Here is a 114670-nt window from a genome sequence, read left to right as displayed (position 1 = left end):
GATCGTGGTGTTGTTGCCGACCGTCGAAACCGTCGTGCCGGCGTTGAAGGTGATGGTGTTGCCGTTGATGGTCAGCGTCTGGCCGCTCAGCGCGGTGAGAATGCTGGAGGCGAGATGCGTGCCAACGGAGTTGTCGAGCGACGTGGTGGTCGAGGCGACCGCGGACGAATTGTTCTGGAGCGCAACCGTGCCCGTGCCCGTCGTCGACGAGTAGGCCGAGCGGATGTTGCCGGTTGCGGCCGCGCCTGAGACCAGTGCGTTGGAATAGGGCGCGGGCGGCGTGCCGACCGGCAGCGGGTTGGCCGAAAAGTCGGACGGATTCAGCCCGCCAGCCGCCAGCAGCGTGCCGGTCGACGCGGTCGTGCTCGCCACCGTGTTCGGTTGGGTCGGCAGGTTCGCGGCGTACTGGATCGAGCTGGTCGCCTGCGCCGGAATGAAGTTGTTCTGGAATTTCAGAACGGTCGCGACGTTGCCTTGCGGGTTACCCGTCTTCGGGTCGACCGTGACGCCCATCAGATAGTAGCCGGCGCCGTTGACCAGGTTGCCGTTGGCATTGAGCTGGAAATCGCCGCGCCGCGTGTAATAGGTGACGCCGCTGAACACCGGCTGATTGTCGACGATGTTGGTTGCCTTCTGGATCGAGAAGAAGCCGTCGCCGGTGATCGCCATGTTGGTGGCGACGGTGGAGGACGAGATCGTGCCCTGCGTGGTGATGGTGGCCTTCGCGTTGGCCGTCACGCCGCCTGCGACCTGCTTGCTCGGCACGGATGAGTCGGGAATGAGATCGACGAAGCTGGTGCCGATGCCCTTGTAGCCGGTGGTGGAGGAGTTCGCGATGTTGCCGGAAATGTTCTGAAGCGCGAAGGACTGCGCCTGCAAGCCACCCACCGAGGTGTTCATTGCATCGAAGATACCCATAACTTTGTCTCCAAATCCGATCTCGGCGGCGCCGAACCGTGGCCGCAATCGGCAGAGACAGTCGCAAAGGCCATGCCAATGCGGGTACCTTCAGGAAATCAATGACTTAAATAGACATGCCCCGGTCGGATGACCGGGGCACAATTGCCCGGCCGGCAACAATTGCCGGGACGATCGTCGTTCCGGAGCGATGCGTCAGCATCGAATCCGGAACCCCGGGATTCCGGATGCGATGCTCGCGCATCGCTCCGGAATGACACCTCAACTCATTACGTTGCCGACGCCGCGGCCGGGTGGAACACCAGCCCAAAGCCGTCGATGCAGTAGCGCAGGCCGGTCGGCTTCGGACCGTCGTCGAAGACGTGGCCGAGATGGCCGCCGCAACGGCGGCAATGCACCTCGGTGCGGACCATGCCGTAGGTGCGGTCCTCGGTCTTGCCGACATTGCCCTCGATCGGCTGGTAGAAGCTCGGCCACCCGGTGCCGCTCTCGAACTTGGTCTCAGACGCAAACAGCGGCAGGTCGCAGCCCGCGCAGGCGAAGATGCCCTTGCGGTGCTCCTTGAGCAGAGGGCTGGAGCCGGGCCGCTCGGTGCCGTGGTTGCGCAGGATCTCATATTGCTGCGGCGTGAGCTGGGCACGCCATTCGGCCTCCGTCTTCGTGATCTCGAACTTTTCCGCGGCCTTCTCGCCAGCTTCGGCCGGGGATGCTCTCAGCCAGCGGAAGGCCGAAAGGCCGAACAGGCCGGCGGCAGTCGTCAACAGGATGCGGCGGTCAAACATCTCATTCTCCGTGCGCGGGGAGTCCACGCCCTGAGATACGGGCTCTAACGGCCGACGTTACACTTTCGGGCGGAATTTTTCGCGGGGTCTATTGCGGAACGCCGTCGTCCTGCGCGGCCGGTTCCGCGGCCTGTACTGGCCCCCGGGCCGCAAGCTTGGGCGGCGGAGCCGGCCGCGGCCGGACGCCAGCCGGCGGACGGCGCGCACCCGTGCCGGCGGCACGGTTGGCTTCGGCGAGGCGCGCCTCGCGTTCCCGATCCTTGACCCTGGCACGCTCGCGATAGCGGGCGAGCGAGCCCGCGGCGGCGGAACTCGCCCTGCCCCAGATCCCGACCAGCTGGCCTGCGACGCGCCCCGTGGCCCCTCCCGCCCAGACCAGCTCGAAAGGCGAGAACAGGCGCCAGCGCTCGTCACCCAAGAGGATGCTGCGCGCGATCATTTGTCCGGCCATGGCCGAAATGTTCATGCCCTGGCGGCCGAACCCGCTCGCCACCCACAGGCCCCTGCGCAACTGGCCGATCTGCGGCATGCCGTGCACGGTCTGACCGGTGGCGCCGCCGAACGTTTCGGTGATCTCGACATTGCCGAGCTCGGGGAAGATCGTGCGGATCCGCCGCCGGACGGCGCCCGCGAAGCGCTGCGGACGCGCCGCCCAGGTGGTCTCCGGGCTTTCCCACATCAGCCGATCGCCGTCGACGACACGGAAATGGTCGACGCCGTCGGAATCCATCACTGATCCCTTGAAGGCGATGATCTCATGCACGTGCTCGCCGAGCGGCGCGGTGATGCCGGCATGGCGCCAGACCGGCAGCAGCGTCTCCGACAGGCGCTTCAATGGCGCGCCAAGATGGATGTTGCCGGCGAGCACGATGTGGGTCGCGCGCAGCCGCGCCGACGGCGTGACGATGCGCTTGCGAATGCCGGAATGATCGATGCTGACCACCGGCGTATCCTCGAAGATGCGGGCCCCTGCCCGCCGCGCCAACGCCGCAAGGCCGTGCACATATTTGCGGCCGTCGACCTGGAACGCCCTGGGGTAGTACACGCCGTGGAAGTAACGATCGGTCTTGAGCACCTCGCGGACGCGAGCGACCTGCCAGCCTTCGACCTCGGTGTCGAAATCCTCGTTCAGCATCTGCAACCGGCTGATCAGCCTGTCGCCGGCATCGACATTGGAGACCTCGAGCACGCCGTCGCTGAGGCCGATCCCCGGCATGTTCTCTTCCGTGGCGTTGGCGCGAACGAACTCGGCGCCCTCCTTCGACATCGTCCACAGCTCGCGCGCGTCCTCGAAGCCAACGCGCTCGATCAGGTCCGTGAGCGGCAGTGCAAAGCCGGGCATCACGGTGCCGAGCTGGTTGCCGGAGGCGTTCCAGCCGATATGACGGCCCTCGAGCACCGCGACGCTGGCCCCGAGCCGGGCCGCCTCCAGTGCGATGGAGAGGCCGGCAATCCCCGCCCCGATCACACAAATGTCGGCATCGAGATCGAACGACAGGCGTTCGCGTTCGCGAAAGCCGACTTCTTCCTGGGACGTGCTTGTGAAAGTCTCGCTCATGTCGTTTTCTTAGAGCATGATCCGGGAAAGTGTGCAGCGGTTTTCCGAAAAGATCATGCTCATACCAACAACTTAGAGCGCGATGACGATTCGTCCTGATCTCAGAGCGCTTTAATGGACTGCGGGCGCTTGTCACCTTGCCCTCAACCGCCGCCTGTAGATTATTCTGGACGTGTAACGATTCGAGAATGCCATCATGCGCCGTTTGATGCTGCTGCGTCACGCCAAGACCGAGACTGACGCGCCAAGCGGCCGTGACCAGGACCGCCGCCTCGACGACCGCGGCCACAAGGATGCAGCGCGGATGGGCGACTGGATCGCCGCCCATCCGCCCGTTCCTAATTCCGTGCTGGTGTCGCATGCCGTCCGGGCCCGGCAGACCTGGGACATCGCCTGGGAGGCGATGAAGGACCGCGTCGCCGCGCCTGAGGTCGAGATCTTGCCGGAACTCTATGGCGCCGATCCCGCGCAGCTCCTGGACTCCATTCGCACTGCAACCGCCCCGGCCAACCCGAAGCACTTGCTGCTGGTCGGCCACAATCCGGGCATGCACGAGGTCGCGCTGATGCTGCTGGGCGGCGGCGATCCGGCCGGCGCCAGGGCGCTCCGCGACAACCTGCCCACTGCGGGGCTTGCGATCTTCGACTTTGACGTCAAGGATTGGGGTGACGTGGCCTACCGCCGCGGCAAACTGGTGCTGTTCGTCAGCCCCAAGCTGCTTCGATCGGAATGAGACGCGCGGGCGCCGTCTCGACCGGTTGATTCAGCCGCAGGAGGTGCTGACTGGAAGACTGGAGGCGCAGATGTTCAAGTCCATCCTCGTGCCCATCGACCTCGCCGATACCGATCTGGCCAAGCCGGCGATCGCAACCGCGGCGACGTTGTCGCAGACCTGGAGCGGCGCCGTGCGCCTGCTCAACGTGCTGCCGATGACGCCGGTGATGCTGGCCGAATACGTGCCGGCCGATTTCGACGAACAGCAGCGCCAAACCTCCGAGGAAGCACTCGCCATCGTCGCGCGCGAATCCGGCATCGAGGCGTCCCGCATCTCCAGCGTGGTCCGCCAGGGCGGCATCTATCACGAGATCCTGGAGGAAGCGGTGCACATGAAGGCCGATCTGATCGTGATGACCTCGCACCGGCCGGCGATGCGCACCTATTTCCTCGGCTCCAACGCCGGGCATGTCGTGCGCTACGCAAAGTGCTCGGTGCTGGTGGTCAGGCACTGAGAGTTGCAACAAGCTCCGTCATTGCGCTGGCGGCGCTGCTCTCTCCCCGTCATTGCGAGGAGCCCTTGCGACGAAGCAATCCAGAGTCTGTCCACGGAGACATGCTGGATTGCTTCGCTCCGCTCGCAATGACGATGTTGAGACATTGTACGCTTTCGTCCGGCACCTCCTAGCCCGGATGGAGCGCAGCGCAATCCGGGGCCGCCCCCGGATTACGCTTCCGCTCCATCCGGGCGACAAGACCGGTGGTCACGCACCTAACTCGGAGCAATACCGTGAAGCACTGGTGGCACAGATGGACCTACGAGGTCCCGCTCGCGATTGGCGACGCACTATGGGAGGTGCTGGTCGTGCAATTTGCAGCGTTGCTGGACCGGCTGACGGTGCGGAAGGCGATCGCCTTGATCCCAGTCGTTATCATTGTGCTGGCCTACTATCATAGAATCCCGATTCCGCCGGAACTGATGCTCATCGGTGACTTCCTCGCCTATATCGACATCTTCTCGGTGGTGATCCTGCTCGGCGTGCTGAGCCGCGTCACGACGATCCTGTTCGTCCTCAAACAGGCGGCGGCACGTACCGCCCGGCTCGCCGGCAGCGTCGTTGCGCATGTGCAGCGTTTGGACATCAGGCATCGGCGCCGACGCAGCGTGCCAACTAAGCCGCGGCACGAGCCCGACCGATCCGAAGACGATCGAGCTTACGGCGGCGTATGGGGCCAAGTCGCGTTGGCCTGATCATCGCGACAGCGCGTAGTAGCCCGTAGCCCGGATGGAGCGAAGCGCAATCCGGGGGCTGCTCTTTCCGCACGATTCCCGGATTACGCTGCGCTCCATCCGGGCTACGAGACCTTGCGGTGCCCGACGGGCAAAACACCCAAATGCTCGGTCAATACGCGGCCACGAAAATATTCCACTTTACCGAAATTCGGAATTAGCGGATAGTGCACGCACCCCGGCCCAAGGAAGAGGGGCGTATCGCGATCGTCACGAACGCGGGCCGGGCGGCGGTGGACGCGGGCCACATTGGCGCGACAAGCTTCGCAGGGCGGGCGACCGTGAGCGAAGACCTCGCGCCAACGACAGATGCGGTTCGCGTACGGCAAAATCGTGTGGTCCTGGCGCCCGGGGTCTGTGCGCCAAGTCCTGTGGTGATGTGGCGGCCCGACCGGGCACGCGCATCAGTCATCCGCATGGCGACGGGGGCAATAGTGCATCGCTCCCCGGGGAGAGCGCGACATAAGCCGTAAAACCACTGCGCAGGGAAGGCCGGGATGTCCTGGCTTCACCTGTATGCCGCTGTGCAGATTTTCTGACTGCAACTTCGCACAGTGGACCGCGGGTGCCAGCCGGCTCCCGGCCTTCCCTGCGCCCTCTTTCACTTGAGGGGGAAGCGTTGAGGCAAAGCTCGGGCGAGATGAGCCGCGAGGATGCAAAGGTATGTCTGCAATGAAGATGCAAGTTGAGAGAGCGATGCCATCACCACGTCATTGCGAGCGCAGCGAAGCAATCCAGAGTCTTTCAGCGGAGGGAAGCTGGATTGCTTCGCTGCGCTCGCAATGACGATGTGGAGGCAGGTGTGCGCGCAAACTCAGGTCTCGTGCCCCGGACGCAGCGCAGCGCTCCTTCAGCGGTGCGCTGCAGAGCCGGGGCCCATGCAGCAGCGAGTGCCGCAGCTTGCTGGGTCCCGGCTCTGGGCAGCAGCGAAGGACGCTGCAGCGCGTCCGGGACACAGAGAAGCAAGCTCACAGATACCGCGACAGCTCGGCCTTGAACTGCCCGTACACCGCGTCCTCGATCTGGCTGCGATTGATCCCGATGTCGCGCAAGGCGCGGTCGTCGAGCTCGCTCAACGTCTTGACGGCGGAGCGGCGCTCGAGGCGGTCGAACAGCGCCTGGACGCCGTTGGCGAGCGCGCGGAAGAAACCGCTCGACGAGGAGGGGCGTAAACTCCGCCCGGCAGTTTGCGAGATCATGGTCATTTTTCTTCTCCGGCCTTGCGTCCCGCGCGGCGAAGCCGATGCCGTTGGCGCGGACGCTGTCAGCGCCTGCACCTCATTTGCCGTCGGATTGCACTCGCTCTCCTCGGCTCAATCGCGGAACTTGATGGAACTTGAATGCTCCAGTACACTCCTCGGAGCAAGGAAAACATTGCTCTCGGTGCAATAATGTCCAAGTTCGAGTACGTGAAGCTTGCCGATGCCATTGCCGTCGATATCGCTAACGGCACGTTAAGGCCCGGCGACCGGCTGCCGCCGCAGCGTAATTTTGCCTATGACCGTGGCATCGCGGTCTCGACCGCGAGCCGGGTTTATACGGAATTGCTCCGCCGCGGCCTCGTGGTCGGCGAGGTCGGCCGCGGCACCTTCATCTCCGGAGACATCAGGCGCGAGGTCGAGGCGTTGAGCGAGCCGCGCGATGCGCGGATCGATTTCGAGGTCAATTATCCGTTATTGCCGCAGCAATGGGCGATGATCGCCAAGAGCCTTGCGGGGCTCGAGCGCGTCGATGCGCTGGAATCCGCCCTGCGCGTCTCGACCAGTACCGGCACCAAGAGCGCGCGCAATGCGGCCGCCACCTATCTGTCGCGCAAGGATTTTGCGCCGCAGGCCGAGCAGATCGTCTTCACCGCCAATGGCAAGCAATCGCTCGCGGCCGCGCTCGCCGCGCTCGTTCCCACCGGCGGCCGCTGCGGCGTCGAGGCGCTGACCTATCCCTACGTCAAGAGCATTGCCGCGCGCTTAGGTGTGACGCTCGTTCCGATCCCGATGGACGAATTCGGCGCGCGGCCCGATGCGATCCAGAAGGCGCATCGCGAGGCGCATTTGTCAGCGCTGTATCTCCAGCCCATCATCCAGAACCCGCTCGGCGTCACCATGAACGCGACACGGCGCGCCGACATCATGCGCGTCGCCGAGAAGCTCGATCTCACCATCATCGAGGACGCCGTCTACGGCTTCCTCGCCGACGACACGCCGCTGGCGGCGCTCGCGCCGGATCGCTGCATCGTGCTCGACAGCCTGTCCAAGAAGGTCGCGCCGGGCCTTGCGCTCGGCATCCTCGTCGCGCCGCCTCACTTGCGCGAGAGCGTGATGAGCGCGGTCCGCACCGGCGGTTGGATCGCCTCGGGACACGCGCTGGCGTCCGGGCAGCGGCTGATGGCCGACGGCACCGTCGCCGAGCTGACACGCCTGAAACGCATCGACGCCGCACGCCGCCAGCAGACCGCGGCAAGGCTGCTCGCCGGCTACCAGCTCGCCGCCGACCCGCGCTCCTATCACCTTTGGCTGACGCTGCCGCCGCATTGGCGCTCGCAGACCTTCGTCGCGGCGGCAGCTAGGCGCGGCATCGCGCTGACGCCGTCCTCGACATTCGCGATCGCCCATGGTCATGCACCGAATGCGGTACGGCTCGCGCTCGCCCCGCCCTCGCCCGAGCAACTCGATTCGGGCCTGCGCACGATCGTGTCGCTGCTCGGCACCAAGGAAGAGGATTTTGATTCGACGGAGTAACCAGAGCGTTTTCGAGCGAAGTGGATACGGGTTCGCGTAAAGAAAACGCGTCAAGACGAGAATCGCTTTCTCAGGCCTCAGGCCATTGCGCGATGAAGCCCCTCGCCCTGTACGGCTCGATCTTGTTCCATTCGTGCAGGACCCGGCGGCGAAACTCGACATCCGTGTGCCAAAGCGCGCGCGGCGTTGCAAAGCTGTCGACGGTGAGCAGCATCTTGTCGACCTCCGGCCAGTGCCGATGCAACGTCATCGGGTAGCGGCGCGCGGTCCAGGTGTTGCCAAGGCAGATCACGCTCCGAATATTTCGCAGTCCGAGCGCCGCATCGATGATCGGCAGCGAGAAGATCACGTTCTCGCCGGTGTTCATCGCGCGATGCTCCTCGAGGATCAGGTCCGGCGGAATGCCGGCCGCGGCCATCGCCGCCTTGATGACAATGCACTCGGATTGCTCCGAGCCCGGCGTCACTCCGCCGCTGACAATTGACCAGCGGAAAAGCCCATCGCGCCACAGCCTCGCGGCGGTGTCGGCGCGCAAGCCGACGTCCTCGCGGGTGCCGAACATGAACAACAGGTCGGCCGGCCGGAGCGGCGTATCGATCAGATGCGTGCGGTTGATCTCGGCGATCTCATCCGCCGTAAGCTGACGCGTGGCGCGATCCATGGCTGACATGGCGGCACGATGCGACACCGGCACGGCAGCGCGAAGTCACGTTTGATTGCGGCGGATTGCAGCTAGGGCAGCAAGGCCTTTCAGGGCAACAAAGCCTTGGGCACACGATCAAAACTGTAGCTTTGCGGCTGGTTGCGCCGGACGAAGCCCCCGACCTGCCAGGCGAACAGCGCGGCAAAGCCGAGAATGAACAGCGCGCCGGCGAACTCGCCGATCACCAGCGCACGAATCAAGAGTCCCGTCATCGCCACCGTCAGCACCGCCAGGAAGGCCAGCACCGCCGCATAGGTCGCGCGGCCGAGGCCCGCGGTCAGCGTCGCCCGGCTGCCCGCCTGCGCCATCCGCGCATGCAATTCGACGATGAACGCGCGAAAGCCGTTGTCCTGCGGCGCCATCAGCGCCGCGGTCTGCCAGCTGGTCGACAGGATCGCGATGCGGCCGCCACCGGCGTGGCTGACATCGGCGCGAAAGCGGTGCTGCTGCATCGATACGGGGCGGAACGACAGCCGGATCGCGGAGATTTCGTCGTAACGCCACAGCCCCGAGCGCCCGGCGATGTGCCAGGAAAGCCCCGCCTCCGTCAGCTCGAAGCGGTGCGCCGAACCGATCAGCGACGCCTTGTAGGCATAGCTCGTGGCTGGCTCGGCATCCGAAACCTGCATCTCGACAATCAACCCCGTCCGCGATCCGCTTGCGCGATCGCCCTCGCCCATCCTACAAGCGGGGCATGGCTGAGACGACCTTTTTTCCGCGCCGCCTGATTCTCGGTGCCGCCGTGATTTCCGGCGTGCTGCTCGCGCTCGCCGTGCACATGCTGGGCGCGCGCTACGGGCTCGATCTCGGCGGCCTCTGGCGCTCCGACACGCACGAGTTCATGCCGGCCGGCGCCGCGATCGCCTGGTGGCTGATCGCGACCGTCGGCTTCTCCGGCGGCTATTTCACGGCGAGCTTAATGCAGAGCGCCGTCTCCGGGCAGATCCCGCAACGGATGCGGCAGTTCCTGATCGCGGTCGGCGTGCTGCTGCTTGCGGGCGCGGGCCAGGCGGCCGCGGCACCGAGCTCGATCCCGACCGTCTCGGTCGTCCTCGCCGGGCTCGCCGCGCTGTGCCTCGGCGCCGTGATGGCGTTCTGCGGCGCGCATTTCGCATTGCGCCGCGGCTAACCCTCAAGCAGAGGCGCGCAGCCGCGGGACTTCCAGCATCATCGCCACGTCGGAAGCGGGCCGCGGCTTGCTGAACAGATAGCCCTGCGCCTGGGTGCAACCCTCGCGCCGGAGCAGCTCAAGCTGCGCGTCGTTCTCGACACCTTCCGCGGTGGTGACGATGCCGAGGCTGCGGCCAAGGCCGGTCACGGCGCGGATGATCGCCATGGAATCCTCGCGCGTCGCCAGCTCCGACACGAACGAGCGATCGATCTTGATCTTGTCGAACGGGAAGCTTCGCAGATAGCTCAGCGACGAATAGCCGGTACCGAAATCGTCGAGCGAGATCCGCACGCCCATGGCGCGCAGCTCGTGCAGGGTGGTCAGCGTCGCCTCGCTGTTCTGGAGCAGCACCGATTCGGTGATCTCGAGCTCGAGGCGGCGCGCATCGAGTCCCGAGGCCGCCAGCGCCTCGGTCACGGATGCGATCAGGTTCGGGCTCTTGAACTGCACCGGTGACAGATTGACGGCGACGTCGACATCGTCGGGCCAGGTCGCTGCGTCGGTGCAGGCACAGCGCAGCACGAACTCGCCGAGCTGGACGATGAGTCCGGTTTCCTCGGCCACCGGAATGAAGTTGATCGGCGCGATCAGCCCGCGCTGCGGATGGTTCCAGCGCAGCAGCGCCTCGAAGGCGACGACGCGGCCGCTCGCGACGTCGCGGATCGGCTGATAGTAAGCTTCGAACTCGTCGCGCTGCAGCGCCGCGCGCAGATCCATTTCCAGGAGGCGCCGCGCCTGCGCGCGCGCATCCATGCCGGTCTCGAAGAAGCGATAGGTGCCACGGCCGTCCGCCTTGGCGCGGTAGAGCGCGAGGTCTGCGTTCTTCAACAGCTCGTCCGGATTGATCCCGTCCTGCGGCGACAACGAAATGCCGATCGAGACGCCGATCACGATCTGATGGTCGTCGATCTCGTAAGGCGCCGAGATCACCTCGACGAGGCGGCCGGCAAGAGCCCTCGCTGCGGTTTCCTCGGAACGTCCGATCTGAACCACCGCGAACTCATCACCGCCGAGCCGTGCCACGGTATCGTGTTCGCCGACCGTCGTCTTCAACCTGCGGCCGACCTCCTTGAGCAGCGCATCGCCGATGGGGTGGCCGAGCGAGTCGTTGATGTCCTTGAAGTGATCGAGATCGAGACAAAGCACCGCGAGCTGGTCGCCCGACCTGGTGCGGCGCAGTCCCTGCTCGAGCTGTTCGTGGAACAGCACCCGGTTCGGCAGGCTGGTCAGCGCGTCATGGCGGGCCATGTGCGAGATCTTGGCCTGCGCCTCCAGCCATTCGGTGATGTCCTCGAAGGTCGCGACCCAGCCGCCGCCCTGCATCGGCTGGTTGACGACCCGGATGGAGCGCCCGAACCGGTTGACGACGTCGGTCGTGGTGCGGCCCTCGCGCGCGTCGACCACGAGACGGGCGAAGAATTCATCGGCGTCGCCCTGCCATTGGCCCTTGGCCTGCTCTTCCCTGAGCACGTCGACCAGCCGGCGACCGGTGAGCAGGATGTCGGTGCGACGGAGCATCGCGGCATAGCGCTCGTTGAACAGGATGATCTTGCCGTCCGCATCGAACATGCACAGCCCCTGCGACATGTTCTCCAGCGCGCTGTCCAACACGATCTGCTGGCGGCCCAATTCGCCCTTGGCGCGGCGGTCGAGCAGCGCGGCAACGAGCGCAATCGCGATGATCGCGACCGCGGCGCTGGCGGTGAGGAAGGACAGCGAAGCCGGCGGGATGGAGAGCCCGCTGATCGCAAGCGTCGGATCCGGCGTCAGCAGCACCGCGCCCATCGCGGTGAAATGATGCGCGACGATGGCAACCGTCAGCAGGGTGGTCGCCGTCAGCGCGTGGGAGAGGTCGTCGCGCCGGGCGGCGATGAACAATGCGCATGCCGCAAAGACGATTCCGAACAGCACCGAGGCGGCAACCGTGCTTCCGATCCAGTGCACCTGTGCCGGCACTTCCAGCGCCGCCATGCCGGTGTAATGCATCGCCGCGACACCCGTGCCGACGATGGCGCCGCCCAGCACGATCCACACCGGGCGCGAGGACGATACCGCGATGCTCAGCCCCACGAAGGTCACGGAGATCGCAAGGATCAACGAGAGGATCGTCACCGGGATGTTGTAGGCGCCGGTCCCGCCCGGGCCGTAGGCGAGCATCGCGATAAAATGCGTCGCCCAGATGCCGCATCCGCTGACGGCGGCGTCCAGGGCGATCCAGGCCAGGCGCCCGGGACCGTGCGCCGCGCGTGCGCGCTGAAACAGGCTGATCGCCGCCGCGCTGGCGAGCAGACACACTGCGCCGCCAAGCGCGACGAGGCGCCAATCATGCTCATCGGTGAGACAGTAGAGAACTTGATACATTGCCGGCCCCTATCGACCGGCACTTGACCCGACAGAGATGGACGATCGGTAACCAGCTACAAACCCGTTCCGGGAATGGTGAATGGGAGATGTGTGCGTTCGCTCACATTCACCTTGTTCATCCTCGTGCCGGCGCGCCGAGGCCGATCACACCGGCGGCGAGCAGCAAAACGGCCGCCGAAATGGCCAGCGCCAGATGCAGGCCCGGCATGAACGCACGGTCCGACGCCACCAGGGAGCCGAACAGGGCAACGCCGAGCACACTGCCGGTCTGCCGCGTCGCGTTCAGCACGCCGGCCGCTATGCCGGAACGCGTCTTCTCGACGCTGCCGAGCAGGGTCGACGTCAGAGGCGGCACCAGGAGGCCGAGCCCGCCGCTGATCGCGATCATCTGCGCGCAGATCGCCCAATAGCTCGTCCCGGCTTCGATCCAGAGCAGGCCGAGGCAGCCGAGGGCCGATATGCAGGCCCCGACGACGATGGTCCGGCACCGGCCGATGCGCTCAGCCAGGCGCGGGGCCAGCAGATTGACCGGCAGCACCGCCGCCATCATCGGCACGAAGGCAAGCCCGGTCCACCACGCCGACAGCCCGTTGACCCTCTGGAAGTAAAGGCTGAGCACGAAGATCAGGCCGTAAATGGCGATGTTCACGAGCAGCCCCACGAGCGAGGTCAGCGTGAACAGCCGGTGGCCGAACAACGACAGCGGCAGCATTGGCTGCGCCGCGCGGCTCTCGCGCCAAACGAAGAGCCCGGCGAGAACGGCCGCCCCGACAAAGGCTGCGATCACGGCAGGATGGTCCCACCCCAGTGCACCGCCTTCGATGATGGCGCCGGCGAGCGCGCCCAGCGCACCGATCGCGGCCAGCTGGCCGGGCAGATCGATCTCGCGCGAGCGGGCCCGCGTGGTCTCGCTGGCATAGCGCCAGCTCAGCCACAGGCCGGCGAGCCCGATCGGCAGATTGACCAGGAAGATCGCACGCCAGCCGACCAGCGTGATCAGCGCGCCGCCGACGAAGGGGCCGGCGGTGAGCGCAAGGCTCGCGCCTGCGGCCCAGACCGCGACGGCGCGGCCACGCTCGCGGTCGTCCGCATAGGCATGATTGAGCAACGCAAGGGAATTCGGCACCAGGATCGCCGCTGCCAGGCCCTGGACCAGCCGCGCGGCGATCAGCACGACCGCATTGGGCGACAGCGCACAGGCGAGCGAGGCTGCGGTGAAGATGGCGAACCCCGCCATGAAGACGCGCTTGGCGCCGATCCGGTCGCCGAGAGCACCGGCCGTCAGGATGAAGGCGGCAAACGCGATGGTGTAGGCGCTGACAACCCATTGCAGTTCGGCGATGCCGCCGCCGAGCGCCTTGCCCATCGCATCGAGCGCGGTGTTGACGATCGTGACGTCGAGCTGCACCACGCCATAGCCGAGGCTCATCGCGGCCAGCGTAAGCGAGGTTCCAAGACGCGAGCCGGCGCGCGGCGCGCCGGCTCGATCGTCGAAGGCTTCATATTTGATGGTATCGGCTCGCATGCAGCACCTCGATTGCAGCCCCATGCGAAATATACTCATCCGGCCCGCCGTCATGTTTCGACAAAGGCCGAATGATGATTACGAAGGCTCTGGGCATGACGGCAGAAAGAGAAAACGCCGCGCGGACCACTGCGCGGCGTCTTCTTGGCTTGGCTTTGCCTTAGCTCGCTGCGCGCAGGTTCACCTTGCTCTCGGCGAGTGTCGTCAGCTTCTTGTCGGTCGCCTTCTCTTCCTCCAGCGTCTTCGCAAGCACGGTGGCGCAGTCGTTGCGGCCGAGCTGCTTGGCCCAGGCGATCAGGCTGCCGTAGCGGACGATCTCGTAATGTTCAGCGGCCTGGGCCGCATTGATCAGCGCCGCGTCGAGCACAGCCTTGTCGGCGACCTCGCCGGCGGTCTCGTCGGCTTCCTCGATGATGCCGTCGATGGCCGGGCAATCCACCGCCTTCGCGGCGACGCCATGCATCTTGAACACTTCCTCCAGCCGCGCGACATGCTGCTTGGTTTCTTCGAGGTGCGTCAAAAAGCCCTGTTTCAGCTGCGGATCGGTGGCCTTGCTTGCCATCTTCGGCAGCGCCTTGGTGAGCTGCTGCTCGGCATAATAGATGTCTTGAAGCTGGTGCACGAACAGGTCGTTCATGGTTTTGATGTCTTTTGTGAACAGTCCCATCGTTCCGGTCCTCTCGGTTTCGGGAACACGACGTCATCGGCCCGCACAAAAGGCCGCATATTTCGCCATGTTCGATTGTTGATGGGGCGCTAACGGGCACGCTACATCGACGTTCCAAAAAAGTGCGGATCGCTTGCGCTGGAACAATGCTGGCGACGCCAGAATTTGACACCATGTCAACGCGTCGGCGCCATCTGAGCCGCTCATACGACTCATATGCTTAACGCATGTCCGATGTGAACGACGTATGACAAAAGTGGGCGGCCCAGCGCAGAACCTCCCATTGTCAAGGGCTGCACAAGTCGCTGTTTTTGCCTTAAATGAACTTGATCATGTCTAGCGATCGACGCCTGCCTTTGGCCGTCATCGCACCCGATCGGCCGATGCCTGGCTGGATCGGTCTTGCCCCCCGCCGGGAGGATGAATGCACGGACTGCTGACCGCGCTGAAACGCGGCTTTAATAGATGGATCGGCTGGCGACGGCTCGGCATTGCCGCGAGCGTGTTCATCATCGCCTTCGCGATCATCACTCTGGTGCGGACCCTCAAGGGCATCGATACCGGGGTTATCCTGACCGCGCTGACCGAGATTCCCCGTGGGAATATCGGGCTGGCGGCGATCTGCGTCGTCTTCGCGTTCTGCACGCTGACTTTCTACGACTTTTTTGCACTGCGAACGATCGGCAAGAAGCACGTGCCCTATCGCATCGCAGCGCTGTCCAGCTTCACGTCCTATTCGATCGGCCACAACATCGGCGCGACGGTCTTCACCGGCGGCGCGATCCGTTTCCGGATCTATTCGGATTACGGGCTGAACGCGATCGACGTCGCGAAAATCTGCTTCCTGTCGGGCCTGACCTTCTGGCTCGGTAACATCTTCGTGCTCTCGATCGGCATGGCCATCCATCCGGATGCGGCGTCCGCGATGGATCAGCTCCCGTCGTCGCTCAACCGGCTGATCGCGCTCGGCGGCCTCGCCTCGATCGGCGCCTATCTGGTCTGGCTCTGCATGGGCGAGAAGCGCCGCGAGCTCGGCCAGAAAGGCTGGAAGGTGGTGCTGCCCTCCGCGCCGCTGACGCTGGTGCAGATCCTGATCGGCGTCGTCGACCTCGGCTTCTGCGCCACCGCGATGTACCTTTTGATGCCGGCCAATCCGCCGATCGACTTCATGTCGCTCGCCGTGGTGTTCATCCTGGCGACGCTGCTCGGCTTTGCCAGTCACGCGCCCGGCTCGATCGGCGTGTTCGATGTCGCCATGCTTGTCGCGCTGCCCGAATTCGGCCGCGAGCAGCTTCTGGCCACACTGCTGGTGTTCCGCATTCTCTACTTCGTGATCCCATTCGGCCTCGCGATCTCCATCATGGGCACGCGCGAGCTCTGGACGAATGTGGTTGCGCCGTGGCAGGAGCGGCGACGGCTGGCGGAGGCCTGCGCCCAGGCCAACCTGCCCAAGCAGGTGGCCGCGATGGAGCGCGAACGGGCGCTGCGGCAGGCCGGCAAGCGGTAGGGCGGAGCCACAAGACCGTCAGACAAAGGTTGCGGGCGGGGGAGCAATCCTCTCTTATTTCCGCCTCAACTTTGCCGTTGAACACGCGGGCCATGATCCCTTTCCCCTTTCGCACCCTTTCCGCAGGCGCTCTGCTGCTTGCCGGGATTCTGACCGCGTTGGCGCCCGAGCGGGCCGCCGCGCAGGACGCCGGCGCCATGCAGATCAGTTGGGAGGTACGCAACCGCTTCCGATTGTTCCGCGAGGAGCGCGATTTCCTGCTCCATGTCGAGAACGCGCGCAACCGCAGCATCCTGGCGGCCGAGCAGTCGCTGGAGCTCCAGAGCGAGGGTCGCGGCTGGGCCCGCAACATGGTCAACCGGCTCTGCATCGACCTTCAGGGCCGGGTCAACCAGCCCTGCACCCGCGATAACGTCAAGGAAAACTACATCACCCCGATCGACCACCCCGTCACGGTGCGCCTCTCCGGCGCAGTGCCGGTCGGCGCCACCTGCGCCTGGTCGTTCGACGACGGCGACGGGCCGCAAGCCTCGACCTTCGATTGCGCCGAGCCGGTCAATTTGCGCGTCCGTTACGGCAAGCAGACGGTCGCGACCGTCGACGTCTCCTCCGGCTCGGATCCGACCCAGCGGATCCAGACCGAGATCCAGGTCCGTGACATCTTCGTCGCTGGCCTGGGAGACAGCATCGCGTCCGGCGAAGGCAATCCCGACCGGCCGCTGGCGCTGTCGGACGAAGGTTTTTGCTTCCGCTCCTATCTCGGCACCGCCGGCGCGCAGTACTACCGGCCGAGCCGCGCCGGCTTCAAGGGCGGCCGTGCCTGCGAGGCGCCGGATACACTCGCCAACTGGCAACGCTACAGCGCCCTCTGGTTCAACGCGCCCTGCCACCGCTCGCTCTACAGCTATCAGGCCCGCACCGCGCTGGCGCTCGCGGTGCGCTACACCCACATCGCCGTGACCTTCCTGCCGCTCGCCTGCACCGGCGCCAGCATCGGCGACGGGCTGCTCGGCTCGCAGCGCGCCCGCGAATGCCCGCCAGGCAAGACCGGCGTCTGCAACACCAGCGTGGCCGCGCAGGTCGCCGAGCTGCGCGAGGCGCTCACCGCAGCGAAGAAACGTCAACCTGATCGCACGCTCGATCTGGTGCTGCTTTCGGTCGGCGCCAACGACGTCTACTTCTCCGGTCTCGTCGCCGACGTCATCGTCGACACCGCGACCGAGCGCGCGCTGTTCCGCCGCTCCGGCGTGATGGCCAGCGTCGACGATTCCCGCGATGCGCTGGCGCGCGAGCTGCCGCAGAACTTCGTCAAGCTGCGCGAGGCGCTGAAGCCACTGGTCGGCGGCGACCTCTCACACGTGGTCTATGTCTCCTATGCCAATCCGGCGCTCGCCGATGGCGGCGTGCCCTGCCGCGGCGGCCGCGCCGGCTTCGACATCCATCCGTCCTTCAATGCCGACCCGCAGCGCCTCGCCCGTGTCTCGACCTTCGTCGACACCGAATTCCTGCCGCAGCTGAAGGGGCTCGCCACCTGCACCCGCGGTGCACTGTGCCGCGATCCGGAGGCGGACCGCATGACCTTCGTCGACACGCACCAGGCGGCGTTCGCCGACCACGGTTTCTGCGCTCACTCGGGCAACGATCCCGAATTCGACCGCACCTGCTTTGCCGAGAACGGCCAGAGCTTCAATCCCGACATCGTGACGGCGGCGAGCCAGCCGATGCTGTGCGGCCGCGGCGCCTCGGAATACCGCGCCTACCTGCCGCGTGCGCGCTGGATCCGCGATGCCAACGACAGCTATTTTGCTGCGATGACCTATCCGCAAGGCCTGCCAGCCGCGAGCCAGCCGACCGACATTCATGATGCGACCTGGGGCGTGCTCTCCGCCGTCTATGGCGGCGCCGTGCATCCGAGCGCCGAAGGCCACGCCGCGATGGCGGATGCCGCGCTGCCGGCCGCAAGCGCGGTGCTCGGCCTCGATACCGTTCCGCCAGGCGTGACGCGCGGACTATTGGCGCCGCTGTTGGGCGGCGCGCAGCAGTAGAAGAGAGAGCGAGCTCTCTCCACACCGTCATTGCGAGCGCAGCGAAGCAATCCAGCGTCCCTCCGCGGAAAGATTCTGGATTGCTTCGCTGCGCTCGCAATGACGATTGGGGTTTGCACTTTCCACACTCTCGGTGTCCTCGCCCGGCTTGACCGGGCGATCCAGTACTCCGTGACAGCAGTGATTGAATCGAGACGCCGCGGTGTACTGGATTCCCCGCTTTCGCGGGGAATGACAATTGAGTGCGTGGGGCTAGCTTGCTCACGCATTCGCCATCACCACGTATCGTTCCCCGCACTCGCCGTTCCATCAATCCAAAAACGGCATCGATCGATACTCCCTTGAACTTGGACACTTTGCCGCGCGCGCCTCTAGGAGTCGCTTCGAGGGAAACGTTTCGAGTTCTAAGGAGGCGCGTGATGAGCGCAGTGGTGTCCGCAGCGGATGTGAGGAGGTCTCGCGTCAGGCTGCTCATCGTGACCATGTTGTTCCTGGTCACCACGGTGAACTATGCCGACCGCGCCACGCTGTCGATCGCAGGCCCCGCGCTCTCCAAGGAGCTGCATCTCGATCCCGTCGCCATGGGCTACATCTTCTCGGCCTTCGGCTGGTCCTATGTGATCGCGCAGGTGCCGGGCGGCTGGCTGCTCGACCGCTACGGCTCGCGCCTCGTCTACGCCTTCAGCATCATCGTCTGGTCGATGTTCACGATGATGCAGGGCTGGGTCGGCTTCTTCAGCGCCGGCACCGCCATCCTCGTGCTGTTCGCACTCCGCTTCCTGGTCGGCATCGCCGAAGCGCCCTCCTTTCCCGCCAACGCCCGCATCGTCGCGGCCTGGTTTCCAGGCAATGAGCGCGGCACCGCGTCGGCCTTCTTCAACTCGGGACAGTATTTCGCGACCGTGATCTTCGCGCCGCTGATGGGCTGGATCGCCCACGCTTATGGCTGGCGCTTCGTGTTCTTCGTGATGGGTGCGCTCGGCGTCGTCATGGGCCTCGTCTGGATCAAGACCATCTACGGTCCGAAAGAGCACCCCGGCATCAACGACGCCGAGTTCGACTACATCAAGGAGGGCGGCGCGCTGGTCGATCTCGACGCGCCCAAGGACGATTTGAAGCAGGAGCGTGCGCCTCAATCCGGCTCCGGCTGGGACCACATCCGCCAGCTGCTCTCCAACCGCATGATGCTCGGCGTCTATCTCGGCCAGTACTGCATCAACACGCTGACCTATTTCTTCCTGACCTGGTTTCCGGTCTACCTGGTCAAGGAGCGCGGGCTGTCGATCCTGCAAGCCGGCTTCGTCGCGACGCTGCCCGCGCTGTGCGGCTTCATCGGCGGCGTGCTCGGCGGCGTCATCTCCGACGCGATCCTGCGCAGCACGGGCTCGCTGACCATGGCGCGCAAGATCCCGATCGTGGGCGGCATGCTGCTATCGATGTCGATCATTGCCTGCAATTATGTCGACGGACAGGCGCTGGTGGTGGGCTTCATGGCGCTCGCCTTCTTCGGCAAGGGCATCGGCGCGCTCGGCTGGGCGGTCGTCTCCGACACCTCGCCGAAGGAAGCCGGCGGCGTCTCCGGCGGCCTGTTCAACACCTTCGGCAACCTCTCCTCGATCACCACGCCGATCGTGATCGGCTACATCCTGGCCGCGACCGGCTCCTTCAACGGCGCGCTGGTGTTCGTCGGCCTCAACGCGCTGGTGGCGGCCTTCGCCTACCTCGTCATCGTCGGCAAGATCGAGCGGGTGACGCTCAAACGTTCCTCCTGAGGGCTCACATGGGAGCTTGACCAGGCAACTCAACGGCGGCTCGAAAAGCCGCCGTCTTTGTTTTGGGGGTGATCGATGCTAGAAGTGCCGGGGAAACGCCTTATCCATCTAAGGCATGTATCGATGTTCGACCTCAACCAGCTCCGCTGTTTCGTCACGGTGGCGGAGGAACTGCATTTCGGCCGCGCCGCCGCGCGGCTGAACATGACCCAACCGCCGCTGTCCCGGCAGATCCAGGTGCTCGAGCACATCATCGACGCGCCGCTTCTGGAGCGGACCAGCCGCTCGGTGCGCCTGACGCCCGCGGGGCGCAGCTTCCTGCCGGAGGCACGGCGGATCCTCAAGCTTGCGGAAAGCGCCTCGCAGGTCGCCCGCCGCATTGCGCTCGGCAAGACCGGCTCGGTGAAGATCGGTTTCACTGCCGCCGCGGCTTACGGCTTCCTGCCTGAGCTCGTCGCCGCCTGCCGCGCGAAATTGCCCGAGGTCGATTTCTCGCTGAAGGAGATGGTGTCTGGCGACCAGTTCGAGGCGCTGACCTCGGGCCAGATCGACGCCGGCCTGCTGAGGCCGCCGATCGCGCGTCCCGAGCTTGCCAGCCGCCGCGTCGTCGCCGAGCCCCTGCTCGCGGCGATCCCCAAGAAGCATCCGCTGGCGAGCGCCGACAGCATCACCATCAAGGATTTCGACGACCAGCCCTTCGTGATGTATTCGCCTTATGAAAGCCGCTACTTCCACGACCTCCTCGTGGCCTTGTTCACGCGCGCCGACGTGCTGCCGCGCTATGTCCAGCATCTCAGCCAGATCCACTCGATTCTCGCCATGGTCCGCGCCGGCCTCGGCCTTGCCATCGTGCCCGCCGCGGCGGCGAGCCTGAAGATAGCGGACGTCCGGCTGCGGCCGCTGAGGTTGCGCACACGAGTCCCCGTCGAGTTGTTCATGGTCTGGCGCCGCGACGACGAGAATCCGCTGCTGTCGGCCCTCATCAAAATCGCCGGTGAATTGTCCTCCGCGGAGATAGCGGAAGATTGATGCTCAATCTGCATCGGTCGATATAGGCTTTGGCTTGGACGCGCATCGAACGGTCTCCTAAACCACGGTGCATGGACGCGCAGGCTTCAGCTCGCGTCCTCCACAACACGCAAGAAGGGAGCCGCGCCCATGAGCAAGATGACCCCGCACGAGATGGCCCAGAAGATCGGATCGGGCCTCCTGTCCTTCCCCGTCACGCCGTTCAGGGCGGATTACTCCCTCGACGAGACGACCTATCGCGCCAACATGGACTGGCTGTGCGGCTATGACGTCGCCGGCCTGTTCGCCGCCGGCGGCACCGGCGAGTTCTTCTCGCTGACGCCGACCGAGGTTCCGCAGGTCGTCAAGATCGCCGTCGAGGAGACCAAGGGCCGCGTGCCCGTGCTCGCCGGCACCGGCTACGGCACCGCGATCGCCCGCGAGATCGCTGTTGGCGCCGAGAAGGCCGGCGCCGACGGCCTGTTGCTGCTACCGCCCTATCTCACCCATGCCGAGCAGGACGGCCTTGCAGCCCATGTCGAGGCGGTCTGCGCCTCGGTCAAGATCGGCGTCATCGTCTACAACCGCGACAACGCCATCCTCCAGCCCGACACCCTCGCCCGCCTCGCCGAGCGTTGCCCCAACCTCGTCGGCTACAAGGACGGCATCGGCGACATCGAGCTGATGACCCGCGTCTACACCAAGCTCGGCGACCGCCTGACCTATATCGGCGGCCTGCCGACCGCCGAGACTTTTGCGCTGCCCTATCTCGACATGGGCGTCACGACCTATTCCTCGGCCGTGTTCAACTTCGTTCCGGAGTTCGCCACCAACTTCTACGCCGCGGTGCGCAAGCGCGACCACGAGACCATCCACGCCGGCCTGAAGAACTTCATCCTGCCGCTGATCGCGATCCGCAACCGCAAGAAGGGCTATGCGGTCTCGATCATCAAGGCCGGTATGAAGGTGATCGGCCGCGATTCCGGCCCGGTCCGTCCGCCGCTGACCGATCTCACCGAGCAGGAGATCGCGGAACTGACCGCGCTGGTGAAGAATCTGCCCGCCATCCGGTCGTCACAACAGGCTGCAGAATAACAAAACGCAACAGGGAGGAGCGTGCAATGGTGGAAGTTTCCGGCGCACCGGTCGTCACGGCGATGCAGGTGATCCCGGTCGCGGGCCGCGACAGCATGCTCCTCAATCTGAGCGGCGCGCATGCGCCGTTCTTCACCCGCAACATCGTCATCCTCACCGACAATGCCGGTCACACCGGCGTCGGCGAGGTCCCGGGCGGGCAGAAGATCTGGCAGACGCTGCAGGACGCCCGCGATCTCGTGATCGGCAAGACCGTCGGCGCGATGAACAACATCCTCGCCGACGTCCGCACGGCCTTCGCCGACCGCGACGCCGGCGGGCGCGGCAAGCAGACCTTTGACCTCCGCGTGATGATCCACGCGGTCACGGCGATCGAATCCGCGCTGCTCGATTTGCTCGGTCAGCATCTCGACCTGCCGGTCGCCGCGCTGCTCGGCGAGGGCCAGCAGCGCAAGAGCGTCGAGACGCTCGGCTATCTCTTCTTCGTCGGCGATATCAGCACGTCGAAGCTCGACTATGTCAGCGGCGAGTCCGGCAAGGCGGAATGGTTCAACCTGCGCCACCAGGAAGCGATGACGCCCGAGACCGTGGTGCGGCTCGCGGAAGCCACCCACGACCATTACGGTTTCGCCGATTTCAAGCTCAAGGGCGGCGTGCTGCGCGGCGAGCAGGAGATCGAGGCCGTCACCGCGATTGCCAAGCGCTTCCCGAACGCGCGCGTCACGCTCGACCCCAACGGCGCATGGTCGCTCGAGGAAGCTGTCAACCTCTGCAAGGACATGCACGGCATCCTCGCCTATGCCGAGGACCCCTGCGGCGCCGAGGCCGGCTTCTCCGGCCGCGAGATCATGGCCGAGTTCCGCCGCGCGACGGGCCTACCCACGGCGACCAACATGATCGCGACCGACTGGCGCCAGCTCGCCCATGCGCTGCGCCTGGGCGCGGTGGACATTCCGCTGGCCGATCCCCATTTCTGGACCATGCAGGGCTCGGTGCGCGTCGCCCAGACCTGCCGCGACAACGGCCTGACCTGGGGCTCGCACTCCAACAACCATTTCGACATTTCGCTCGCCATGTTCACCCATGTCGGCGCCGCTGCACCCGGCAAGGTTACCGCGATCGACACCCACTGGATCTGGCAGGACGGCCAGGCTCTGACCAAGGAGCCGCTCCAGATCAAGGGCGGCAAGATTGCCGTCCCCGACAGGCCGGGCCTGGGTATCGAAATCGACAAGGCGGCCATCGACGCTGCGCATGGCCTTTACAAGCAGCATGGACTTGGCGCACGCGATGACGCTACTGCCATGCAGGACCTGATCCCCGGCTGGACCTTCGACGACAAGAGTCCCTGCCTCGTGCGGTAAGCTTTCAGGCATGATCCCGGAAAAGCGGGCACCGGTTTTCCGATAGGATCATGCCTCTTGATAAGGAGGAAACGATGACTGCGATCCTTAAGAACTTCATCGGCGGCGAATGGGTCGACGGCTCCGGCGTCACCAGGAACATCAACCCCTCCAACACCAACGACCTCGTCGGCGAATACGCCAAGGCCGACAAGGCGCAGACCGAGAAGGCGATCGCCGCCGCGAAGGCCGCCTTCCCGGCCTGGGCGCAATCGACGCCTCAAGCGCGCTACGACGCCTTGAACAAGATTTCTCTCGAGATCCTCTCCCGCAAGGAAGAGCTCGGCCGCCTGCTCGCGCGCGAGGAAGGCAAGACGCTGCCGGAGGGCATCGGCGAGGTCGCACGCGCCGGCCAGATTTTTGCGTTCTTCGCCGGTGAAGCGCTGCGGCTGATCGGTGAGAAGGGTGCCTCCGTCCGTCCCGGGCTCGACGTCGAGCTCACGCGCGAGCCGATGGGCGTTGTCGGCATGATCACGCCCTGGAATTTCCCGATCGCGATCCCCGCCTGGAAGATCGCGCCCGCGCTCTGCTACGGCAACACCGTGGTGTTCAAGCCGGCTGAGCTGGTGCCGGGCTCCGCGCATGCGCTGTCCGAGATCATCACCCGCTCCGGCATCCCCGCCGGCGTGTTCAACCTCGTGGTCGGCTCCGGCTCCGTCGTCGGCCAGACCCTGCTTGACCACCCGGATGTCGCCGCGATCTCCTTCACCGGCTCGGTGCAGACCGGCCGCAAGATCGCGCAGGCCTGCGTGCTGTCGAACCCGATGAAGAAGTTCCAGCTCGAGATGGGCGGCAAGAACCCGCTGGTCGTGCTCGACGACGCGGATCTCAAGACCGCCGTCGAGGTCGCCGTCAACGGCGCCTATTTCTCGACCGGCCAGCGCTGCACCGCCTCCTCCCGCCTGATCGTCACCGAAGGCATCCATGATCGCTTCGTCGCGGCCATGGCCGAGCGCCTCAAGGGCCTGTCGGTGGACGACGCGCTCAAGGCCGGCGTGCATATCGGCCCGGTCGTCGACCAGAGCCAGCTCGACCAGGACCTGCGCTACATCAAGATCGGCCAGGACGAGGGCGCCAAGCTCGCCTGGGGTGGCGAGCTCCTCAAGCGCGAGACGCCCGGCCATTATCTCCAGCCGGCGCTGTTCACCGAAGCCAACAACAACATGCGCATCGCGCGTGAAGAAATCTTCGGACCCGTCGCCGCCGTCATTCGCGCCAAGAACTACGAGGAGGCGCTGGCGATCTCCAACGACACCGAGTTCGGCCTTGCTTCCGGCATCTGCACCACCAGCCTGAAATACGCCTCGCACTACAAGCGCAACAGCGAGTCCGGCATGGTCATGGTCAACCTGCCGACCGCCGGCGTCGACTATCACGTGCCGTTCGGCGGCCGGAAGGGTTCGAGCTACGGCGCCCGCGAGCAGGGTTCCTACGCGCGCGAGTTCTACACCACGGTGAAAACGGCTTATACGTTCCCCGGCTAACCACGGGTAGATACCGTAGGGTGGGCAAAGCGAAGCGTGCCCACCGCTTATGCTCGGTGTGAAGATGGTGGGCACGGCGCGTTGCGCCTTTGCCCACCCTACGATTTCAGTTTCTGCGCTAACCCACCCTACAAATCCCGGAGTCCTCAATGGACCAGGACGTCGCAGCGAAAGAGCAGCCCCGCTACATCAAGCTCAACGAGCGCGACAATGTCGCGATCGTGGTCAACGATTTCGGGCTTCCCGCCGGCTCCCGCTTTGCCTGCGGACTGACGCTGCGCGCCTTCGTGCCGCAAGGGCACAAGACCGCGCTGATCGACATCGCGCAGGATCAGCCGATCATCCGCTATGGCGAGGTGATCGGCTACGCGCTCTCGCCGATCCAGGCCGGCGAATGGGTGGACGAGGCACGCATCCGCATGCCGGAGGCCCCTGCCCTCGACAAGCTCGAGATTTCGACCGCCGTCCCCGCCCCGCTGCCGCCGCTCGAAGGTTTCACCTTCGAGGGCTACCGCAATCTGGACGGCTCGGTCGGCACCAAGAATATCCTCGGCATCTCCTCCTCCGTGCAATGCGTCAAGGGCACGATGGAATATGCGGTGAAGCGCATCCGCGCCGAGCTGCTGCCGAAGTACCCGAACGTCGACGACGTCGTGCCGCTGACGCACGCCTATGGCTGCGGCGTCGCCATCACCGCGCCTGATGCGGTCGTGCCGATCCGCACGCTGCAGAACATCGCGCTCAACCCGAATTTCGGCGGCGAGATCCTGGTCGTCGGTCTCGGCTGCGAGAAGCTTGCGCCCGAGCGGCTGGTGCCGGAAGGCGTCAGCGATGCCATCGTGCGCATGCAGGACGAGGCCTTCGACGGCTTTGGCGCGATCGTCGACGCCATCATGACCCAGGCCGAGGCGCGGCTGAAGGTGCTCAACACCCGCAAGCGCGAGACGTGCCCGGCTTCCGATCTCGTCATCGGCCTGCAATGCGGCGGCAGCGATGCCTTCTCCGGCGTCACCGCCAATCCCGCCGTCGGTTTTGCCGCGGACCTCCTGGTGCGCGCTGGCGCCACCGTGATGTTTTCTGAAGTCACCGAAGTGCGCGACGCCATCCAGCTGCTCACGCGACGCGCGATCAACGAAGATGTCGGCCGCGCGCTGGTGCGCGAGATGGCCTGGTACGATTCCTATCTGGCCCGCGGCGGCGCCGACCGCAGCGCCAACACCACGCCCGGCAACAAGAAGGGCGGCCTCGCCAACATCGTCGAGAAGTCGTTGGGCTCGATCGTCAAGTCCGGATCAAGCGCCATCACCGGCGTGCTCTCGCCCGGCGAGAAGGCGACGCAGAAGGGCATGCTGTTTGCAGCGACGCCCGCGTCAGACTTCATCTGCGGCACGCTCCAGCTGGCCTCCGGCATGACGCTGCAGGTATTCACCACCGGCCGCGGCACGCCCTATGGTCTTGCAGCTGCGCCCGTGATCAAGGTCGCGACCCGCAGCGAACTCGCCCGGCGCTGGAAGGACCTGATCGACTTCGACGCCGGCCGCATCGCCACCGGCGAGAAGACCATCGAGGAGACCGGCTGGGACCTGTTCCGCCTGATCCTCGACGTCGCCAGCGGCCGCACGAAGCCGTGGTCGGATCGTTGGGGCATCCACAACGATCTCACGCTGTTCAATCCGGCGCCCGTGACCTGAGGGCGGCAAGCAGGCGGATCGGCAGGAGCGCCAAGCGAAGCGCATCGGTTCGTCCGCGAAACCGTCCGGAAATATTGGCACGAAAAATTTCGCCTTCGTTTCGTCCTTTCGCATCAAGCAACCAATATGTTCGCCGAAGGCGATGCGAATGTTCGTGCACGAGCGAACCTGCTGCGGCATCGACGCGACCAAACCTCCGATTGACATTTTCAACGGAGATTTTCCAATGCGTATTCTTTCGATGTTTGCCGTTGCCGGCGCCATGATCGCGAGCTCGGCCGGCGCGTTCGCCAGCGAGCTTCCCTCTTACGAAGTGACCTCGTTTCCGATCTCGACGACGCAAGTGCAGGTGCTCGGCGGCGCCGGCGTCGAGGAGCAGTCGGTCGCGCCCGCGATGATCGTCGCCGGCATGCCCGCCTCGCCCGTGCAGGTCTCGGTGCTGTCGCCGCGCGTCAAGCGGCTCGCAAGCGCGGGCTCGGAAAGCGAAGCGCGCTAAGCCACGTCTTGTCATTCCGGCTTCGGCGCTCCGCGCCGACCGGAATGACATGCGCATTCATGTCATGCTGCCCGGCATGAAGCAGCGCACGCGCGGATGGCCGTCGACATAGTGCTTCCACACCATGGTTCGGCCGATCTTGTTCGGCTCGGTGATGACGGCGCCGTCGGGCACCACGACCCATTCGTTGTCCAGGCGCACGCGGTAGCCGCCGCGATCGGACTCCCAATCGACATCGGCAATGACGTAGCCGTCGGCGTCCGAGCAGCACTGCCCGTATTGGCTGTGCAAGCTTTCGAACCAGGGTTTTAACGGCGAGTTGGCGAAGCGCCCGTCGTCGCGCGCCAGCGCCGATGTCGCCACGAGCGCCGTCAGGGCCAGCAATGGCGCCGCACACAATCTTGCAAGTCGCATATCGTCTCCGCGGATCGAAATGATCGCCGCGAGGGACAACGGGCGCCGTCCGCCTTCCGCGGCTCGGCGAAAGGCTTGAAGGACAGCGACTCATCCCCCAGCGGCTTTGCGGATAGCTATGCAAATCCGGCGCCAGCATGCATTCCGGGCAACTACTGGAGCGGGCGCGCGGCGGGTTCGTCTTTCGGTGGATATGGCCGCCGGAGCTACAGTCGATCAGGCGGCACAGTGCGCGACGTCAGACCTTATTGCTTGGGCGCCGGCGCCATCATTGCGCCGCCCTTCTTCGCAGGTGCCGGCTTCGCGACGGCGGCCTGGGCGGGGAGATATTTGGCGACGATGGCGGGATCGACCTGGGCGATGTTGGCATCCGGCAGGCGCGTCCAGGCCTCGTCCTTGCCGAGCAGCGAGATGCCGAGATAGCCGCGCAGCGTCAGGGTCTGGCCATCCGGGCTGACCTTCATGTTGGCCTTCCAGATCTGGCCGTCGCGCGGATTGAGCACATTGCCGCCTTCGTACTTCAGACCTTCGCGCTTCATGTTGCGGACGAAGGAGATGCCGAGCACCGGCGCGTTCTTGCGATCGTCCGTGCACTTGCTGCAGACCTCGTTCGGATCGTCGCCGGGCCGCGGGAACGTCTTTGCGATCACGCCTTCATACACGCCGTTGCGGTCGACGAAGAGGAACCATCCGACCGTCTTGCCGTCTTCGACCTTCTGCCAGAGACCCGCCGCCGTGGGCTCCGCGGTTTGCGCCACAGACGGCGTCACCGCGACCAGCGACAGCGCAAGAAAAGGAAGCAGCCGAAAGCTGGAAAAAAGAGTCCGCATCATCATCACCTTGCTGAGCCAATCACCCTGCCAAGCCACTATCGCAATGGCCGCAGACTACGGCGATTTCGCGAACGGTTCCAGCTCCAGAAACATGGGGCATCGCCTCCCCTCCTGGCGCCGTCAGTTGACACCGAGCTTCTTTTGCAGGCTGGAGGACGAGGTCGTGTACTGGAACACCAGCCGCTTCTCCGGATAGACGTAGCGATGGGCTTTTTGCGACATCAGCGCGCCCTCGTGGAAGCCGCAAAGGATCAACTTGATCTTGCCGGGATAGGTGTTGATGTCGCCGATCGCGAAGATGCCGGGTACGTTGGTCTCGAACGCCGACGTCTCGACCGGCACGAGATTGTTCTCCAGCGCAATGCCCCAGTTCGCCACGGGGCCGAGCTTCATGGTCAGCCCGAAGAACGGCAGCATGGTGTCGCAGGAGATTTCGGTCAGGGCGTTGTCGTTGCCCTTGATCGTGGCGCCGGCGAGCTTGCCGTCCGCGCCCGCCAGCGCGGTGACCTGGCCGAGCCTCAGATCCATCTTGCCGCCGGCGACCAGCGCGCGCATCTGCTCGACGCTGTGGGGCGCGGCGCGAAACTCGTCGCGCCGATGCAGCAGCGTGATGCGCTTGGCGAGCGGATGCAGGTTGAGCGTCCAGTCGAGCGCGGAATCGCCGCCGCCGACGATCAGCACGTTCTTGTCGCGGAACGTCTCCATCTTGCGCACGGCGTAGTGTACCGAAGTGCCTTCATAGGCCTCGATCCCCGGCACCGGCGGACGCTTGGGCTGGAACGAGCCGCCGCCGGCCGCGATCACCACCACCTTGCATTCGAACACCTTGCCGGCATCGGTGGTGCAGCGAAAGCCGGGATCGCCGATCTTCTCCACCGTCTCGACCATCTCGCCGAGATGGAAGGTCGGATGAAACGGCTTGATCTGCTCCATCAGCGCGTCGGTCAGCCCCTGGCCGGAGACGTGCGGAATGCCGGGAATGTCGTAGATCGGTTTTTCCGGATAGAGCTCGGCGCACTGGCCGCCGACCTTGTCGAGGATGTCGACGAAATGCGCCTTCATGTCGAGAAGGCCAAGCTCGAAGGCGGCGAACAGACCGCAGGGGCCGGCGCCAATAATCAGCACATCGGTTTTGATCACGTCGCTCATGTCGTCTCTTTATCGGTCGTTATCGGTTGGACGGCGCCCTTTGGGCCGAGGTGACCCTGCCTGTCTAGCCAACGGGGATGGATCAGGGAAGGCATAAAAGCGGGAGCGCCCCGCGGCCGTACCCTCTTGCCGGGTCAAAACAACTGGGCTGTAACGGGCGAAGATATGACGGAGATCAATCGGTGAACGCACCAAGCCGCCTCGATACGACGCCGCGCCTGGAAGACTATCCCTATCGCCTCGGTGACAACGTCCGCTTCGGCGATCTCGACCCCAACCAGCACGTCAACAACGCCGTCTATGCCACCTATTTCGAGACCGGCCGGGTCACGCTGATGAAGCTCCCGGAATACGGGCTGACGCCGCCAGGTCTTGCCTGGATCATGGTGCGGCTCGACATCCATTTCCGCGCCGAGTTGCACTGGCCGAACACGATCGAGCTCGGGCTCGGCGTGGTGAAGCTCGGACGAACGTCGGTGACCTTCGAGCAGGTCGTGTTCTCGCAAGGAAAGTGCATCGCGTCGGCGACGTCCGTCGGCGTGATGATCGACGAAGCGTCGCGGCGGCCGACGCCGCTCACTGCGGACGTGATCGCGAAGCTGAGACCCTGGCACAAGCGGGGCATCGAGGTCGCGCCGCCCGGTACGTAGTTCGATCGAGACGGATCGGGCTTATGACGATCAGGCCTGGCGTTCCGGCGTCGCCACAACCAGCCCGTCGAGCTCGTCGGAGACCTTGATCTGGCAGGACAGGCGCGAGTTCGGGCGTACGTCGAAGCCGAAGTCGAGCATGTCCTCTTCCATCGGCGTCGGGCTGCCGACCTTCTCGCGCCAGGCTTCGTCGACATAGACATGGCAGGTTGCACAGGCACAGGCGCCGCCGCATTCGGCCTCGACGCCGGGAATGCTGTTGCGGATCGCGGCTTCCATCACGGTTGCGCCGTTCTCGATTTCCACCGTGCGGGTTTCGCCCTTGTGGTCGACAAAGTGAATCTTGGCCATGTGTGCTCGTACTGCCGCGGTGCTGGGAATGAAGGAGGGTCCGGGCTGTCCTATAACGGGTCGGTCAGCCCGGCGCCATAGCGTTTTGAAGCGATGTAAATCCCGCTTTGCGGCAAGAAAACGCGTCAAAACAAGAGACTAGAGTCCGGCTTCACCCTCGAGCCTCAAGACTTCAGGATCGCCTCGATGGCGGCGCGGGCCTCGGTCACCGCCTCTTTCAGCGCGGCGAAGGCGTGGGGCCGGCCATGGCCGGTCCGGATCGCGCTCTCCAGATGAGCGGCGGCATCGGCCACTGCAAAGGCGCCGATCCCGCGAGCCGAACCCTTGAGCTTGTGGGCGAGTGCGCCGGCATCAGTCGGCAGCGCCGCCATCGCCGCGATCAGGCGGACTGCCTGCTCCGCGAACATAGCCAGCACTTCCTGTTCCAGCTGGGCATCGCCGAGCGTCATCCGGGAGAGGTGATCGAGGTCGAGCGGGCTGTCGACGGGCGCAAGCGGGGGCGAGGGCATCCAGTCCATCCGTTGCAGTTCAGGCGTCATGACCCAGGCCCCGGCATAGCGCGATCCCGCCGGTCCGGCGGTCAGGTTCCTCCCACCCAAGCATGGAAATGGTTAACGAAATGTTTGGGCTGGTTTACGCAATTCCGCCGGTTTGTTGACTAAAAGTTGCCGCAATCAGCCGAGTTCCGTGGAGAATTGCATTTATTGCTAAGGCGTTACGGCCCGATCCTGTTAACGATGATTAAGATTGTCTTAATCGCGGGCATTTCATTCGCCACTCTCTGCCAATAGGATGTTGCAGAAATTGGCGGACAAGCCGTTCCGGGGTGGGCACGGCTCGGAAATCCGCGCATGCGGCATGATCCGGTCTGTGGGCTTGCGTAATGCGCAGGGCTCGCGGGGGGACGCGTACAAGTAACGAGGGCTCGGACTGAACATGGCGAACACTCCGAAGAAGGTCAAAGACCCAACAGAAGTTGCGCTTTCTGCGATCCAGGAAGCCCTCAACATCAGTGACACTGCTGCGGATACGAGCCGCAACGCCGCGATGCGCAACGAAACGCCGCCGCCGGTGGCGCCGCCCGCGCCCCCGGTCTTCGACGAGCCGAGCTTCGAGCCGCGTCCCGCCGCCAACGAACGCGCGACCGTGTTTGATTCGATCGAGGAGCCGCGCACTTCGCGCCGCGCCGCCAACGACGACCGCGAGACCATCGGTCAGCTGCTCCAGGCGCTTCAGAAGGGCCGCCCTGCCCGCAACGTCTACACCTTCGCCACCATCTTCGCCGGCGTCTGGCTCGCCGCCTGCGCCGCGCTGACATTCGGTTTCCTGCCCTCGATCCAGGCCGCCATGGGCCAGAGCGGCGGCGTGCTCGTCATTGCCGGCCTGATCGCGATGTTCTTCGCGCCGATCATGCTGTTCTACTTCCTGGCGAGCCTTGTCTGGCGGGGTCAGGAAATGCGCATGATCGCCCAGGCGATGGCGCAGGTCGCAATCCGCTTCTCCGAGCCGGAAGGCTCGGCCTCCGATTCCATGGTCACCGTCGGCCAGGCCATCCGCCGCGAGGTCGCGGCGATGGGCGACGGCATCGAGCGCGCGATCGCGCGCGCCGGCGAGCTCGAGACGCTCGTCGCCAACGAGGTCGCGGCGCTGGAGCGCGCCTATTCCGACAACGAGGTGCGCATCCGGGCCCTGCTCCAGGACATCGCGCATCAGCGCGACAATCTGGTCGGCCAGGCCGAGCAGGTCCGCAGCGCCATCTCCGGCGTGCAGATCGACCTGCGCCACGACATCGCGCTGATCTCGGACGCGATCGCCTCGCGCGTCGACGAGGTCGCCAAGTCCATCACCGGCGCGCTGGAAGAGCGCGGCGCCCACATCACCGGCGCCCTGAGCAATGCCGGCGACAACATGATCCTCGCGCTCGGCGAGCGCGGCGGCGACCTGCTCGATCGCCTCGAGGAGGCCAGCAACGAGACCACGCGCGCCGTGCTCGACGCCAGCGAGCGGCTGACCACCAGCCTCAACTTCAAGACCGGCCACGTCCACGACGAGTTCGTCGACCTCGCCGACCGCGTCCACGAGATGCTGAACGAGCGCATCGACCGCATCACCGGCGAGTTCGAGCAGCGCTCCGCCGCAATCGTCGACGGCATCTCCGAGCGCACCGAGCAGGTGCACGATTCCCTGAAGAATTCGTCGGACTCGCTGCTGCTCGAACTCGAGCTGCGTTCCAGCGACATCTCCGCCAAGATCGACGACGCCGGCAACCGGCTCGCCGGCCAGATCATGACGAGCGGCGACAAGGCGAGCGAGGCACTCGACGCCACCGTCAACACCCTGGTCGCCAAGGTCGTGAGCCAGACCGAGACCGCGCACGATTCACTGTCGCTGCAGATGAGCGCCTTCGACGAGCTCGTCAGGAACCAGGGCACCGAGCTGGTCGAGAAGTTCGCCCGTGACTCCGGCACGCTGGGCGCGCTGATCACCCGTCACATCTCCGAGTTCGACCGCACCGTGAAGACTTTCGGCGGCGAGATCGTCGAGCGCATGGGCCAGCGCACGCAGGACATCCATGAGTCGCTGAAGACTTATGTCGACAATTTCGACACCCGCTTCACCGCGAACGGCGGCGAGATCACGGCCGCGCTCGACCAGCGACTGGTGCATTTCGAGACGGCGATCGGCGAACGCGTCAGCAATTTCGACGCCTCGCTGAACGGCAAGTTCGCCAGCCTCGACGGCACGATCGAAGGCCATATCAGAACCTTCGACGAGCAGCTCGTCGGCCGCGTCGCCGCGCTCGAACAGTCGTTCGACACCCGCGCGAAGTCCATGACCGAAACCATCGACGGTCGCATCAACACGCTGGCGACGTCGCTGACCGACGGTGCCGCGCAGGCGATCCAGTCGATCGATACCCGCCTCACCCACCTCACGACGTCGCTGACCGGCGGCGCATCAGAGGCCATCGAAACCATCGACTCGCGCCTCACCCACCTCACGAGCTCGCTGACCGATGGCGCATCGCAGGCCATCGAAACCATCGACGCGCGCCTCAATCATCTCACGACCTCGCTGACCGATGGCACATCGCAGACCATCCAGTCGATCGACACCAGGTTGACGCACCTCACGACGACGCTGACGGGCGGCGCGTCGCAGGCGCTCGAATCCATCGACTCCCGCCTCACCTACCTGACCAACGCCGTGACGAACGGCGCATCGCAGGCCGTGCAGTCGATCGACACGCGTCTCACGCTGCTGACCGCGACGCTCACGGACGGCACCGCGCAGGCAATCGAGGCGGTCGACCGCCGCATCACCGGCGTCACCGAGACCATCGACGGCCGCAGCACGTATCTGACCGATACGGTCACGGCGCGCTTCCAGGAGATCCACCACACCATCGAGACCAAGGTCGGCTCGGTCGCCAACGACATCGACGTGCGCGTGGCACAGTTCGAGGACCTGCTCGGCTCGCGCGTCGAGGCCGTCGCCGGCCGCATCGAGAGCAGCGGACGCCAGGCCAGCGAGGACATGATGTCCCGCGCCGAGATGATCTCGACCGCGATCCGTTCGCATGTCGAGGACGCCGAGCGCTCGCTCACCAACCTCGTCGTCAACACCAGCGAGACCATCCAGACCGGTGCGCGCACCGCCCAGCAGTCGCTGATGACGGTCTCCTCCGACGTCAACGCCCAGCTCAAGATGACCTCAACCGAGGTCGAGCGCGCGCTGACCACGGTCGGCACTGGCGCTGCGAACTCGATCCTGAGCAGCGCCCGCGAGGCGCAGTCGACCCTCGTCGCCGCATCGGGCGATGCGTCCAACCAGATCAAGGGGCTCGCGGCCGATGTCGAACGCACGCTGTCCGCAGCGGGCTCGGCGACCGCCGCCTCGATCCTGGCCGGCGCCCGCGAGGTGCAGACCGCGCTCGTCACCGCCTCGTCGGATGCGGCCAACCACGTCAAGACGCTCACCACTGATGTGCAGCGCTCGCTGTCGCAGGCCGGCACCACCACGGCGGAATCGATCGTCGCCGGCGCCCGCGACGCGCAGGGCGCACTGATTGCGGCTTCGACCGAGACCGCCAGCCAGATCAAGGCGCTGTCTTCCGACGTGCAGCGCTCGCTCTCGATGGCGGGCACCTCGACGGCCGAGACCATCATGACCGGCGCCCGCGAGGCGCAGAGCACGCTGGTCACGGCATCCTCGGATGCGGCGAGCCAGGTCAAGTCGCTCGCGGCCGAAGTGCATCGTTCGCTCTCGCAGGTCGGCCAGACCACCGCCGAGACGATCACCACCAGCGCCCGCGACGCCCAGAGCACCCTGCTCGCGGTCTCCGCCGAGCAGACCAGCCAGGTCCGCTCGCTCGCCGCCGAGATGCAGCGCGCGCTGGCGACCGCCGGCGGCGCCACCATCGAGGCGCTCACCAGCGGCGTGCGCGAGGCGCAGGGAACGCTGATCTCCGCCTCGACCGACGCGGCGGGCCAGATCAAGTCGCTGACCACGGACATCGAGCGCACGCTGACCGCGATCGGCGCCGACACCGCCTCGACAATCCTCAACAGCGCGCGTGAGGCGCAGACCTCGCTGACCTCGACCTCGGCGGATGCCGCGAGCCAGATCCGCACGATCTCGACCGAGATCGAGCGCACGCTGAGCGCAGCGACCACGAACGCGACCAACGACATCCAGACCAGCGCGCTCAACGCCCAGAACGCGCTGATATCGGCGTCCAACGAGGCGAGCTCGCGGGTCAAGTCGAGCTCGGCCGACGTCGAGCGTTCGGTGCTCGCCGCCTCGAGCAGCTTCGGCCAGGCCATGACCGGCAAGACCGACGAGATCGTCACCTATGTGCAGCAGCAGGCCGACCGTCTGTCGAACATGATCGACTCCAAGCGCGGCGCCCTGGTCGATGCGATCGGCTCCAAAACCAGCCAGCTCACGCTCGACATCGACCGCGTCACCTCCGACGCGCTGAAGTCGATCGAGACGCGCGGCCAGGCGTTCTCGCAGACCATGATGGGCAACGGCTCGGAAGTCGCGCGCGCCATCAATACGGCAAGCGAGATCGCCACCGGCGCGGTCGGCAAGTCGCTCAAGGACCTCGAGCACGCCTCGCGTTCGGCGATCGACCAGTCGCGCCAGGTCTCGATCGCCGCCGTCACCGAGATGCAGGAGACCAGCAAGATCCTGCGTACCGACACGGTCGCCCTGTTCGAGCGTCTGCGCGAAGGCAACATCCTGCTTCAGGAGGTGCTGACCGGTGCGCACGACAACCTCAACTCGCTCGAGCGGGCGCTGGTGACGCGCGTCGCCGACTTCGTCTCGGCGATGAACGACGTCACCTCGCGCAACGGCGCTGCGACGCAGGGCCTGGAAGATCAGCTCAACGTCTTCAACAGCAAGACCACGAAGGCCCTGCAGGATCTCGGCGAGCTGTCGACCCAGTTCGACAAGCACGGCCAGGCGCTGGTCGATGCCGCGCAGGTCGTCGAGCAGAGCAACAAGAACACCACCGCCTCGCTCGCCGAGCGCAAGCAGGCGCTGGAATCGCTCGTCACCACGATCGACCTGCGTACGACCGATCTCGACCAGCGGCTGTCGCGCTTCACCGGCCTGCTCGATGAATCGCTGGCCGCCGCCGAAGAGCGTGCCCGCGACATCGCCCGGGTCGTCGCCGAGACCGCCGGCGCGGGCTCGGCCGCGATCACCCGCCAGTTCGAGGCGGTGCGCGCGGCGTCCGAGGAGGAGCACCGGCAGACCATCGAGGCCATGCACGACATCTACCGCCAGACCACCGACGAGGCGGATACGATGTTCAAGCAGTCGACCGAGCGCTTCACCAACCTCGTCTCCAGCATGAAGCAAATGGCGCTCGAGATGCACAACGAACTCGAGGCCACCCGCAACGAGCTGCGCCGCGGCGTGCTCGAGATGCCGCAGGAGGCTGCCGAGAGCACCGCGCAGATGCGCAAGGTGATCGTCGACCAGATCGAGGCCCTCGCCGAGCTCAACCGCATCGTGGCCCAGCATGGCCGCGGCCTCGACGTCACCACGACGAGCCGCGCCAGCGTGCAGCGCCAGGACGAGCCGATGCTGGCAGCAGCCGTCGGCGGCCGTGCCACCGAGACCCGCATCCGCGACACCGGCAGCGCCTCGACGCTGCCGCCGCCGGACCTCGGCGTGCCGGCCGCGCGCCGCACCGAGGCACCGCCGGTCGCGCCTGCCGGCAACAACAACGACCAGGACCGCGACGGCTGGCTGTCGGACCTGCTCAACCGCGCCGACACCGGTCCAGCCGGCCGTGAGGCGCCGCGCGGCCGCCCGGTGGCTCCGCAGCAGCCCCAGCCACCGCAGGGTGGCGGCAATCCGCTGGAATCGCTGTCGCTCGACATCGGCCGGCTGATGGACCGCAACCTTGCCGCCGAGATGTGGGACCGCTATCAGCGCGGCGAGAACAAGGCCTTCACCAAGCGCCTGTATACGCCCGCTGGCCAGAAGGCCTTCGACGAGGTCGCCCGCAAGTACCGCGCCGACCGCAACTTCAAGGGCACGGTCGACCGCTATGTCGCGGAGTTCGAGCGTCTGCTCGACGAAGTCGCCCGCGACGGCCGCGGCCCGCAGGAGCTGCGCAGCCACCTGACCTCGGAGACGGGGCTGGTCTACACGCTGCTCGCCCATGCGGCGGGACGGCTGGGCTGAGCAGCCAATAGCGCAACGAAAACGGAGGCCTCGCGGCCTCCGTTTTGATTTTGCGGGAAGGATCTCAGGTGCCGTTGGGCTGGCCGAATGACAGCCGCTCGGCCAGCACCGCGGCCTGGGTGCGGGAGCCGACGCCGAGCTTGCGCAGGATCGTCGAGACATGGCCCTTCACCGTCTGCTCGGCGATGTCGAGCTCGCCCGCGATCTGCTTGTTGAGCTTGCCTTCGACGATCATTGCGAGAATGCGCAGCTGTTGTGCCGACAGCGAGGCCATTCGCGCGGCAAGCTCGACATCGGCGCTCTGGATGGAGCCGCGCCCGCCGACGTTGGGCGGCATCCAGATCTCGCCGGCCAGGATCTTCGTGATGGCATCCGCCATCTCGGGCAGGCTGAGCGATTTCGGGATGTAGCCGGATGCACCGTAAGCGATCGCGCGGCGGATCGTGGCGGCATCCTGTCGCGCCGAGATGATCGCCACCGGCACCGTCGGGAATTGCGCCGACAGGATGAATAGCGCGGCAAAGCCCTGGATACCCGGCATGGTCAGATCCCAGAGGATCAGGTCGATCTCGTCGGACTGGGACGTCAGGACGCCGATCGCCTCGTCCAGCGACTGGCAGGCGATGATGTCGAGGTCCGGCAGCACGCTCGACAGCGCGCTCCGCAGCGCGGCCTGTACCAGCGGATGATCGTCGCCGATAAGGATGTGCATTGTCAGGAATTCTCCAGTTTGGTCCCGAACTGCCGGCTCAGCGCCTCGCTGTCGAGGATGCGCCGCAGCGCTGCCGGCTTGATCGGCTTCGACAGGATCTCGCAGCCGCGCGCCCTCGCCGCCTTGCGCACTGCCTCGCTGCGATCGCCGGTGACGACCAGCGCGCGGACGGCGCGACCTGACTCCTGCCTGAGATCGTCGAGAAAGTCCAAGCCGCTGCGGCCGCCATCGAGGTGGTAATCGAGCAGCACGACGTCGGGCGGACTGGCTGTGGCCGCCGCCATTGCCTCGGCAGCGTCAGCCGCGACCAGCACGCGATGTCCCCAGCCGCCGAGCAGCGCCGCCAGGCCCTCGAGGATCGTCGCCTCATTGTCGAGGCACAGGATCGTCAGCGGCCGTTCCGCCGCCACGGGCGATGCAATCGCGGGATTGCGCTGAAGCGGCCTGCCTGGTCCGCGCCCAAGCGGCACCGTGACGGCGAAGCACGAACCATGTCCCGGGCGCGAACGGACATCGACGGCATGGCCCAGCAGTCGCGATACACGATCGACGATGGCGAGCCCCAGCCCCAATCCCTTCTCCGCCCCCGGCGCCAGACGCTGGAACTCTTCGAAGATGCGTGCTCTGTCCTCCGCCGCGATCCCGATGCCGGTATCCCAGACCTCGACGCGCAGCGCATCGTCACGCCGCCGGCAACCGAGCAGGATGCGGCCCTTGGGCGTGTAGCGGAGCGCGTTCGACAGCAGGTTCTGCAAGATGCGACGCAAGAGATGCGGATCGCTGCGCACAGCAAGGCGGCAATTCACGACGCTGAGGACGAGCCCGCGTTCGCGCGCCATCGCCGAGAACTCGACGTTCAACTGCACGAGCAGATCCGCGATCGGAAAATCGAACGCCTCGGCGCGAACGGCGCCGGCATCGTAGGAGGAGATGTCGAGCAGCCTGTCCAGGACGTGCTCGGTCGAGCGAAGTGCCGTAATCGCGCTGCCCGCCAAGGTGCGTTCCTTGTCGGTATCCCCGGCTCGCGACGAGGCGTGAAGGCTCTCGTCGAGCGCTGACAGGAACAGGCGGGCCGCGTTCAATGGTTGGAGCAGATCGTGGCTGGCCGCCGCCAGGAAGCGGGTCTTGCCGAGATTGGCCTGCTCGGCTTCTGCCTTTGCCTGCTCCAGCGCCTCGGTCCGCTCGCGGACGCGCAGCTCGAGCCCCTCATTGGCGCGTCGCAAGGCTTCCGCGGCCCGATGACGCTCGGTGACGTCGGTGTAGGTCGAAACGTAGCCGCCCTCGGCAACGCGGTCATAGACGATCTCGAGCACCGTGCCGTCCGGCCGCTTGCGCTCGTATAGATAGGGCCAGCTCTGCGCGGCGACGTCACGATTGACCAGCAGCGCGGCGAATTCGGACGCGGCATATTCGCCGCGCTCGACGTTGAAGCCAATGAGATCCGCCAGCGGAAGACCGACGCGAACGAAATCCGGCGGCAGGTCCAAGAGCGCGATGAAACGGCCGTTCCACGCCGTGATGTTGAAATCCGCGTCGAACGCGCAGATACCCTGCGGCACGCTCTCCAGCGTGCTCTGCAAGAGGCTGCGATTGAAGCGCAACGCCTCCGAGGCTTCGTCGAGCATCGCCATCGCCGCCCGCCGCGACAGCGAGTGCCCTTCCAGCGAGGCCGCGATCACCACGCGCGCCGATGCCGCACCGATCGCGCCGGCAAGCAGATTCTCGGTGAATCGGATCGAGTCGAGATCGACGAACCCTGACGGATCGAGGTGCGGCCCGGTGCCGGCGATCCGCGCCGCGAGATAGCCGTCGAATGCCGCCGCGCCGCGCTCCGCGCCGACAAAGCGCAGCGCCAGCGCGCGGAGATCGTCGAGCCGGACCACCACGCGTGAGGACAGTTTCGGGATCGATTCGCGCACGACGCCATCGGCGAATGCGGCCGCCTGGTTGCGCTCGACGGTCGATTGCCGTCCGAGCGCCGAGACCATCAGGAAGCAGACGAGGTTGGCGCCGAGGCTCCAGAGTGTGGCGTGCGAGATCGGATCGATCCCTTCGAGACCCAGCAGCGCGTTCGGCCTGAGCCAGGCGAGCTGCCACGGGCCCTGGCGGACGATCTCCTCGATCGCGGGCCACAGCGGCGCGGCCGAGGGGAGCAGCAGCGTATAGGCCCAGATGAAGAAGCCGGCCGCGATCCCGACCGAGGCGCCAGCCTTGTTGGCACGCGGCCAGAACAACCCTCCGACGAACGCCGGACCGAATTGCGCGACCGCGACGAACGACAAGAGTCCGATCACAGTGAGCGGATAGGACTGGTTGACCAGGCGGTGCATCAGATAGGCGAGCAGCAGGATGCCGAGGATCGAGAGCCGGCGCACCGCCACCAGCACCGAGGTCATCGGCCGACTCTGCGCACGCAGGCCGAAGACGCGCGAGCGCAACAGCAACGGCATGATGACGTCGTTGCAGAGCATCGTGCTGAGCGCGACGGACGTCATGATCACCATGCCGGTGGCGGCCGACAGCCCGCCCAGGAACGCGATCAGGCTGATAGTGCTCGCGTCCGCCGCGATCGGCAGCGAGATGACGTAGGTGTCGGGGTCCATCATCGCGCCGAACCTGGCAAGCCCGGCCGCGGCGATCGGCAGGATCAGCAGGCTGAACAGCGCGAGATAGGTCGGATAGAGCCATGCCGCAGTGCGGGTATGGCTAGGTGACTCGTTCTCGACGACGGCGACATGGAACGCCTGCGGCAGGCACAGGAAGGCGATGCCGGAGATGATGATCGTCGCAGGCCACACCGGCTGCGTCGGATCGAAGCTCAGGATCCCCGCCAGCTGCGGCTCCGATTGAAATTGCGACAGCAGAGCAGCCGGCCCGCCAGACAGGCCGAACAGCACGAACAGCGCGACGATCAGGAATGCGAGCAGCTTGACGACGCTCTCGAAGGCGATCGCGAGCATCAGGCCGCGATGATGCTCGCTGGCATGGACATGCCGGACGCCGAACACGATCGCGAACAGCGCCATCGACGCCGCGACGCCGAATGCGGAGTCCTGCCAGAACCGCAGCGCTTCGCCGCCGGCACGCTCGGGCTGGAGGATCAGATAGTCAAAACTCTTGCCGACGGCTTTGAGCTGGAGCGCGATATAGGGAAGCACGCCAAGCAGCGACGCGAGCGTCACGAAGGCCGCGAGCGCCTGGCTCTTGCCGTAGCGCGCGGCGATGAAGTCCGAAATCGAGGTGACGTTTTGCGCCTTCGCGATCGCAATCACCTTCGACAGGAGCGGCTGGCCGAACAGCAGCACCAGGGTCGGGCCGATATAGATCGTGGCAAAGTCCAGCCCGCTGGTCGCGGCACGTCCGACCGATCCGTAGAAGCTCCAGGAGGTGTTGTAGACCGCAAGGGTCAGGCAATAGCTGATCGCGGCCGCCCAGGAGTTTGGCGAAACCAGCGGCCCACCGGCGCTCCGCCGATCGCCCCACCAGGCCACCAGGAACAGCGTGGTCACATAGCCGGCAGCGACCGCAAGAACGAACCACGCCTGCAAGACATCCTCACCCGAGACCGTCCGATCCGCCGGCGACGAAAGGGGCCAGATCGCGGGCGGATACTATAGCGTTTTCAATCGCATGGAAGGCTATTTCATCGACAGACGATCGGCGGCCGAAGCGAGCTCCGGCCGCCGATCGCATTCACTCAGGCCGCCTCGCGGGACGGCCGTTGCTGCGGCGTGCGCTTGAGCAAGAGGTTGACCACGACGGCAACCACGATGTTGAGCGCGAGCGCCAAGAGGCCGGTGTAGATCGCAACCGGTCCCATGCCGAAATCGACGGTATGGAGCGGCTTCAACCCGTCCGACCAGGCGAGCCAGGATCCGCCTGCAAGGCCGACGGCCCAGCCGGCGAGCAGCGCCGTGCTCGAGAACCAGTTCAGATAGAGGCCGAACACCAGCGCCGGCAGCGTCTGGAGGATCCAGAGTCCTCCGAGCAATTGCAGGTCGAGCGCGAACTGCGTCGGCATCAAGAGGATGGCGAGCAGCGCACCGACCTTCACCAGCATGGAGGTGATCTTGGCGACCTTCGCCTCGCCTGCCGGCGTCACCTTCGGATCGACCCACACCTTCCAGAAGTTGCGGGTGAACAGATTGGCGGCGCCAATGCTCATGACGGCGGCCGGCACCAGCGCGCCAATCGCGATCGCGGCGAAGGCGAAGCCTGCGAACCAGCTCGGGAACAGGGTCTTGAACAGCTCGGGCACGACGTCGTTGTTGCTCGCGAGCTTCAACCCCGCCGCATGCCCCATGTAACCCAGCAGCGCGAGCAGGCCGAGCAGCAGCGTGTAGGCCGGAAGCAGCATCGCATTCTTGCGAATGGTGTTGCCGCCCGAGGACGCGAAGATGCCCGTCAGCGTGTGCGGATACATGAAGGCGGCGAGCGCCGAGCCCAGCGCCAGCGAGGCATAAGGCACGATCTGCGCCGGCGACAACAGGATCCCGCCCGAGCCCTTTGCGGCAAATGCCGCATCCGCCGCGGTGAAGATCGCGCCGTAACCGCCAAGCTTGGACGGAACGATCGCAATCGCGGCGATCACCACGATGTAGATCATGATGTCCTTGACGAAGGCGATCAGCGCCGGGGCGCGCAGGCCCGACGAATAGGTGTAGAGCGCCAGCACCAGGAAGGCGAGAACCAGCGGCACCTCGCCGTGAAGGCCGAGCGCCTTGATCGCGACCTCCATGCCGATCAGCTGGAGCGCGATGTAGGGCATCGTCGCCAGCACGCCGGTGGCCGCGACGGCGAGTTCGAGCCCGCGCGAGCCGTAAGCGCCACGCACCACGTCGCCCGCGGTGACATAGCCGCGCTCCTTGGCGACCTTCCACAGCACCGGCATCACCGCGAACACGAAGGGGTAGACGATGATGGTGTAGGGAAGCGCGAAGAATCCGTAGGCGCCGACCGCATAGACCAGAGCGGGAACGGCGATCACGGTGTAGGCGGTGTAGAAGTCGCCGCCGACCAGGAACCAGGTGATCCAGGTCCCGAACTTGCGGCCGCCGAGGCCCCACTCGTCGAGATGGGCGAGCGTCTCCGGCTTGCGCCAGCGCGAGGCGACGAAGCCCATGCCGGTGACGAGAACGAACAAGGCGAGGAATACGGCGAATGCCGCGCTATCGACATTAGTCAGCACGGCGCACGCTCCTGTAGACGATGTAGGTGATGAGCGAGGTCAGCGGCACCCAGGCGAGCTGGTACCAATAGAAGAACGGGAAGCCGAACAGATGGGGCTCCCGGATATTGTAGAACGGCACGATCATCAGGCCGATGAACGGCAACAGCAGCAACAGACGTATCACGCTCTCCTCCCCTGTGAGTGAAGTCGACGCGCTTTTTCGTGAGCGCGACTTAAGCGCGATATAGCTGACAACGACCGCGAGCCCCTCCCCCTACCTTGGCTCGGTCAGACCCCCATACTTTCGTATCGGCGAGGGTGAAGATCACGAATGGCGGATGAAGACGGAGGCCTCGCGGCCTCCGTTTTTCGTTGAGCTTGTCATCGCGAGGAACGATCGTAGCCCGCATGGAGCGGAGCGAAATGCGGGGAAGGCCCCGGATTGCGCTTCGAGACTGGGCAAGATTCTAACATCGAGTGAAGGTAGGATTCGGCATGACGAATCGTACCTTCAAAACCGGCGTCAGGCGGGATCAGCCGAGCCTTCTGCCGGCGCGGGTGGAAGATTATGTGGCCGGCGACAATCCGGTTCGGGTGATCGAGGCTTTTGTTGCAGCGCTTGACCTCGGGAAGCTTGGCTTCCGCCATGCCGGATCGAGCGGCGGGGCTGGACAGCCACCTTATGACCCGGCCGACCTGCTGAAGCTTTATCTTTATGGCTACCTGAACCGGATCCGGTCGTCGCGCAACCTGGAGCGCGAAGCCCGGCGCAATCTGGAACTGATCTGGCTGATGAAGCGCCTGGTGCCGGGCTATCGCACCATCGCCAAGTTCCGCCAGGAGAACTGGAAGACGCTCAAGGCGGTGAACCGGGAGTTTGTGCTGATGCTGCGCGAACTCGGTCTGATTGGCGGAGAGGTTGTGGCGATCGACGGTGCGTTTTTTGATGGCAACGCCAGCAAGGCGAGCATCAAAACGCAGCGCAAGCTCGCCAAGCGGCTGGCGGAGATCGAGCAGGATATTGAAGCCTATGGTGCCACGCTCGAGGCCAACGACAGCGCCGAGGTGGAACGTCCACCCGCGGGGCGGGATGGCGGAGGCGATGGCAGTCGCGGCGGAGACCTCGCACAAGAGGTGGCGGCGTTGATGGCCAAGCGCGCCAGCTTGCAGGCCGATCTGGCACGACTGGAGGAGAGCGGGCAGACGCAGCTGTCGCGAACCGATCCGGATGCCCGCCTGTTGTCGAAGAACGGCCAGGTGGTGGCAGGCTATAACGTTCAGATCGGCGTCGACGACAAGCACGCTCTGATCGCGGCGAGCGAGGTCGTCAACGACGGCAACGATAGCGGCCAGCTTTACGACATGGCCAAGGCCGCAAAGGACGAGCTTGGCGTCGAGACGCTGACGGTTCTCGCCGATACCGGCTACTACAACGGCCATACGCTCAAGGACTGCGAGGAGAACGGCATTGCCGCCTACGTTCCGCTGGCCAAGCGAACCACGCGGCTCGAAGCGCAGGATCGCATCAGCCATGAGGCGTTCGCCTACGACGCCGAAGCGGATGTCTATCGCTGTCCCGCCGGCAAGCAGCTGCGTCCCACGGACGGTCGCAAGACCAACGGCAACCGGATCGAGATCAGGTATGTCAGCCGCAAGTCAGATTGCGACGCCTGCCCGCTGCGCGCGCGCTGTGTCACCGTCAAGATCCCGACGCGCACCGTCCAGCGCTGGGAGCATGAAGCGGTGCTGGATCGGCATCGCGCGCGGATGCAGGGCGCCGAGGCCCAGATGCGCCGCCGCGCCGAACTCGCCGAACACCCCTTCGGCACCATCAAATGCCGGGCCGGCTACCGCCACTTCCTCGTCCGCGGCTTCGACAAAGTCTGTGGCGAATGGAGCCTGATGGCGCTTTGCTACAATTTCTCCCGAGTCCTCAGCATTCTCGGCCTCGACGCCTTCATGGCCTATCTGGCAAGCCGGCTTCCGCATTTGGCACTCTTGCTGCTCAACGCCATCACCGACATCACCGACATCATCACCCGGATACGGCCCGCTCCAGCGCCAATCCGAGCCCAAATCCGTCCAATTTTCCGATATGCCGCGTAAGCCGCGCCCAAACAAATACTTGCCCAGCCTCTTCGCTCCATCCGGGCTACGAGGCTGGCATCCGCAGGCACCGTCATTGCGAGGAGCGAAGCGACGAAGCAATCCAGACTTCTCGCAAGGATAATTGCAGCTGAGAAGCGCTCTTCCTTCTCCGCTTGTGGGAGAATGGAAGAAGCGCTTCTACCGCCTGCGCTCGTTCGAAGGCGCCGCTCTCGGCGGTTCGGCGGGCGGCGGGGCGGCTTGCGATGAGTTGCTGGCGCCGAACAGGACGCGGGTCGGGTTGCGGTCGAAATTGTTCACGGCGCGACTGATGTCGCCGAGGGTGCGGCGGCCGTCGGACATCAGCGCGCCGGAGCGCTTGTCGAAATCCTCGGCGAGCTCGCGGATCGACTTGACCGCCTGGAACAGCTCGCCGCCGTCCTTGCCGCCGGCGAGCGTATTGAGGCCGAGCATGAGGCTGTCGGCCTTGAGCATGACGCCGTCGACCTTGGCCATCACGCCGTCGATCTTCTCGGAGTTACGGGCGAGCGAGTTGGTGAAGGTCTCGAGGTTCTTCAGCGAGTTCTTCACCGATTCCTGATTGTCGGCGACGATCTTGTTGATGTTCTGAAGTGTGCCGCGGATCGCCTCGGTGACGTCCTGGAGCTTGTTGGGGTCGGCGGTCAGCGTCGGGATGCCGTCCTGGTCGAGCGGCGGTGGGGCCGCCGCCTCGTCGCCGCCCTTGAGCGAGATCGCGGCAACGCCGGTCAGGCCCTGGAACTCGAGGCCGACCAGGGTGTCCTTGCGGATCGGGGCGTTGTTCTCGATCATGGCGAGCGCGACAACCCGCCGAGGGTTGTCCAGCTTCACCGAGACCACCTCACCTACCCGGATACCGTTGAAATTGACGCTGCCGCCGTTACGCAGGCCCGCCGCCGGGCCCTCGAATACGACGCGCAGGGGGCTGCGCTGCTTGGTGGTGTGCAGCGACTGAAACCACAGCACGAAGCCGATCGCGGCGGCGATCACCGCCAACGTGAACGAGCCGATTAATACGTAATTCGCCCGCGTTTCCATCAGGTGCTCCGGCTACTCAGCTCAACCCATGACCGCGCGGGCGCGCTTGCCATGGAAATACTGCCTCAGCCAGGGATGCTGCGAGGCCTGCATGTCGGCGATCGACCCTGCCGCAATGATCTTACCGTTCCCTAAAACGGCGATGCGGTCACATGCTGTGTAAAGGCTGTCGAGATCGTGGGTTACCATGAAAACGGTCAGCCCCAAAGTGCGCTGGAGCGTCCTGACCAGCTCGTCGAAATCGCCGGCGCCGATCGGGTCGAGGCCCGAGGTCGGCTCGTCCAGGAACACCAGATCCGGATCGAGCGACAAGGCGCGCGCCAGCGCCACGCGCTTGATCATGCCGCCGGAGAGCTCGGACGGGAAGCGTTCGGCGACCTCGGGCTTGAGGCCGACCATGGTCAGCTTGGCCATGGTGATCTCGTCCATCAGGCGCTGCGAGACGCGTAAATATTCGCGCATCGGAAACTGGATGTTCTGGCGCACCGTGAGCGAGGAGAACAACGCGCCCTGCTGAAACAGCACGCCCCAGCGCCGCTCGACGTTGCGCCGCTGCGACGTGCTGGAGGAATCGAGATCGACGCCGAACACCTCGATGGAGCCTGCGACCTTCGGCACGAGCCCGATGATGGTGCGCGTCAGCACCGACTTGCCGGCGCCGGAGGGACCGACGAAGCCAAGGATCTCGCCGCGCTTGACGTCGAGGTTGAGGCCGTCGAGCACGCGCGTTGCGCCGAACTGCACGGTGATGTCGCGGACGCGGATGATGGGGTTTTGAATCTCGCTCTGAGCTTCTTTTGCCATCGTCACATCCCGATCGAGGCGAAGAAGATGGCGAACACGCCGTCCATGACGATGACGAAGAAGATGCCCTTCACCACCGACGCCGTCGTGTGCTGACCCAGCGATTCCGCGCTGCCCTGCACGGCGAGACCTTCCACGCAGGCGACGATGCCGATCACGGCGGCCATCACCGGCGCCTTGACGATGCCGACGATGAAATGATCGATCGAGATGGCGTCGCGCAGGCGCAACAAGAAGGCCTCCGGCTCGACGCCGCCATAGAGCCAGGCGACCAGGCCGCCGCCATAGAGCGCGGCCATCGCGCCGAGGAAAGCGAGGATCGGCAGCGCGAGCACGAGGGCCATCATGCGCGGCAGCACCAGGACCTCGATCGGGTCGAAGCCCATGGTGCGCAGCGCGTCGATCTCCTCGCGCATCTTCATCGAGCCGAGCTCGGCGGTGTAGGCGCTGCCCGAACGGCCCGCGACCATGATCGCGACCAGGAGCACGCCGATCTCGCGCAGCACCAGGACGCCGAGCATGTCGACGACGAAGATGTCGGCGCCGAATCTGCGGAAATGGAAGATGCCCTGCTGGGCGATGATGCAGCCGATCAGGAAGGTGATCAGCACGATGATCGGCACTGCGCGCCAGCAGACCTGCTCCATGTGGTGCACGGTCGAGGTCAGGCGGAACGAGCGCGGATGGATCAGGACGCGAAAACCTGCCGCGAGCACCGCGCCGAGCATGTCGACGAGGCCTGCGACCGTGCCGGCAACGCCGGCCACGGCCCGGCCGATCTGCTCCAGCATGCCGGTGATGGTGATCGGGCTGCTGTCGATCACGGGGGTCGCCCGCACGCGCCGCACCTCGTCGACCAGGCTCGAATAATTGGCGGAGAGCCCCGCGATCTGCGCCTCGACCGCGCCTTGCGTCAGGCTGCGGCGCAAGCGCTCGATCAGCCAGGCGCCGAAGGTGTCGAGCTTGGCGACCTCGGAGACGTCGATGAAAATGCTCTGCGGGCTGCCGGCGAGCTTCTCGGCATCGGCCACCATCCGCTCCAGCACCGGCGCGAAGCTCGCGGTCCAGGTCCCGGTGGCGCAGAGTGCCAGCGCATTGCCCCTGGCAATCCGTTCCAGCTTCGGATCGCCGTTCAAGATGTCCGCTCCCGTGCCGAAGCGCAAGAAACGGATAGAATCGGATGGTTGCGCACGCGCCCTTACCTAGAGAAGGTATCCCCAACTGGCCATTGTTAGTTGCTACAGGTAACCAGCAGGTTCAGATTTCGCCAGAGTTCAAAATGACTTCCATGAAACTTGCCTCCCTGGCGGTGCGAATCGAGCGCTTCCCCATCGCCGGCAGCTTTACCATCAGCCGGGGGGCCAAGACCGAGGCCGTGACTGTGGTGGCGGAGGTCAGCCGGGACGGCCTGACCGGCCGTGGCGAGTGCGTGCCCTATCCCCGCTACGGCGAGACACCGGAGGCGACGCTGGCGGCACTCCAGGCCATGCAGCAGGCCGTGGCGGGCGGGCTCACGCGGCAGGCCCTCCAGGCCGCCATGCCGCCGGGAGCGGCCCGTAACGCGCTGGATTGCGCCCTGATCGACCTCGAGGCCAAGGCGGCGGGCCTGCGCGCCTGGAACCTGCTGGACCGCCCCGTGCCGGGCGAGCGCACCACGGCCTACACGATTTCGTTAGGGACGCCCGAGGCCATGGCCGCGGCGACCGCCAAGGCGGCGCATCGGCCGCTGCTCAAGATCAAGCTCGGCGGCGACGGCGATGGGATGCGGATCGCGGCGGTGCGCAAGGCTGCTCCCGAATCCGAGCTGATCGTCGATGCCAACGAGGCCTGGACCGAGGCCAATCTGGAGCACAACCTCGCCGCCTGCGCGGAGGCCGGCGTCACGCTGGTCGAGCAGCCGCTGCCGTCGGGCAAGGACGAGGCACTGGCGCGGATCAAGCGGCCGCTCGCGGTCTGCGCCGACGAGAGCGTGCATGACCGCTCGTCGCTTGCGCCGCTCCGCGAACGCTACGACGCCGTGAACATCAAGCTCGACAAGACCGGCGGCCTCACCGAAGCACTTGCCATGGCCGACGCTGCGCAGGCGCTCGGCTTCGAGATCATGATCGGCTGCATGGTCGCGACCTCGCTGTCGATGGCCCCGGCCATGCTGGTGACGCCGCAGGCGCGCTTCGTCGATCTCGACGGCCCGCTGCTGCTGGCACGCGATCGCGATCACGGGCTACGTTACGACGGCAGTCTGGTCTATCCGCCGGACGCCTCGCTGTGGGGGTAAGCCTTGAGCCGATGCCGCGCCGACCAGATCACGAGCGCACCGGCAGCGGCCATCGCGGCCATCACGTAGTACAGGTTGTCGCCGATGCGGGCGTAGATCGCGCCTGACGCGATCGAGGTCGCCGCGCCCAACAGCCCGCTGCAGGCGGCGTAGTAGCCCTGCCCCCGCGCGATCTGATGCGAGGGCACACGCTGCATCAGGAGATTCATGGTGCCGACGATGGTCATGCCGAAGGTGAGGCCGTGGCCGAGCTGCACGATCGCGAGCAGCGCAAGCGACGGCTCGTTCGCCGTGACGATCCAGCGCACGACCGCGCTCACACCACCGATCGCCATCAGCGAGGACGGATGCAGCGAGAAGCGCGGCGACAGCGCGAACACGACGATCTCGGCGATCGCACCGAGCGTCCACAGCCCCGCGATCGTCAGCCCACTGATCCCATGGAGCTGCCAGTTGATGGCGGAGAACGTGTAGTAGGCGACGTGGCTGCCCTGGATCAGCGCGGCCGAGGCGATGATCGCCCAGAAGCCGGCATCGCGGAGCAGCGCCTTGCCGGCATGCCTCTCCACAACCTTGCGCCTGACATCGTCGAGCGGCTGGAGCAGCAGGCTGGCTGCGACCGCAACCACCGCCCATGCGACGATGACCCAGATCAGGTCGCGCGGCGCGATGACATCGACGAGGTAGCCGCAGGCGAGCGAGCCGGCGGCGAAGGCCGCCGAGCCCCACAACCGCAACGGCCCGTAATCGAGCCCGTAGCGGGCAACGCCGCGCAGCGCATAGGCATCGGTGAGCGGGGTCGTCGGCGTCCACATCATGCAGGTCAGCGCATAGACCAGGAACAGCGCCAGGGGCTGCTGCTGCAAGCCGACGGCCGTGAAGCCGATCGCCGTCGCCAGCACCGACACCATCATGGCGGCGCGAATGGCCTGCCGCTTTTCGGCAAAGGCGGTCACTTGCGGCAGCGTGGTGAAGCGCGTGATCGCCGGCAGCGCGTTGATGATCCCGATCCAGGCCGCGTCGATGCCGATCGCCTTCAGCCAGAGCGGAAAGAACGGCAGATGCGTGCCCGAGACCGCGAAGACGGCCGAATAGAACAGGGCAAGGCTCACGGCGAATCGCCGCTTCACGCTTGCTGCAATGGGGATTTGTGATTCGGGTGCCATCAAACCAATTGCGATTCGGTCGATATCGTGGTGATCGTTACTGTAACGCGTAGTGATTTGCGCGACGAGATTGTCATGGCCAACGAAGCATTCGCCCTCTCGCCCATGTCTGCCCGCGCGGCCGAGCCGAACGAGCAGGATTACGACGCGATCCGCGAAGCGTTCATGGAGACCGCGCGCGGCCGCTGGTTCCTCGGCGAATACGCCAAGCGCAACCGCAATGCCGACACAGCCATGGTGCTCGATGCGGTCGCGAAGATCGAAGAAACCCTTGCGGCACAGCGACAACCTGTCGTCGAGGACCGCCTGCCCGAGGCGCTGGTCGAGATCCGTCGCGCCATCCGCGAAGCCGAGACGATCGCGATCGCGGCGTTCGATCCCGCGGCGATGGAGGCGAGCCTCGCGCCGATCCCGCGCGGGGTGCGCATCATCAAGGAGATCTCCTGGCGCTGGCGCGAGATCGGCGCCGACGGGCGAATCTGCGACCTCATTGATTCGCAGCTCGCCTCGATCGAGGCCGCCTGCGGCCAGATATCGACCATCGACCCCCGCGTCGAGCTCAAGGCCGCCTTCGATCTGCTGAGGGATCGGGTCGAGCAGCTCGATGGCGACGCAATGCCGCAAGCCGCGCAACCATCCTCGCCGGCGCCTGCGCAGGAAACACCGCCGCCCGTCGCGGAAGCTCCGCCGGTGGCGGTCCCGATGGCCAGCGAAGCGCCCCTGGCTTTTACGGAGACGCCGCAAGACATCGCAGCGGCTCACGAGCCCGAAGCAGCCGTTCAAGAAGCCGGCAGCGCTGAAGCGTTCGCAATGGCCGAACAGGCTATGGATGCGGCCGTCGTGCCGGAGATTGCCCCCGCAAGCGAGAGCACGCGCGACAATGTCGCGGTTGAAGAGGTCGCTCTTGAAGAGCCTGTCGCCCTCGCGGCGGCGACCGACGAGTTTGCGCTCGATGCCGCCGCGGAAGCCGAAGACGAAGCCATACTCGAAGCGATCGCGCTGGAGATGGCCGCACCCGATCCGGAGTTCGACGAGATCATCGAGCCGGTCGAGATGGCCGCCGCAACGCCGGAACCGATGGCCGCGGAGGTCGCAGCGCCCGTTGCCGCCGAGATCCCGGAGCCGATCACGCCTGCGCCGGTCGTCGCAGCGGTCGCGGAAGAGCCCGCCGCGGACGCGCCAATCGCGATGGACTCGCTCGCACGCCTCACCGACGCCATTGCGGAGGCCGCCGCCGAGGTGATGGAGCAGCCGGCTCCGGGCATGGCCGCGACGGCTACACTCGCGGCAGCGCCGAGCGCGACACTGCCGATGCCCTCGCCCTTGTCCACGTCCTTGCCAGAGCCCTCCCTCGGCGCCACCATCCTCGCCAGCGGAATCCTGCAAAGGCCCCGCGCGGCGGCCAACGACCCGCTCGCACCGATCCGCCGCATGACCCAGGCCGAGAAGATCGCGTTCTTCTCGTAAGGAGCGAGCGGCAAGCTGGCCTCTCCGTCATGGCCGGGCTTGTCCCGGCCATCCACGCGCATCCGCGATTGGGAAAGACGTGGATGCCCGGGACAAGCCCAGGCATGACGACCAACATTGGGACGCGCATGTGCATCCACAATCTCGTCATTGCGAGCGCAGCGAAGCAATCCAGAATCTTTCCGCGGAAAGGCTCTGGATTGCTTCGTCGCTTCGCTCCTCGCAATGACGGACTAGCCGCTGCGTTCAGCCCATCACCCGCAATTCCAGATCGGCCCGATCGGCGTGCGCGTCCAGCACGGACCGAAACTGCCGCCATTGTAGCGGCCGCCGTCAAAGCCGGGGCGGCCGAAATAGCGCCACTCGCCATTCCAACGGTAATACTGAGGAACCGGGTCGATGTACCAGTGGCGGCGATCGTTGCGGGCAAGGCGCCGCATGGCATCCTTCTGCTTGTAGAGCGGAATGGCATTGCTCAGCGGCTGACGATAGCCCGGCAGGAAGCCGTAGCCTTTCCAAACCGGCTTGGGGCGCTTTTGAGCTGGCTCCGCAGGCGCGACGGCCGGCAGCAGCGACAGGATGATAGCAACGGATAGACACATAAGGCGCGACATGGATCGACCATAAACAGTCGAATGCAGGAAGACCATTCAAATTCGAGTGGGAGACTTTTCGGCGCTTCGATTCACCGTGCTCTCCCGATAAGCTTGCAAGGTGCAGCATGAGCGCTGCTGACAATTTGCCTTTCCGGAGTGAGCGAATGTCCCAAACCCCGCCTGTCGGCGCCTTCGCCATCATTCCGAGCAACGACCTTGCCGCTGCAATTCCGTTCTGGGAACGCCTCGGCTTCGCGCGCGCAGGCGGTGACGCCGGCTACGTCATCATGAGAGGCTGGGGCTGCGAGGTACATCTCACACAGGCCGGGGACGACCCGTGGCGGGTGCCTGAGCACAATCCCTTCGGCGTCTTCATTCGCACGCCCGACGTCGAGGCCATTGCCGCGCGCGTGGACGACCTGATCATTCGGCCGGGTGGTGTTCTGCGCCACCGCGAATGGGGGATGTATGAAGTCGGCATCAACGGGCCGGACGGTCTTCTGGTCCGGATCGGCTGGCCTTCGGAGCTGATACGCCAATCCAGCTGATCACGCCCTTCCTGATCAGAAAGCAGCCATAGCCCCAACGTGATTCAGATCACGCAGCCGACCATGGTGACAGGGATCACGGACTGCAAACTCGAACGCGGCCAAGCTTCCTCGCAACCAATCTCGCATCGAGATGAGTGCCAAAGGAGCACGCCATGTTCCGCCTGAGACCTTTCCTGATGACGGCTAGCCTGCTGGGAAGCCTGTTCGGCTTCGCCTGCGGGCCCGTTTCCGCGCAAGTCGCCCCGGTCCAGCCCGCCCCCACCGCGCTGCAAGGGCCGGAGCAACGGGTGGCGCTGGTGATCGGCAATGCCAACTACCGGAACGCGCCGCAGCTCGAAAACCCCGACAATGACGCGCAATCGATGGCGCAGTTCCTGAACTCGGCCGGCTTCGAGGTTGTCGCCGCGACCGATTTGACCCAGAACGACATGCTGCGCGTGGTGCAGGACTTTTCCGCCAAGGTCGCTTCGCGTGGCCCGAACACGGTGGCGATGGTCTATTACGCCGGTCACGGCGTGCAGCTCGCCGGTGAGAACTATCTCGTTCCCGTCGATGCCAAGGTCTCCAGCCCGACCGAGCTCGTCAACAATTCGGTGCGTCTGGTCGACGTGATGTCGACGCTGGAGACGATCCCGAGCCGCATGCGCATCGTCATCCTCGATGCCTGCCGCAACAACCCGTTCCCTGAGGTCAACGACGCCGGTCGCGGCTTGGCAATCGTCGATGCGCCGAACGGCTCGATCGTCGGCTACTCGACTGCGCCGGGCGCTGAAGCGCTCGACGGCACCGGCGGCCACAGCCCCTATACCCAGGCGTTCCTGAACGTCGCGCGCGAGCCCAACGTGCCGATCGAGCAGCTGTTCAAGCGCGTGCGGCTTCAGGTGAACCAGACCACCAGCGGCGCGCAGATCCCGTGGGAAAGTTCGTCGCTGACCTCCGACTTCACCTTCTTCGGCGACACCGCAATTGCCGCCAACCGCGTGCCGGTGAATGCACCGGTGGTGCAGATGGCTTCCAACCTGCCGAGCCGCTCGACCCGTCAGGCCTATGACTACGTCGTGTCCGAGGGCCGGCCGGAGTACTATCAGGAGTTCATCCAGATGTATCCGCACGACCCGCTGTGCGACCACGTCCGCTGGCTGCTCAACAATCTCCTGCTCTCGCAGGCCTGGCACAAGGCGGTGCTCGCGAACTCGCCGCTCGGCTACAAGAACTTCTACAACAGCTACGGCAACACCCCCTATGCGCAGGTCGCGCTGAAGCTCGAAGCCCAGCCGAAGCTGATCCCCCTGATGCAGGCGACCAAGTTCCTGGCGCCGCAGAACATTGCCCCGACCTTCAAGGTCGGCAATCTCGGCCAGCCCAAGTACATGCCGCTGCTGCAGGGCAATGGCGGTGCGCAGGTGGGTGGCAATCTGCCGGTCGTGCAGAAGCCGATCGACGGCAACATCGGCAAGCTCGGCAATGGCGGACAGATCGTCAACCTGCCCTCGGGCAGCAAGCAGCCGAACGGCACGCCGTCGCAGACCCCGGGCAAGATCATCACCCTGCCTGCGCCGACCAACACGACCAACACCAATGGTGGCACCGGCAAGATCGTGACCTTGCCTGCGACCAACACCACGCAGAATGGCGGCAACGGCAAGCCGGGCAAGATCGTGAGCGTGCCGGTGAATGTCGGCAAGGGTGGCGCGAACGTCGAGTCGAAGCCGACCAACGTTCAGACGCAGAACCACCCGATCCGCATCACCAACGGCGTGAAGATCAACAACAATCCGGCGAACAAGGTGCAGGTGCAGAACAACGTGCAGAACAAGCGTCCGCAGTTCAACCCAACCAACCGCATCGTCAACAACGGCAACAACAACTTCCGCCAGTCGATGAACCAGGCGCAGGGTAACAACGGTGGCGGCAACAACCGCCGGAGCTTCATGCACTGAGGTCACGAAGAAGGTGCCCTCCCTCTCCCGCTTGCGGGAGAGGGTTGGGGAGAGGGTTTCTCCGCAATGGGGCAGTTAGCGACTTACCGAGAGTATCCCCGTTTGGAGAAAGCCCCCACCCGGCGCTTCGCGCCGACCTCCCCCGCAAGCGGGAGAGGTTGCACCGAGCAAGTGGAAAGTACGAAGCCGCCAATCGACAAAAACAAAAGGGGCAGAGCGCCAACGCTCTGCCCCTTTTGAGTTTCAAACGATCAGAAACTCAGGCCACCAGCTCGGCGAACAGATCGGCGTCGACATTGCCGCCGGAGAGCACGATGACGACGTTCTTGCCGGCGACGTCGAGGCGCCCGGCGAGCAGCGCGGCAAGGCCGACCGCGCCGCCGGGCTCGACCACGAGCTTCAGCTCGCGATAGGCGAAGGCGACGGCCGCGCCGACTTCCTTGTCCGATGCGGTGACGCCGCGCGCGAGCAGCTTGCTGTTGATCGCAAACGTCATCTCGCCGGGCATCAGGGCCATCAGCGCATCGCAGATGGTGCGGCCGGCCGGCGGATGCGGCTCGCGGTGGCCTGCGGTCAGCGAAATGCCGTGATCGTCGAACGCCTCGGGCTCGGCCACGACGATCTCGGCTAGCGGATAGCGCGCCTTCACGGCGGTCGCGACACCAGCGATCAGGCCGCCGCCGGAGGCCGGCGCCACCACGATGTCGGGGGCAAGGCCTAAGCCCGCCATATCCTCCGCGATCTCGCGGCCGGCAGTGCCCTGCCCCGCAATCACGAAGGGATCGTCGTACGGCTTGACCAGCGTCGCGCCGCGCTTCTCGGCAATGCCGCGCGAGATCGCCTCGCGGTCGTCGCGGTCGCGATCATACAGCACGACCTCGGCGCCGTAGGATTTGGTGCGCTCACGCTTCGACAGCGGCGCATCCGCCGGCATCACGATGGTCGCCTGCATGTCCAGGATCTTGGCCGCCGCCGCCACGCCCTGGGCGTGATTGCCGGAGGAGAACGCGACGACGCCGCCGGCGCGCTTGTCCTGCGGGATCGAGAACACCTTGTTGAAGGCGCCGCGGAACTTGAAGGAGCCGGTGCGCTGAAGCATCTCCGGCTTCAGGAAGACCTTCGCGCCGACGCGCTCGTTGAGCACGGGAAAGGACAACAGCGGGGTGCGGATGGCGTAGGGCGCGATCACGCGCGCTGCGGCGTCGATGTCGGCGGGGCCGACCGGGAGGAGCTGTTCGGTCATGGCCGACTTTATCGCGGCCGATGAGGCCCGGGCAAGACACCTCCACGCGAGGATTCAGAAGCGTTTTCGAGCGAAGTGGACACCGGTTCGCGTCAAGAAAACGCGTCAAACATGAATCTATCCCCGTCAGGCGACAAACCGAGCCTGTTCCGCGCCGTTCCGGCCCGGCAGCACCGCGCCCACCGCCTCGATACTGTCCACAAAGGCCCGGGCCGAAGCCTCCCAGGTGTAGTTGGTGGCGAAGGCGACGCAGTCCTGCCGCGAAATGTCGAGCGCCGCGAAGCAGGCGTTGCGGAGATCGTGATCGAGGGCCCCGACCGGCGCATTGCCGATCACGTCGCGGGGCCCCTTCACCGGGAAGGCGGCCACCGGCAGGCCGCTCGCGAGCGCTTCCAGCAGGACCAGGCCGAACGTGTCGGTCTTGCTCGGGAACACGAAGACGTCGGCCGCAGCGTAGATTTCCGCCAGCGCCTCGCCGTGCCTCTCGCCGAGGAAGATCGCATCGGGATAGGCCTCTTCGAGCGCGGCACGCGCCGGACCGTCGCCGACGATGACCTTGGTGCCGGGCAGGTCGAGATCGAGGAAGGCCTCGAGATTCTTCTCCACCGCCACGCGTCCGACCGACAGGAACACCGGCGCCGGCAGGCACAGATCGATGGCACGAGGATGGAATAGATGCGTGTCGACACCGCGCGGCCACAGCACGACATTGTCGAAACCACGCTCGCCGAGCTCGCGAGCGAGCGCGGGCGTTGCCGCCATCACGGCGCGGCTGGGACTGTGGAAGCGGCGCAGCGCCCGCCAGATCAGCGAGCTCGGCACCGGCACCCGGGCGCGGACATATTCGGGAAAGCGGGTGTGGAAGCTGGTCGTGAACGGCAGCTTGCGCTGGCGGCAGTAGCGGCGGACCATCAGGCCGATCGGCCCTTCCGTCGCGATGTGGATGCTGTCCGGACGCGCTTCCTCGATCAGCTTTGCGATCCGCGCCGGGCGTGGCATCGCCAGACGCACGTCGCGATAGCTCGGCATCGCAAAGGTGCGGAACGATTGTGGGGTGAGGAAGCTGAATTCGACGCCGAGGCTTTGGCCGGCGTCAGCGAGCTTGGTCAGCGTCCGAACCACACCGTTGACTTGCGGGTGCCAGGCGTCGGTCGCGACCAGAATGCGCATCAAGCGGCCCTTGTTATGCAGCTCTGGCTGCGACCTGCGGGACTTGTGCCGGCTTCTGCAATTGATCCGCCCAGGTGATGATCTCGAAATGGCCGTCGTCGTGCTCGACCAGCGCGGTGCAGCTCTCGACCCAGTCGCCGCAGTTCATGTAGCGGATGCCGCCTTCGTCGCGGATCACGGCGTAGTGGATGTGGCCGCAGATCACGCCGTCGGCATCGTGGCGCCGCGCCTCGGCGGCGAGCGCCTGCTCGAACGCGCCGATATAATTGACGGCGTTCTTGACCTTCTGCTTGGCCCATTGCGACAGCGACCAATAGGGCACGCCGAACAGGCGGCGGAAGAAGTTGACGAAGCGATTCATCTGGATCGCGAAGTCGTAGGCCTTGTCGCCGAGATGGGCGAGCCAGCGCGCGTTCTGCACCACGAGATCGAAGATGTCGCCGTGGATGACGAGATAGCGCTTGCCGTCGACGCCGGTATGGACGGTGTTCTCGACGACGTCGATGCCGCCGAAATGCGTGCCGTAATAGTTGCGCAGGAATTCGTCGTGATTGCCGGGAATGTAGATGACCTTGGCGCCCTTGCGCGCCTTGCGCAGCAGCTTCTGGACGAGGTCGTTGTGCGATTGCGGCCAGTGCCAGCTCGATTTCAGCGCCCAGCCGTCGACGATGTCCCCGACGAGATAGATGGTGTCGGCATCGTGGTAGCGCAGGAAGTCCAGCAGAAGATCGGCTTGAGAACCGCGGGCTCCGAGATGAACGTCGGAGATGAACAACGTGCGAAAGCGCCGCTCCGGGCTCTCGTCACTCACATCGTAACTTCCCATGCGCCAGCCTGTAACAATGTCCCGTGACAGGGGGATGACCGATTGAACCCTTGAGGCACCCTCAGATACGAATCACGCTTGCCTCGCCCTGCCCCGCGAATATCAGTCGCATGCGACAATCAGGCGACATGGCGCCGCAGGGGTCCCCGCAAGGATACGGGAACCGCATTGATTTTGCTTAACGAGCGGGCCGCGCAAAGCCGGCGTCAGTAGAATCTGTGGAAATGATGGATCGGCCCGTGGCCGTGACCGACGCTGAAACGGTCAGCGGCTCCGATCGCCGCACTGATCCAGGCCTTGGCATGGCGCACGGCCTGCTCGAGGTTGTCGCCCTTGGCCAACCCCGCCGCGACCGCCGACGACAGCGAGCAGCCGGTGCCATGGGTGTTCCCAGTGGCGATGCGGGGCGCAGCCAGCGCGATGGTGTTGTCGGCATCGACAAGATAGTCGGTGCTCTCCTCGCCCTCGCCGTGCCCGCCTTTGACCAGGACTGCACGGCAGCCGAGCGCCAGCAGGCGGCGCCCCTGGCTTTCGATCGCGGCCTCGCTAGCCGCGACCGGCTCGTCGAGCAGCGCGGCGGCCTCGGGCAGGTTCGGCGTGATCACCGAGGCCAGCGGTATCAGCCTCGTGCGCAACGCTGCGACGGCCTCGGCGGCCAGCAGCCGGTCGCCTGAGGTCGCCACCATCACGGGATCGAGCACCACGTGGCGGGGCGCCCAGCGCGACAGCGCGGCCGCGATCGCGTCGATGCTGGCGACCTGGGCCACCATGCCGATCTTCACAGCACCGACATCGAGATCGGAAAACACCGCATCGATCTGGGCGGTGACGAAATCCGCCGGCACCGCGTGGATGCCGGTGACGCCGCGCGTGTTCTGTGCCGTCAGCGCGGTGATGGCGGAAGCGCCATAGACGCCGAGCGCGGCAAAAGTCTTCAGGTCCGCCTGGATGCCGGCGCCGCCGCTCGAATCGGAGCCGGCGATGGTGAGTGCGACCGGGGTCGTCATCGCGGGATGCATTTGCTTGATACGGACGTCGCCATGGCCTGTCCTAGCGCGACCGTGGAACCCCAGCAAGCGCGACGAGGTGCAGCGACGATGATTCGCGGCGGCGCCATGCGTCTGCGACCGGCGGCGTCGCCCCCGCAATCGCGCGGGCTTGAAAAATCGAGCCTCGCCATAGCCTTGATAGCCTGCCCTTGGCGTCCTCGCCGATGAGTGAGACGTTAGGTGGTGAAATCGTCCAGCGACGCCAATTGCGCGAGCCGCCCCCGGCTCGCACGTTTTCCCGGGTGGAACTATGTGGGCCTATCTTGAACGTCTCCTCGACTCCTCGATGCTGTCGCCGCACGGCATCTGCCTGTTGTGGGAACCCGAATTGATCTGGCTCCATGTCGTTTCCGACGCCTGCATCGCGGCCGCCTATTTTTCGATTCCGTTTGCCCTCGCGATCCTCGTCACCAAGCGGCGCGACCTCAAATTCGGTTGGGTCTACTGGGCGTTCGCAATCTTCATCATGGCGTGCGGCCTGACCCATGTGCTGTCGATCTACACGCTCTGGGTCCCGATCTATGGCATCGAGGGCCTCGTCAAGGCGGCAACGGCGGTCGCGTCCGTCTTCACCGCCGCTGCGCTCTGGCCGCTGCTGCCGAGGATCCTGACGATTCCCTCTCCGTTCGAGCTCCAGCAGGTCCAGGCCGCGCTCGAGGAAGAGGAAATCAAGAGCCGGGACGCGACGCTCCTGCTCCAGCAGGTCGGCGAGGCCCAGCGCGCGATGCGCGACAGCGTGGCGCGCCTCACCGCCATCGTCGAGACCGCGGTCGACGGCGTCATCCTGTTCGATGAGCAGGATCGCATCCTGCTGTTCAATCCGGCCTGCGAGCGCCTGTTCGGCTACAAGGCCGACGAGGTGATGGGCCAGGACGCCAGGATGCTGATGCCCGGGGCGGGCGCAGAGTCCGGCAGCCGCACGAAGCATTTCGCGACCGGCGGCGAGGCCGTCGGCCTGCACAAGGATGGATCGACCTTTCCGATGGACCTGTCGGTCGGAAAGGCGCGGCAGGACGGCGAATTGATCTTCGTCGGCATCATCCACGACCTTTCCGCGCGCAAGCTGACCGAGCAGCAGCTGCAGCAGGCGCAGAAGATGGAGACAGTCGGTCAGCTCTCCGGCGGCATCGCTCACGATTTCAACAACCTGTTGACTGTGATCATCGGCAACGCCGAGCACCTCGGTGAGCAGCTCAAGGCGCGGCCCGACCTCAAGCGGTTTGCCGACGACATCTGCCAGTCGGGCGAACGGGGCGCGGAGCTGACGCAGCGACTGCTCGCATTCAGCCGCCGCCAGCTGCTCCAGCCGCAGATGATCGATTGCCGCGGCCTGCTCGATTCCATGTTCAAGCTGCTCAAGCGCACGTTGCGTGAGGACATCGAGATCAGGACGAGCTCCGGCTCCGGCACGATCATGGCCTTTGCCGATCGCGCCCAGCTCGAATCCGCCGTGCTCAATCTCGCGCTCAACGCGCAGGATGCCATGCCATCAGGAGGACATTTGACGCTGAGCACGGAGCTGACCGCGATCGACGACGACTATCGCGTCCTGCACCCCGAAGTCGCCTCCGGCAGCTACGCGATGATCTCTGTCACCGACGATGGCGAAGGCATGACGCCTGAAGTCATCGCGCGCGCCTTCGAGCCGTTCTTCACCACCAAGGAGGTCGGCAAGGGCTCCGGCCTCGGCCTCAGCATGGTCTATGGCTTCGCCAGGCAATCCGACGGCCATGTCTCGATCTACAGCGAGACGGGCCTTGGGACCACGGTCCGGATCTACCTGCCGCGCGCCGCCGCGGGACAATCACAGGCCGACCTTGCGGAAGGCGAGGACGCGGCACCGAGGGGATACGAGACGATTCTGATCGCCGAGGACGATCCGTTCGTTCGCTCCTCCGTCATTCGCAGGGTGGAAGCCCTCGGATATCGCGTCGTTGCGGCGATCAACGGCAAGGAGGCCTTGCAGCAGCTGCGCACCGACCCCGGCATCGACATGCTGTTCACCGACATCGTGATGCCCGGCGGCATGAGCGGCTGGGAGCTTGCCGATCAGGCGCGGCGGATTCGCCCGGGCCTGCCCGTCCTGTTCACCTCGGGCTATGCGCTGGAGACCCTGGTCGAGCAGGGCCGCGCGCATGCGCAATCGATCGTGCTGGCCAAGCCCTATCGCAAGTCCGAGCTCGCACAGCGGCTCAGGGACGCATTCGCGGCGGCGCCGGTCGCCTCCTGAGCGCCGGACCTGCGCCTGGCGGCTTGTGCAGGCGGCCGGCCGCTTGCTAAATCCGAGCGGGTTTGGCCTATTAGCCGGCCAGATGTGCTTTCGGAGTGACCGCGATGGTTCCCTTTTTCGTCCAGATCAAATGCAAGCTCGGCCAGTCCTACACGGTCGCCAATGCGCTCGCCGAAGCCGAGATCGCCTCCGAGATCTACTCCACGGCCGGCCATTACGATCTCCTGGTGAAGTTCTACGTCGACAAGGACACCGATATCGGCCACTTCATCAACGAGAAGGTGCAGGTATTGCCGGGCATTCAGGACACCCTCACCATCATCACCTTCAAGGCGTTCGGCACGAGCTAGAGCGTGGCTTTAGGTTGAATCGATTGTCGCGGTGGCTCGTTCACCTCTCCCGCTTGCGGGAGAGGTCGGCGCAAAGCGCCGGGTGAGGGCTTTCTCCTCTTGGGGACTGTCCCGTTGTGGAAACACCCTCTCCCCAGCCCTCTCCCGCAAGCGGGAGAGGGAGTGCATCTCCGTCGTAGCAATCAACCCGATCTCGCTTTAGCTGCCCTGCTTGCGTTTCGGCGGCGTCGGTCCATCCACCGGTGGCAGCGATTTCAGGTAATCCGCCATCGCCGCGAGATCCGCCTCGGGCAATTGCGAAATGTTCTTGATGACGCGCGTCATCGCGCCGCCCACGCTATCGCCATCGGGCAATTCGCCGGTCTTGAGGAAATAGGCGATATCCTTAGCACTCCAATCGCCAAGACGCTTCTGGGTGATGTTGGGGACCCACCCCTCGCCTTCCGGATTGGGCCCGCCGGCAAAGCGCTCGCCGGAGATGATGCCGCCGAGCGCATTGCGCGGACTGTGGCACTCGGCGCAATGGCCAAAGCTGTTCACGAGATAGGCGCCGCGATTGAATTGCGGCGACTTCGAAGCGTCGGCAACGAAGGGCTTGCCGTCCATGAACAGGAATTTCCAGATGCCGATGTTGCGCCGGATATCGAAGGGGAAGCTCACGTCGTGGTCGCGCACCTTGCCTGCAACGGCCGGCAGCGTTTTCAGATAGGCAAAGAGATCGAGCACGTCCTCACGCCTGGCGTGCTGATACGACGTATAAGGAAACGCCGGAAAGTAGTGCTCCCCGGTCGGCGAGACCCCATGCATCACCGCATTGACGAAATCGGCGTCGGTCCATTTGCCGATGCCGTCGGACGGATCGGGCGAGATGTTCGGCGCGTAGAACGTTCCAAACGGCGACTTGATCGCGACCCCGCCACCAAGCCTGAGACGGTCGGGCTGATTGGGGACGGCGTGGCAGGACGCACAGCCGCCGGCGTTGAACATCACCTCGCCATTGGCAAGATCAGGCGCATGGGCCGGCGTGGTGCCCGGAGCCGCCACCACCGGCGCACTGAGCCACCAATAGACGCCAGCAGTGGCGATGGCGACGAGCAGCGCCACGAAAATTGTTCGTTGCAACATGCTGATCCATTCATTCGTTGCGGCGAACTTAAGCCCGATCTCCGCGCGGCTCCAGCCACGAAGAATTTAGCCCGTCCTGGCCGGAAACGGGAATAAACTGAAATGCGGACTGTTGGAAGTTAGCAAGCACGAACGGGTTCAGCAGGGAGAATGTCATGCGCAAGACCGTCATCACCGTGTTAGCGTTCGGGGCCGTCGCCTTTGCAGGGTCCGCCAGCGCCGAAAAGCTGAAAGCAACGCTCGACAGCAAGTCCGAGGTGCCGGCGACGACCAGCAGCGGCAGCGGAACGGCCGATCTGGACTACGATGCCGCCAGCAAGAAATTGTCCTGGACCGTCACCTATTCGGGGCTCTCCGGCCCTGCCACCGCCGCTCATTTCCATGGCCCGGCCGAGGCGGGCAAGAACGCCGGCGTTGCGGTCGCGATCCCGAATGCGGCTTCAAGCCCGGTCAAGGGCGAAGCGACGCTCACCGACGCGCAGGCCGCCGATCTGCTCGGCGGCAAATACTACATCAACATCCACACGGCCGCGAACCCGGGCGGGGAGATTCGCGGCCAGGTGATGAAGTAGGCGAAAACGCCGCTTCGTCGCGGAACGGCCGGACGCCCCGGAGGGAGCGTCCGGCCTTTTCGATTATCGCCATGCTCAAGCCGCGTTCAGCGCCTGCGCGAGATCGGCGATCAGGTCCGACGGATTTTCGATGCCGATCGACAGTCGGATCGTGGAATCGAGGACGCCGATTTTTTGGCGGATGTCGGCGGGAACGCCGGAATGAGTCATCGTCGCCGGCAGGCTGGCGAGCGATTCCGTCCCGCCGAGGCTCACCGCAAGCTTGAAGATCTGCAGCGCGTTGAGGAATTTGACGGCCGCTTCCTTGCCCCCGACGATGTCGAACGAGAAGGTGGACCCGGCTCCCAGGCACTGCTGCGCGAACACACGCCCGGCCGGCGAGGTGTCCTCGTGGTGACCGAGATAGTGGACCTTCGCGACCTTGGCGTGATCGCGCAAATAGTCCGCGACAATGCGCGCATTTGCATCGGCCTTTTCCATGCGCAGGCTCAGCGTCTCGAGCGACCGGTTGATCATCCAGCAGGAATGCGGATCGAGCTGCGTGCCGATGGCGCCGCGGAGCGCCTTGATGCCCTTCATGAGCGCCTTCGCGCCGAGCGCGGCGCCCGCGATCAGATCGGAATGGCCGCCGACATATTTGGTCAGCGAATACAGCGAGAGGTCCGCGCCCTGCTCGATCGGCCGCTGAAACACCGGTCCGAGCAGCGTGTTGTCGCAGGCGATGATCGGTGCGTGTCCCTGAGCCTTTCCGATGGCTTCGGCGACACGTCGCATCATGGCGATGTCGACCAGCCCGTTGGTCGGGTTGGCAGGCGTTTCGATCAGAATCATCGAAACCCGCCCCTTGCCCATGGCTTCCTCTGACGCCTGCTTGACCGTCGCCTCGTCGAGGCCGTCGGCGAAACCGACGGCACCGATCGAGAAACGCGCCAGCGTGTTCGTCAGCAGGGTCTCGGTCCCGCCATAGAGCGGCTGGGAGTGCAGAATGACGTCGCCGGGGCGAACGAAAGCCAGGATCGTCGTCGAGATCGCCGCCATGCCCGATGAGAACAGCGCACAGCTCTCGGTGCGTTCGTAGATCGCGAGCCGGTCCTCGACGATCTCGCTGTTGGGATGATTGAAGCGCGAATAGACCAGGCCTGCGCCCATGCCTTCCGGCGGCTCGCGCCGCCCGGCGACGAAATCGAAGAAGTCCTGGCCGTCATCGGCCGTCTTGAACACGAAGGTCGAGGTCAGAAACACCGGCGGCTTGATGGCGCCTTCCGACAGTTGCGGATCATAGCCATAGGTCAGCATCAGCGTTTCGGGATGCAGCATGTGGTTGCCGATATGAGTCTTCGACGGAAACGGTTTGACCATGGCCTGTCTCGCTGTTGCTGATTCTGTGCTCGCGGCGCCGGGTCCGGCAGCTCACATCAACATCGCCGCGGTTGGCGTGAAGATAGCTGCTCCGGCGGCGATCCGTCAGGGCTTGCGGTGAGAATTTCCTGCGGGCGCTGCGCTGCGACTCACAGCCACAGTGGCGCAACAAAAAAAGACGGCTGCTGTCGCAACCGCCCTTTATCGATTTCCGTAGCCCGGATGGAGCGCAAGCGTAATCCGGGGCGGACTATCATCTTGGTTAGACTTTCCCGGATTGCGCTTCGCTCCATCCGGGCTACGAAGCTTGCTCGTGGCGCCTCAGCTGTTCTTCACCCGATAGGTCTCGTGGCAGCCGCCGCATTCCTTGCCGACCGCGGGGAAATTCGCCTTGAGCGAATCCAGGTCCTTGATCTTGCCCTTGGCCTCGCCGACGGTCTTGGCGAAGCTCGCGATCTTCGCATCGAATCCGGCCTTGTCCTCCCAGACCTTCGGTGAGGCGCTGTAGTCGCCATCGAGCTTCACGCCCTTGGCACTGGCCGGAAACAGGTTCGGCAGCTTCTTGGCGGTATCCTCGAACTGCGCCAGCGCGCTGTCCACCGTGGCCTGGTCGTAGGGCTTCTCGCCCTTGACCATCGCCGACACTGCGCCGGCGTTCTTGCCGTTGCCCTTCATGAGGGTCTGGACCTCCTTGACGGAGTCCTGCTGCGCCCAAACTGCGCCCATTCCGAGCAGCAGCGCGCCACCGACGACCATCACTCGCTTCATTCGCAAAATCCCTTTCCCTGATGCAGGATCGTGCCGACCCCTCAAGAGGCCAACACCGCTTGGCAGGTTTCATTCCATCCAGGGCGCGACGATAAATCGTCGCGCCCTGGATGTTGGATTGCGCATGATCTCTTCGGAAAACCGCTGCACGCTTTTCCGGATCATGCGAAATCAGAGGCTGTGACGGCGATGGTGCTCGTTGATCGCGATCCACACCCGCTCGGGCGTTGCCGGCATGTCGATGTGGTCGATCTTGTATTCGCGCCAGAGCCCATCCACGATGGCGTTGACGATGGCCGGACAGGAGCCGATCGCGCCGGCCTCGCCCGCCCCCTTCACGCCCAGCGGATTGGTCTTGCAGGGGACGTTGCTGGTCTCGAACACGAAGGCCGGCCCGTCCGCCGCCCGCGGCAGCGCGTAGTCCATGTAGGTCGCGGTGATGAGCTGGCCGTCGCCCGCGCCATAGATCACCTGCTCCATCAAGGCCTGGCCGATGCCCTGCATGGCGCCGCCATGCACCTGGCCCGCCAGCAGCAGCGGATTGAGCGTCTTGCCGAAATCGTCGACAATCACGTAGTTGACGATCTTGATGATGCCGGTGGCCGGATCGATCTCGACCTCCGCCAGATGCGTGCCGTTGGGATAGGTGCCGTCGGCGCTGGCGAAGGTCGCGCTGCCGTTCAGCTTCGACGGATCGGCGCCGGGCCGCTTGGCGAGGTCGGCGAAGGAGATCGAGCGGTCGGTGCCGGCGATCCGGATCACGCCGTCGGTGATCTCGAGGTCGCCTGCGCTTGCTTCCAACGCCTGCGCTGCGAACTCCTTCAGCTTCTTGCCGAGATCGCCCGCAGCACGCTCCACGCAAACACCGCCGGTGGGAATCGAGGCCGAGCCGCCGGTGCCGAGGCCCGTTGCGATCTCGTCGGTGTCGCCCTGGCGGATATGCACCCGCTCCGGCGGCAGGCCGAACTGTTCGGCGACGATCTGCGCATAGGCGGTCTGATGGCCCTGCCCGCTCGATTGCGTGCCGATCAGCACGGTGACGTCGCCACTGGGATCGAGGCGGACGTTAGCCGTCTCCTCACCCATCACGCCGCAGATCTCGACATAGCTCGCAAGGCCGATGCCGCGGATCAACCCGTTCTTCTTGGCCGCCTTGGCGCGCTTGCCAAACTCCTTCCAATCCGCGATCTCCATCGCGCGCTTGAGATGCGCGGCGAAGTCGCCGGAATCGTAGACCTTGCCGGTCGCGGTCTTGTAAGGCAGCGCCTTCGGCTGGATGAAGTTCTTGCGACGGATGGCATCCGGCGTCATGTCGAGCTTTCGCGCGCAGGCATCGACGAGACGTTCGATGACGTAGGCCGCCTCCGGCCGCCCCGCACCGCGATAGGCGTCGACCGGCACGCTGTGCGTGAAGATCGTGCGCACCCGACAATGGAAGGCCTGGATGTCGTAGAGGCCCGGCAGCATGCCGGCGCCGCCATGCGGGATGTAGGGCCCGAAGGTCGAGAGATACGCGCCCATGTCGCCCATCAGGTCGCAATCCATGGCGAGGAACTTGCCGTCCTCGGCCAGCGCCATCTTCGCGGTGGTGACGTTGTCGCGGCCCTGTGCATCGCCCATGAAATGCTCGGTGCGGTCCGCCGCCCATTTCACCGCCTTCTTCAGCTGCCGCGCCGCGACCGCCATCAGGGCGTATTCCCGATACGGAAACAGTTTTGTGCCGAAGCCGCCGCCGACATCGGGGCAGATCACCCGCATCTTGTCGGTGGGGATGTTGAGCACGTTCTGGCAGAGGATGTCGCGCAGGCGATGGCTGCCCTGGCTGCCGATCGTCAGCGTCAGATGGTCGCGCTTGGCGTCGTATTCGCAGACCGCCGCGCGCGTCTCCATGAAGCTCGCGACCACGCGCGGATTGACGATGGAGATCTCGGCAACCGCATGCGCCTTGGCAAAGGCAGCTTCGGTCGCCGCCTTGTCGCCGATCGAGACGTCGAACAGTACATTGCCGGCCTTGTCCGGCCAGACCTGCGGCGCACCGTTCTTCACGGCGTTGACGAGGCCGGTCACCGCCGGCAGCGGGCTCCATTTGACCTCGATCGCCTCGATCGCGTCACGGGCCTGGTCGATGGTCTCGGCGACGACGAAGGCGATGGAATCGCCGACATGGCGCACCTCGTCCTTGGCAAGGATCGGGTAAGGCGGGCCGGTGAACGGATCGGTCTCGAGGTTGAAGAGGCACGGCAGATTGCCGAGGTCCTTGACGTCGTCGGCAGTCAGGATCAGCGCGACGCCGGGCAAGCCGCGGGCGCGGCTCACATCGATGGTGTATTTGGCATGCGCATGCGGCGAGCGCAGCATCAGGCAGCGGAGCGCCGCCTGCGGCGCATAATCGTCGGTATAGCGGCCCTTGCCGCGGATGAGCGCATCATCCTCCTTGCGCAGCACGCTTTGGCCAACGCCGAACTTGATGGGAGCCGCCATTTTCTTTTCCCGTCCTATGGTTGTTTTGCCGGCATATTGCCGTGGAAAAAGTGGCAAGGCAAACGGGATTAGCAGGGCACAACCGCGAAGGATCGCTCCGCTCCGCGCCGCGCCTGTCAGAGCGGGATGGGACGGAAAGGTCGCAGTTCGCTCATTTCCCTGTGAAGATCGATGATCCGGCGGACGTCCTCGGCACGCTCGGTCTCGGCCAGTTGGCCCGCGTAGGCCATGCGGCGCACCACGGCCGAGGACTGGAACGTCCAGTACTGCGTCATCAGCGGATTGATGAAGAGCTCGTTCCCGCTGGTTCGGTTGGTGACATGATAGTTGCCGAATTCGCCCCGCAGTGCACTCGCGATCGAATTGCACACGATGCTCGGGTGCTGCGGCTGGCGCTGGTTGGCGTAATCAACCAGATCAAGGAAGGCATCCGCCTCCTTGCTGCCCTGCGACAGCGAAAACATGCCGAGAAACCCGCGGTCGCGAATCAGCTGGGCAGCATTCTCCAGGAAGGCGTGATGCGAGACGCCGTGATAATGATCGACGCCGAAGCCGATTGCGGCCAGCAGCACGTTTTCACCCGCGGCCTGATCCGCTGCAACAAGCGAGACCGCATCCTCGACGACGCTGCCGACGCCGGACTCATCTCCGAACACCAGACTGTCCGTTCCGCCATCGACCAGAATAACCGTGTCGATGTCGTGACGCTCGATGATCGTGCGATACGCCGCCGCAAGCGGACGAACGCCGCTCTTGGCAAAAGCGTAGATCGGCACGAGCTGATCGCGGCGGCCCATCCACTCGCCCAGCCACTTCTCCGGGAAGTATGGAATCTCGGCGGCGCGCTGATCGACGCGCCAAACTGTCTCCGCGATGCGCTCGCCGCCACACAACCACAGATTCGTGAAGGAGAAGCTGGCGAACACCACCTGCTTGCCCTCTACCATCAAATGCTGCGCCAGCGGGACTCCGGCGAAGACGTCGAAGCCGCCGCCGCAGCCCGCAACAAGAATATTGCTTGCGTTGTCGAGCCGTTCAAGAAACGCAATCATGTTTGAAGAACCCCGCGGTTGATCACTTATATCACGCCACGACCCCACAATTGCGTCGCGCTATCTCTCAGCCTGTCGATCGCGCGTTCAGGCATAATGGAGTCGATCTCGCCACGCGTCAGGCCGATATCCATCAGCTCCCTGTCATTCAGGTCCTGCAGGGTGAGGCGTGGGCCTCGCCAGCGCCACTCCTGATACGCCCGCCAGTATCGCGTGAGAAAGCCTAGAACGTTCTGCGTCGATGCAAGGTCGAGGCGTAGCCTTGCGGCGTCGCCCTCCGTCTCACTTGTGCTGCTTGTCAGTTGAGGTGGCATCGGATGCTCCTGCTGTTGTGCCGGCAGGGAGCGTGGCCAAATGAAAAGGCCCCGTCCGATGCCGGCGGGGCCTAGTGGAAAAGATGTCGTCGTCGAATTCCTAGCGCGCGACTCCTCCCACGGCCCAGCCGAAGCGGGTCATGTGGTTGAAGTTGACTTTGCGCGAGGATTTGATCATGGGGCGCAGATACCACGACAATCGCGTGAAATCAAGGGATGCGCAGAGGAAAACTGCATCCTAGGAGCGAGCGGCTCGCTCCGGCGCATTAGCCGCCGCACCGTGAGACCAGCCAGGCCCGGCCGAACAGAACGAGGATCGCGAGCGATCGTGCCTCCGACGGCCACCCAGTGTCCTCATTGAGCAAAGTGTGGTGACTTCCCACGTCCTATGTCTGTTCAATCAGGTCCCAGCGATTTCCGTAGAGGTCTTCAAACACTGCCACCGTGCCATAAACCTCACGCCGCGGCTGTTCGAGAAACTTCACGCCTCGCTCTCGAAACGCTTCGTAGTCGCGATTGAAATCATCGGTCGCCAAAAACAGAAAGACGCGGCCGCCACTCTGATTTCCGACGGCTTGCTCTTGGCCCGGGGTCACCGCCTTTGCCAGCAGAATGCCGGTCTCGGCGCTGCCGGGCGGCGCGACGACAACCCAGCGCTTTTCTTCGTCGAGGCGGGTGTCCTCCCGAAGCTCAAATTCGAGCTTGCCAACGAAGAATGCAATCGCCTCGTCATAGTCTCGAACGACAATCGCAGTAAGGCTCAGATGCTGTGGCATGCAGGGCTGCCAATCGTTTCCGTCGACGGACAACTGGTTGGAGCCTCGATCGTTAGATCAATCCTCCGGTAGAGGATAGGGCCTAGCCACGCACCAGCGAGACCAGCCAGCGGCGGCCGAACAGGATGAGGATCGCGAGCGCGTAGACGATCGTGCCGCCGACGGCCAATAAGGCAAGCGTCAATTCGTCGTGGAAGCGCACCGAGGCAAGATAGGCGCCGCCGAACCGCGCGATCAGCCAGAAGGTGGCGGCCAGGATGAGGCCGGTCAGCAGGAATTTGGCGAGCGACAACAGCCAGGCACGGTCGAGTACGAGAAAGCCCCGGCGTACCGCGAAGAAGAGCACCAGCAGCAGATTGGTCCAGACGCCGACGGCGGTGGCCAGCGCGAGGCCGATCTGGGCCAGCGATCCCATCAAGGCGACCTTCAGCGCCACGTTGACGGCGATGCCGGTCAGCGATGCCCGGACCGGCGTCGCGGTGTCCTTGCGCGCATAGAAGGTCGCGACCGCGCTGCGGATCAGCACGAAGGGGATCAGGCCGATGGCATAGGCCGCAAGCGTCGCGCCGGCGGCGGCGGCATCGGCTTTCGAGAACGCGCCGCGGGCGAACAGCGCGCGCATGATCGCGTCGGGCACGGTGATGAAAGCCGCAACGAAGGGCACCGAGAACAACAGCGTGAAATCGAAGGCGCGGCGCTGTGCCCTCATCGCGCCGTCATGGTCATTGGCTGTGATCCGACGCGACATCTCCGGCAGCAGCACGGTGCCGATGGCGATGCCGATCACGCCGATCGGCAATTGATTGAGGCGGTCGGCGTAATACAGCGCCGAGAGCGCGCCTGCAGGCAGGAAGGTCGCGATGATGGTGTCGGCGAACAGCGCCACCTGCGTGCCCATCGAGCCCAGCGTTGCCGGACCGAGCGCCCTAAAGAAGCCTCGGACGTCTTCGTCGAGTTTCAAGGGCGCAAAGCGCGGCAGGCCGCCATGGCGCGCGAGATCGCCGGCGAGCAGGAAATACTGCAGGAAACCAGAGATCAGGACGCCCCAGGCTGCGGCGTGGCCCGCGGTCGGAAACCAGGCGGCGAGCGCTAGCGTCATCATCATCGCGATGTTGAGGAAGATCGACGCGGCCGCGGCGCTGGCAAAACGCTGCATCACGTTGAGCATGCCGCCATAGAGCGTCACCAGCGTGATCAGCAAGAGATAGGGGAAGGTGATGCGGGTCAGCTCGATCGCGAGCTTGCGCTGCTCGGCATCCTCGGAAAAGCCGGGCGCAAGAATGCTCATGGCCTGCGGCATGAACAGCCAGGCGACGATCAGCAACACGATTTGCGAGGCCAGCAGCAGCGTGAAGATGCGATCGGCGAACAGTTTTGCCGCCGCCTCCCCCTTCTCGCCATGGACGTGGGCATAGGCAGGCACCCAGGCGGCGTTGAAGGCGCCTTCGGCGAAGATCGCACGAAAATGATTGGGCAGCCGTAGCGCCACGAAAAAGGCATCGGCAACGGGGCCGGCACCGAGGATCGCCGCGAGCATGATGTCGCGGGCAAATCCCGTCAACCGCGAGAGCAGCGTGTAACCACCGACCGTGAAAATGCGTCCGAGCATGCGTCTCTTTTAGAGCATGGCGAGATCAGGTCTAGGTGCAAACCGCGGCGGAGGTCCGCTCCCTCCCCCGCTTGCGGGGGAGGGTTGGGGAGAGGGTTTCTCCGCAACGGGACACTCCCCCAGAGGAAAGAACCCTCACCCGCGCCTTCGGCGCGACCTCTCCCGCAAGCGGGAGAGGTGAAAACGAATCAGCCCGCCAGCGCGCCGCGCACGGCGGCGATCACCCGCTCCTGGTCGGCTTCCGTCAGGTAGGCGTGCATCGGCAGGCTGATGACGTCCTGCGACAAGCTCTCGCAAGCGGGCAGGCCGCCTTCTGCGACCGGATACTGCTTGTAGGCGGTCTGCTGATGCATCGACTTGCCGTAATAGATCGCGGTCGGCACGCCCTGTGCCTTGAGCGCAGCGGCAAAGCCGTCGCGGTCGGTGCCCTTGGGCAAACGGATCGTATATTGCGCCCAGACCGAGGTGTTGCCAGGGCTGAGGCGCGGCACGGTGACCACATTGCCAAGCCCCCGTGCATAGCGCTCCGCGACCCTGTTGCGGGCGGCGATCTCGTCGTCAAAGATCTTCAGCTTCTCGATCAGGACCGCGGCCTGCATGGTGTCGAGCCGGCCGGTGAGGCCGAGGCGGACGTTGTCGTATTTGTCGACGCCCTGCCCGTGCACGCGGATGCTGCGCAGCGTTGCCGCGAGGTCGTCGTCGTCGGTGAAGATCGCGCCGCCGTCACCGAAGCAGCCGAGCGGTTTGGCCGGGAAGAAGCTGGTCGCAGTGGCGTGCCCGAGCGTGCCGAGCTTGCGGCCCTTGTAGCTCGCGCCAAACCCTTGCGCGGCGTCGTCGAGCACGAACAGGCCCTCGGCCTCCGCGATCTCGGCGATGGCGTCGTGATCGGCGGGCTGGCCGAACAGGTCGACCGGAATCACCGCGACCGGCTTCAGGCCGGCCTTGCGGGCGGTCGCGATGCCGCGCTTCAGCGACTCCGGGCTCATGTTGAAGGTGGCTTCGTCGACGTCGACATAAACCGGCGTCGCGCCGGTCCGCGCCACCGGCGAAGCGGTCGCGATGAAGGTGAAGGACGGACACAGCACGGCATCGCCGGGTCCGACATTCTTCGCCATCATCACCATCAGGATCGCGTCGGTGCCGCTGGCGCAGCCGATGACGTGCTTGGCGCCAGAATAGGCCGCAAGCTGCTTCTCGAGCTCGAAGACCTCGGGGCCGTTGACGAACTGGCAATGGTCGAGCACGCGCTTCACCGCCGCGTCGAGCGAGGCGCCGAGCCGGCGGCGCTGCGAGCCGACATCGATGAAGGGAATGGGATCGGAACGCAGATGCTGGTTCATGGTCTGGTTCTTGGCGCCTTCTTGAGTCGTCGACATGGAAAAGGATCAGCCGGCGACGCGGCGCGGGCCCTTGCGGGCAGCCGCCGTGGCGGCGGGCCGCGACGGCGTTTCGAGACACCGCGTCGCGATTTCGAGGCTGGCGACGCCTTCATCGCCCGTGACCGCCGGCGTCTCGCCGTTGCGCACGGCCTTGAGGAACGCGATCAGCTCGGCACGGAGCGGCTCGTCATGACCGACGGGCAGATGCCGCATCGAATAGCTGCCATCGGGCTTGAAGCCGAAGCATTCGGTGACTTGGCGCGTCAGGAGATCGCCCATCACGTATTTGCCGCGCGTCGCGACCGTGACGCTGCGCGCCTTGAACGGCGTCAGCCAGTTGGTGTTGATGTGGGCGAGCACGCCGTTCGCGGTGCGGAACTGCAAGAGCGCGATGTCCTCGCGCTCGGCGACCGCGCTCGACAATTGCGGCTGCACCTCGACGATGTCGGACTCGGTGAACCAGCGGATCAGGTCGATGTCGTGCACGGCGAGGTCGATGACGACGCCGACATTGGACATGCGCGGCGGGAACGGGCCGACGCGCGTGATCGCGATCGACAGGATGTCCTCGCCCGCAATCGCCTGCTTGACGGCGGCGACGGCCGGATTGAAGCGCTCGACGTGCCCGATCATCAGTGTGACGCCGGCCTTTTGCGCGGCGGCGACGATCTCGCGGCCCTCTTCGACCGTGGATGCGATCGGCTTCTCGACCAGCACGTGGACGTTCTTGGCGATGCAGGCGAGCGCGATCTCGTGATGCAGATGGGTCGGCGCCGCAATGGTGACGGCATCGACGCCTTCGGCGAGAAGCTGGTCGAGCGTCTCAAACCCCTGGCAGCTCGCAAGCTCGGTGGTGCGCGTCCGGTGCGCCGGCGAGGGATCGACGATGCCGACCAGGCTGACGCCGGGAAGACCCGCGAGCACGCGCGCATGGTTGCTGCCCATCACGCCCGCGCCAATGACGCCGACGCGCAGGCCGGCCTTTGCCGGTGCAGACCCTTTGGAACTCATCTGATGGAACCCCGATTCAACCCAAATCCCCGGTGCTCTCCTAGCACGGACGCCACATTTGTGGCGAATGCGGAGCTAGTAACCCGGACACGATTTGATTCAAAAAGTTACACGTTCCCCGGGCCTTAAGCCGAAAAAGATACCGCACTTCCGGCCCGGGTCGCGTGATTCGGAGTTCGCTGGTTACGACCTTTGGTAGTCGTCTTCAATCCGGATAATGTCGTCTTCCCCGAGATAGCTTCCAGTCTGGACCTCGATCAGTTCCAGCATGATCTTGCCGGGGTTCTCCATCCGGTGAACGGCGCCCATCGGAATGTAGATCGACTCGTTCTCGTGCACCGCTTTCACGGTCTCGTTGACGGTCACCTGTGCCGTGCCCCGCACCACGATCCAGTGCTCGGCACGATGGTGATGCTTCTGAAGCGACAGCCGTCCGCCGGGCTTCACCACGATGCGCTTGACCTGGTGGCGCTCGCCGTTATCGACGGACTGATAGCTGCCCCAGGGCCGGTGCACCTTGAGATGCTCCTCGGTGACCTTGGGTGCGACCGCCTTCAGCTTGGTCACGAGACGCTTCAGCCCGTTGGCATCCTTCTGGCGCGAGACCAGCACCGCATCTGCGGTGGCGACCACGACGAGATCGTCGACGCCTTCGAGCGCAACCAGCGCGGAATCGGTGGTGACGTTGCAGTTGCGGGAGTCTTCGAACACCGCGGTGCCGTGTGACGCGTTGCCTTGCGCATCCTTCTCCGACAACTCCCACACCGCGAGCCAGGAGCCGACGTCGGACCAGCCGCAGGACACCGGCACGACGGCGGCGCGCGAGGTCTTTTCCATCACGGCATAGTCGATCGAGATCGCCTTCGCCGCGCCGAAGGCCTGCGGCTCCAGCGTGACGAAGCCGAGATCGCGGCCGGCATTGTTGACCGCATTGGCGATCGCCTCCACGCTGGCCGCATCGACCCTGCGGTATTCGTCGAGCAGGACCGCGGCCGGGAACATGAAGTTGCCGCTGTTCCAGAGATAGCCCGAATTGACGTAGTCGGATGCCTTCACCGCGTCCGGCTTCTCGACGAAGCGGGCGACCGCGTGCACCTCGCCGGTGATCGCCTCGCCCGGGTTGATATAGCCGTATTCGGTCGCGGGCCGCTCCGGCTTGACGCCGAAGGTGACGATGCGTCCGGCATTCGCGGCCGCAAGGCCTTCGCGGCACGCGGCGACGAAGGCGGCATTGTCCCGCACCACGTGGTCGGCGGCGAGCGCGAGCACGATCGCCTCATTGGCGCGGTTCTGCGCGAACACCGCGCCGGCGGCGATCGCAGGTCCGGAATCGCGACGCATCGGCTCGAGGAGCACGTCGGCCTCGACACCGATCTCGGCGAGCTGCTCCAGCACCATGAAGCGATAGGACGCATTGGTGATGACGATCGGCCGGTCGAACAGCGAGGGATCGGAGACGCGCAGCAGCGTGTCCTGGAAGGTGGAGCGCGTGCCGAACAACGGCAGGAATTGCTTGGGGCGTACCTCGCGCGAAGCCGGCCACAGGCGCGTGCCGGCACCGCCGCACATGATCAGGGGGATAATGCGTTTGTCCATCGTCATCTCAAACCTTGAAGTAGTCCCGATACCAGGTGACAAAGTTACGGACCCCATGCTCGATCGGCGTTGACGGAGCAAAGCCGGTATCGCGCATCAGGTCCTCGACATCCGCGAACGTTTCCAACACGTCTCCCGGCTGCATCGGCAGCAATTCTTTGATCGCCGTCCGGCCCAGCTCCTGCTCCAGAAGTCCGACGACGTGCATCAGCTCTTCCGGGTGGTGATTGCCGACATTGTAGACCTTTGACGGCGCATTTGCGGCAGCCGGATCGTCCGCGGGAACAAGATCGATCAGCTTGGATACTACATGGGTCACGTCATCAATATAGGTGAAGTCGCGACGCATCCGGCCATGGTTAAAGAGCCGGATCGGCCTATCGGCCATGATGGCATCTGCAAAGAGAAACATGGCCATATCAGGCCGTCCCCACGGCCCGTAAATGGTAAAGAAGCGCAGGCCGGTGACCGGCAGACGGTAGAGATGGCTGTAGGACTGCGCCATCAGTTCGTTCGCCTTCTTGGTCGCGGCGTAGAGGCTCACCGGATGATCGGTGCGGTCCGCAACCGCAAATGGCAGTTTTGTGTTGGCGCCATAAACGGACGATGACGAGGCGTAGACGAGATGATGGCAGCCATTGTGGCGGCAGCCCTCGAGCACATTGAGAAAGCCCTGGAGATTGGAATCGGCGTAAGCGTGCGGTTGCGCGATCGAGTAGCGCACGCCGGCCTGGGCCGCGAGATGCACGACCTCTGTAAAACGATGTCGCGCAAACAGCGCCGCGATGGTCTCGCGGTCGGCGAGGTCGGCCTCGACGAAGGAAAAGGGGGATTCGTTCCGCAGCAGCGCAAGCCGCGCCCGCTTCAGCGCCGGATCGTAATAGGTGTTGAGATTGTCGAGCCCGACGACGGACCGGCCTTCGCTCAGCAGTTGCCGGGCGACGTGGAAGCCGATGAAGCCGGCAGCGCCCGTGACCAAAATCGCCTGATCCGTCATCCTGTTCCCAAGGGATACCCCGCCCGCAGCGCCTGTTTAGCCGCGGCGTTGCCGGGGTCGCAATAGCCCAGCGCTCGTAATGAGGCCCTTTCATAACGGCATTCATAACGGCATTCATAACGGCTATTGCAAGATCGGCGCCAAAACCATACCAAAGCGGCCGAATTCGGCGCCTCGCGTCGGGTTGCCTCCAATCTTCGCAAACCCTGTATACGGGCGAGATGCGCCGAATCCTGCTTTCTGCGGCCAAGATCCTGATTTCCGCGGCGCTGCTCTATCTGGCGCTGCGTAAGGTGGACCTGTCCGAACTGTTTTCGCGCTTCACGGTGACCAGCCTGGTCTGGATCGGCGTGGCAATCGCGGTCACGTTCCTGCAAATCTTCGTCGGCGTGCTGCGCTGGCGCGAGATCAGCGCCGAATGCGGCGCGCCGCTCGAGCTCCGCCGCGCCATGCGCTACAACGTGATCGGCGCCTTTTTCAACCAGACGCTGCCGTCCGCGATCGGCGGCGACGCGGTCCGGCTGTGGTTGGTCGCGCGCGCCGGCGCCGGCTGGCGCGCCGCCACCTACTCGATCTTCGTCGATCGCGCGATCGGCCTCATTGCGCTCGCGGTCCTCATCGTCGCGAGCCTGCCCTGGAGCTACAGCCTCATCACCGATCCGCACGGGCGCTCGGCGCTGCTGCTCGTCGACCTCGCGGCGCTCGCGGGCGGCGTCGGCTTCCTGATCTTCGGCGCGCTGAAATGGCGCTGGCTGAAGACCTGGTGGGGGACGCATCACATCCACGCCTGTGCCGTGATCGCCAACCGCGTGATCTTCAGCCGCTCCCGTGGCCCGATCATCGCGATCCTGTCGATCCTCGTTCACGTGCTCGCCGTCGTCATCGCCTGGTGCGTGGTGCAGTCGATCGCGGCACCGATCGGCTTCGGCCAGATATTCCTGCTCGTCCCGCCGGTGATGCTGATCACCTTGATGCCGATCTCGATCGCGGGCTGGGGCGTGCGTGAAGCCACGATGGGCCTGGCATTCGGCTTCGCGGGGCTAGCCGCGAACGAGGGCGTCAACATCTCGCTGCTGTTCGGCGCCGTGTACTTCATTGTCGGCGCGATCGGCGGCCTGGTCTGGATCCTCAGCGCCGAGAAAGCCGCGCAAGGATCGGCCCCGCTCGGAGTGCCGGAGTGACGATTTTCGCCGCAGGTGCGGACCTTGCGGCCGGACTGGTGCTGTTCGCGCTCGCGCCAGCCGTGCTGGCTGCACTGATCTCCGCCTGCATCACCTGGCTGAGCATGCCGCTGCTGCAACGTTATGCGCTGGCGCGGCCGAATGCGCGGTCCTCGCATCGCATTCCGACGCCACAGGGCGCGGGTATCGCAGTCGTCGCAGCGACCCTGCTGGTCGCTGCACCCTGGGCCGCCTGGGCGCATGGCGCGATTCCCCTGCCCTTGATCGGCTCCGCCGTGCTGATCGCTCTGGTCGGGCTTGTCGATGACATCCGGCCCCTGCCAGTCGTCGTACGGCTCCTGCTGCAAGCTGCTGCCGTGATCACCATCGTCTACGCGGCACCGGAGACGCTGCGGATCGTGCCCGCCCTGCCGCTCGCCCTTGAACGTGTCCTCATCGTCATCGCCGGCGTCTGGTTCGTGAACCTCGTCAATTTCATGGACGGTCTCGACCTGATGACGGTGTCCGAAGTGGTGCCGACGACCGCCGCGCTCGGACTGCTCGGATGGTTCGGCAACCTGTCTGCGTCCACGAGCCTGCTCGCGACGGCCCTGTGCGGCGCCATACTCGGCTTCGCGCCGTTCAACAGGCCGGTCGCAAGAGTGTTCCTCGGCGATGTCGGCAGCCTGCCGATCGGCCTTCTGCTCGGCTGGTGCCTGCTGGAGCTCGCCTGGCACGGGCAACCCGTCGCGGCGCTGCTGCTGCCCGGCTATTATCTCGCGGATTCCACCATCACGCTGTTTCGCCGCATCGCGCGCCGTGAACAGTTCTGGTCGGCGCATCGCTCGCATTTCTATCAGCGTGCGACCGACAACGGGTTCACGGTCCCGCAGGTAACAGGCGAAGTGTTCGCGCTCAATCTCGTGCTGGCCCTGCTCGCCATCGTCACCGTTCGCGCCGGATCGATGGCGATCACGCTCCTCGCCCTGCTCGCAGGCGCGATCGCGGTCGCTTGCGTGCTGCGGCGCTTCGCCCGCCCTCAACTCTCCTGAGCCGACAGCGCGAGCCGCAGCCCCTCGTCGAGCGAGACCTGCGGCTGCCAGCCGGTCGCAATCGCCTTCGAGATGTCGAGCTCGAGCGAGCCAATCAGGCTGTCACGCGTATCCTGCCGGCCGGTTACGCGGAGGAGCGTGCCGAGCAGGGTCGGCGATATGCCGAACAGCCGCGGGCTCTTGCCGGATGCTCTCGCCAGGCGCTCGATGAATTCGGGTGTCGAGACCTGCTCCCGGTCGGCCACCAGGAAGGTCTCGAAATTGCTCGCGGGGTCGGGATGGCTGAGCCGGTGCAGGATGAACGACGACAGGTTCTGCACGGCGAGGAAGGCGCGGTGATTGCGGATCGCGGCGAAGGGCAGCGGCAGCCCCCGGTCCACCGCGCGCGTGAGCAGCGCGAAATTGCCCTTGGCACCCGCACCATAGACCAGCGGTGGCCTGATCACGGAGATATTCATGTCCTTGTCCCGCGCCAGCGTCCTCAGGCCGTCCTCGGCCGCGGCCTTGGACATGCCGTACAGGCCGCGCGGCGTCAGGACGTCGTCCTCGCTGAACGGTGCGCGTCCCTCATTGCTGCGGCCATGCACGAGAACGGTACTGACGAAGATGAACTGGCGCACGCCGGCCGCCGCTGCACAGCGCGCCAAATGCAGCGTGCCGGCGATATTGACGTTGCGGTAGATCTCGTCCGCATGCTCCTCGTGCTTGTGATGCACGCGCGCGGCGAGATGGACGACGGCGTCGACACCGTCGAGCGCTTCCCGCCAATCGGTCTCCGGACCGATCGTTTCGATCACAACCTCGTCGTCGACGCCATCAGGGCTGCGGACCGCACGGCGGACCGACCAGCCCTCGCGTGCCAGCGCGGGGGCGACGTGACGGCCGACGAAGCCGCTCGCTCCCGTCACCAGCACGACTGGTTTCTTCTCGCTCATCGTTGCTCCGCAAGGTCCGGGTTGCGCAACAATTCGTCGATCAGGCCGGCATAGGCGTTCATCGCAATGGTCCGGTCGAAGCGCGATGCCGCCTGCACCGCGCGCTCCGCCATCGCGCCGCTATCGGAACGGGACGCCGCGCGGATCACCTCAGCGAGCCGGTCGGCGCGGCCCGGCGTCACGACCCAACCGAGCCCGTTCTCGACCACCGTCAACGCGGCCTCGGCCTCCGGCTCGGAGACCAGCACCACGGGACGGCCGACCGCCAGCAGATTGTAGAACCGGCTCGGCACCGACACCCCTGCAACGTCCTTCCGGTACGGAATGATCCAGAGATTGGCTGACGCCAGAAACGCCTCGAGCTCGGAATCCGCAACGCGCGCCACGAAGGAGACATTCGGCAGGTTCGCCTCAGCCTGCAACTGCTTCAGCCGCTCGAAACCGATGCCCCAGCCCGACAGCAGGAAGTGAATGTCGGCCTCGTCCTTCAGGAGGCGCGCCGCCTCGAACACGATCTCGGGATCATGGGTGAAGCCGAGATTGCCTGATAGTCCGACGATGAAGCGCGCTGGCGTAGCCTTGCGGAACCGATTGTCCGGTAACAGCGGGCGCGCCCCAGGCACCAGCGTCGCCCAGTTCGGGATGAAGCGGATCTTGTTGCGCCTCATGCCGGAATAGCTCAGCAGCGGGCGCTCGGCATCGCGGCCGATGGTGATGACGGCATTGAGCGCGCGAAACATCAGGCTGTTGGCGGCGCGCATCGTCCGCGTCACGAACGAGCCGGGCTTGAGCAGGCCCGCCATCACCAGCACGTCGGGGAAGAGGTCGTGCATGATCAGCGCCGACCGCGCGCCCTTGACCCTAGCCGCCGCGGCGACCGCGTAAGGCAGCGTGAAGGGCGCGGTAACGGTGAGCACGACATCGCCTGCCTTAAGCTCGCGGACCAGCGCGAAGAACGTGCGCGCCGCGAACCGCAGCTCGGACAGGCCGCGCCGCACCAGCGCCGCCTTGCCCGCCATCCGGTTCTTGATGGCGACGACGCGCGGCTTGCCCGGGCCGGTCTGCACGGCCGGCAGCGCGCCTTGCGAGCCCGACAACACGACGACCTCGTGGTCCTCGGCGAGACGACAGGCGATCTCCGCCATGATCGCCGCCGTCGTGCTCGGGTCAGGCGGGTAATGCTGGCTCGCGACGACGATCTTGCCCCGAGGTTGCATGGTCAGGCCGCGGTCGACCCGAACTCGGGAACGGCATCCTTCAGGATCGTCTTGATGGTGGCGCGATCGTCGCGCACGATCGCCTGTTCGAGCGCCGCAATCCATTTGCGCAGCGTCTGCATCGGCGGCTCGTTCGGCTGCGCGGCCATGATGCCGGCGACGCCGATCTCGCGGGTCGGCTCCTCGGAGGCGAACAGGATCTCGTGCAGGCGCTCGCCCGGCCGCATGCCGGTGAACACGATCTCGATGTCATAGCCGGGTTGCAGGCCGGACAGGCGGATCATGCGTTCGGCAAGATCGACGATCTTGACCGGCTGGCCCATGTTGAGCACGTACACAGAGACGTCCGAATGCGCACTGCCGAGCGCGTGGGTCGCCGCCGTGATGACGAGATCGCAGGCCTCGCGGATGGTCATGAAATAGCGGACCATGTCCGGATGCGTCACCGTCACGGGGCCGCCGGCCTCGATCTGCGCCTTGAACTTCGGCACCACCGAACCGTTCGAGGCCAGCACATTGCCGAACCGGACCGAGATCAGCCGCATCGGCGGTTTGGCGTCGCGCCCTCCGGTTGCGAGGTCGCGATCCAGCGCCTGGCAGTACATTTCCGCGAAGCGCTTGGTCAGGCCGAGCATCGACACCGGCTCGATCGCCTTGTCGGTCGAGATCATCACCATGGCCTCGGCCCCGGCGGCGTGCGCCGCATCCGCGACGTTGATGGAGCCGAAGATGTTGGTCTTGACGCCCTCGCTCCAGTCGCGCTCGAGGATCGGCACGTGCTTGAGCGCCGCGGCATGGAATACGATGTCCGGCTTGAACTCGGCCATCAGGCGCAGGATGCGCTCGCGGTCGCGGATGTCGGCGATGCGGCCCTCGATCTCGGCCGCCGTGCCTTGCGCGGCGAGCACTTCGGTGACGGCGTAGAGCGCCGGCTCGGAATTCTCCACAATCAGCAGACGCGCGGCGCCGAAGGCGACGACGCGCTCGCAGATCTCCGAACCGATCGAGCCGCCGCCGCCGGTGACGATCACCGCCTTGCCCCTGATCAGGGCTTCGAGACGCGCATAGTCGATCGTCTCGCTCGGCCGCAGCAGGAGGTCCTCGACCGCGACCGCCGTGAGCCGCGGCGTATCCCCGCTCTCGAGCGAGGGCATGCGGCTCACGATCACGCCTAATCTGCGCGCCCGCATCAGGACCGATTCCGGATGCGCCTCCGGCTCGAACGCCGATGGCGTCATCACGAGGCGCGCGATCTTCTTGTTGCGCTTGGCGAAGTCCGCGATGACGTCCTCGACGTCGTCTATGCCGCCCAGCACGGGCACGTTGCGGATGAACTGGCCGCGGTCGGAGCCCGACGGCGACAGCAGGCCGACCGGCCAGATGCGCTTGATCGCCCCGCTCTCGATCCCGCGCAGCAGCACCTCTGCATCGGCGGCGCGGCCGATCAGCAGGGTCGGCGCAGCATCATCGGTCCTCGCATGCCGCCGCACCCGCGTATAACGGAAATAGCGGTAGGCCATACGCGCTGCGCTGAGGAAGGAGATTTCGAGGAACCAGTAGAGGACGATCGTCACCTTGCCGAGAAAGAAGGCACCGCGGACGTTGGGCGCGACGAAGATGTAGTCAAGCACGAGAAGCGCGACCGTCAGCACCGTCGCGACGCGAATGATGTTCAGCGCGTCCGGCAGCGAGATGAAGCGCCATTTCGTCGTGGTCAGGTTGAAGACGAAAAACACGACCACGCTGAAGGCGAGGAAATAGGGCAGGATCTGGAACAGCAGCGGCAGGCGATCGAAGAAGCCGTCGCCGCCCTCGAATCGCAGATAGAAGGCGGCGAACAGCGCCGCCGTGGTCGCCAGCAGGTCGTGGAGCGCGATCAGGAAATTGCGCAAGGTGAGATGCGAAAGACGCGTCATCCGCCGACCGATGAAAATCCAGTTAGATACAACCTGTTCGCGCTGATAGCCCATCTCGGCAAGACATGCCAGTCAAGGCTTGGCAGTCAGGGCTTGCCAGTCAGGGCGTGCCGGTCAGCGCTTGCCGGCCGTTGGCGGTTCAGGAACCGGCTTCCCCGCCTTCGCCTCCGTCCGCTGCGCCCGGATCACCATGCCGCCGGCAACGCCGACGCCGAGGACGTACATCCAGCTCTCGTGGAAGTCGAACAAATGGGAGTTGAACAGCGAGGTGAAGACGTTCTGCACCACCACCAGGAGCCCGATCCAGTCGGCAAGCCCGTCGCCGCGAAACAACAACAGATGCAGGATCCAGATCGCGTAGAGGACGGCGACGCCGATGACGCCCCATTGCACGGCGACGTTCAGCGTCTGGTTATGCGGATTGCCGATCACCTCGGCGGACGCCTGGTAGCGCCCACCGGGAGTCGCGACGCGCTCGAACAAGCCGCGCGTCGAGCCCGTGCCGTGCCCCACGATCGGCGCCTCCGCGAAGAAGCCAAGCGATTTCCGCCAGAATTCGAGCCGCAGACCCAGCGAAGTCGGCTCGCCCCTTTCCGCATAGCGCGTATAGTCGTCGGTAAATTTCTCGGCGGTCTGGCGCAAATGCGGCGAGGTCTGCCAGGCGAGAACGGCGCCGGCAAGCAGAGCGGCGGCGACGATCGCAATGCTGCGCCATCTGAGATGAAGCAGCGCGAACACGCCGAACATGATCGGAATGGTGACGAGCGCGGTGCGCGACACCACCACGAAGGCCATGTTGACGAAGAAGCTGAGCGCCAGCGCCGTGAGCAGCCCGGCGAACCAGTACCGCTTCTCGCGCAGCAGCTTCACGATCGGATAGGCGAGCGCGACCGCACACAGCGTGAATTCCTGGCTCTGGTCGATGTAGTTCTTGACGAAGATGCCGCGTTCGGGCGGATCGGTCTTGAGCGCGAGGTTGGGATAGAAGGCGACCAGCCACGACATCACCGACAACAGCGCGCAGGACACCAGGAAGGCGATGATCACCCAATGCGCGCGCTGCGAGCGCTCGAAATGATAGAGCAGGACGGGCAGCACGAGCAGCTTGACGGTCGGATTGACCGCATAGAAGCGCGCGCCCCAGGACGCGTCCGACCACAGCGTCCCCACCAGCGCGAGGACGACCAGCGCGATCGGCGCAACGCAGATCGGACGCTTGAGCGATTGCAGGAACGCGCGGACGTCGAGAAACGGCACCATGCAGAGCAGCAGCAGCGCGTTGAAGATCCCCGCGAGCGACGTCGACCACGGCAGCGAAGCCGCGGTCAGGACCGCAAATATGTCGACCGCCTCGCGCCAGGCCGCCGGGCTGCGCAGGCGCCGAAGCAGCATCTGGCCGGCCATCTGGCGGGCGAGCGCGGTCACTGACCCCCTCCCCGCGCGCGATGCACCAGCGCGGTGGTGCTGAAGCCCTGGAGAATGTCGACCAGCACGACCGTCCCGCCCGCGGCCTCGACGACCTCGTGACCGACGACCTGCTCGCGGGTGTAGTCGCCGCCCTTCACCAGCACGCCGGGCTTGATCCTGGTGATCAGCTCGATCGGCGTGTCCTCTTCGAAGATGACGACGAGATCGACGGCCTCCAGCGCAGCCAGCACCTCGGCACGCGCGCGCTCGTCCTGGACCGGGCGATCGGCACCCTTGAGGCGCCGCACCGAGGCGTCGCTGTTGAGACCCACGATCAGGCGGTCGCAGGCGGCACGCGCCGCGGTCAACACCTTGACGTGGCCGGGATGGAGGATGTCGAAACAGCCGTTGGTGAAGCCGACCCGCAGGTCCTGTTTCCTCCATTCCGCAAGCTGCGCGTCGAGCGTATCAGGCTCGAGCACGATTTTCTCCTCGGCGGCGAGATAGGCATGCGGCAGGATCTTTCGCCGCAGTTCGGCCGCGTTCACGCTGGCGGTGCCCTGCTTGCCGACGGCGACGGCGGCGGCCGCATTGGCCATGCGCAGCGCCGTGTCCCAGTCGGCGCCCGCTGCGAGCGACACCGCAAGCGCGGCGGCGACGGTGTCGCCGGCGCCGGAGACGTCGCGCACCTTCACCGGGAAGGCCGGCACATGGACGGCCTCGCCGCTGCGCGGCACCAGCGTCATGCCGTGCTCGCCGAGCGTGACCAGGATCGCCTCGCAATCGGCGAGCCGCATCACGTCCTCGCTGGCATCGACGATGCTCTGCGTGGTGTCGGCGCGGCTCCGCGTCGCTTCCGAAAATTCCTTGCGGTTGGGCGTGAGCAGCGTCGCGCCGCGATAGATCGCCCAGTTCAGGCTCTTGGGATCGACGATGACGGGCTTGCCGAGCTTTCGCGCGGCATCGATGGTGTGGCGGGTCACGCGTGCGGTCAAAACGCCCTTGGCGTAGTCGGACAGCAGCACGATGTCGGCGCGCGCGATCTGCGGCAGGATCGCCTCGATCAGCTTCGTCTCGGTCGCATCGGAGGCCGGCAGCGCCTGCTCCCAATCCGCACGCAGCATGTGCGTGGAAAAATGCTCGGAGACGAAGCGGACTTTTCGCGTGGTCGGGCGCGAGGGGTCGCACACCAGAACGCTGTCGATGCCGGCGTGCTCCGCCAGCGCGGAGGCGAGGCGCCTGCCCGGATCGTCCTCGCCGACGAGGCCAACGAAGATGCAGCGCGCACCGAGGGCGGCGACGTTGCGTGCGACGTTGCCGGCGCCGCCGATATGGATCTCGCTGCGCTGGGCCGAGATCACCGGCGCGGGCGCTTCCGGCGAGATCCGCGACACCTCGCCATAGACGAACTCGTCCAGCATGATGTCGCCGATGCACAGCACCGTGCGGCCTGAGATGGCGTGTGCGAGGGCATCGAAATCGAGAATGGGCGTCGGCATGGTCAAGAGGCCTCAGCGGAAGCGGTCGAGCCGGTCGAGATAATCGCCGACATAGGCCTTGACCGCATCCTCGAGCGTCGTGAAGCCGCCGTTATAGCCGGCGCGATGGAGGCGATCGACCTTGCTCTGGGTAAAGTATTGATAGCTGTTGCGGATGGTCTCGGGCATGTCGATGTATTCGATGTTGGGCCTGGCACCGAGCGCGGCGTAGGCTGCCAGCATCAGGTCCTTGAAGCTGCGCGCCTTGCCGGTGCCGACATTGAAGAGGCCGGAGACCGACGGCGTCGCGAGCAGCCACATGACGACGCGCACGACGTCGTCGACATAGATGAAATCGCGACGCTGGTCGCCGTCTTCGATGCCGTCGCGGTGCGACTTGAACAGCTGCACGACGCGGCCCGCCCTCGCGTCGTCGAAGCGACGCGCCAGCACGCTCATCATCGAGCCCTTGTGGTATTCGTTGGGGCCGAACACGTTGAAGAATTTCAGCCCGGCCCATTGCGGCGGGAGCCGATCACCGCGCGCGACACGGTCGGCGACCGCGAGATCGAACAGGTGCTTGCTCCAGCCGTAGAGATTCATCGGCCGCAGCTTCTTCAGCGCCGGCAGCGAGGCGTCGTCGTCAAAACCTGTCTCGCCATCGCCATAGGTCGCCGCCGACGAGGCATAGATGAACGGCACCGCATTCACCGTGCACCAATCCAGGAGGCGCATCGACAGGCGGAAATTGGTCTCGATCACGAGATCGCCGTCGGTCGCGGTGGTCTCGGAAATCGCCCCGAGATGGATCACGGCATCGAGCTTGCGGCCCTTCAGCCAGTCGAGCAGCTCGGCCGGAGGGACGATATCCACAAGCTGGCGCTTGGCGAGGTTGCGCCACTTGCCGTCGGAGCCGAGGAAGTCGCAGACCACGACGTCGCTGCGACCGGCCTCGTTGAGCGCGGCGACGACATTCGATCCGATAAAACCGGCCCCGCCGGTCACCAGCAACATTCCGAAATCCCTGCCCAATTTTTTGCGGCCCGACACCTGCCGTAGCGCATCGTCTGCGAAAGTGTAAGCGTTTTGGGATCGACTCTCTGCCGGCTTTACCTGCCGGCCCGGAGCGGCTAACCGAACCGCCACATCAGTTTTCTTCGGCCCTATTAACGAATGAATCAAGATTCGCAATTTAGTGGACGTGCAGACCGGAACGATACGCGCCCGATCCTGATCATTCCCTACATGTGGATCGGCGATTTCGTCCGGAATCACACCGTCGCGCGGGTGCTGAAGGAGCGCTGGCCGAATCGGCCGGTCGATCTCCTGACCACCTCGCTGTGCGCCCCGCTGGTCGATTACATGCCTGGCGTCCGCAATGGGATCGTCTGGGACCTGCCGCGCGGCCGGCTCGCCATTGGCCGCCAGTTCAGCCTGGCGAAGCTCCTGCGCGAGCGGAACTACGGCACTGCCCTGGTGCTGCCCCGGACCTGGAAGGCGGCTATCGCGCCTGCGCTGGCCGGGATCCCCGACCGGGTCGGCTTTGTCGGCGAATTCCGCTTCGGCCTCATCAACCGCTGGCGCTGGGGCGAGAAGAAGCTGCCACGCTTCATCGACAAGAACGCCGCCCTCGCCCAGCCCGACGGCGCGCCCCTTCCGGCGGAATGGCCGGTGCCGCAACTCCGCGTCCCCGCAGAGGACATCGTGCGCTGGCGGCAGGCCAATGGGCTCAGCGCCGGCGCGGCCGTGGCGCTGGCCCCCGGCTCCGTCGGCGTATCCAAGCGCTGGACCTCCTATCCCGAGGCCGCCCGGCTCCTGGTCGAGCGCGGACTGGAGGTCTGGGTGGTCGGCGGCCCCGCGGAAAAGGGCCTCGCCCGGGAAATCGTCGCCGCCGGCGGCCCGGGCGTACGCGACCTCACGGGCAACGATCTGCGCAACGGCGTACTCGCCATGGCCGCGGCCGGCGTCGCCATCTCCAACGATTCCGGCCTGATGCACATCGCAGCCGCGCTGGGCACGCCCACCATGGGCATCTTCGGCCCGACCAGTCCCTATCTCTGGGCGCCCCTCAACGGCCTTGCTGCGACCGTGGTCCAGGACAAGAGCATCCTGTCCTGCCAGCCCTGCCAGAGCACGATCTGCAAGATGAACGACCACCGCTGCATGCGCGATATCGCGGCAAGCGAGGTGGTGGCGATTGCGCAGCGGGTGCTCGGAGCTTGAACTCATTGACGCTATGGGTACGCGGCCTGGCCGGCCAACTGGCAACGAATCCAGCAGCAGGTCTTTCCATCCGCCTGCTTTAGTCAGTGACGTTGTCAGTTCATTCGCGGAGTAAAAGCAGCGTCGCTGCCGCTTGCGAACGCTGAACCAAAGTAACGTCGACAAAGACGAATCTTCATCGAGATTCGAACAGAGGTTTAGCTCCTCAAACGTCGCTCGATACATGCCTCTTGGACAGTTTACTCAACGATGGAGGTAGCCCATGCCGATCGTTCAATTCACTCGCTTCAAGACCGACAAACCCGAGGAAATGGTCAAGATCGTCAGGCAGGCGAAGAAAATCTTTGAGAAACACGGCGCCGAATTTCTTCGGCTCTCCCGCTTCCACACTGGCCAGTGGGCAGGAGAGTTGCTGGTTTCGACGCGCTACTCCAATTGGGAAGTTTACGGCAAAGTGCAGGAAGCCGTGGCAAACGACCCGGAGTTCGCACAGTTACAGGCTGACGGAATGAAGATTGCCCAGCTACAGGGCCGCAACATCGCCGTTAGCATTGATCTCTAGCCGGGGCGCCGCCCCGCAAACCACGTCAAGCGCGAAGGCCGCCGGACATATGAGGCGGCCTTTCCAGTTCTGACAGATCGCACTCATCATCGCGCTACGCTTTGCCTCAAGCAGACGAGTGTTCCGCAGAGCTTATTGACTTAGATCAACCAAAGGTTCGCCAATTCGCCGCACCCAAATACTGCTCGAAACCGATACGAAGGGCCACGTCTCGCTGCGACCCCATCGGTGTTGAAGAGGTTGATATAGCGGTATTGACCATTTGGTCGGAGAGTTTCATGAGGACCATTCCTTTGGTGACGTTGGTACTTCTCGCGACGCAATCTGCCTCGATTCAGGCTGCGGATTTGAACGGGGCTTGGACAATCGACGCCTCAGCCTGTGGCCAAATATTCACCAAAGAGAACAACAGGCTTGCCTTCAAGAAAGATGCTGATCTCCACGCGGGCGGTTTAATCATCCAGGGAAAGCAAGCAACCGGCACATTTGAAAAATGCACGGTCAAATCGCTGCATGATGACGGGCCGAATATGCGAATAATCGCGTCGTGCTCGGACGGCGTCTCGATTTCAGACCTGGCATTCGACCTGACATTCTCCGGAGAGAATAATATCACACTCAGCTCCAAGGGGCCGGTGCCAATGCAAATGCCGTATGTGCGCTGCCCAATGTGAAGTCGACCGCGACGGCTTGAAGGGACCTGGATGGATGGTCCCGGTATCACGGCCTGAGACCGTCGGGGCTGCGCCAATGATGACATCGTGCCGGTGTTTTGCCCGACGCGTCAACCGGATTTCGCAAAATCCGCAATACAGATGGCATGTCCGCCAAGCCCTTGATTCAGCTAGCTCCGGCTACTGTGCATGGGGTTGTTTCGCGACTTTTTGTTGCGGCCGGTGACTCCGGCAGCTCAGAGCAGCGGACGGTAGACCTCGCCGATCCGCGCCGCTTCGGCATCGAGACTGAACTGGGCGAGCACGCGTGCCCGCCCCCGCGCGCCCATCGCGGTGGCAGAAGAAACGTCTTGCATCAACGGCTCAACCGCCGCAGCGAGCGCGTCGGCATCACCCGCCGGAATCAGCACGCCGCTCACGCCATCCTCGACCACGAGCTCAGCCGCGCCAGCACGTGCGGCGACGAGAGCGCTGCCGGCCGCCATTGCCTCGATCAGCGTCAGGCCAAAACCTTCGTTGCGTGAGGTGAAGGCGTAGATCGTCAATCGTTGATACCAGCGCTGCACCGCTTCGATCGGCAACTCGCCGGTGATGACGATGCGCGATTGCAGGCCGGCGGCCTCGATGCGCTGCTTCAGGTCGCTCGCAAAGGGGGTTTGCTCGGGCGTGACCTGACCGACGATGACCGCGGTGAAATCGGGATGGCGCGGCAGCAGCCGGCACATCGCATCGACGAACACATCGGTGCCCTTCTGCGCGCGCACGCGGCCGAAGCAGCCGATCGCGTAGCGGCCCGGCAGCGCAGCTTCCGCGAACGCAGCAGCGCGATCGGCCGGCGGTGCGTAGACGTCGGTGTCGACGCCATGCGGGATCACCGTCGCCTTCACTTTCAGGAACGATGCCGAGATGTCGCTGGTTGCGATGATCGCATCCATGCGGCGGATCAGCCAGCGCGTGATCCAGCTGTGATGACGCTGCGCCGCCGAGGTGAACACGAGTTTCAGCGGCCAGCCGAGCGCGCGCAACGCGACGCCTGCGATCATCTCGTTGTTGCGCCGGGCATGCCAGATCAGCGGCGCCTTGCGGCGCCACAGTTTCAGGAAATCCGCAACGTCGAGGCGCGCGATCCCATCCGGCGCATCCGAGCCGAACCAGGCGGCGCGATACAGTCTTGCCAGTCGCGGCGCCACCATCCGGTTGGTCGCGGTGACCCCGGAATAGCGCCTGTGCAGATTTGGCACGATCACGTCGAGATCGCCGGGGAAATTCGCCACGTCATGCTCCGTTTCGCAAAGTCCCTATACGCAACATTAAGCATAGTGACCAGTTCAGCCGCGCCGATACCCCCTCTTCACCACGCGGACGCTAGTTTGCGCGTTGATCGAAGACGGGTGAGATCATGACTGTGCTTGTCACCGGCGGCGCCGGCTATATCGGAAGTCACACGGTCCTGGCGCTGGCGGAAGCCGGCGAGGACGTCGTCGTGATCGACGATCTCTCCACAGGTTTCTCCACCTATCTGCCGGAAGGCGTGCCGCTGTTCATCGGCGATGCCGGCGACGAGAACCTGCTCGAGGGCGTGATCGCGCAGCACGACATCGAAAGCATCATTCATTTCGCGGGCTCCGTGGTCGTGCCGGATTCGATGCGCGATCCGCTCGGCTACTACCGCAACAACTTCATGACCGCGCGCAATCTGCTCAACGTCGCGGTCAAACGCGGCATTGGCCGCTTCATCTTCTCATCGACCGCCGCCGTCTACGGCAATCCGGACCAGGTGCCCGTGCCCGAGCACGCCCCGACGCGGCCGCTGTCGCCTTACGGCTCGTCGAAGCTGATGACCGAGATCATGCTGCACGACGTCGCCGCCGCCTACGGCATGCAATACGTGACCTTGCGCTACTTCAACGTCGCCGGCGCCGATCCGCAGGCCCGCATCGGCCTTGCCACCGTCGGCGCCACGCATCTGCTCAAGATCGCGGTGGAAGCCGCCACCGGCCAGCGCGCCAAGATCGACGTGTTCGGCACCGACTATCCGACCCCGGACGGCAGCTGCATCCGCGACTTCATCCACGTCACCGACCTCTCGCAGGCGCATCGCTCGGCACTCGCCTATTTGCGCAATGGCGGCGCCTCGACGACGCTCAATTGCGGCTATGGCCGCGGCTATTCCGTGCTGGAGACCATCGACGCCGTGCGCCGGGTTTCGGGCCGCAGCTTCGCCGTGCAATACGCCCCGCGCCGGCCGGGCGACATCATGACCATGGTCGCCGACACCAGCCGCATCCGCGGCCTGCTCGACTGGAGGCCGCAATACGAGGACCTCGAGACCATCGCGGCCCACGCGCTGGCCTGGGAGGACAAGCTGTTCCGCGAGCGCCATGGCGAGCTCCGCCACGCCGCCTCGGCCTAGATTCCGCGCCTGCGCAAGCCCTTAATTGGGCTTGAAAAGCTTAGCTTTAGCGGGCACAGAGGCCCATCGATCCCTGACGCGCGGGCAGGCTCTGCCCTGCCCCGTCAATGGACTGCGGATGGCCCAGTTTCCAAAGAAAATCACCGACGATCCCTATGCGGCAGCGGTCCTGATTCGCCGCCTGGTCATGGAACAGGGGGTCATTTACTGGCGGCGCTACCTCGTCGCCTTTGCGCTGATGGCGCTTGCCGCCGGATCGACCGCGGGCGCGACCTATGTGCTCGGCCAGGTCATCAACCAGGCCTATGTCGACAAGAACATCCCGGGCATCGCGATGTTCTCGGGCATCACGGTGATCCTCTTGTTCATCAAGGGCGTGGCGACCTACGGCCACATGGTCATCCTGACCAAGATCTCCAACGCCATCCTCGCCACCAACCAGCGCCAGCTGTTCGCCAAGCTGATGAGCGAGAGCGTCGGCTTCTTCTCCGAGCGGCACTCGTCTGAATTCTTGGCGCGGCTGACCGCCGGCGCCAAATCCATCACCGACGTCCTCAACATGCTGGTCAACGCTATCGGGCGCGACCTCTTGATGCTGCTCGCCATGATCGGCGTGATGGTATGGCAGGACCCGCTGATGTCGTTCATCGGCCTCGTCGCGGTGCCGCCGGCGATGCTGGTGCTGCGCAGGCTGGTCAAGCGTATCAAGGGCCTCGCCTACAACCAGTTCACCGGCACCGCCGACATCCTGGAGACGATGCAGGAATCGCTGCAGGGCATCCGCACCGTCAAGGCGTTCACGCTCGAAGACACCATGCAGAGCCGCATCGACGAGAACATCGCGATCGTCGAGCGCAATGCCAACAAGATGGCCCGCGTCGCCAACCGCTCCAACCCGCTGATGGAGATGCTCGGCGGTTTCGCGGTCGCCGGCTGCCTGATGTACGGCGGCTATGCCGTGGTTGCGCTCAACGCCACGCCGGGCGCGTTCTTCTCGTTCATGACCGCGTTCCTGATGGCGACCGAGCCGGCGAAGCGGCTGGCGCGGCTCAACATCGACCTCAACAGCCAGCTCGTCGGCGCGCGCATGCTGCTCGAAATCATCGACAGCCCGGCCAGCGAGCATTCCGACGACGACAAGCCGGCGCTGAAACTCACCGATGCGCGGATCGAGCTGCGCGACGTCAGCTTCTCCTATCGCGCCGGCGAGACCGTGCTCAACCGCATGAGCTTCGTGGCCGAACCCGGCAAGGTCACCGCGCTGGTCGGCCCGTCGGGCGGCGGCAAGTCGACGGTGCTGGCGCTGCTCTTGCGCTTCTACGAGGTGACACAAGGCGACATCGTGATCGACGGCCAGTCGATCGCCGCGGTCTCGCGCAAATCGCTGCGGGCGCAGACCGCCTATGTCGGCCAGGACGTCTATCTGTTCCGCGACACCATCCGCAACAACATCGCCTTCGGCCGGCCGGGCGCGAGCGAGGACAAGATCATCGAGGCGGCGAAGGCGGCCTGCGCGCATGATTTCATCATGGGCTTTCCGCTCGGCTATGACACGCCGGTCGGCGAGCACGGCACGCAGCTCTCGGGCGGCCAGCGCCAGCGCATCGCGGTGGCGCGCGCGCTGATCAAGAACGCGCCGATCATTCTTCTGGACGAAGCCACCGCCGCGCTCGATTCCGAGTCCGAGCGGCAGGTGCAGGAGGCGATCGAGCATCTCTGCCAGAACCGCACCACCATCGTGATCGCGCATCGCCTGCACACCATCATGCACGCCGACGCAATCCTGGTGGTCGAGGGCGGCGAGATCGTCGAGCAGGGCCGGCATGACGAGCTGCTCCGCCGCGGCGGCCGCTACGCCTCGTTCTTCCGCCTGCAGCATCACCATTCCGGCGCTCTGGCGCCGATCAGCGCAACCGCATAGAGTTCGTTCCACCTCAAGAGCAGCGAGACCACTTCATGAACGCCGCCTCCTACGTCATCCCGCTTCCGACCCAGGCTTCGCTTCCCGTCGTCGGGGAAAGCGGCCGTTATCCGGTGCGCCGCATCTGGTGCGTCGGCCGCAATTATCTCGAGCACATCCGCGAGATGGGCAATGACGAGCGCGCCCCGCCGTTCTTCTTCGCCAAGCACGCCGACATGCTGGTGCCCGACGGCGCCACCATCCCCTATCCGCCGCTGACCAAGGATCTGCATCACGAGGTCGAGCTGATCGTCGCGATGAAGAGCGGCGGCCTCAACATTCCCGCCGACAAGGCGCTCGACCACGTCTATGGCTACGCCGTCGGCATCGACCTCACCCGCCGCGACCTCCAGATCGCCTCGCGCAAGAAGGAGCGGCCGTGGGAGATCGGCAAGTCGTTCGACGGCTCGGCGCCCGCTTCCGCTATACAGCCGGCCTCGAAGATCGGCCATCCCTCCAAGGGCAAGATCTGGCTCACGGTCAACGGTAAGGAAGCCCAGACCGGCGACCTAGAGCAGATGATCTGGAACGTGCCGGAGACGATCTGGCAGCTTTCGCAGCAGGTGAAGCTCGCCGCCGGCGACATTATCATGACGGGCACGCCGGCCGGCGTGTCGCAGCTCCAGCCCGGCGACAAGCTCGAATGCGGCGTCGACGGCGTCGGCACGCTGAAGGTGAGCATCGGCCAGCCGGAGTAAGCTGCGCAGCGACTGGAAATCGAAAGGCCCTGGACAAGTCCGGGGCCTTTTGCATTTTCGAACATGACAAGCCAGACGGCTTCGATCTACCAGGCCTTCACCGGCCGATTGGCATGGCTCGCCTGCGGCACACCGCGATTGAGCGACATGTGGGAATGCACGCACAGCCAGCCATCGCCATTTTTTGAAAACACCATCGTCGCCCGGCCGGGGCGCGGAAACGCGCTGCCATCCGGGTGATAGCCCGTGCTCGTCCACGGTGCGATCACCGTCGCCATCGTGCCGTCAGGAGATGCCAGGATCGAGGTCTGCTCAAGCACGAAACGGAAGTCGGCCGTCTTCGGCCAGACATTGTCCCATTGCGTCGAGACCCATTGATCGAGCCCGGGGATGACATCGTTATGGGTGCCGAAGGCCAGCACGTCGGGATGAAAGAGCGGCCGCGCCGAGGCGTAGTCGACCTCGCGGACATAGCCCGCGAAGGTTTCCAGCCACTGGCGGAAAAACTGCACGATCTCGCTGTTCGCAAGTGGCAACGGGGTCATTGCCTGCTCCATGTTTGGCCGCTAAATCCCAGCCATCTTGTTGCCATGGACCGAAGAGTACAGCAAGATTTGCAGGTTCGGACCGAAGGGTCCCGCCATCAGAAAACGACAGGATGTCTCGGATGTCGAACACGATCACGGAGCTCGAAGGGCTGCTGATGCAGCGCTCGTTGACCGACCCGCAGCTTGTGGCCGCAGCGGAGAAGGCTTCGGACTTCCGCATCCTGCCCGACGCGACCGTGATCAAGATCGGCGGGCAGAGCATGATCGATCGCGGCCGCGCCGCGGTCTATCCTGTCGTCGAGGAGATCGTCGCCGCGCGCAAGGCGCACAAGCTGCTGATCGGCACCGGCGCCGGCACCCGCGCGCGGCATCTGTATTCGATCGCCGCGGGCCTTCGCCTGCCGGCCGGCGTATTGTCGCAGCTCGGCGCTTCCGTTGCGGACCAGAACGCGGCGATGCTCGGCCAGCTGCTCGCCAAGCACGGCATCTCCGCCGTCTCCAGCGCCGGGCTCTCGTCGGTACCGCTGTTCCTCGCCGAGGTGAATGCGGTGATCTTCAGCGGCATGCCACCCTATAGTCTGTGGATGCGGCCCGCGGCCGAGGGCGTGATCCCGCCCTACCGCACCGATGCCGGATGCTTCCTCGTCGCCGAACAGTTCGGCTGCAAGGCGATGATCTATGTGAAGGACGAGAACGGTCTCTACACGGCGAACCCGAAGACGTCGAAGAACGCGACCTTCATCCCGAAGATCTCCGTGGCGGAGATGAAGGCCAAGGGCTTGCAGGACTCCATCCTGGAATTCCCGGTGCTCGATCTGCTGAACGCCTCCCGCCACGTCCGCGAGGTGCAGATCATCAATGGCCTCGTCCCCGGCAACCTCACCCGCGCACTCGCGGGCGAGCATGTCGGCACCATCATCACCGCGAGCTGAAGGGGCGCACCGTCATGGCTGACACCAACCAGATCAAGCACGTCGCCTCGCCGCTCGCGCGCCAGACCTTGCTCGACAGCGACCTCACCCGCCCCGTTGCCGGCAACCGCCCGATCAAGCTGCTGCCCTGGCTGCAGGTGATCAAGATCGGCGGCCGCATCATGGACCGCGGTCACGAGGCGATCATCCCACTCGTCGACGAGTTGCGGTCCCTCCTGCCGGAGCATCGCCTGCTCATCCTGACCGGCGCCGGCATCCGCGCCCGCCACCTCTACAGCGTCGGTCTCGACCTCGGCCTTCCCGTTGGGTCACTCGCGCCGCTCGCGGCCAGCGAGGCCGGCCAGAACGGCCACATCCTTGCAAGCCTGCTCGCGCCCGAGGGCGTCTCCTACATCGAGCATCCGACCATCGCGAGCCAGCTCGCGATTCATCTCAGCGCGGCCCGCGCGGTCGTCGGCAGTGCCTTCCCGCCCTACCACCATCATGAATTCCCGACCTCGCGCATCCCGCTGCATCGGGCCGACACCGGCGCCTTCCTGCTCGCCGACGCGCTCGGCGCCACCGGCCTCACGATCGTGGAGGATGTCGACGGCGTCTACACCACTGACCCGAATGGCGCCGATGGCAAGAAGGCCGAGCTGCTGAAGGAAACCAGCTTCACCGAGCTTGCAAAGCTCAAGGGCACGCTGCCGTTCGATCCCGCGCTGCTGGAGGTGATGGCGAACGCACGGCACATCGCGCGCGTGCAGGTCGTCAACGGCCTCGTTCCAGGCCGGATCAGCGCGGCGCTGCGCGGCCAGCATGTGGGGTCGATCATCAACACCGGCGTCGAGCCGGCGTAAGATCACAACCAATTCTGCAGAAACAAAACCCCGGATCATGCTCCGGGGTTTTTCGTAGGGCGGATTAGCGGAAGCGTAATCTGCCAACGCATCGCACCAAAACGAGAAGCGTCAATTGTTGATGCGCCGAATGGTGGATTACGCTTCGCTAATCCACCCTACGCTCTTGCGATCACCGCAGCGCCGACATCACGATAAGTCCGAGGATCAGCGCGGTCAGCGAGTATTTCAGCATGTAGTAGACGTTGCGATTCCACTCCTTGACCTTGCGGCTGGCGAGATGGATCTCGTAGAGCTTGCCGAAGACCTTGTTGAGCATGCCGACACTCTCGCCGTCGACGTTCTGGGTCGCCGACGCCTTGACGATGTGGTGGCTGATCCAGCGGTTGATCGCGGTCATGAAGCCGAACTTCATCGGTCGCTCGACGTCGCAGAACAAGATGATGCGGTTGACGTCGGTCGCATTCTCCGCGCTGTGGATGAAGGTCTCGTCGAACATGAAGGCTTCGCCGTCGCGCCATACACATTCGACGCCGTCGACGAGGATGCGGCACTTGTTCGAGTTCGGCGTGACCAGGCCGAGGTGATAGCGCAGCGAGCCCGCGAAGGGATCGCGGTGCGCCCCTAGCTTGCCGCCCGGCGGCAGCATCGCGAACATCGCGCCGTGCACGCTCGGAATCGAGTTGAGCAGCTCCACCGTCTTCGGGCACAGCGTGCGCGCCGAGGGCAGAAAGTCATCGTACCATTTCAGGTAAAAGCGCTTCCAGCCGCTCTTGAAGAACGAGTAGAAGCCCCAGTCGTTGTTCTTCGCGGCCGCGCGAATGAAGCCTTCGTCGAACAGGCGCACCGCCTCGTCGCGGATCGTTTCCCAGTTCTCGCCGAGCGGCTTGAGCTCGGGAAACTGCTCGACCGAGATCACCGGCTTGTTGGGCACGGCCGAGCCGGCATACATCAGCACATTGTAGGGCGCGAGATAGGTCGAGTGATCGCCGAGTTGGCGCGCGAAGCGCAGCCGCTGCTTGCCGCGGAAGTGAACGTAAATTGTCGAGGCCGCCAGCACATACAAAATGACAAGTTGCGGCGCAAAAAGCTGTTTCAGCATTTCCCCGGTTCCCAAGTGACCCAGCCGGGGACGTCATCTACTCCCGGCCGGCCCGTGCGGCAAGATATTCACCGGTGGGTTGCAATCACGCTGGGGAGAGCGTCTCGGACAGAACGGGCCGAAGCCGTCCGAATCAACCCCGTGACAACGCCTGCAGGCCCTTGAAGGTCAGGCGCTTGGGGTCGGTGACGCCGGCGAGATAGAGACGGCGGATGAAGGCGATGACAGCGTCGCGGTCGCAATCAGTCAGCGCGACGACGGCGTCGACCGCAATCTTCTGGGCTTCCATTGGGCTTCCCTCGGCCTTGCGAGCAACCCCGGCCGAGACAGGCTAGGACTCATCCGTAAATCCGACGTTAACCGTTCGGGCGGCATGGCCTATCAGCGCGCACCGATGCGCTTCTTCAGCAGCGCAAATTGCTTCTTCAGTCGCGGGACGGCGAAGTCGGTGAAAGCACGCACCTTCGGCGCCGACAGCCGGCCCTGCGGGCAGATCAAATGCGCGGGCATCTCTGGATCCTCGTCGCCGGACAGCACGATCTCGAGTTCGCCGCGCGCGACCTGTTCGGCGACCTGATACGAATACATCCGCACAACGCCGCGCCCGGCGACCGCAGACGCCACCGCCGCAGACGTGCTGTTGACGACGAGCCGCGGCGTGAGTTGCACCGTGCGCGGCACCGATGAGCCCGCCTGCGGCGCAAACGTCCAGGAATTGGGCAGATGCGCCATCACAACCGTCTGATGCTTTGCGAGATCGCCGGGCTCCTGGATGCGCGGGTGCTGCTTCAGATAGCGCGGGGCCGCGACCACCACGCGGCGCACCTCCCCCACCCGCAGGGCCATCATCGCCGAATCCGCGAGAGGGCCGATGCGAAGCGCGATATCGAATCCCTCCTCGACCAAATTGACTGCACGGTCGAACAGCAGGAGCTTCGCCGACACCGTCGGATAGACATCCAGGAAAGCATCGAGGATCGGACGCAGGACGATCTCTCCCGAGACCACGGGCGCCGTAATCGTCAGCAGGCCGCGCGGTGCTGCGCGCGGTCCGGCTGCGATAACGTCGGCCTCCTCGAGTTCCATGAGCACGCGTCGGCAGATCGCTGCATAGCGCTCGCCCTCCTCGCTCAGCTTGATCGAGCGCGTCGTCCGGTGCAGCAGCTCGGCGCCGACGCGCTGTTCGAGGAAAGCGATGGCGCGGCTCACGGCCGCCGGCGAGCGGCCGAGCTTGCGTCCAGCGGCGGCCAAGCTGCCCTCGTCCACCGCAAGGACGAACACCTTCATCGCATCCAGACGATCCATGCGCTTTCCGCCGCCCCCTGAGATTCTGCCTGCAGGCTAGGCGTTCACCGCTGCCGCGACAACCGGCGTCGGATGCCGGCCCGGCATTCGTTCGCGCCGCGAAAGAGTGTCTGCCGGACAGCGTGTATTCGCGACCGGGGCACCCCGGCGTATCTCACCGGGCAAGCCAGCCGCTACTGGCGCAGGTTTTCAAAGCCAACAAATAGCAGGAGCCCATCATGGGTATCGAGCAGAAGGTTGCCATCATCACCGGTGCTTCGCAGGGCATCGGCGCGGCCCTGGTCCAGGGTTTTCGCGACCGCAATTATCGTGTCGTCGCCATGGCGCGCTCCATCAAGCCATCGAACGACGACGACGTCCTCTCCGTTGCCGGCGACATCACGGACTGGACCACGGCCGAGCGCGTGGTCTCGCAGGCCATTGCCCGGTTCGGGCGCATCGACACGCTGGTCAACAATGCCGGCATCTTCGTTGCCAAGCCGTTCACCCAGTACACGGCCGAGGACTACGCGGCGGTGATGGGCATCAACGTCGCGGGCTTCTTCCGCATCACCCAACTTGCTCTCGCCGAGATGGAGAAGCAGGGCTCGGGGCACGTCGTCCAGATCACCACCAGCCTGGTCGATCAGGCCAATTCGAACGTGCCCTCGGTGCTGGCCTCGCTGAGCAAAGGTGGACTCAACGCCGCCACCAAGTCGCTCGCGATCGAATACGCCGCACGCGGCATCCGCGTGAACGCGGTGTCGCCCGGCGTGGTCAAGACGCCGATGCATCCGGTCGAGACGCATGCCCAGCTGAGCACTTTGAATGCGATGGGCCAGATGGGTGAGATGACCGACATCGTCGACGCCGTGCTCTATCTCGAGCGTGCCTCCTTCGTCACCGGCGAGATCCTGCATGTCGATGGCGGTCAGAGCGCTGGCCATTGAGCGTATCCGCGCGCATCGCGCGCAGGAGAATGACATGACGAACGCAGATACAAAGCGGCAAGTCCGGCCCCGGTCGCATGAGCGACCGGGTTCGACATCCCAACGAACCTGGCGCTATGCGGTGGCGGGCTTGTCCGCCTCACTGGTTGGACTCGGCCTCGCCCGCTTTTCCTATACGCCGCTGATCCCGGCCCTGATTGCGGCAAAGTGGTTCAGCGCGTCCGACGTCGTCTATCTCGGTGCGGCGAACCTTGCCGGCTATCTCGCCGGGGCGCTCGCGGCACGAGCCTTGGCCACCCGGATCGGCGCGGTCCGCGCGCTGCGGGCGATGATGCTGCTCGCCACCGTATCCTTCTTCGCGAGCTCAGCCCCGGTGTCGTTCACCTGGTTCTTTGTGTGGCGGTTTCTCTCAGGCTTCACCGGCGGCATCATCATGGTGCTCGCGGCATCCGTCATTTTGCCGCATATCTCGGCCGCGAGGCGCGGCATCGTCGGCGGCGTGATCTTTGCGGGCGTTGGCCTCGGCGTCGCCGCTTCTGGCACGCTCTTGCCGCTGCTCCTGCAACAAGGCTTGCAGCAGAGCTGGTACGGGCTCGGCGTGCTCTCCGCCGTGCTGACGCTCGCGAGCTGGTGGAACTGGCCTCTCGAAGTCAAGGCCGATGCTGTCCCTTCGCATCAGGCGACGCCTCATCACGCCTCGCCCGCCGCCCGCGCGTTGCTGATCCAATATGGCCTCAACGCGGTGGCGCTGGTCCCGCACATGGTCTTCATCGTCGACTTCGTAGCGCGTGGCCTAGGCCAGGGCATTGCCGCGGGATCGCGCTACTGGGTGCTCTACGGTCTCGGCGCGATCGTCGGCCCGCTAATCACCGGCCATCTCGGCGACAGGTCAGGCTTCGGTCCGGCGCTCCGCGCGGCCTTCCTGATCGAGGCAGCTGCCGTGCTGCTTCCGACCGTCAGCACCGCGCCTCTATCGCTGATCGTGTCGAGTGTCGTGGTCGGCGGCTTCACGCCGGGGATCGTGCCGCTGGTGCTCGGACGCATCCATGAGCTCGTCCCGCACTCCACCGAGCAGCAGCGCGCGACATGGAGCCACGCCACGACAAGCTTTGCGCTGTTCCAGGCGGCCGCAGCCTACGGCTTCTCCTGGATCTACGCGCAGACCGGCGGCGACTATCTCGTTCTGTTCGGTCTGGGCGGATGCGCCGCGGTGCTCGCGCTCGCGATCGACCTTGGCCTCGCGCTTACCACGCGCAAGGCATAACCACAGCAGGCGGCGGCGCGATCAGGAATATTGCATCACGCCGTCGTCGATCTTGCCGAAGCGCAAGGAGACGATGTCGAGCGCATAGTTCTGGTAGAGCCGCCACGGCTGCTTCGAGCCCTGCTTCGGCATCTTGGCAATCGAGCGCTGCACATAGCCCGAGGTGAAATCGAGCGAGGGCTGCGCGGTGATCTCGGGGTCGTCGTTGTGCGGCATGCACTGGCGGAAATTGTGCCGGTCCATGTAGTTGATGAGCCGGCAGACATATTCGCAGGTGAGATCGCATTTCAGCGTCCAGGACGCATTGGTGTAACCGAACGCGGAGGCCATGTTCGGCACGTCCGCATACATCATGCCCTTGTAGGTCAGCGTCTTGGCGAAATCGACGGCGCGGCCGTCGACGCTGACCTCGAGGCCGCCGACGACCTGCAGCACCAGCCCCGTCGCGGTCACGATGATGTCGGCGGCAAGCTCGCTGCCGTCCTTCAGACGAATACCGTCGCGCGTAAACGTATCGATCTCGTTGGTGGTGACGGCGGCGCGCTGCTCGCGGATCGCCTTGAAGAGATCACCATCGGGCACGAGGCAAAGCCGCTGGTCCCAGGGATTGTAGCGTGGCGTGAAATGGGTGGCGACGTCGTAGTCCGGCCCGAGCGCCATCCGCACGCCACCGAGGATCAGGTTTTTTACCTTGTCCGGCCGGCGCCGGCTGAGCTGGAAGAAGAACATCCCCCACATCACGTTGCGCCAGCGGATGACATGATAGGCAAGCCGCGTCGGCAGATTGCGGCGCAGTTTGTTGGCGACGGGATCCTGCGCAGGGCGCGACACCACATAGGTCGGCGAGCGCTGCAGCATGGTGACCTTTGCCGCCGTCTTGGCCAGCTCCGGCACCAGCGTCACCGCGGTCGCGCCCGAGCCGATCACGACGACGCGTTTTCCCTCATAGTCGATGTCCTCGGTCCATTTCTGCGGATGCACGATGCGGCCGGCGAAATCCGAGGTGCCCTTGAACGCCGGCGTGTAGCCGGCCTCGTATTTGTAATAGCCCGAGCACATGAACAGGAAATTGCAGGTGAAGCGCACGAGTTCGGTCGCGCCCTCGCCTGTCATGCGCTCGGCCTCGACGGTCCAGCGCGCGTCCGGCGTCGACCAGGACGCGCGCTTGACGCGGTGGCGGAAGCGGATGTGCTTCTCGATGCCGTTCTCGGCCGCTGTCTCGCGCACATAGTTCAGGATCTGCGGCCCGTCGGCGATTGCCTTCGGATCGGTCCACGGCTTGAACGAATAGCCGAGCGTGAACATGTCGCTGTCGGAACGGATGCCGGGATAGCGAAACAGATCCCAGGTGCCGCCGATGCAGTCGCGCCCCTCCAGGATGACGTAACTCTTGGTCGGGCACTTCGTCTGCAAATGATAGCCCGCGCCGATGCCGGAAAGGCCGGCACCGACGATGAGGACGTCGAAATGTTCTTTGGCTTCAGCCATGGCGCTTCTCCCCGGCACAGGATGGGCGACGCGGGGCTGAATTGCAACCGTCAGGCGGTGGCAGCGTTGTAGACAATAGCGGTGTCGAAATACTCGTAGAATTCGATCGCCTTGCCGTCCTTGAAGCGCCAGAAATCGACCTTCGGGGTCTCAGCGACCTTCCCGGTCTTTTTGTTGGTCCAGGCACATGAGCCGCGCGCGAAAACTGCGTCACCCTGCGCGACGTATTCATTCATGGTGTAGTGCCGCATGCTCCAGTCAGCCAGCAGTCCGTCGAAATAGCCGCGCAGCTTGGCGCGGTCGTCATAACAATTGGCAAAGGGCAGCGCGGGAGCCCCCTGCGAAAGCGATTCGAATTTGATCTGCGGGCCGATGACGCTGTCGAACCAATAATCGACGCTGCCGCCCTTGCTGTCATTCCACCGCCGATAGGCTTCCTTGAGCAACTGAACGTTGGCTTCGCTGGACATCGCATTCCCTCCATATGCATTTGACAATGAACGTGGGAAACGCGGCCACCCGCTTCAGAAGTGGCGGGCTTGTTCTGGCTCTACCTCCGAGCGTAGCACAACGGGTCTACACAAAAAAAGCCCCGGATCGCTCCGGGGCTTTTGTTTCGTGCCGATAAACGCGCCGATCAGTAGCGATAGTGATCGCTCTTGTACGGACCTTCCTGCTTGACGCCGATGTAGTCGGCCTGATCCTTGCGCAGCTCGGTGAGCTTGACGCCGATCTTGGCGAGGTGCAGGCGGGCGACCTTCTCGTCGAGGGACTTGGGCAGCACGTAGACTTCCTTCTTGTACTTGCCGTCCTTGTTGTTGGCGAACAGCTCGATCTGCGCCAGCGTCTGGTTGGTGAAGGAGGCCGACATCACGAAGGACGGATGGCCCATCGCGTTGCCGAGGTTCACGAGGCGGCCTTCCGACAGCATGATGATGCGGTGCTTGTCGGGGAACTCGATCTCGTCGACCTGCGGCTTGATGTTGGTCCACTTCAGATTGCGCAGAGACGCGATCTGGATCTCGTTGTCGAAGTGACCGATGTTGCAGACGATGGCGCGATCCTTCATCGCGCGCATGTGCTCGATGGTGATGATGTCCTTGTTGCCGGTCGCGGTGACGAAGATGTCGGCGCGGGGCGCGGCGTCTTCCATGGTCACGACCTCGTAGCCTTCCATCGCGGCCTGCAGCGCGCAGATCGGATCGACTTCGGACACCATGACGCGGCAGCCGGCCTGGCGCAGCGAAGCGGCCGAGCCCTTGCCGACGTCGCCGAAGCCCGCGACCATCGCGACCTTGCCCGACAGCATGACGTCAGTGCCGCGGCGGATGCCGTCGACCAGCGATTCACGGCAGCCATAGAGGTTGTCAAACTTCGACTTGGTGACGCTGTCGTTGACGTTGATCGCCGGCCACAGCAGCGTGCCGGCCTTCTGCATGTCATAGAGACGATGCACGCCCGTGGTGGTCTCTTCGGAGACGCCCTTGATGCTCTTGGCGATCTCGGCGAAGTAGCCCTTCGGCTTTTCCTTGAGCTGCTTCTTCAAAAGCGCGAAGAAGATTTCCTCTTCCTCGGAGCCGGGCTTGTCGAGGAAGGCGGTGTCGCCTTTCTCGGCCCGCAGACCGAGATGGACGTACATGGTGGCGTCGCCGCCGTCATCGAGGATCATGTTCGGGTGACCGCCACCGTGCCAGTCGAACAGTTTTGCGGTGTAGTCCCAGTACTCGGTCAAGCTCTCGCCCTTGACGGCGAACACCGGAATGCCGGCGGCGGCGATCGCCGCGGCGGCGTGGTCCTGCGTCGAATAGATGTTGCAGGAGACCCAGCGAATGTCGGCGCCGAGCGCGGCCAGCGTCTCGATCAGCACGCCGGTCTGGATCGTCATGTGCAGCGAGCCGGCGATACGCGCGCCCTTCAGCGGCTGCTTCGGGCCGTATTCTTCGCGGGTGGCCATCAGGCCGGGCATCTCGGTCTCGGCGAGCGAGAGCTCCTTGCGGCCGAAATCGGCGAGCGAAATGTCCTTGACGATGTAATCGGTGAAGCCGGGCTTCGCGTTCATGGCGAGTGTCCTGTTGTTGAACTCGTCATTCCGGGGCGCCTCGAAGAGCCGAACCCGGAATCTCGATGTGACGGATGAGGATCCCGGGCTCGCTCGCGTAAGCGCCCCGGGATGACGCGTAGATTAGAGCGCGCGCTTGAGCGGCTCGACGAGATCGGTCTTCTCCCAGGAGAAGCCGCCCTCATTGTCGGGCGTGCGGCCGAAATGGCCGTAAGCCGAGGTGCGCGCGTAGATCGGGCGGTTGAGGTCGAGATGGGTGCGGATGCCACGGGGCGTGAGATCCATCGCCTTGGCGGCGGCCTTCTCGAGCTGGTCCTCCGACACTTTACCGGTGCCGTGGGTGTCGATGTAGATCGACAGCGGACGCGCCACGCCGATGGCGTAGGCGAGCTGCAGCGTGCAGCGGTCGGCAAGACCGGCGGCGACGATATTCTTGGCGACGTAGCGCGCGGCGTAGGCCGCGGAGCGGTCGACCTTGGTCGGATCCTTGCCGGAGAACGCGCCGCCGCCATGCGGGGCCGCTCCGCCATAGGTGTCGACGATGATCTTGCGGCCAGTCAGGCCGGAGTCACCGTCGGGACCGCCGATGTAGAACTTGCCAGTCGGGTTGATGTGCCAGATCGTCTTTGGCGTGATCCAGTCCTTCGGCAGCGCCTCGCGCACATAGGGCTCGACGATGTCGCGGATCTGCTTCGACGAGATGTCCTCGACCAGATGCTGGTGCGAGACCACGATCTCGCGCACGCCGACCGGCTTGCCGTTCTCGTACTGCACGGTCACCTGGCTCTTGGAGTCCGGGCCCAGCACTTTCTCGCGGCCGGAGTGGCGCGCTTCGGAGATGAGGCGCAGGATCTTGTGGGCGTAGAAGATCGGCGCCGGCATCAAATCGGGCGTCTCGTTGGTGGCGTAGCCGAACATGATGCCCTGGTCGCCCGCGCCTTCTTCCTTGACCTCGCCGGGCTGAAGCGCATCGACGCCCTGGGCGATGTCGGCCGACTGCGGATGCAGCAGGATCTCGATGTCGCAGGTCTTCCAGTGGAAACCGTCCTGCTCGTAGCCGATGTCCTTGATCGCGCCGCGGACCACGCTCTCGATCTGCTCGTTGGTCACCGACTTCGGACCGCGGGTCTCGCCGGCGATCACCACCTTGTTGGTGGTCGCGAGCGTCTCGCAGGCGGCGCGGATCTGCCAGGGATCGATGCCGGCCTTCGGCCCTTCACGATAGAACAGGTCGACGATCTCATCGGAGATCCGGTCACAGACCTTGTCCGGATGGCCCTCGGACACGGACTCGCTGGTGAAGAGATAGGACGCGCGCATCAGTAACCCCTTGTTCCGCCGCTAGTGGGCGGGCGTTTGCGATGTTTACCTTTGATGATGTCAATCACGCCGACGCGAGATGACGTAGGATTCGTCGAGAAACCAGAGCCCATTGTACTTTCGCAGCACGTCCCTGGCGGCATCCAGAGTGCGGCCGTTTTGAGTCATTTCCGTCAACCGGTCGTCCTCAATCTGAGCGACATACACCGCCGCATTCCACGCTGCAAAGGCCGTCGAGGTTCCGATGGTGCCGGTGACCTCGTTGGGCAGCGCTTCCATATCATACCTGAAGATCGAACGGTTATCTGCGTAGGCATTAAAATTTAAGTCGCGGCCCACCGATCCAAGTTCATACTTAACTGCGCGCAATAGCTCATGACGGCTCACTGAGAAAGGATTTTCTCCGGGCCAGATCGCCTGGATCATTTCCATGCCCGGATCCTGGCCGTGGGAGTGGATTCCGATCAGCCTGCCGCCAGGTCGAAGCGCCCGGGCCAGGGGTGCGATGATCCGCTTGGCCCGGAAATTGACCGAAGACAGGGCCCGGTAGGGCTGGGACGCGATGACGAGGTCGAAATTGGCCTCGGTCTGGCCCGGCCGCGGAATGGTCGAATCCAGCAGGAACCTGTGGTCCTCGCGATAGAGCACGAGCACGACGGGCCGCTCGTAGAGCGGCATGGCCGTGCGTGGGCTGATCGCAGCGCGCCAGTTCTGCTCCAGAAACGGCCTCAGCTCCGCGATCTGCTGCTCGAACTCGCCCGATGACGCGCCGCGCAGCGGCACCTCGTGCCAGACGGTGGCCGCCGCCGCAGCAGGCGATGCCGGCGTGAGCCAGGGCGCCTCCGCGTAAAACATGTTGGTGAAGACGAACACCGACGCCGGATGCTCGAAAATGCGGTCCGGCACCTTCTCGAGCGTCAGGCGCAGGTCCTCGAGACTGAGCTCCTTGCCCGCGACATAGAACGGCATGTGTGGATAACGCTGGTGCGTTGCGCGCAGTACCCGCGCCAGCACCGTGCCGTCGCCGACGCCCGCGTCGAAGAGGCGCAGTGCCGGCGGGCGCGGATGGATGGAGGCAAGCTCCAGCGCAACCCGATCCGCGATCACCCGCTTTTCGCTGCAGGTGTGGACGAACAGCAGGTATTTCTGGCGGTTCTCGAAGAACCGGAAATTGCCGCGCGGGTCGCGCTTTTCCGGCGGCACCTGAAGCCCCCGTGGCGGCGGCACGCCGCCGGCCATCGATGCGGCCATGTAGGCCTGGATCCGCTCCAGCGTGTCGATTGTGATGCGCTTTCCCTCGCGCAGGCGATGCACCAGCTTCCCATCGTTCACCGCACGCCGGCCGAAGGTCGATTCCGCCATGTCCGCCTTGCGGCAGAACTCCGTGATCTGGCTCAGGATTTCGTCGTTTTTCATAAGTGGGAAGCAGTGGGCAAAGGCGTTGGGTCCCGCGTCGTAGCAAATTCTGCCCACTCAGGGAATAGCGGATTCAGCGCCGCATACGCCCGGCGGGGGCCGTGAACCCCTCCGCCCCGCCGGACAACAAACAAGCGCTCCTCTACTCACGAGACCAACGCCATGCGCCGCCTACTCGTCGCGCTCTGCCTGCTCACCGTCGCGCCGTGGCCCGCACCCGCCTTCGCGCAGGCGCGCAATCAACTCGGCCCGCTCTGCACCACCGCGACCACGCCCGCAGACCAGATGGTCGACGCCTGCAGCAAGATCATCGCGCTGAAGGTGTTTAGGGGCGAGCAGCTCGCAACGGTCTACTTCTGGCGTGCGGTCGGGTGGAACAAGAAGGGCGACTACGCCAAGGTCATCACTGATGCCACGGAAGCGATCCGGCTCCAGCCGAGCCAGGCGGTCTTCAATCTCAGGGGATCGGCCTATTACGACAAGGGCGACTACGACATCGCGATCGCGGACTTCGACGACGCACTGAAGCTCGGCCCGCCCAGCGCCATCATTTTCCACAATCGCGGCAATGCCTGGCGCGGCAAGCGCGACTATGCCAAGGCCATTGCCGACTACGACATCTCGATCAAGGCCGATCCGAAATCGGCATTCTCGTTCCAGAATCGCGGCATCTCGAAGGAGGCGCTTGGCGATCTCGACGGCGCGCTCGCCGACATCAATCAGGCAATCCGGCTCGATCCGACGCTGCCGCAGCCGCTGATCAACCGCACCGCGATCTGGCGCGCCAAGGGCGAGCTCGATCGCGCCATCGCCGACGGCAGCGACGCGATCCGGCTCGCCAAGGACAAGCCGCCGGTCAACATCATGACGCCGCCCAACAGCGTGCTGATCTCCGGCTACATCCATCGCGCGCTCGCCTATGAGGCGAAGGGCGAGTATGCGCATGCAAGGGAGGACTACAGGGCGACGCTGGCGATCGTGGCTTCCGATGCCGGCAGCAAGGCCAACCAGGCCACCGCGAAGGTGCGGCTGTCGCTGCTGACGGATGCGAGCGCGCCGATCCCGCGCGATCCGCCGTCACCGACGGCGCAGCCGGCAACCGCCTCCACTACGCAGCAGGCGGGCCCGGCGACGACGCCCTCGCCCGCACCGGTCGCCCTGGGCAGACGCATGGCCCTGGTGATCGGCAATGGCGCGTATGCGCATGTCAAGGCGCTGCCCAATCCCCCCAACGATGCGCGCGCCGTGGCCAAGAGCCTGCGCGACATCGGCTTCACGGTGTCGGAGGGCATCGACCTCGACCGCGCCACGATGCAGAAGGTGACGCGTGCCTTCCTGCGTGAGGCAGCGCGAGCGCAGGTCGCGGTCGTCTACTACGCAGGCCACGGCATCCAGGTCGAGGGCCGCAACTATCTCATCCCCGTCGACGTCGAGCTCAAGCCGGGTGCGAACATGACGGAGGCGATGATCGATACAGACACGATCATGGCCGGCCTCGACGACCAGGTCCGCACCAACATCCTGATCTTCGACGCCTGCCGCAACAATCCGATGGCGCAGCAGGTGGCCGCCGCCGGCACCAACCGCGCCATCGAAGGCGTTTCCGGACTTGCTGCACCGACGAGCTTAGGTGCTGGCGCGACGTTGGGGGCCGGCACGCTGATCGCCTTTGCCACCGCCCCGGGCCAGGTCGCGCTCGACGGCGAAGGCGCGAACTCGCCGTTCTCCGCCGCGCTCTCGCGTCACATCGGCACACCGGGCCTGGAAGTGCAGCAGATGCTGACCCGGGTGCGGGCCGAGGTGGTCTCGACCACGAAGAACAAGCAGGTGCCGTGGTCGAATTCGTCGTTGTTGGGTGAGGTTTATCTGGCGGAGAAGTGAGGGCGACCCGCTGTGAAGCGAGCACGGTGCCATAAACTCAAACATCGTCCCGGCGAAGGCCGGGACCCATAACCACGAATCGCTGTTTGGCGAAAACTCGTGGTTACCAGCACGCCCTCCGACTTCTCCCTGGGGGTATGGGTCCCGGCCTTCGCCGGGACGACACCGAGAGAGTGGCGAGGCCGTTCAGCCTCAGTCGCAAATTAAGGATCGGGGGCTTACTGGCCCCACACTTCCTTTGCGATCTCGACCGCGAGGCCGAGCTTGGCCCACTGCTCCTCCTCGGAGAGGATGTTGCCTTCCTCGGTCGAGGCAAAACCGCATTGCGGCGACAGCGCAAGCTGCTCCAGCGGAGCAAACTTGGCGGCCTCTTCCAGCCGGCGCTTGATGTCGTCCTTGTTCTCGAGCTCGCCGAACTTCGAGGTGATGACGCCGACCACGACGACCTTGTTGCCCTTGGGCAGGAAGCGCAGCGGCTCGAAGCCACCGGCGCGGTCGCTGTCGTATTCGAGGAAATAGCCGTCGTAATTGGTGCCGGCGAGCATGGTCTCGGCCACCGGCTCGTAGCCGCCCGAGGAAATCCAGGTGGAGCGGAAATTGCCGCGGCAGACATGCGTCGTCACCACCATGTCGGCGGGCTTCTCGGCCAGCGCGTAGTTGATGATGCGCGCATAGATCTGCTGAAGGCCGTCGGGACTGTCGCCGCGCTCGCGCGCCTTCTGCAATTCGTCCTGCGAGCAGAGATAGGCCCACACGGTGTCGTCGAACTGGAGATAGCGGCAGCCGGCGTCGTAGAACGCCTTCACCGCCTTGCGATAGGTCTTGCCGAGATCCTCGTAGAAGGCGTCGAGATCGGGATAGACGTCCTTGGAGATCGACTTGCGGCCGCCGCGGAAGTGCAGCACTGCGGGCGACGGGATCGTCATCTTGGCGGTGACGTGGGCCTGGTCGGCGGACTTCTTCAGGAAGCGGAAGTGGTCCAGCATCGGATGGTCGTCGGGGAAGTCGAGCTTGTCGATCACGCGGACCGCGTCGTGACGGGTCTGCACGCCCGTGAACTGGATGCCGGTGTCGGGGTGGAACAGCTCGCAGCCGGTGAGCTTGGCCAGGAAGTCGAAATGCCACCAGGAGCGGCGGAATTCGCCGTCGGTTGCGAGCTTCAAGCCAATCGAGGCCTGCTTGTGCACGACCTTCTCGATCTCCATGTCCTCGATCTTGCGCAGATCGTCGGCCGAGATCTCGCCCTTCTCGAGACGGCTGCGGGCCTCCTTGATCTTGGCGGGACGCAGGAGGCTGCCGACCTCGTCGGCGCGGAAGGGGGCTTTGGTTCGCTGCATTCTTCTAACTCCCGGGATTTTCTAGTGAGCGGCCGCTCCGGCGACACCGAGGTGACGCTCCAGGACCGAGGGGTCGGCCTTCAGCGCGGCGCTCGGGGCGTCGTGGACGATCGTTCCGCGCTCCAATATCACAACGCGGTCGGCCAGCCCCAGAATCTTTTGAGCATTCTGCTCGACGATGATCGAGCAGATGCCGCCCGCCCGGGTGATGGCGCCGATCGCCTTGAGCAGCTCCTCGACGATGATGGGGGCGAGGCCCTCGGTCGGCTCGTCCAGCAGCAGCACTTTCGGGTTGAGGGTCAGCGCGCGGCCGATCGCCAGCATCTGCTGCTCACCGCCGGAGAGCTGGTTGCCAAAATTGCTCCGCCGCTCCTTCAGCCGCGGGAACATCTCGTAGACCTTCTCGACCGTCCAGGGGCCGGGCTGCGCCACCGCGGTCATGTTCTCCTCCACCGTGAGCGAGCGGAAGATGTTGCGCTCCTGCGGCACCCAGCCGATGCCGGCGCGCGCCCGCTGGTCGGCTCGGAGCGAGGTGACATCCGTGCCGGCAAGCGCAACGGTGCCGGAGAAGCGGCGGGTGACGCCGACGATGGAGTTGATCAGCGTGGTCTTGCCGGTGCCGTTGCGGCCGAGCAGCGCCAACACCTGCCCCTCGGCGAGGCGCAAGGACATGTTGGGCAGGACCACCGCCTCGCCATAACCGGCGCGAAGTGCATCGATCGCGAGCAGGTCAGACATTGACCGCCTCCTCGCCGAGATAGACCGCCTTGACCTGGGGATCGCGCGCGACCTGCTCGGGCGGGCCTTCGGTCAGCAACGCGCCAGAGACCAGCACCGAGATGCGATCGGCAAAGGAGAAGACGAGGTCCATGTCGTGTTCGATCAAGAGCACGGTGACGTCGCGCGGCAGGCTGCCTACGACCGCGAGGATGTCGTGGCGCTCGCTCTCGGGCACGCCGGCGGCAGGCTCGTCCAGCAGCAGCACGCGCGGCTTGGCGGCGATCGCGACCGCGATCTCGAGCAGGCGCTGCTTGCCGTAAGGCAGCGTCACGGTCTGCTCGTTCATGACGTCGAGCAGATGGAAGCGCGTGAGCAGATCGGCGATCTCGCTATTGACGTCGCTCCGCGTGCCCATCCGCCGCCACCAGTCGCCGCCATGGCCGAGACGCTCGGAAACGGCAAGGCCGATGGTTTCAAGCGGGGTCAGGTCGGGATAGAGCTGGTTGATCTGGAAGGTGCGCGACAGGCCGCGCAGCACGCGCTTGTGCACGGGCAGGTCGGTGATGTCCTCGCCTTCGAGCAGGATGCGGCCCGAGTTCGGCTTGAGCACGCCGGTGAGCTGGTTGATGACGGTGGTCTTGCCGGCGCCGTTCGGGCCGATCAGCGCGTGGCGGGCGCCCTGCTCGACCTTCAAGGACAGGTCGCGGGTAACGCGCAGGCCGCCGAACTGCTTTTCGAGATTCCGGGTTTCGAGCGCGATGGTCATGCGTCGCTCTCCGGTACGGCGACGACGGCCTTGCGTCCGGCCACCTGCTTGATCACGAGGTTCGGCACATATAGCACCCAGCGATGCAGACGTTGCCGGCCGATGAGCACGATCAGGACAAGGACGAGGCCGATCCAGAACATCCAGTATTGCGGCGTGATGGTCTGAAACAGTTCCTGCAGCATCTTGAAGACGACCGCGCCGATCAGTCCGCCATAGAGATAGCCGGTGCCGCCGATCACGAGCACCAGCATCAGGTCGGCGGATCGCTCGAACGCGAACACGTCGAGGGAGGCGATCGCCGTGGTCTGGGTGAACAGCGCGCCCGCGATGCCGGCATAGAATGCCGCAAGCGTATAGATCGCGATCAGGCGACGGTTGACGGGAATGCCGATCGCGGCGGCCCGCAGCGGATTGTTCTTGATTGCACGGAGCGACAGACCGAACGGCGAATGCACGACGCGGCGGGCGAACAGGAACAGCAGGAACAGCACGGCCAGAGAATAGAAGAAGCCGGTCTTGCCGAACATGTCGAACGGGATCTCGCCGAAGATCGGCTGCATCTCGATCCCCTGCAAACCGTCGGTGCCGCCGGTGATGTTGGAGAAGCGCTCGGCGAGCGCTTCCAGCAGCAGCGCGATGCCCAGCGTCACCATCAAACGGGTCAGGTCGACGCCGCGGATCACCAGGAAGCTGGTGGCAAAGCCAAGCACCATCGCGGCAAGGCCCGCAACGATCAGCGCGAGCACGGGCTCCTTGACGATGCCGTGCAGCGCAAGAAGGCCCGCAGCATAGGCGCCGACACCAAAGAACGCGGCATGGCCCAGCGAGACGATGCCGGCATAACCGAGGATGAGATCGAGCGACATCGTGAACAGCGCCAGCCGCAGGACGTCGGTCATGATGAGATAGCGCGTGGGAAAGACGAAGCCGCAGGCCAGCACGATCAGCCAGAAGGCGACTTCGCCGTAGTGCCAGCGCGCCTGGCGCTGGGCGTGATAACCGACGTCGGAAGCAGCGCTCATCGGCGAACTCAACGCGCGGCCGTGCGGCCGAACAGGCCGTTCGGGCGCCAGATCAGGATCACGATCATCATGGTGTAGATCACAAAGGGTCCCATCTTCGGCACGTAATATTTTCCGGCGACGTCGCCGATGCCGAGCAGGAGGGAGGCCAGGAACGGCCCGGTGATCGAGGAGGAGCCGCCGACCGTGACCACGATCAGGAAGTAGATCATGAACTTCAGCGGGAAATACGGATCGAGGCCGAGGATCTCGGCGCTCAGCGCGCCGCCGAGGCCGGCGAGCCCGCAACCGAAGGCGAACGTGAAGGCAAACACCTGCGGCACGTTGATGCCGAGGCCGCTGGCGGCGCGGGGATCATCGACGGCGGCACGCAGGCGGCTGCCGAAGCGCGTTTTCGCCAGCACCATCTGCAGACCGATGGTGAGCAGTCCGCAGATCACGATGATCATCAGCCGGTAGCGGCCGATGCCGACGCCGAACACGTCGAACTGGCCCTGGAGCGCGGCCGGCAAATTGATGAAGACGCGCGACGAGCCCTGGATGTAGTCGACGGCCGCGACCGACATGAAGGTCAGACCGATCGTGAACAGCACCTGGTCGAGATGGCTGCGCGCATATAAATGGCGGTAGAGCGTGCGTTCGAGCGCGATGCCGATCGCCGCCGCGGAGACGAAAGCGAGCGGCAGGGCGGCGAAAAACGGCCAGCCCATCCGGTTGACCAGCACCATGCAGATATAGCCGCCGGCCATGGCGAAGGCGCCGTGGGCAAGATTGACGAAGTTCATCAGGCCGAGCGTGACCGCGAGCCCGCAGGCGAGCACGAACAGCAGCATGCCGTAGGCAACGCCATCGAACAGGTTGGTGAATATTGCGGTCATCGAGGGTCGAAAATCATCTCTGGTGTAGCCGAGGGCTGTGCTGCTCTCCCTCTCCCGCTTGCGGGAGAGGGCTGGGGAGAGGGTCTTTCCGCTGAGGGACTCCCGATCAGGAGAGAACCCTCACCCGGCGCTCTGCGCCGACCTCTCCCGCAAGCGGGAGAGGTGAGAGGAGAGCCCGGGATGACGCGCTTTCGCGCGTCACTTCTTGGTCTTGCCGAGATCCTTGACGGCCTCGAAGGTCGCGAACTCGACATTGTAGAGCTCGCCGTCGACCTTCTCGACCTTGCGGATGTAGATGTTCTGCACGATGTCGCGGGTCTCGGGGTCGATCGAGATCGGGCCGCGCGGGCTTTCCCACTTCTGGCCCTTCATGGCTTCG

At 65.0% G+C, this 114670-nt stretch carries 99 protein-coding genes (2 of these 99 cut by a window edge); 37 read left to right on the top strand and 62 right to left on the bottom strand.

Translation table 11 applies throughout. The annotated features are described in order from the left end of the window. The 3 genes from NLM27_RS06590 to NLM27_RS06580 form a co-directional block, all read right to left on the bottom strand. A protein-coding gene (locus NLM27_RS06590; RefSeq protein WP_254142582.1) for a flagellar hook-basal body complex protein crosses the window boundary here: on the bottom strand, window positions 1–918 show its 5' portion. 1335 nt of this gene lie to the left of the window's left edge; 918 of the gene's 2253 nt are visible here — the first part of the coding sequence; its start codon is at window positions 916–918; its stop codon lies off the left edge, out of view. A 269-nt stretch (window positions 919–1187) separates the two neighbouring features. Next, a complete protein-coding gene (gene msrB, locus NLM27_RS06585) occupies window positions 1188–1700 on the bottom strand; it encodes a peptide-methionine (R)-S-oxide reductase MsrB (protein WP_254142581.1) in 513 nt (170 codons plus the stop codon). Window positions 1701–1788: 88 nt separating this feature from the next. Next, window positions 1789–3258, bottom strand: a complete 1470-nt coding sequence (locus NLM27_RS06580) for an FAD-binding oxidoreductase (RefSeq protein WP_254142580.1) — start codon at window positions 3256–3258, stop codon at window positions 1789–1791. 196 nt (window positions 3259–3454) lie between these two features. On the opposite strand from NLM27_RS06580, the gene NLM27_RS06575 reads away from it, so the two are divergent. The 3 genes from NLM27_RS06575 (at window position 3455) to NLM27_RS06565 (ending at window position 5224) form a co-directional block, all read left to right on the top strand. Then, window positions 3455–3991 carry a histidine phosphatase family protein gene (locus NLM27_RS06575; protein WP_254142579.1) on the top strand — a complete coding sequence of 179 codons (537 nt, stop codon included), beginning with the start codon at window positions 3455–3457 and terminating at the stop codon, window positions 3989–3991. A 70-nt stretch (window positions 3992–4061) separates the two neighbouring features. Then, window positions 4062–4487, top strand: a complete 426-nt coding sequence (locus NLM27_RS06570; RefSeq protein ID WP_008554848.1) for a universal stress protein — start codon at window positions 4062–4064, stop codon at window positions 4485–4487. Window positions 4488–4837: 350 nt separating this feature from the next. Next, on the top strand, window positions 4838–5224 hold the full coding sequence (locus tag NLM27_RS06565) for a hypothetical protein (RefSeq protein WP_254142578.1): 387 nt from the start codon (window positions 4838–4840) through the stop codon (window positions 5222–5224). 1007 nt (window positions 5225–6231) lie between these two features. On the opposite strand, the gene NLM27_RS06560 is transcribed toward NLM27_RS06565, so the two are convergent. Beyond that, window positions 6232–6468, bottom strand: a complete 237-nt coding sequence (locus NLM27_RS06560; protein ID WP_254142577.1) for a DUF1127 domain-containing protein — start codon at window positions 6466–6468, stop codon at window positions 6232–6234. A 186-nt stretch (window positions 6469–6654) separates the two neighbouring features. Here NLM27_RS06560 and NLM27_RS06555 point away from each other — a divergent pair, with 186 nt between their 5' ends. Beyond that, window positions 6655–7998: a PLP-dependent aminotransferase family protein gene (locus NLM27_RS06555; protein ID WP_254142576.1), complete on the top strand. Its 1344-nt coding sequence runs from the start codon at window positions 6655–6657 to the stop codon at window positions 7996–7998. 70 nt (window positions 7999–8068) lie between these two features. Here NLM27_RS06555 and NLM27_RS06550 read toward each other — a convergent pair whose 3' ends face one another. Next, window positions 8069–8668 (bottom strand): YdcF family protein, encoded by a 600-nt coding sequence (locus tag NLM27_RS06550; RefSeq protein WP_254142575.1) that lies wholly within the window; start codon window positions 8666–8668, stop codon window positions 8069–8071. Window positions 8669–8748: 80 nt separating this feature from the next. After that, window positions 8749–9330 carry a hypothetical protein gene (locus NLM27_RS06545; RefSeq protein WP_254142574.1) on the bottom strand — a complete coding sequence of 194 codons (582 nt, stop codon included), beginning with the start codon at window positions 9328–9330 and terminating at the stop codon, window positions 8749–8751. Between the two features lie 65 nt (window positions 9331–9395). Here NLM27_RS06545 and NLM27_RS06540 point away from each other — a divergent pair, with 65 nt between their 5' ends. Further along, window positions 9396–9830 (top strand): hypothetical protein, encoded by a 435-nt coding sequence (locus NLM27_RS06540; protein WP_254142573.1) that lies wholly within the window; start codon window positions 9396–9398, stop codon window positions 9828–9830. Window positions 9831–9833: 3 nt separating this feature from the next. Here NLM27_RS06540 and NLM27_RS06535 read toward each other — a convergent pair whose 3' ends face one another. The 3 genes from NLM27_RS06535 to NLM27_RS06525 form a co-directional block, all read right to left on the bottom strand. After that, complete coding sequence (locus tag NLM27_RS06535) at window positions 9834–12233, bottom strand: EAL domain-containing protein (RefSeq protein ID WP_254142572.1); 2400 nt, start codon at window positions 12231–12233, stop codon at window positions 9834–9836. Between the two features lie 118 nt (window positions 12234–12351). Next, entirely contained in the window at window positions 12352–13761 is a 1410-nt protein-coding gene (locus NLM27_RS06530; protein ID WP_254142571.1) for an MFS transporter, read from the bottom strand. Between the two features lie 160 nt (window positions 13762–13921). Beyond that, window positions 13922–14428 (bottom strand): ferritin-like domain-containing protein, encoded by a 507-nt coding sequence (locus NLM27_RS06525; RefSeq protein WP_254142570.1) that lies wholly within the window; start codon window positions 14426–14428, stop codon window positions 13922–13924. A 424-nt stretch (window positions 14429–14852) separates the two neighbouring features. Here NLM27_RS06525 and NLM27_RS06520 point away from each other — a divergent pair, with 424 nt between their 5' ends. The 9 genes from NLM27_RS06520 to NLM27_RS06480 all read left to right on the top strand — a co-directional run bounded on the left by NLM27_RS06520 (window position 14853) and on the right by NLM27_RS06480 (window position 26929). Further along, complete coding sequence (locus NLM27_RS06520) at window positions 14853–15935, top strand: YbhN family protein (RefSeq protein ID WP_254142569.1); 1083 nt, start codon at window positions 14853–14855, stop codon at window positions 15933–15935. Window positions 15936–16027: 92 nt separating this feature from the next. Beyond that, entirely contained in the window at window positions 16028–17980 is a 1953-nt protein-coding gene (locus NLM27_RS06515) for a hypothetical protein (protein WP_254142568.1), read from the top strand. 419 nt (window positions 17981–18399) lie between these two features. After that, the gene (locus tag NLM27_RS06510; RefSeq protein WP_254142567.1) at window positions 18400–19752 is read left to right on the top strand and encodes an MFS transporter; all 1353 of its coding nucleotides are present in this window, start codon (window positions 18400–18402) and stop codon (window positions 19750–19752) included. A gap of 123 nt (window positions 19753–19875) precedes the next feature. Beyond that, complete coding sequence (locus tag NLM27_RS06505) at window positions 19876–20781, top strand: LysR substrate-binding domain-containing protein (RefSeq protein ID WP_254142566.1); 906 nt, start codon at window positions 19876–19878, stop codon at window positions 20779–20781. A gap of 129 nt (window positions 20782–20910) precedes the next feature. Next, entirely contained in the window at window positions 20911–21855 is a 945-nt protein-coding gene (gene kdgD / locus NLM27_RS06500; RefSeq protein ID WP_254142565.1) for a 5-dehydro-4-deoxyglucarate dehydratase, read from the top strand. A 26-nt stretch (window positions 21856–21881) separates the two neighbouring features. Continuing rightward, the gene (gene gudD / locus NLM27_RS06495; RefSeq protein WP_254142564.1) at window positions 21882–23219 is read left to right on the top strand and encodes a glucarate dehydratase; all 1338 of its coding nucleotides are present in this window, start codon (window positions 21882–21884) and stop codon (window positions 23217–23219) included. Between the two features lie 74 nt (window positions 23220–23293). Continuing rightward, complete coding sequence (locus NLM27_RS06490) at window positions 23294–24742, top strand: aldehyde dehydrogenase family protein (protein ID WP_254142563.1); 1449 nt, start codon at window positions 23294–23296, stop codon at window positions 24740–24742. Between the two features lie 149 nt (window positions 24743–24891). Beyond that, the gene (garD, locus tag NLM27_RS06485; protein WP_254142562.1) at window positions 24892–26433 is read left to right on the top strand and encodes a galactarate dehydratase; all 1542 of its coding nucleotides are present in this window, start codon (window positions 24892–24894) and stop codon (window positions 26431–26433) included. 226 nt (window positions 26434–26659) lie between these two features. Further along, on the top strand, window positions 26660–26929 hold the full coding sequence (locus NLM27_RS06480) for a hypothetical protein (RefSeq protein WP_254142561.1): 270 nt from the start codon (window positions 26660–26662) through the stop codon (window positions 26927–26929). Window positions 26930–26986: 57 nt separating this feature from the next. Here the strand turns inward: NLM27_RS06480 and NLM27_RS06475 are convergent, their stop codons facing one another. The 3 genes from NLM27_RS06475 to NLM27_RS06465 form a co-directional block, all read right to left on the bottom strand. Further along, window positions 26987–27343: a hypothetical protein gene (locus NLM27_RS06475; protein WP_254142560.1), complete on the bottom strand. Its 357-nt coding sequence runs from the start codon at window positions 27341–27343 to the stop codon at window positions 26987–26989. A gap of 245 nt (window positions 27344–27588) precedes the next feature. Continuing rightward, window positions 27589–28173: a DUF2147 domain-containing protein gene (locus tag NLM27_RS06470; RefSeq protein WP_254142559.1), complete on the bottom strand. Its 585-nt coding sequence runs from the start codon at window positions 28171–28173 to the stop codon at window positions 27589–27591. Between the two features lie 123 nt (window positions 28174–28296). Further along, window positions 28297–29325: an NAD(P)/FAD-dependent oxidoreductase gene (locus NLM27_RS06465; RefSeq protein ID WP_254142558.1), complete on the bottom strand. Its 1029-nt coding sequence runs from the start codon at window positions 29323–29325 to the stop codon at window positions 28297–28299. A 182-nt stretch (window positions 29326–29507) separates the two neighbouring features. Between NLM27_RS06465 and NLM27_RS06460 the strand changes: the two genes are divergently transcribed. Further along, complete coding sequence (locus tag NLM27_RS06460) at window positions 29508–29975, top strand: thioesterase family protein (protein WP_254142557.1); 468 nt, start codon at window positions 29508–29510, stop codon at window positions 29973–29975. Window positions 29976–30005: 30 nt separating this feature from the next. Here the strand turns inward: NLM27_RS06460 and NLM27_RS06455 are convergent, their stop codons facing one another. Then, window positions 30006–30326, bottom strand: coding sequence for a 2Fe-2S iron-sulfur cluster-binding protein (locus NLM27_RS06455; RefSeq protein ID WP_254142556.1), 321 nt, complete (start codon window positions 30324–30326; stop codon window positions 30006–30008). Window positions 30327–30490: 164 nt separating this feature from the next. Next, the gene (locus tag NLM27_RS06450) at window positions 30491–30865 is read right to left on the bottom strand and encodes an Hpt domain-containing protein (protein ID WP_254142555.1); all 375 of its coding nucleotides are present in this window, start codon (window positions 30863–30865) and stop codon (window positions 30491–30493) included. A gap of 397 nt (window positions 30866–31262) precedes the next feature. Between NLM27_RS06450 and NLM27_RS06445 the strand changes: the two genes are divergently transcribed. Beyond that, entirely contained in the window at window positions 31263–37034 is a 5772-nt protein-coding gene (locus NLM27_RS06445; protein ID WP_254142554.1) for an apolipoprotein A1/A4/E family protein, read from the top strand. Between the two features lie 64 nt (window positions 37035–37098). Here NLM27_RS06445 and NLM27_RS06440 read toward each other — a convergent pair whose 3' ends face one another. The 4 genes from NLM27_RS06440 to NLM27_RS06425 form a co-directional block, all read right to left on the bottom strand. After that, window positions 37099–37752 (bottom strand): response regulator transcription factor, encoded by a 654-nt coding sequence (locus NLM27_RS06440; protein WP_254148766.1) that lies wholly within the window; start codon window positions 37750–37752, stop codon window positions 37099–37101. Next, window positions 37749–41294 (bottom strand): NahK/ErcS family hybrid sensor histidine kinase/response regulator, encoded by a 3546-nt coding sequence (locus NLM27_RS06435; RefSeq protein WP_375142232.1) that lies wholly within the window; start codon window positions 41292–41294, stop codon window positions 37749–37751. Before NLM27_RS06435 ends, NLM27_RS06440 begins: the two co-directional genes overlap by 4 nt. A gap of 149 nt (window positions 41295–41443) precedes the next feature. Beyond that, window positions 41444–42934 (bottom strand): monocarboxylate uptake permease MctP, encoded by a 1491-nt coding sequence (gene mctP / locus NLM27_RS06430; protein WP_254142553.1) that lies wholly within the window; start codon window positions 42932–42934, stop codon window positions 41444–41446. Then, window positions 42924–43100 carry a DUF3311 domain-containing protein gene (locus tag NLM27_RS06425; RefSeq protein ID WP_254142552.1) on the bottom strand — a complete coding sequence of 59 codons (177 nt, stop codon included), beginning with the start codon at window positions 43098–43100 and terminating at the stop codon, window positions 42924–42926. Before NLM27_RS06425 ends, mctP begins: the two co-directional genes overlap by 11 nt. Window positions 43101–43411: 311 nt before the next feature. Between NLM27_RS06425 and NLM27_RS06420 the strand changes: the two genes are divergently transcribed. After that, window positions 43412–45022, top strand: coding sequence for an IS1182 family transposase (locus tag NLM27_RS06420; protein WP_254142551.1), 1611 nt, complete (start codon window positions 43412–43414; stop codon window positions 45020–45022). A gap of 180 nt (window positions 45023–45202) precedes the next feature. On the opposite strand, the gene NLM27_RS06415 is transcribed toward NLM27_RS06420, so the two are convergent. Genes NLM27_RS06415 through NLM27_RS06405 form a run of 3 tightly spaced genes read right to left on the bottom strand, consistent with a single transcriptional unit; the run spans window position 45203 to window position 48018 of the window. After that, complete coding sequence (locus NLM27_RS06415; protein WP_254142550.1) at window positions 45203–46078, bottom strand: MlaD family protein; 876 nt, start codon at window positions 46076–46078, stop codon at window positions 45203–45205. Window positions 46079–46099: 21 nt separating this feature from the next. Then, the gene (locus tag NLM27_RS06410) at window positions 46100–46882 is read right to left on the bottom strand and encodes an ABC transporter ATP-binding protein (RefSeq protein ID WP_035707844.1); all 783 of its coding nucleotides are present in this window, start codon (window positions 46880–46882) and stop codon (window positions 46100–46102) included. A gap of 2 nt (window positions 46883–46884) precedes the next feature. Beyond that, entirely contained in the window at window positions 46885–48018 is a 1134-nt protein-coding gene (locus NLM27_RS06405) for an ABC transporter permease (protein ID WP_254142549.1), read from the bottom strand. A gap of 143 nt (window positions 48019–48161) precedes the next feature. Between NLM27_RS06405 and dgcA the strand changes: the two genes are divergently transcribed. Next, window positions 48162–49157, top strand: a complete 996-nt coding sequence (gene dgcA, locus NLM27_RS06400) for an N-acetyl-D-Glu racemase DgcA (RefSeq protein ID WP_254142548.1) — start codon at window positions 48162–48164, stop codon at window positions 49155–49157. Here the strand turns inward: dgcA and NLM27_RS06395 are convergent. Next, window positions 49127–50323, bottom strand: coding sequence for a major facilitator superfamily domain-containing protein 6 (locus NLM27_RS06395; RefSeq protein WP_254142547.1), 1197 nt, complete (start codon window positions 50321–50323; stop codon window positions 49127–49129). The genes dgcA and NLM27_RS06395 overlap by 31 nt on opposite strands. A 75-nt stretch (window positions 50324–50398) precedes the next feature. Here NLM27_RS06395 and NLM27_RS06390 point away from each other — a divergent pair, with 75 nt between their 5' ends. Continuing rightward, window positions 50399–51790: a hypothetical protein gene (locus NLM27_RS06390; RefSeq protein WP_254142546.1), complete on the top strand. Its 1392-nt coding sequence runs from the start codon at window positions 50399–50401 to the stop codon at window positions 51788–51790. Window positions 51791–52044: 254 nt separating this feature from the next. Here NLM27_RS06390 and NLM27_RS06385 read toward each other — a convergent pair whose 3' ends face one another. Next, window positions 52045–52404, bottom strand: a complete 360-nt coding sequence (locus NLM27_RS06385; RefSeq protein ID WP_254148765.1) for a hypothetical protein — start codon at window positions 52402–52404, stop codon at window positions 52045–52047. Window positions 52405–52511: 107 nt separating this feature from the next. On the opposite strand from NLM27_RS06385, the gene NLM27_RS06380 reads away from it, so the two are divergent. Both NLM27_RS06380 and NLM27_RS06375 read left to right on the top strand, forming a co-directional pair. Continuing rightward, window positions 52512–52934, top strand: a complete 423-nt coding sequence (locus tag NLM27_RS06380; protein WP_254142545.1) for a VOC family protein — start codon at window positions 52512–52514, stop codon at window positions 52932–52934. A gap of 155 nt (window positions 52935–53089) precedes the next feature. Then, window positions 53090–54877: a caspase family protein gene (locus NLM27_RS06375; RefSeq protein WP_254142544.1), complete on the top strand. Its 1788-nt coding sequence runs from the start codon at window positions 53090–53092 to the stop codon at window positions 54875–54877. Between the two features lie 259 nt (window positions 54878–55136). Here NLM27_RS06375 and NLM27_RS06370 read toward each other — a convergent pair whose 3' ends face one another. The 4 genes from NLM27_RS06370 to thiD form a co-directional block, all read right to left on the bottom strand. Continuing rightward, window positions 55137–56120 (bottom strand): threonine/serine dehydratase, encoded by a 984-nt coding sequence (locus NLM27_RS06370; RefSeq protein WP_254142543.1) that lies wholly within the window; start codon window positions 56118–56120, stop codon window positions 55137–55139. A 126-nt stretch (window positions 56121–56246) separates the two neighbouring features. Then, window positions 56247–57290 (bottom strand): glycosyltransferase family 1 protein, encoded by a 1044-nt coding sequence (locus NLM27_RS06365; RefSeq protein WP_254142542.1) that lies wholly within the window; start codon window positions 57288–57290, stop codon window positions 56247–56249. 13 nt (window positions 57291–57303) lie between these two features. Further along, on the bottom strand, window positions 57304–58116 hold the full coding sequence (locus tag NLM27_RS06360) for a UDP-2,3-diacylglucosamine diphosphatase (RefSeq protein WP_212290993.1): 813 nt from the start codon (window positions 58114–58116) through the stop codon (window positions 57304–57306). 206 nt (window positions 58117–58322) lie between these two features. Then, window positions 58323–59123, bottom strand: coding sequence for a bifunctional hydroxymethylpyrimidine kinase/phosphomethylpyrimidine kinase (gene thiD / locus NLM27_RS06355; protein WP_254142541.1), 801 nt, complete (start codon window positions 59121–59123; stop codon window positions 58323–58325). Between the two features lie 292 nt (window positions 59124–59415). Here thiD and NLM27_RS06350 point away from each other — a divergent pair, with 292 nt between their 5' ends. Next, window positions 59416–61395 (top strand): PAS domain-containing sensor histidine kinase, encoded by a 1980-nt coding sequence (locus NLM27_RS06350; protein WP_254142540.1) that lies wholly within the window; start codon window positions 59416–59418, stop codon window positions 61393–61395. Between the two features lie 104 nt (window positions 61396–61499). Further along, entirely contained in the window at window positions 61500–61745 is a 246-nt protein-coding gene (locus tag NLM27_RS06345) for an Lrp/AsnC family transcriptional regulator (RefSeq protein WP_027560402.1), read from the top strand. 198 nt (window positions 61746–61943) lie between these two features. Here NLM27_RS06345 and NLM27_RS06340 read toward each other — a convergent pair whose 3' ends face one another. Beyond that, window positions 61944–62870 carry a cytochrome c gene (locus NLM27_RS06340; RefSeq protein WP_254142539.1) on the bottom strand — a complete coding sequence of 309 codons (927 nt, stop codon included), beginning with the start codon at window positions 62868–62870 and terminating at the stop codon, window positions 61944–61946. A 155-nt stretch (window positions 62871–63025) separates the two neighbouring features. On the opposite strand from NLM27_RS06340, the gene NLM27_RS06335 reads away from it, so the two are divergent. Next, on the top strand, window positions 63026–63442 hold the full coding sequence (locus NLM27_RS06335) for a CHRD domain-containing protein (RefSeq protein WP_254142538.1): 417 nt from the start codon (window positions 63026–63028) through the stop codon (window positions 63440–63442). Between the two features lie 75 nt (window positions 63443–63517). Here NLM27_RS06335 and NLM27_RS06330 read toward each other — a convergent pair whose 3' ends face one another. From NLM27_RS06330 to NLM27_RS06280, 11 genes are all read right to left on the bottom strand, one after another. Beyond that, window positions 63518–64801 carry a cystathionine gamma-synthase family protein gene (locus NLM27_RS06330; protein WP_254142537.1) on the bottom strand — a complete coding sequence of 428 codons (1284 nt, stop codon included), beginning with the start codon at window positions 64799–64801 and terminating at the stop codon, window positions 63518–63520. Window positions 64802–65122: 321 nt separating this feature from the next. Continuing rightward, entirely contained in the window at window positions 65123–65569 is a 447-nt protein-coding gene (locus NLM27_RS06325; protein WP_254142536.1) for a cytochrome c, read from the bottom strand. Window positions 65570–65740: 171 nt separating this feature from the next. Further along, entirely contained in the window at window positions 65741–68050 is a 2310-nt protein-coding gene (locus NLM27_RS06320) for a xanthine dehydrogenase family protein molybdopterin-binding subunit (RefSeq protein WP_254142535.1), read from the bottom strand. Between the two features lie 116 nt (window positions 68051–68166). Then, window positions 68167–69150: a DUF1152 domain-containing protein gene (locus NLM27_RS06315; protein WP_254142534.1), complete on the bottom strand. Its 984-nt coding sequence runs from the start codon at window positions 69148–69150 to the stop codon at window positions 68167–68169. Further along, window positions 69129–69416 (bottom strand): DUF1127 domain-containing protein, encoded by a 288-nt coding sequence (locus tag NLM27_RS06310; RefSeq protein WP_254142533.1) that lies wholly within the window; start codon window positions 69414–69416, stop codon window positions 69129–69131. Before NLM27_RS06310 ends, NLM27_RS06315 begins: the two co-directional genes overlap by 22 nt. 386 nt (window positions 69417–69802) lie before the next feature. Next, window positions 69803–70192, bottom strand: a complete 390-nt coding sequence (locus NLM27_RS06305) for a VOC family protein (protein WP_254142532.1) — start codon at window positions 70190–70192, stop codon at window positions 69803–69805. Window positions 70193–70274: 82 nt separating this feature from the next. Further along, a complete protein-coding gene (murJ, locus tag NLM27_RS06300) occupies window positions 70275–71801 on the bottom strand; it encodes a murein biosynthesis integral membrane protein MurJ (RefSeq protein WP_254142531.1) in 1527 nt (508 codons plus the stop codon). 188 nt (window positions 71802–71989) lie between these two features. Beyond that, on the bottom strand, window positions 71990–73177 hold the full coding sequence (locus NLM27_RS06295; RefSeq protein ID WP_254142530.1) for a DegT/DnrJ/EryC1/StrS aminotransferase family protein: 1188 nt from the start codon (window positions 73175–73177) through the stop codon (window positions 71990–71992). A gap of 9 nt (window positions 73178–73186) precedes the next feature. Next, complete coding sequence (locus tag NLM27_RS06290; protein WP_254142529.1) at window positions 73187–74191, bottom strand: Gfo/Idh/MocA family protein; 1005 nt, start codon at window positions 74189–74191, stop codon at window positions 73187–73189. A gap of 183 nt (window positions 74192–74374) precedes the next feature. After that, the gene (locus NLM27_RS06285; protein ID WP_254142528.1) at window positions 74375–75787 is read right to left on the bottom strand and encodes a mannose-1-phosphate guanylyltransferase/mannose-6-phosphate isomerase; all 1413 of its coding nucleotides are present in this window, start codon (window positions 75785–75787) and stop codon (window positions 74375–74377) included. 7 nt (window positions 75788–75794) lie between these two features. Then, window positions 75795–76784, bottom strand: coding sequence for an SDR family NAD(P)-dependent oxidoreductase (locus tag NLM27_RS06280; RefSeq protein ID WP_254142527.1), 990 nt, complete (start codon window positions 76782–76784; stop codon window positions 75795–75797). A gap of 221 nt (window positions 76785–77005) precedes the next feature. Between NLM27_RS06280 and NLM27_RS06275 the strand changes: the two genes are divergently transcribed. After that, a complete protein-coding gene (locus NLM27_RS06275) occupies window positions 77006–77965 on the top strand; it encodes a lysylphosphatidylglycerol synthase transmembrane domain-containing protein (RefSeq protein WP_254142526.1) in 960 nt (319 codons plus the stop codon). Then, entirely contained in the window at window positions 77962–78996 is a 1035-nt protein-coding gene (locus tag NLM27_RS06270; RefSeq protein ID WP_254142525.1) for a glycosyltransferase family 4 protein, read from the top strand. The genes NLM27_RS06275 and NLM27_RS06270 overlap by 4 nt, the downstream gene beginning before the upstream one ends. Here NLM27_RS06270 and NLM27_RS06265 read toward each other — a convergent pair. From NLM27_RS06265 to rfaD, 6 genes are all read right to left on the bottom strand, one after another. Then, complete coding sequence (locus tag NLM27_RS06265; RefSeq protein ID WP_254142524.1) at window positions 78984–79931, bottom strand: NAD-dependent epimerase/dehydratase family protein; 948 nt, start codon at window positions 79929–79931, stop codon at window positions 78984–78986. The genes NLM27_RS06270 and NLM27_RS06265 overlap by 13 nt on opposite strands. Then, window positions 79928–81148 (bottom strand): glycosyltransferase family 4 protein, encoded by a 1221-nt coding sequence (locus NLM27_RS06260; RefSeq protein ID WP_254142523.1) that lies wholly within the window; start codon window positions 81146–81148, stop codon window positions 79928–79930. Before NLM27_RS06260 ends, NLM27_RS06265 begins: the two co-directional genes overlap by 4 nt. 2 nt (window positions 81149–81150) lie before the next feature. Then, window positions 81151–83064, bottom strand: a complete 1914-nt coding sequence (locus NLM27_RS06255) for an SDR family NAD(P)-dependent oxidoreductase (RefSeq protein ID WP_254142522.1) — start codon at window positions 83062–83064, stop codon at window positions 81151–81153. A 114-nt stretch (window positions 83065–83178) separates the two neighbouring features. Continuing rightward, complete coding sequence (locus NLM27_RS06250; RefSeq protein ID WP_254142521.1) at window positions 83179–84489, bottom strand: O-antigen ligase; 1311 nt, start codon at window positions 84487–84489, stop codon at window positions 83179–83181. Then, window positions 84486–85970: a D-glycero-beta-D-manno-heptose-7-phosphate kinase gene (rfaE1, locus tag NLM27_RS06245; RefSeq protein ID WP_254142520.1), complete on the bottom strand. Its 1485-nt coding sequence runs from the start codon at window positions 85968–85970 to the stop codon at window positions 84486–84488. Before rfaE1 ends, NLM27_RS06250 begins: the two co-directional genes overlap by 4 nt. Window positions 85971–85982: 12 nt before the next feature. Further along, window positions 85983–86963 carry an ADP-glyceromanno-heptose 6-epimerase gene (gene rfaD / locus NLM27_RS06240; RefSeq protein WP_254142519.1) on the bottom strand — a complete coding sequence of 327 codons (981 nt, stop codon included), beginning with the start codon at window positions 86961–86963 and terminating at the stop codon, window positions 85983–85985. A 159-nt stretch (window positions 86964–87122) separates the two neighbouring features. On the opposite strand from rfaD, the gene waaF reads away from it, so the two are divergent. Together waaF and NLM27_RS06230 are read left to right on the top strand one after the other, a co-directional pair. After that, entirely contained in the window at window positions 87123–88172 is a 1050-nt protein-coding gene (waaF, locus tag NLM27_RS06235) for a lipopolysaccharide heptosyltransferase II (RefSeq protein ID WP_254142518.1), read from the top strand. Window positions 88173–88434: 262 nt separating this feature from the next. Then, a complete protein-coding gene (locus NLM27_RS06230; RefSeq protein WP_254142517.1) occupies window positions 88435–88734 on the top strand; it encodes a hypothetical protein in 300 nt (99 codons plus the stop codon). 145 nt (window positions 88735–88879) lie between these two features. On the opposite strand, the gene NLM27_RS43530 is transcribed toward NLM27_RS06230, so the two are convergent. Further along, window positions 88880–89014: a hypothetical protein gene (locus tag NLM27_RS43530; protein ID WP_256569938.1), complete on the bottom strand. Its 135-nt coding sequence runs from the start codon at window positions 89012–89014 to the stop codon at window positions 88880–88882. Between NLM27_RS43530 and NLM27_RS06225 the strand changes: the two genes are divergently transcribed. Then, window positions 89013–89408 carry a hypothetical protein gene (locus NLM27_RS06225; protein WP_254142516.1) on the top strand — a complete coding sequence of 132 codons (396 nt, stop codon included), beginning with the start codon at window positions 89013–89015 and terminating at the stop codon, window positions 89406–89408. The two genes, NLM27_RS43530 and NLM27_RS06225, sit on opposite strands and share 2 nt — an antisense overlap. Window positions 89409–89644: 236 nt before the next feature. Here NLM27_RS06225 and NLM27_RS06220 read toward each other — a convergent pair whose 3' ends face one another. After that, on the bottom strand, window positions 89645–90682 hold the full coding sequence (locus NLM27_RS06220; RefSeq protein ID WP_254142515.1) for a glycosyltransferase family 4 protein: 1038 nt from the start codon (window positions 90680–90682) through the stop codon (window positions 89645–89647). A 125-nt stretch (window positions 90683–90807) separates the two neighbouring features. Between NLM27_RS06220 and galE the strand changes: the two genes are divergently transcribed. The 3 genes from galE (at window position 90808) to NLM27_RS06205 (ending at window position 94479) form a co-directional block, all read left to right on the top strand. Then, window positions 90808–91821, top strand: a complete 1014-nt coding sequence (galE, locus tag NLM27_RS06215) for a UDP-glucose 4-epimerase GalE (RefSeq protein ID WP_254142514.1) — start codon at window positions 90808–90810, stop codon at window positions 91819–91821. 118 nt (window positions 91822–91939) lie between these two features. Continuing rightward, window positions 91940–93742 carry an ABC transporter ATP-binding protein gene (locus NLM27_RS06210; protein WP_254142513.1) on the top strand — a complete coding sequence of 601 codons (1803 nt, stop codon included), beginning with the start codon at window positions 91940–91942 and terminating at the stop codon, window positions 93740–93742. A 35-nt stretch (window positions 93743–93777) separates the two neighbouring features. Then, complete coding sequence (locus NLM27_RS06205) at window positions 93778–94479, top strand: fumarylacetoacetate hydrolase family protein (RefSeq protein WP_254142512.1); 702 nt, start codon at window positions 93778–93780, stop codon at window positions 94477–94479. 86 nt (window positions 94480–94565) lie between these two features. On the opposite strand, the gene NLM27_RS06200 is transcribed toward NLM27_RS06205, so the two are convergent. Then, entirely contained in the window at window positions 94566–95024 is a 459-nt protein-coding gene (locus tag NLM27_RS06200; RefSeq protein ID WP_254142511.1) for a nuclear transport factor 2 family protein, read from the bottom strand. A 122-nt stretch (window positions 95025–95146) separates the two neighbouring features. Between NLM27_RS06200 and NLM27_RS06195 the strand changes: the two genes are divergently transcribed. Together NLM27_RS06195 and NLM27_RS06190 are read left to right on the top strand one after the other, a co-directional pair. After that, window positions 95147–95959 carry a uridine kinase gene (locus tag NLM27_RS06195; RefSeq protein ID WP_254142510.1) on the top strand — a complete coding sequence of 271 codons (813 nt, stop codon included), beginning with the start codon at window positions 95147–95149 and terminating at the stop codon, window positions 95957–95959. Window positions 95960–95973: 14 nt separating this feature from the next. Further along, window positions 95974–96801 carry a molybdenum storage protein subunit alpha gene (locus tag NLM27_RS06190; protein WP_254142509.1) on the top strand — a complete coding sequence of 276 codons (828 nt, stop codon included), beginning with the start codon at window positions 95974–95976 and terminating at the stop codon, window positions 96799–96801. A gap of 172 nt (window positions 96802–96973) precedes the next feature. On the opposite strand, the gene NLM27_RS06185 is transcribed toward NLM27_RS06190, so the two are convergent. The 3 genes from NLM27_RS06185 to NLM27_RS06175 all read right to left on the bottom strand — a co-directional run bounded on the left by NLM27_RS06185 (window position 96974) and on the right by NLM27_RS06175 (window position 99208). Beyond that, window positions 96974–97903, bottom strand: coding sequence for an aspartyl/asparaginyl beta-hydroxylase domain-containing protein (locus NLM27_RS06185; RefSeq protein ID WP_254142508.1), 930 nt, complete (start codon window positions 97901–97903; stop codon window positions 96974–96976). Window positions 97904–98036: 133 nt separating this feature from the next. Beyond that, window positions 98037–98192 (bottom strand): hypothetical protein, encoded by a 156-nt coding sequence (locus NLM27_RS06180; protein WP_254142507.1) that lies wholly within the window; start codon window positions 98190–98192, stop codon window positions 98037–98039. 92 nt (window positions 98193–98284) lie between these two features. After that, a complete protein-coding gene (locus NLM27_RS06175) occupies window positions 98285–99208 on the bottom strand; it encodes a LysR family transcriptional regulator (protein WP_254142506.1) in 924 nt (307 codons plus the stop codon). A 218-nt stretch (window positions 99209–99426) separates the two neighbouring features. Here NLM27_RS06175 and NLM27_RS06170 point away from each other — a divergent pair, with 218 nt between their 5' ends. Continuing rightward, window positions 99427–100137, top strand: a complete 711-nt coding sequence (locus NLM27_RS06170; protein WP_254142505.1) for an SDR family NAD(P)-dependent oxidoreductase — start codon at window positions 99427–99429, stop codon at window positions 100135–100137. A gap of 34 nt (window positions 100138–100171) precedes the next feature. After that, a complete protein-coding gene (locus NLM27_RS06165) occupies window positions 100172–101401 on the top strand; it encodes a YbfB/YjiJ family MFS transporter (RefSeq protein ID WP_254142504.1) in 1230 nt (409 codons plus the stop codon). 21 nt (window positions 101402–101422) lie between these two features. Here NLM27_RS06165 and NLM27_RS06160 read toward each other — a convergent pair whose 3' ends face one another. From NLM27_RS06160 to NLM27_RS06140, 5 genes are all read right to left on the bottom strand, one after another. Further along, entirely contained in the window at window positions 101423–102889 is a 1467-nt protein-coding gene (locus tag NLM27_RS06160) for an NAD(P)/FAD-dependent oxidoreductase (RefSeq protein WP_254142503.1), read from the bottom strand. 50 nt (window positions 102890–102939) lie between these two features. After that, entirely contained in the window at window positions 102940–103359 is a 420-nt protein-coding gene (locus NLM27_RS06155; protein WP_254142502.1) for a nuclear transport factor 2 family protein, read from the bottom strand. Window positions 103360–103526: 167 nt separating this feature from the next. Then, on the bottom strand, window positions 103527–104948 hold the full coding sequence (gene ahcY / locus NLM27_RS06150) for an adenosylhomocysteinase (protein WP_254142501.1): 1422 nt from the start codon (window positions 104946–104948) through the stop codon (window positions 103527–103529). Window positions 104949–105071: 123 nt separating this feature from the next. Further along, window positions 105072–106268: a methionine adenosyltransferase gene (metK, locus tag NLM27_RS06145; RefSeq protein WP_254142500.1), complete on the bottom strand. Its 1197-nt coding sequence runs from the start codon at window positions 106266–106268 to the stop codon at window positions 105072–105074. Window positions 106269–106328: 60 nt separating this feature from the next. Then, window positions 106329–107684 carry a hypothetical protein gene (locus tag NLM27_RS06140; RefSeq protein WP_254142499.1) on the bottom strand — a complete coding sequence of 452 codons (1356 nt, stop codon included), beginning with the start codon at window positions 107682–107684 and terminating at the stop codon, window positions 106329–106331. A gap of 162 nt (window positions 107685–107846) precedes the next feature. Here NLM27_RS06140 and NLM27_RS06135 point away from each other — a divergent pair, with 162 nt between their 5' ends. Next, the gene (locus NLM27_RS06135) at window positions 107847–109565 is read left to right on the top strand and encodes a caspase family protein (protein ID WP_254142498.1); all 1719 of its coding nucleotides are present in this window, start codon (window positions 107847–107849) and stop codon (window positions 109563–109565) included. 218 nt (window positions 109566–109783) lie between these two features. On the opposite strand, the gene NLM27_RS06130 is transcribed toward NLM27_RS06135, so the two are convergent. The 6 genes from NLM27_RS06130 to NLM27_RS06105 all read right to left on the bottom strand — a co-directional run. Further along, window positions 109784–110902 carry a cobalamin-independent methionine synthase II family protein gene (locus tag NLM27_RS06130; RefSeq protein WP_254142497.1) on the bottom strand — a complete coding sequence of 373 codons (1119 nt, stop codon included), beginning with the start codon at window positions 110900–110902 and terminating at the stop codon, window positions 109784–109786. Window positions 110903–110923: 21 nt separating this feature from the next. Beyond that, window positions 110924–111640 carry an ABC transporter ATP-binding protein gene (locus tag NLM27_RS06125; protein ID WP_254142496.1) on the bottom strand — a complete coding sequence of 239 codons (717 nt, stop codon included), beginning with the start codon at window positions 111638–111640 and terminating at the stop codon, window positions 110924–110926. Beyond that, complete coding sequence (locus tag NLM27_RS06120) at window positions 111633–112388, bottom strand: ABC transporter ATP-binding protein (RefSeq protein WP_254142495.1); 756 nt, start codon at window positions 112386–112388, stop codon at window positions 111633–111635. The genes NLM27_RS06125 and NLM27_RS06120 overlap by 8 nt, the downstream gene beginning before the upstream one ends. After that, complete coding sequence (locus NLM27_RS06115; protein WP_254142494.1) at window positions 112385–113413, bottom strand: branched-chain amino acid ABC transporter permease; 1029 nt, start codon at window positions 113411–113413, stop codon at window positions 112385–112387. The genes NLM27_RS06120 and NLM27_RS06115 overlap by 4 nt, the downstream gene beginning before the upstream one ends. 8 nt (window positions 113414–113421) lie before the next feature. Beyond that, complete coding sequence (locus NLM27_RS06110; protein WP_254142493.1) at window positions 113422–114291, bottom strand: branched-chain amino acid ABC transporter permease; 870 nt, start codon at window positions 114289–114291, stop codon at window positions 113422–113424. Window positions 114292–114489: 198 nt separating this feature from the next. Next, window positions 114490–114670: the end of an ABC transporter substrate-binding protein gene (locus NLM27_RS06105; RefSeq protein WP_254142492.1), read on the bottom strand. The gene runs 1007 nt beyond the window's last position; 181 of the gene's 1188 nt are visible here — the last part of the coding sequence; its start codon lies off the right edge, out of view; it ends in the stop codon at window positions 114490–114492.

The organism is Bradyrhizobium sp. CCGB12 (assembly GCF_024199845.1).
GTDB lineage: Bacteria > Pseudomonadota > Alphaproteobacteria > Rhizobiales > Xanthobacteraceae > Bradyrhizobium.
The sequence above is the reverse complement of the archived record's forward strand: the minus strand, read 5'-3'. Positions and strand labels throughout refer to the sequence as shown.

Excerpts from the sequence above, each read along its gene's own strand:
- msrB (WP_254142581.1), bottom strand. The coding sequence starts at position 1,700 with ATGTTTGACCGCCGCATCCTGTTGACGACTGCCGCCGGCCTGTTCGGC.
- NLM27_RS06580 (WP_254142580.1), bottom strand. The coding sequence starts at position 3,258 with ATGAGCGAGACTTTCACAAGCACGTCCCAGGAAGAAGTCGGCTTTCGC.
- NLM27_RS06575 (WP_254142579.1), top strand. The coding sequence starts at position 3,455 with ATGCGCCGTTTGATGCTGCTGCGTCACGCCAAGACCGAGACTGACGCG.
- NLM27_RS06570 (WP_008554848.1), top strand. The coding sequence starts at position 4,062 with ATGTTCAAGTCCATCCTCGTGCCCATCGACCTCGCCGATACCGATCTG.
- NLM27_RS06560 (WP_254142577.1), bottom strand. The coding sequence starts at position 6,468 with ATGACCATGATCTCGCAAACTGCCGGGCGGAGTTTACGCCCCTCCTCG.
- NLM27_RS06555 (WP_254142576.1), top strand. The coding sequence starts at position 6,655 with ATGTCCAAGTTCGAGTACGTGAAGCTTGCCGATGCCATTGCCGTCGAT.
- NLM27_RS06550 (WP_254142575.1), bottom strand. The coding sequence starts at position 8,668 with ATGTCAGCCATGGATCGCGCCACGCGTCAGCTTACGGCGGATGAGATC.
- NLM27_RS06545 (WP_254142574.1), bottom strand. The coding sequence starts at position 9,330 with ATGCAGGTTTCGGATGCCGAGCCAGCCACGAGCTATGCCTACAAGGCG.
- NLM27_RS06540 (WP_254142573.1), top strand. The coding sequence starts at position 9,396 with ATGGCTGAGACGACCTTTTTTCCGCGCCGCCTGATTCTCGGTGCCGCC.
- NLM27_RS06535 (WP_254142572.1), bottom strand. The coding sequence starts at position 12,233 with ATGTATCAAGTTCTCTACTGTCTCACCGATGAGCATGATTGGCGCCTC.
- NLM27_RS06530 (WP_254142571.1), bottom strand. The coding sequence starts at position 13,761 with ATGCGAGCCGATACCATCAAATATGAAGCCTTCGACGATCGAGCCGGC.
- NLM27_RS06525 (WP_254142570.1), bottom strand. The coding sequence starts at position 14,428 with ATGGGACTGTTCACAAAAGACATCAAAACCATGAACGACCTGTTCGTG.
- NLM27_RS06520 (WP_254142569.1), top strand. The coding sequence starts at position 14,853 with ATGCACGGACTGCTGACCGCGCTGAAACGCGGCTTTAATAGATGGATC.
- NLM27_RS06515 (WP_254142568.1), top strand. The coding sequence starts at position 16,028 with ATGATCCCTTTCCCCTTTCGCACCCTTTCCGCAGGCGCTCTGCTGCTT.
- NLM27_RS06510 (WP_254142567.1), top strand. The coding sequence starts at position 18,400 with ATGAGCGCAGTGGTGTCCGCAGCGGATGTGAGGAGGTCTCGCGTCAGG.
- NLM27_RS06505 (WP_254142566.1), top strand. The coding sequence starts at position 19,876 with ATGTTCGACCTCAACCAGCTCCGCTGTTTCGTCACGGTGGCGGAGGAA.
- kdgD (WP_254142565.1), top strand. The coding sequence starts at position 20,911 with ATGAGCAAGATGACCCCGCACGAGATGGCCCAGAAGATCGGATCGGGC.
- gudD (WP_254142564.1), top strand. The coding sequence starts at position 21,882 with ATGGTGGAAGTTTCCGGCGCACCGGTCGTCACGGCGATGCAGGTGATC.
- NLM27_RS06490 (WP_254142563.1), top strand. The coding sequence starts at position 23,294 with ATGACTGCGATCCTTAAGAACTTCATCGGCGGCGAATGGGTCGACGGC.
- garD (WP_254142562.1), top strand. The coding sequence starts at position 24,892 with ATGGACCAGGACGTCGCAGCGAAAGAGCAGCCCCGCTACATCAAGCTC.
- NLM27_RS06480 (WP_254142561.1), top strand. The coding sequence starts at position 26,660 with ATGCGTATTCTTTCGATGTTTGCCGTTGCCGGCGCCATGATCGCGAGC.
- NLM27_RS06475 (WP_254142560.1), bottom strand. The coding sequence starts at position 27,343 with ATGCGACTTGCAAGATTGTGTGCGGCGCCATTGCTGGCCCTGACGGCG.
- NLM27_RS06470 (WP_254142559.1), bottom strand. The coding sequence starts at position 28,173 with ATGCGGACTCTTTTTTCCAGCTTTCGGCTGCTTCCTTTTCTTGCGCTG.
- NLM27_RS06465 (WP_254142558.1), bottom strand. The coding sequence starts at position 29,325 with ATGAGCGACGTGATCAAAACCGATGTGCTGATTATTGGCGCCGGCCCC.
- NLM27_RS06455 (WP_254142556.1), bottom strand. The coding sequence starts at position 30,326 with ATGGCCAAGATTCACTTTGTCGACCACAAGGGCGAAACCCGCACGGTG.
- NLM27_RS06450 (WP_254142555.1), bottom strand. The coding sequence starts at position 30,865 with ATGACGCCTGAACTGCAACGGATGGACTGGATGCCCTCGCCCCCGCTT.
- NLM27_RS06445 (WP_254142554.1), top strand. The coding sequence starts at position 31,263 with ATGGCGAACACTCCGAAGAAGGTCAAAGACCCAACAGAAGTTGCGCTT.
- NLM27_RS06420 (WP_254142551.1), top strand. The coding sequence starts at position 43,412 with ATGACGAATCGTACCTTCAAAACCGGCGTCAGGCGGGATCAGCCGAGC.
- NLM27_RS06415 (WP_254142550.1), bottom strand. The coding sequence starts at position 46,078 with ATGGAAACGCGGGCGAATTACGTATTAATCGGCTCGTTCACGTTGGCG.
- NLM27_RS06410 (WP_035707844.1), bottom strand. The coding sequence starts at position 46,882 with ATGGCAAAAGAAGCTCAGAGCGAGATTCAAAACCCCATCATCCGCGTC.
- dgcA (WP_254142548.1), top strand. The coding sequence starts at position 48,162 with ATGACTTCCATGAAACTTGCCTCCCTGGCGGTGCGAATCGAGCGCTTC.
- NLM27_RS06395 (WP_254142547.1), bottom strand. The coding sequence starts at position 50,323 with ATGGCACCCGAATCACAAATCCCCATTGCAGCAAGCGTGAAGCGGCGA.
- NLM27_RS06390 (WP_254142546.1), top strand. The coding sequence starts at position 50,399 with ATGGCCAACGAAGCATTCGCCCTCTCGCCCATGTCTGCCCGCGCGGCC.
- NLM27_RS06385 (WP_254148765.1), bottom strand. The coding sequence starts at position 52,404 with ATGTCGCGCCTTATGTGTCTATCCGTTGCTATCATCCTGTCGCTGCTG.
- NLM27_RS06380 (WP_254142545.1), top strand. The coding sequence starts at position 52,512 with ATGAGCGCTGCTGACAATTTGCCTTTCCGGAGTGAGCGAATGTCCCAA.
- NLM27_RS06375 (WP_254142544.1), top strand. The coding sequence starts at position 53,090 with ATGTTCCGCCTGAGACCTTTCCTGATGACGGCTAGCCTGCTGGGAAGC.
- NLM27_RS06370 (WP_254142543.1), bottom strand. The coding sequence starts at position 56,120 with ATGACCGAACAGCTCCTCCCGGTCGGCCCCGCCGACATCGACGCCGCA.
- NLM27_RS06365 (WP_254142542.1), bottom strand. The coding sequence starts at position 57,290 with ATGCGCATTCTGGTCGCGACCGACGCCTGGCACCCGCAAGTCAACGGT.
- NLM27_RS06360 (WP_212290993.1), bottom strand. The coding sequence starts at position 58,116 with ATGGGAAGTTACGATGTGAGTGACGAGAGCCCGGAGCGGCGCTTTCGC.
- thiD (WP_254142541.1), bottom strand. The coding sequence starts at position 59,123 with ATGACGACCCCGGTCGCACTCACCATCGCCGGCTCCGATTCGAGCGGC.
- NLM27_RS06350 (WP_254142540.1), top strand. The coding sequence starts at position 59,416 with ATGTGGGCCTATCTTGAACGTCTCCTCGACTCCTCGATGCTGTCGCCG.
- NLM27_RS06345 (WP_027560402.1), top strand. The coding sequence starts at position 61,500 with ATGGTTCCCTTTTTCGTCCAGATCAAATGCAAGCTCGGCCAGTCCTAC.
- NLM27_RS06340 (WP_254142539.1), bottom strand. The coding sequence starts at position 62,870 with ATGTTGCAACGAACAATTTTCGTGGCGCTGCTCGTCGCCATCGCCACT.
- NLM27_RS06335 (WP_254142538.1), top strand. The coding sequence starts at position 63,026 with ATGCGCAAGACCGTCATCACCGTGTTAGCGTTCGGGGCCGTCGCCTTT.
- NLM27_RS06330 (WP_254142537.1), bottom strand. The coding sequence starts at position 64,801 with ATGGTCAAACCGTTTCCGTCGAAGACTCATATCGGCAACCACATGCTG.
- NLM27_RS06325 (WP_254142536.1), bottom strand. The coding sequence starts at position 65,569 with ATGAAGCGAGTGATGGTCGTCGGTGGCGCGCTGCTGCTCGGAATGGGC.
- NLM27_RS06320 (WP_254142535.1), bottom strand. The coding sequence starts at position 68,050 with ATGGCGGCTCCCATCAAGTTCGGCGTTGGCCAAAGCGTGCTGCGCAAG.
- NLM27_RS06310 (WP_254142533.1), bottom strand. The coding sequence starts at position 69,416 with ATGCCACCTCAACTGACAAGCAGCACAAGTGAGACGGAGGGCGACGCC.
- NLM27_RS06305 (WP_254142532.1), bottom strand. The coding sequence starts at position 70,192 with ATGCCACAGCATCTGAGCCTTACTGCGATTGTCGTTCGAGACTATGAC.
- murJ (WP_254142531.1), bottom strand. The coding sequence starts at position 71,801 with ATGCTCGGACGCATTTTCACGGTCGGTGGTTACACGCTGCTCTCGCGG.
- NLM27_RS06295 (WP_254142530.1), bottom strand. The coding sequence starts at position 73,177 with ATGTCGACGACTCAAGAAGGCGCCAAGAACCAGACCATGAACCAGCAT.
- NLM27_RS06290 (WP_254142529.1), bottom strand. The coding sequence starts at position 74,191 with ATGAGTTCCAAAGGGTCTGCACCGGCAAAGGCCGGCCTGCGCGTCGGC.
- NLM27_RS06285 (WP_254142528.1), bottom strand. The coding sequence starts at position 75,787 with ATGGACAAACGCATTATCCCCCTGATCATGTGCGGCGGTGCCGGCACG.
- NLM27_RS06280 (WP_254142527.1), bottom strand. The coding sequence starts at position 76,784 with ATGACGGATCAGGCGATTTTGGTCACGGGCGCTGCCGGCTTCATCGGC.
- NLM27_RS06275 (WP_254142526.1), top strand. The coding sequence starts at position 77,006 with ATGCGCCGAATCCTGCTTTCTGCGGCCAAGATCCTGATTTCCGCGGCG.
- NLM27_RS06265 (WP_254142524.1), bottom strand. The coding sequence starts at position 79,931 with ATGAGCGAGAAGAAACCAGTCGTGCTGGTGACGGGAGCGAGCGGCTTC.
- NLM27_RS06260 (WP_254142523.1), bottom strand. The coding sequence starts at position 81,148 with ATGCAACCTCGGGGCAAGATCGTCGTCGCGAGCCAGCATTACCCGCCT.
- NLM27_RS06255 (WP_254142522.1), bottom strand. The coding sequence starts at position 83,064 with ATGACGCGTCTTTCGCATCTCACCTTGCGCAATTTCCTGATCGCGCTC.
- rfaE1 (WP_254142520.1), bottom strand. The coding sequence starts at position 85,970 with ATGCCGACGCCCATTCTCGATTTCGATGCCCTCGCACACGCCATCTCA.
- rfaD (WP_254142519.1), bottom strand. The coding sequence starts at position 86,963 with ATGTTGCTGGTGACCGGCGGGGCCGGTTTTATCGGATCGAATGTCGTC.
- waaF (WP_254142518.1), top strand. The coding sequence starts at position 87,123 with ATGAATCAAGATTCGCAATTTAGTGGACGTGCAGACCGGAACGATACG.
- NLM27_RS06230 (WP_254142517.1), top strand. The coding sequence starts at position 88,435 with ATGCCGATCGTTCAATTCACTCGCTTCAAGACCGACAAACCCGAGGAA.
- NLM27_RS06225 (WP_254142516.1), top strand. The coding sequence starts at position 89,013 with ATGAGGACCATTCCTTTGGTGACGTTGGTACTTCTCGCGACGCAATCT.
- NLM27_RS43530 (WP_256569938.1), bottom strand. The coding sequence starts at position 89,014 with ATGAAACTCTCCGACCAAATGGTCAATACCGCTATATCAACCTCTTCA.
- galE (WP_254142514.1), top strand. The coding sequence starts at position 90,808 with ATGACTGTGCTTGTCACCGGCGGCGCCGGCTATATCGGAAGTCACACG.
- NLM27_RS06210 (WP_254142513.1), top strand. The coding sequence starts at position 91,940 with ATGGCCCAGTTTCCAAAGAAAATCACCGACGATCCCTATGCGGCAGCG.
- NLM27_RS06205 (WP_254142512.1), top strand. The coding sequence starts at position 93,778 with ATGAACGCCGCCTCCTACGTCATCCCGCTTCCGACCCAGGCTTCGCTT.
- NLM27_RS06200 (WP_254142511.1), bottom strand. The coding sequence starts at position 95,024 with ATGACCCCGTTGCCACTTGCGAACAGCGAGATCGTGCAGTTTTTCCGC.
- NLM27_RS06195 (WP_254142510.1), top strand. The coding sequence starts at position 95,147 with ATGTCGAACACGATCACGGAGCTCGAAGGGCTGCTGATGCAGCGCTCG.
- NLM27_RS06190 (WP_254142509.1), top strand. The coding sequence starts at position 95,974 with ATGGCTGACACCAACCAGATCAAGCACGTCGCCTCGCCGCTCGCGCGC.
- NLM27_RS06185 (WP_254142508.1), bottom strand. The coding sequence starts at position 97,903 with ATGCTGAAACAGCTTTTTGCGCCGCAACTTGTCATTTTGTATGTGCTG.
- NLM27_RS06180 (WP_254142507.1), bottom strand. The coding sequence starts at position 98,192 with ATGGAAGCCCAGAAGATTGCGGTCGACGCCGTCGTCGCGCTGACTGAT.
- NLM27_RS06175 (WP_254142506.1), bottom strand. The coding sequence starts at position 99,208 with ATGGATCGTCTGGATGCGATGAAGGTGTTCGTCCTTGCGGTGGACGAG.
- NLM27_RS06170 (WP_254142505.1), top strand. The coding sequence starts at position 99,427 with ATGGGTATCGAGCAGAAGGTTGCCATCATCACCGGTGCTTCGCAGGGC.
- NLM27_RS06165 (WP_254142504.1), top strand. The coding sequence starts at position 100,172 with ATGACGAACGCAGATACAAAGCGGCAAGTCCGGCCCCGGTCGCATGAG.
- NLM27_RS06160 (WP_254142503.1), bottom strand. The coding sequence starts at position 102,889 with ATGGCTGAAGCCAAAGAACATTTCGACGTCCTCATCGTCGGTGCCGGC.
- NLM27_RS06155 (WP_254142502.1), bottom strand. The coding sequence starts at position 103,359 with ATGTCCAGCGAAGCCAACGTTCAGTTGCTCAAGGAAGCCTATCGGCGG.
- ahcY (WP_254142501.1), bottom strand. The coding sequence starts at position 104,948 with ATGAACGCGAAGCCCGGCTTCACCGATTACATCGTCAAGGACATTTCG.
- metK (WP_254142500.1), bottom strand. The coding sequence starts at position 106,268 with ATGCGCGCGTCCTATCTCTTCACCAGCGAGTCCGTGTCCGAGGGCCAT.
- NLM27_RS06140 (WP_254142499.1), bottom strand. The coding sequence starts at position 107,684 with ATGAAAAACGACGAAATCCTGAGCCAGATCACGGAGTTCTGCCGCAAG.
- NLM27_RS06135 (WP_254142498.1), top strand. The coding sequence starts at position 107,847 with ATGCGCCGCCTACTCGTCGCGCTCTGCCTGCTCACCGTCGCGCCGTGG.
- NLM27_RS06130 (WP_254142497.1), bottom strand. The coding sequence starts at position 110,902 with ATGCAGCGAACCAAAGCCCCCTTCCGCGCCGACGAGGTCGGCAGCCTC.
- NLM27_RS06125 (WP_254142496.1), bottom strand. The coding sequence starts at position 111,640 with ATGTCTGACCTGCTCGCGATCGATGCACTTCGCGCCGGTTATGGCGAG.
- NLM27_RS06120 (WP_254142495.1), bottom strand. The coding sequence starts at position 112,388 with ATGACCATCGCGCTCGAAACCCGGAATCTCGAAAAGCAGTTCGGCGGC.
- NLM27_RS06115 (WP_254142494.1), bottom strand. The coding sequence starts at position 113,413 with ATGAGCGCTGCTTCCGACGTCGGTTATCACGCCCAGCGCCAGGCGCGC.
- NLM27_RS06110 (WP_254142493.1), bottom strand. The coding sequence starts at position 114,291 with ATGACCGCAATATTCACCAACCTGTTCGATGGCGTTGCCTACGGCATG.